Consider the following 115343-nt stretch of genomic DNA (forward strand, 5'->3'; position numbering starts at 1 on the left):
ACCTTCCTGTTCTCCTGGGCGGTGCGGGGCCTCGACCTCCAGCCCAAGGCATTCGAGCTGGGCTTCAGGCCCGTCTCCACGCTGATCGACGCTCCCAACGCCTTCTCCGTCGTCGTCGCGGTGCTGGCCGGCATCGTCGGGATCATGTCCCTGACCCAGGCCAGGACGAGCGCGCTGCTCGGCGTCTTCATCTCGGTCACCACCATCCCGGCCGCCGCCGACATCGGCGTCTCCTGCGCGTTCTCCAGCTGGAGCGAGGCACGCGGATCCCTGATCCAGCTCCTGCTCAACATCGTGCTGCTGATCCTGGTCGGCGTGCTGATGATCAGATTCCAACGGGCCGTCTGGCGGCGCATCGGCCGCCGCCACGGGCGCGCGGGCAGCGGGTGACGCCGCCCTCCGGGAACCGGCACGAGCGCCCTTGCGTCGACCCCCGCCCGTTCCTGTGGCCTCAGCGGGCGAACCTGCCCGGCGATCGCGCCGACAGGAACGTGTCGTGCTTGACCGGGCCCATGAGGGGCCGCACGCTCCCGACGAAAGGGCCGACACCGCAGGCCACCACTACGCCCGCGTCCGAGGACGGCCGGGTGGGCCGAGGAGGCCACGCGTGCAGGAGAGCCGCACCGGACGGCAACTGACCCTTCGTCACGGCACGCACCGTGCCGTAGTCGTCGAGCTGGGCGCGGCCCTTCGGTCGTACGCGGTCGGTGAGCGCACCGTGATCGACGGATTCGCCGCACAGGACCGGATCACCGGCGGACACGGCCAGATCCTGGTGCCGTGGCCGAACCGGATCCGCGACGGCCGCTACGCCTGGGACGGGCAGGATCTGCAGCTGCCGCTCACTGAGCCGACCGGCGGCAACGCCATCCACGGGCTGCTCCGGTGGGTCGCGTGGCAGGTCGTGGAGGCGAGCGGCAGCCGCGCCGTCCTGGAGGTCCCGCTGTGGCCGCAGCCGGGCTACCCCTTCCACCTCCACGTCCGCGCCCAGTACACCCTGGGCGAGAGCGGGCTCGAGGTCGCCGTCACCGCGCGCAACCTCGACACGAGCGCCGCACCGTACGGCTTCGGCCGGCATCCCTACGTCACCGCGGGCACCGCCGTCGTCGACCAGGCGGTGCTGACCGTCCCCGCACACACGTGGCTGCGCGCCGATGAGCGCGGCCTGCCGGTCGCCGCCGAGCCGGTCGCCGGGAGCGAGTACGACCTGCGAACGCCCCGCGCTGTCGGTGCGCTTGGGCTGGACACCCCTTTCGGTGACCTCGACCGGGACGCGGACGGTCGGGCCGTGGTGCGCCTGGCCCACCCGTCGGGTGCGTTCGGCACGGACGTGTGGCTCGGTGAAGGCGCCGACCACGTGCAGCTCTACACCGGCGACACCCTCCCGCCGGGGGAGCGCCGTCGTGCGGTCGCCATCGAGCCGATGACCTGCCCCCCGGACGCCTTCCGCAGCGGCACCGGGCTCGTCCGCCTCGGCCCCGGCGAACAGCACACCGTCCGCTGGGGGATCACCCCATGGGGGGAGTGACGACGCCGTCACGGCGCCCGACCGTCACACGGCACTCGGCGGAGGTCTGACCCGGCCACATCACGGCGATGTACCTTCTCACCGCCGAGGAGGACTTCAACGCACTCGCGGCAGTGCTGCTGCGAGGCAGCGTGGAGGGCACGGTCCACCTTCTCAACGCACCGGCCGACAGCCACGGCGTAGTGGCGCCTTTCATCGGCGGTGAGGTTCTGTTCGGCCCGGATCTGACCTGGCCGACGTTCTCCCGCAGGTACGAGGACGGGGCAGCCGTTCTGGGGCAGCCCGCCGACTACGCCCTGCGGCCAGGCAGCGATCTGCTGTTCCTCGTGCGCCGGGACGGCCGCCTCGATCCGGTCACGGAAGCCCACACACCCCACCCCCGGCCGGGGGACACGGCCGTCCTGCTGACCCCGGGCGCGGGGTACCGACAGCACGCCGAAGTAGGCCGGCGTCGACCGTAGGAGGGGCTCACCGTCATGCCGCCGGTGATCGTGGCAACGTCGCCGGGCCGCGGGGCGGCATGGTCCGTGCGCCAACACTCATGGGCCACTACCGATTGCGGGCTGCGGTGGTGCTGCATCTCATGGATCCCATGCAGCGACAAACCTCTCCACCAGACGGTGCCGTGCCTCCGATGGAGCGATCGCACTGGGTGGCCTTCGCCGGAATCCTGCTCTTGGTCAGCGCCCTCTTCAACCTGCTCAACGGATTTGTGGCGATCTTCAATCACGGCTACTACTCGAAGGTCTATTCCGGAGGCAACCGGCTGCTCATTCTCAACTACACGGCTTGGGGCTGGATCTGGGTCGGCATCGGCATCGTGATGACCCTGGCGGGTCTCGGCGTGCTCGTGGGCTCCAGAGCGGCGCGGCTGACGGGCATCTGTCTGGCAGCGTTCTGTCTCGTCGGTCAGATGATCTTCCTTCCGGTCTACCCCTTCTGGTCTCTGTTCACGATGCTGGTGTCCGTGCTGGTCATCTACGGTCTGCTGGCCGAGCCGCGGCACGTGCACGGCGTGCGCTTGTAGCGCAGGGCAGACCCCTGACCGCCTGTCCGTGCGACAGGCGGCATACATCACCAAGTCGGCCGTCCGAACCCGGCGCAGGGCGCGGTGGCACTCCAGCAGAGTGCGGTCAGATGTCCCGGAAGATCTCGATCTGTGCCCCGACGGAGTTCAGGCGCTCCGCGAGGTCCTCGTAGCCGCGGTTGATGACGTAGACGTTCCGGAGCACGGACGTGCCCTCGGCCGCCATCATCGCCAGCAGGACGACCACGGCGGGGCGCAGGGCCGGCGGGCACATCATCTCGGCGGCCCGCCAGCGGGTCGGGCCCTCGACCAGCACCCGGTGCGGGTCGAGGAGTTGGAGGCGGCCGCCCAGGCGGTTCAGGTCGGTCAGGTAGATCGCGCGGTTGTCGTAGACCCAGTCGTGGATGAGGGTCTTGCCCTGCGCGACGGCCGCGATCGCCGCGAAGAACGGGACGTTGTCGATGTTCAGGCCCGGGAAGGGCATGGGGTGGATCTTGTCGATCGGGGCTTCGAGCTTGGAGGGGCGGACCGTCAGGTCCACCAGTCGGGTACGGCCGTTGTCCGCGAAGTACTCGGGCGTACGGTCGTGGTCGAGCCCCATCTCCTCCAGGACCGCGAGCTCGATCTCCAGGAACTCGATCGGCACGCGCCGCACGGTGAGTTCGGACTCCGTGACCACCGCGGCCGCGAGCAGGCTCATCGCCTCGACCGGGTCCTCGGAGGGGGAGTAGTCGACGTCCACGTCGATGTCGGGCACGCCGTGCACGGTGAGGGTGGTGGTGCCGATGCCCTCGACGCGCACACCGAGGTTCTCCAGGAAGAAGCAGAGGTCCTGGACCATGTAGTTGGAGGAGGCGTTGCGGATGACCGTGACGCCGTCGTGGCGGGCGGCCGCCAGCAGTGCGTTCTCGGTCACCGTGTCCCCGCGCTCGGTCAGCACGATCGGCCGGTCGGGCCGGACGGCCCGGTCCACCTGGGCGTGGTACTGCCCCTCGGTGGCCGCGATGTCCAGCCCGAAGCGGCGCAGCGCGATCATGTGCGGCTCGATGGTCCGCGTCCCCAGGTCGCAACCACCGGCGTACGGCAGCTTGAAGTGGTCCATACGGTGCAGCAGCGGGCCGAGGAACATGATGATGGAGCGGGTGCGGACGGCCGCGTCGGCGTCGATGGCGCCCATGTCCAGCTCCGCCGGCGGCACGAGCTCCAGGTCGACGCCCTCGTTGATCCAGCGGGACTTCACCCCGATGGAATGGAGGACCTCCAGCAGACGGTAGACCTCCTCGATCCGTGCGACCCGGCGCAGCACCGTACGGCCCTTGTTGAGCAGGGATGCGCACAGCAGCGCGACACAGGCGTTCTTGCTCGTCTTGACGTCGATGGCACCGGACAGTTGACGCCCGCCGACGACGCGCAGATGCATCGGCCCCGCGTAGCCCAGAGAGACGATCTCGCTCTCCAAGGCTTCACCAATTCGAGCGATCATCTCAAGGCTGATGTTCTGGTTGCCGCGCTCGATGCGGTTGACGGCGCTCTGACTGGTGCCGAGCGCCTCCGCGAGCTGTGCCTGTGTCCAGCCACGGTGTTGCCGGGCGTCACGGATGAGCTTGCCGATGCGTACGAGGTAGTCGTCTGCCATGCGGTTGAGGCTATCTCAGATATGAGATGGGGCATCCTGGGGGGTCCATTCGAGTGACGCCCCGTCAACGCCGCCTTGTCGCACGGGTGCGCCGCCATCCGAAAGGTCCGGGCAAATCCATCGATGTCGTACGACGTCCGGAACTGCTGCGCGTGTGATGGGGTCCGTGCCGGCCACCTGTGGTGATGGACCAGGAGTGTCGGTTGATGTTCAGCCGCACTCCGGGAAGGATCCGAAAGCTCTTGCGGAACGTGAGGGGCATCGTGCCTCCTTCCGAGGGTTCGTACTCGCCCTTTCGGTTACCCCGGCTTTGCGTCATCACCCCATGGGTCCGGCCGTGTGGGACGTCACAAACGGAGGCCGGGCATGACCATCCCGCCCCCGTGTACTAGAGTTATCTCGACATCGAGATATCTGCCGAGGCGTACCGCAGCCGCCACCCTAGTAAGGGTTACCTAACTTAGCCCTGCCTCAGCGGTTCGGCCAAGGTGCCGTGGCGGCAGGATGCGGTGGGAACGCGCACATCAATGAAGGAGACTGTCGTGTCGGCGAACAGCTTCGACGCCCGCAGCACGCTGCAGGTGGGCGACGAGTCGTACGAGATCTTCCGGCTGGACAAGGTGGAAGGCTCGGCTCGCCTTCCGTACAGCCTCAAGGTTCTGCTGGAGAACCTGCTCCGCACCGAGGACGGCGCGAACATCACCGCCGACCACATCCGCGCCCTCGGCAACTGGGACTCGCAGTCCCAGCCGTCGCAGGAGATCCAGTTCACGCCCGCCCGCGTGATCATGCAGGACTTCACCGGCGTCCCCTGTGTCGTCGACCTCGCCACCATGCGCGAGGCCGTGAAGGCGCTCGGCGGCGACCCGGCGAAGGTCAACCCGCTCTCCCCGGCCGAGATGGTCATCGACCACTCCGTCATCGCCGACAAGTTCGGCACGAACGACGCCTTCAAGCAGAACGTCGACCTGGAGTACGGCCGCAACAAGGAGCGCTACCAGTTCCTGCGCTGGGGCCAGACCGCCTTCGACGACTTCAAGGTCGTCCCGCCGGGCACCGGCATCGTCCACCAGGTGAACATCGAGCACCTGGCGCGCACGGTCATGGTCCGGGGCGGCCAGGCCTACCCCGACACCCTCGTCGGCACCGACTCGCACACCACCATGGTCAACGGCCTCGGTGTGCTGGGCTGGGGCGTCGGCGGCATCGAGGCCGAGGCCGCGATGCTCGGCCAGCCGGTCTCGATGCTCATCCCGCGCGTCGTCGGCTTCAAGCTCACCGGCGAACTTCCCGCCGGCACCACCGCCACGGACCTCGTGCTGACCATCACCGAGATGCTCCGCAAGCACGGCGTCGTCGGCAAGTTCGTCGAGTTCTACGGCGAGGGCGTCGCCGCCACCTCCCTCGCGAACCGCGCCACCATCGGCAACATGTCGCCGGAGTTCGGCTCCACCGCCGCGATCTTCCCGATCGACGGCGAGACCATCAAGTACCTGAAGCTCACCGGCCGCTCCGAGCAGCAGCTCGCGCTCGTCGAGGCGTACGCCAAGGAGCAGGGCCTCTGGCTCGACCCGGCTGCCGAGCCGGACTTCTCCGAGAAGCTGGAGCTGGATCTGTCGACGGTCGTCCCGTCGATCGCCGGCCCGAAGCGCCCGCAGGACCGCATCGTCCTGGCGAACGCCGCGCAGCAGTTCGCGCAGGACGTCCGCAACTACGTCGCCGAGGACGACGAGGCGGGCAAGGAGTCCTTCCCGGCCTCCGACGCCCCGGCCTCCTCCAACGGCGTACCGACCCGCCCGACCACGGTCACCGCCCCCGACGGCTCGACCTACGAGATCGACCACGGTGCGGTGACGGTCGCGGCCATCACCTCCTGCACCAACACCTCGAACCCGTACGTGATGGTCGCCGCCGCGCTCGTGGCGAAGAAGGCCGTGGAGAAGGGCCTGACCCGCAAGCCGTGGGTCAAGACCACCCTCGCCCCGGGCTCCAAGGTCGTCACCGACTACTTCGACAAGGCGGGCCTGACCCCGTACCTCGACAAGGTCGGCTTCAACCTGGTCGGCTACGGCTGCACCACCTGCATCGGCAACTCCGGCCCGCTGCCGGAGGAGGTCTCCAAGGCCGTCAACGACCACGACCTCGCGGTCACCTCGGTCCTCTCCGGCAACCGGAACTTCGAGGGCCGGATCAACCCGGACGTCAAGATGAACTACCTGGCCTCCCCGCCGCTGGTCGTCGCGTACGCCATCGCGGGCTCCATGAAGGTGGACATCACCAGGGACGCCCTCGGCACCGACCAGGACGGCAAGCCGGTCTACCTGTCCGACATCTGGCCCTCCGAGGCCGAGGTCAACGACGTCGTGGCCAACGCCATCGGCGAGGACATGTTCTCCAAGTCCTACCAGGACGTCTTCGCGGGCGACGCCCAGTGGCAGGCCCTGTCGATCCCGACCGGCGACACCTTCGAGTGGGACGCGGAGTCGACGTACGTCCGCAAGCCCCCGTACTTCGAGGGCATGACGATGGAGACCACCCCGGTCTCCGACATCGCCGGCGCCCGCGTCCTGGCCAAGCTCGGCGACTCGGTCACCACCGATCACATCTCGCCCGCCGGTGCCATCAAGGCCGACACCCCGGCCGGCAAGTACCTCACCGAGCACGGTGTGGAGCGTCGTGACTTCAACTCCTACGGCTCCCGCCGAGGCAACCACGAGGTCATGATCCGCGGTACGTTCGCCAACATCCGCCTGCGCAACCAGATCGCGCCGGGCACCGAGGGCGGCTACACGCGCGACTTCACGCAGGAGGGCGGCCCGGTCTCCTTCATCTACGACGCGTCGCAGAACTACCAGGCCGCCGGCACCCCGCTGGTCATCCTGGGCGGCAAGGAGTACGGCTCCGGCTCGTCCCGCGACTGGGCCGCGAAGGGCACCGCGCTGCTCGGCGTCAAGGCCGTCATCACCGAGTCGTACGAGCGCATCCACCGCTCGAACCTCATCGGCATGGGCGTCCTGCCGCTGCAGTTCCCGGCGGGACAGTCGGCCGAGTCGCTCGGCCTGACCGGCGAGGAGACCTTCTCCATCACCGGCGTGACCGAGCTGAACGACGGCACCACCCCGAGCACGGTCAAGGTCACCACCGACACGGGCGTCGAGTTCGACGCGGTCGTCCGCATCGACACCCCCGGTGAGGCCGACTACTACCGCAACGGCGGCATCATGCAGTACGTGCTGCGCAACCTGATCCGCAAGTAAGCGGTCCGGTACGGCGGTCGGGCCGCGCTCCCAGTGACGGGGGCGCGGCCCTTCGCATGTGTGGCCCCCTACAGCCAGCCCCGCTGCGCCGCCCGCACCCCCAGCTGGAACCGGCTCGCCGCCCCCAGCCGGTCCTGCAGCTCGCTCACCCGCCGCCGCAGCGTCCGCAGGCTCACCCCCAGATGCCGCGCCACCGCCTCGTCCTTCATCCCGGCCGCCAGCAGCCGGGTCAACGTCCGCTCGCCCTCGGAGAGTTCGCCGTCACCGTCGTCCGGCCGGCCGAGCGGTGTCGCCTGTTGCCAGGCCAGTTCGAAGAGCTTCTGCAGGGCATCGGTCACCGCCGAGTGCCGTACGACCGCCGCACAGTAGCCGCCCGCCTCGGACGAGGTCAGCGGAAGCATCGCGCGCCGCCCGTCGACCAGCAGCATCTTGACCGGAACCGAGGGCAACACCCGTGCCTGCTCGCCGAGTTCGACCATCTTCCAGGCGTGGAAGAGGACGTCCGGATCTTCCAGAGCGGTCGCCGCGTAGACCGTGCGATAGACGATCCCACGGCTGAGCAGATCGGACTGGAGGTCCAACTGCGGGGTGCGCGGGGCCAGATACGGGGGAGTGTCGAAGACGCACACCTCGTGCTCGGCGCGCGCGTACAGCTCTTCCAGACGTGCGGCGTTGGCGCCCTCCCCGGAGACCACCTCGACCAGCCGGGACGGCTCCTCCCTGAGCAGCCCCGCCTCGTACGCGGTCGCCATCTCCTCGGCGGTGGCCGCGAGCAGCTCGGACTCCGTCTCGCGGCGCCGGATCAGCGCGCGGATCGCCACCCGTGGGTCGACCGCGCGTAACCCGCCCATGGAGTCCGGCGGTTGCAGCAGACCGAGCGCCAACAGCCGGTTGCAGGACTCGCGGACCCGGGCCGGTGTCGCGCCGGTCAGCAGCGTCCAGCCGGCCGCGCCCGCGTCGGGCTGGTGGAGGATCGACTGGTACACCGACTCGTCGAAGGCGGAGACCCCCACCGCGGACCAGGGGCTCGCGGCAGGGGTCTGACGTGCTGTGTCGTGTGCCGTGTTCGCCATGTCCCGGCACGGTAGAGGATCTTTGTTAAGGCTGTGGATCAAGTGTGAAGGTCCGGGAGTGTGGAGCGGCCTACTTCAGGCCGAATGCCCGCAGTACGGTCTGGTCGATCCCGTTGCCGTCACGGTCGGTGGCCCGCACGCGCAGCGACACCGACTCGGCGCCCTTCGCGGGCTTGAACCGGGCCGTGCCGTTCTCGACCTTCACCTCCTTCCAGGACGTGCCGTCGTCATAGGAGACCCAGGCCTTCAGACTGCGCGCCCTGGCGCTCCCCAACTGGTTGGCGACCGGCAGTCCGACCTCCAACTGCCTGCCGCTCGCAGCCCGGTTGAGGAGGTCGAGGCCCTTCGGGGCGATGCCGACGGTGAGGATCGGCAGCGCCGTCTCGGCATCGGTGTGCGCCGAGGCGAACGTCCACTCGGTGTGCGTGCTCGTCGAGTACTTCGCCCAGGCCGCCCGGCGCTGCACATCCAGATCGAAGCGGTACGAGGCCTTGTCCGCCGGCACGTCGAAGACGCCGTATCCGCCGAACGTCGAGTCACCGACCAGTTGTCCGTTGGCGTAGAGCTTGCCCTTCGCGGTGTTGTCGGTGCCGTCGATGTAGCCGTAGTGACCCGGCGTGGAGTCGGTCAACTCCGCCACCGACATGGTGAGTTTGTCGCCGGTGCGTTCGGAGAGGCCGTACTCCTCGCTGGTTCCCGGGCGGACGACCTGGCGCAGCCAGTTCTCGGTGGACTTCTCCGTGCCCGGCTTGGTGAAGGTCCGCAGGGGGCTCCACTCGCCCCTGAACGTGTTCCAGTTGGGATAGACGACGTGCCAGGTGCGGGTGTCGGGATCGACGTAGTAGTACTCGTCGCGTTCCGTGCCCAGCTGCGTGTACACGCTGCTCTCGATGCCGTAGAGCTGCCAGGGGCGGAAGGTGTACAGGGTGTCCGCGCCGATCTCGCCGGCCGTGGCGCCGTAGTAACGGGCCTTCCGCTTCACCGTGGTGGACTTGTCCAGGCGATAGGTCTGGTTCGCGGTGATGGCGCCGCTCTGCGCGGCGAGCAGGTTGTAGACGTACGGGCTGGTCGGCGTGCCGTTCAGCTTGAGCGTGACCTTCTTGCCGGTCTTCAGCAGGTCGGCGAGCCGGGCGCCCTCCTCGCCGGTGGCGATCATCAGCGGGACCGTCGTCGCTCGGTCCACGGCCTCGATCCAGAAGCCGGGGGTCTTGCGGTACGCGATGAGGTAACCCGCCCCGGCCTTGGTCGCGTTGTCCAGGGCGTTCTGGGCCCGCTCCGTGGCGCCGAGCCCGACCACCGCCACCTTGCCCTTGACGTCGAGCCCCGCGAAGTCGGCCGCGGTGCCGCCGCCCGCGTCCACCGCCTGGACCGTGTGCCTACCGCTGATCTTCAACGGGAAGTCGTTGTACGTCTGGGAGTAGTAGAGCGAGGACAGCTCGGACTTCTCCGGGCTGGTGACGCTCGCCGTCAACTCCTTCGCGTACAGCCGGAACTTGGCGTAGAAGTCCAGGGTGCCCACGGTGACCTGCTGGGTCGGCGCGACATAGACGTGGTCGGTCCACCAGCCCTGGCTGTAGGTGAGCCCCCAGGCGCTGCCCGGCCCCGCGCGGTGCCAGTTGGTGCTGAAGCCCCGGAACTCGGAGTCCTCCTTCGTCTTCGGCTTGATCTCCACCGCCTTGCGGGCGTCGAGGACGACCTCGGTGTCCGCGTTCACCTTGATCTCGGGGTTGCCGACGACCGAGGTGCCGACGGCGAGCCCGCCCCCGTCCCGGTCCGGGATCCAGGTCGCCATGGAGTAGGTGCCGGCCGGAACCTGCCAGGTATAGCCACTGCCGACGAAGCCGTACTCGTCGGGGTAGGCGCCGTTCAGCTCCTGGAGCGTGTAGATCGACGCCCCGGTGGACGGGTTGCCCTTGCGGTCCAGGAGGGAGACCTTGAGGTTGTACGTCTTCGGCGCCTTCTCGAAGCCGACGCCCGTGGTGACCTGGATGCCGTCGGCGGTCGCCGTGAGGTGACCCGCGTACCGGCCCTGGGCCTCCTTCGCGGGGTCGACGCCGACCGGGACGGTGGCGGTGCCCCGCGCGGGCACGGTCACCGTGTCATCGCCCAACGTGACGTCGGCGAGCGACGACGAGATCTTCAACTCCACCGCTTTGTCAGTGGTGTTGGTGTACGTGATGTCCTTGGTGACGACATCGGTGTCGCCGTCCTCGAACTTGCCGAAGCTCAGCGTCGGGGTCGCGAAGACGTCCTGCTCGACCGCGCGTACCGCGTCGACCCGGCCGTCGCCCTGCTCGAACACGGAGTTGTCGGCATTGGTCTTCGCCGTGCTGGCCAGGGCCTCCTTGATCTGCTCGCCCGTCCAGTCCGGATGCGCCTGGGCGACCAGCGCCGCCGCGCCCGCGACATGCGGGGTGGCCATCGAGGTCCCGCTCGCCGTCGTGTAGTTGTCGTCGAACGGCGTACCCATGGTGGTACCGGCGGCCCGGGCCGCCGTGATGTTCACGCCCGGCGCGGTGATCTCCGGCTTGACCGCGTAGTCGCCGAGGCGCGGGCCGCGGCTGGAGAACGAGGCCAGCTTGTCCGACTTGTCGACCGCGCCCACGGTCAGCGCCGAGTCGGCGATGCCCGGGGTGCCCACGGTCTGCTCGCCCGGGCCGGCGTTGCCCGCCGCGATCACGAAGAGGGTGCCGGTGGACGCGGACAGGTCGTCGACGGTCTCACTGAGCACGTCGGAGGCGCCGGACGCCGTACCGCCCAGCGACATCGAGACGATCTTCGCGCCGGAGTGCGCCGCCCACTCCATACCCGCGATGATCCAGGAGGCCTGGCCACTGCCGGTGTTGTCCAGCACCTTGCCGACCAGCAGCTGTGCGCCCGGCGCCACCCCCTTGAACCTGCCGTTCGAGGCCGCGCCCGAGCCGACGATCGTGGACGCCACATGGGTGCCGTGGCCGAAGCCGTCCTGCACCGTCTCGTCCGGTACGAAGCTCTCCGAGCCGGCGATCTTCCCGGCCAGGTCCGGGTGCCCGGTGTCCACACCGGTGTCCAGGACCGCGACCTTCACCCCCGTGCCGTCGTAGCCCGCCTTCCACACCTCGGGCGCGCCGATCTGCGGCACACTCACATCGAGGGACGCCTTCACCTTGGCGTCCAGCCAGATCTTGTCGATGCCGTCGCCGAGCTGCTTCGCGGCCTTCGAGGTGGGCTCGGTGCCGAGCTTCGGGGCGATGTGCGACCAGAAGGCGGTGGACTTCCGCGCGCTCAGCGCCGCGCCGTCGATCCCGGGCAGCGCCAGGGTCCGGCGCGCGCCCTCGGGGGTCTCGCCGGCCTTGCGGTACGTCGCGACGACCGGGGTGCTGCCGGTCTTCGCGTCCGTGTACCCCTGCTTGACCAGCTGGGTGACATTGAACAGGGCCGGGTCGAGGCGGCCCGCCTTGATCAGTGGGATGGCATCCGCCGGCAGGACGCTGATCTCGCCGTCCTTCTCGCTGGACAGGAAGGTGGCGGCCTCGCGGCCCTTGCCACGGCGGACGTCGACGGCGGACTTGCCGTCCGGTCCGGTGGTGAGCGACACGGTGTCGCCGGTGATGAGGGTGACGGTCTGCGGATGGGTGGTGCTCGGGCCCGTGCGGGGTGTGACGGGTGTGGTGACCGGGGATCCCGGAGCGGCGGTCGCGGGGGTGATCGCCCCCGCGAGCAGTCCGGCCATTCCTGCCACGGCCCACAGGGCGTGGAGTCTTCGCATGGGTGGACGTCCTCCCCTGAACGTGGAAACGCTTCCGCCGGGTAAGCGGAAGCCGGAGATCAGAGTGAGTGCCGGGGCGACGGCGACTCAAGGGCATCCAGTGGCCGGAGGGTGCCAATGCTGGCTTCGGCCAAGGCGGTTGGCGGAAGACCGGTGGCCCGGAAAACGTGGCGTAGCCGGTTGTGCCCCCTTTCGCACGGCTGCGGCTCAGTCGGAACACAGCATTCCCCCAGCCAACCGGTACAGGATCAGGACATGGCTGGCATCTCCGGTACCCGAAGCGGACGGGTGCGCGTCCTGATCGTCGACGACGAACCCGCGCTCACCGAAGTGCTGTCCGTGGCCGTCGAGGAGGCGGGCTGGCGCCCCTACCCGGCGCCCGACGGGCAGAGCGCGCTGCGCGAGGCGCGCCGGTGCGCCCCGCACGCCGTCGTCCTCGACGGCATGCTGCCCGACCTGGACGGCATCCAGGTGCTGCGCCGCCTGCGCCACGAGAACCCCGGGCTACCGGTCCTCATGCTCACCGCCCGCGACGCCGTCCAGCACCGCCTCGACGGACTGCGGAACGGCGCCGACGACTACGTCACCAAGCCCTTCTCCCTGGAGGAGGTCGTGCTGCGCCTGCGCGGCCTGCTGCGCCGGGCCGGCACCACCGGGGGCACCCGGACCGACGACTCCGTACGCGTCCTCGGCGACCTGGTCCTGGCGCCGGAGACCCGCGAGGTGCACCGGGCGGGCGAGCCGATCCACCTCACGGCCAAGGAGTTCGACCTCCTCGGCCTCCTGCTCGACCACCCGCGCCAGATCCTGAGCAAGACCCAGATCCTCGACCACGTCTGGTCGCCGTCCTTCGACGGCGGCGGCAACCTCGTCGAGGTCTACGTCTCCGGCCTGCGCCGCAAGATCGACCGGGGGCGGGCGCCGATGATCCACACCGTGCGCGGCATGGGATACGCCATCAGGCCGACGGGAGACGGCAGATGACCCCCCATCCGCGCGGACGCTCCCTGCGCACACGCCTGTTGCTCTTCATCACGGCCACCCTGGTCGTCGTATGCGTCGCGATGGCGCTGACCACGGTCCTCGTCCAACGCACCTACCTGATGGGCGACTTGGACGGCCGAGTCGCCAACGCCGTCCAACGCAGCCTGGGCGGGGCCCAGTTGTACCCGGACGACACGGCCAACCTCTCCTTCCTCACCGAGAACGGCCATCCCACCGGCATGCTCGCCGCCCGGCTGAACGCGGACGGCACGATCGTGTCGGCGGCGATCGTCCGCCAGGACGCCCCGCCGCGGAACCTGACCACCGCCCAGCGGGCCGCTCTCCAGGGCATCGCGACCGACGGCTCGAAGCACACCCGTACGGTCCCCGGACTGGGTGCCTACCGGATCACCGCCGCACAGTCCGACGGCGTGCGCGTCCTGACCGGCCTGCCCATGGGCGAAGTCCAGGACATGATCAGCGGCCTGGTGGAGGCCGAGGCGGGCGTGGCCGCGGCCGGCCTGGCGGTGGCGGGAGTGGTCTGCGCGGTGGTCGTACGACGCCAGCTGCGCCCCCTCGGCCGGGTCGCCGCCACCGCGGTCGAGGTCTCCCGGGTCCCGCTGGACCGCGGCGAGGTCACCGGCCTCACCCGGGTCCCCGCCCGGGACACCGACCCCGGCAGCGAGGCCGGCCAGGTCGGCGCCGCGCTCAACCGGATGATCGACCACGTCGAGTCCTCGCTCGCCGAACGCCGGCGCGGCGAGGAGCAGGTGCGCCGCAGCGAGGAGCGCATGCGCCGCTTCCTGGCCGACGCCAGCCATGAACTCCGTACACCGCTGGCCTCCATCGCGGGATACGCCGAGCTGATGAACCGCGGCACGGACCGGATCGAACCGGTGCTGGCGTGGCGGCGGGTGTCGGCGGAGTCGGCCCGTATGACGGGCCTGGTGGAGGACCTGCTGTTGCTCGCCCGCCTGGACGAGGGACGCCCGCTGGAGTCGGGCGAGGTGGACCTCGCGGCCGTGGTCGCGGAGGCGGTGTGGGACGCGCGGGCGGCGGGGGGCGGTCACGAGTGGCGGCTCGCGCTGCAACTGGACGAGGCCTCGGCGCTGGTCGCCGGCGACGAGGCGCGGCTCCATCAGGTGGTGGCCAACCTGTTGGCGAATGCCCGTATGCACACGCCTGTCGGCACGACCGTGGTGGCCGAGGTGGAGGTCACGGGGGAGCGGTGCGTGGTGCGGGTGCGGGACGACGGGCCGGGGATTCCGGGGGAGTTGCTGCCGAGGGTGTTCGAGCGGTTCACCCGGGCGGACGTCTCCCGGGCCCGGGCGGCGGGGAGCGGGGGCGGCTCGGGCCTGGGGCTGGCGATCGTGGAGGCGATCGTCGGGGCACACGGCGGGCGGATCGACGTACGGAGTGAACCGGGGCGTACGGAGTTCACCGTCGAACTGCCTTCGGCGGGGGACAGACCTGAGTTGCCGCGCGTGAGCACGGTGGTGGAGACGCCGAAGGCGTCGATTCCTTAGACAGGGGAGCGGTCGAGGTTCAGTCGAGGGCGCGCAGGATACGGCCGTTGACGGGTTCGACGGGAACGCTGCGGCTGCTCAGGGGCGACGTGGGCGCGCCGCTCGCGGACGCGGAGGACGCACGAGGCGGAGGTACCGGGGAGATGGCCCTCGTGTCCCGCGATGTCTCGGGTTTGGTCCAGCTGCCAGCCGAGGCCGGCAGGGCTTCCACCGGCGAGGTCGGCCTGCGAGGTGAGTGCCTCGCGCGCCAACTCCTCGGGGAGGAGGGTGTACCAGCCGAGTCCGGAGGAGTTCCTGGCCTTCGACGACCTGCTCACGACCATCGGCCAAGGTGCGGACGGGCGGCTGGCGTTCCAGGCGACGTATCCGGTGGAAAGGGTGTGCTGAGGAGGCCGGCTCAGAAGCCGACGAGCGCGTCGAGGTCGATCTCTACCGGGAACGGCAACTCGGTGACGAGCTTGTCGTGGTGTACCGGGTGGGACGGCGCGGGAAAGTACGAGCGGGTGTCCGCGTTGAGCCAGTACTCGTGCACCGCGAGCTTCTGGTCCCGGTCCAGCTCCACACGCCAGTAGTAGGGAACCTTGCTCGCGGAGAAGAGCGCGGGCTTGCGCACGCGGTCGTCCTGCCGGGAGCCTGGGGAAACGACCTCCACGACGAGGGATACGTGTCCCACCGGGATGCACTCGACCTCGAAGAAGGTCAGCTTCCGGGGGTCAAAGACGATCACGTCGGGCTTGGGTGTGTTCTGGTCGTCGACCATCACGCATTGCTCGGCCACAACCTCGTACGGCTGGGTACGCGCCGCCTCCAGGGCGGCGGCAATCCTGTCCCGCACGCGGTTGTGCCAGAACTTGGTCTGTCCTCGAACCACGATCCGTCCGTCCACGAGTTCCCAGTCGAAGGGCAGCTCCAAATGCTTGACCTGCTCGAAGGTCCAGCCGTCAGCCGGCGGGAACATCCAGGTCTCCTCGGTGGCCCGTCCCTGCTGGGGTGTGGTCATCACTGCTCCCATGGACGCCAGTGTGGACGCCGATACGCGGCGTGATCGTACGTACGAAGGTACCGTCACCCGAAGCGGAGAGGCCACGGCGCGCGGTTGACGCGCGTTGCGTTTCCGAGACGTCGCTCGCACTCCGTTTACAACTGACCCGACCGGCGCTACCTTCCCCCACAGGTGGGGTGGGAGCGCTCCCATTCAGGGCGACGGACCGGAACCCGCCGCCCCCGGGTCGCCCCCACCCCGCTCACCCCTGCATTTCCGCGCACCCGCACCTCCGCGGACCCGTAACCCCGCGCACCCGCATCCCCACCGCCGTACCCGAAGGAACTCGTCTGTCATGATCCTGACAAGAAAGCGACCAGGCCGATTAGCGTCCTCCATCCGCACCCGAGCCCTCTTCCTCATCCTCGTCTCTCTCCTCGCCACCCTCCCCGCCCTCGCCCTTGTCGTCAGCGCAGGCGGCAAGGCGGAAGCCCATGGCACGCCCATGAAACCCGGCAGCCGTACCTTCCTCTGCTGGGAGGACGGTCTGACCGACACCGGCGAGATCAAGCCGGTCAACCCGGCGTGCAGGGCGGCCCAACAGGTCAGCGGGACAACGCCGTTCTACAACTGGTTCTCCGTACTGCGCTCCGACGGTGCCGGCCGTACCCGCGGCTTCGTCCCGGACGGTGAGCTCTGCAGCGGCGGCAACCCGAACTTCACGGGCTTCGACCTCCCCCGCAACGACTGGCCGTTGACCCATCTCACCTCGGGCGCGACGGTCGACTTCTCGTACAACGCCTGGGCGGCACACCCGGGTTGGTTCTACGTCTACATCACCAAGGACGGCTTCGACCCGACCAAACCCCTCACCTGGGACGACATCGAGGACAAGCCGTTCCTGACGGTCGACCACCCGCCGCTCAACGGCACCCCGGGCACGGTCGAGGCCAACTATTCCTGGTCCGGCAAGCTCCCCGACAACAAGTCGGGGCGGCACATCATCTACATGGTGTGGCAGCGCTCGGACAGTGCGGAGACCTTCTACTCCTGCTCCGACGTCGTATTCGACGGCGGCAATGGTGAAGTGACGGGTATTCACGACCCGGGCAACCCGACCGATCCCATCCCGGGCAAGTGCGAGGCCAGCCGCAGGACCACCAACAGCTGGAGCGGCGGCTACCAGACCGAGGTCACCGTCACCAACACCGGTGACGTCCCCATGCTCGGCTGGATGGTCAACTTCACGCTCCCCGGCGGCCAGTCGGTGGCCAGCCTCTGGAACGGCAACGCCACCTACACCGGCCAGGACGTGATGGTCCACAACGCCGACTGGAACGGCTCGCTCAGTCCGGGACAGAGCGCGACCTTCGGATACGTCGTCTCGGGCGACGGAGGTGATACGGCGACGACCCTGCCCTGTCAGGTCGGTTGAGCCGAGCACCGCTCAGGGCGGACCCGGTGGTCGGTGGGTCGCTCCACCGGGTCCGCGAGCCGGGCAGGCCGGGGGAGTACCTGTCCGGGTGGGGTTGGCTTGTGGCGACGTTGCGGTGCGACAACGTTGTCGAGTGGTCTACACATGACTTTACCGCGTCAACCGACAACGGTGTCAAACCAGTTGGGGTGACCTGCCCGGGCCGTACGGATGCGGCTCCCGCGTGCCCCGCTCCCCCACGCACTCTTCCGTGGTACGCGTGACGCACGTTACTGTCCCTGCGGCTTGTGCGACCTGTGGTGCGCGACCCGTCCGAAGGAGGAGGGGCCGCGTCATGCGTTTCCGTCCCATGTCCCTGCTGCTGGCCGCCGTTCTCGCGGTCGGCGGTGCCACCCCCGCCCTGGCGGCGTCCGCCGCCCCACCGGATCTGGTCAAGGACCCGACCTCGTACGTCGATCCGCTCATCGGCACGACGAACGGCGGCAATGTCTTCCCGGGCGCCGTCACCCCGTTCGGCATGCTGTCCTGGAGCCCGGAGAACACCAGAGGCGACGCCACCCGCACCGCCGCACCCGGCGGCTACCAGTACGACGCCCCCCGCGTCCGCGGCTTCAGTCTGACCCATATGTCCGGCACGGGCTGTGCCGGCGGCAGTGGTGACATCCCCTTCTTCCCGTACGCCGGCGAGGTCACGTCCTCGCCCGCGAGCGACACCAAGGACGCCGTCTACGCCTCCGACTTCAGCCACGCCGACGAGACGGCCGAGCCCGGTCACTACAAGGTCGGACTGGCTTCAGGGGTCACGGCCGACCTCACCGCCACCGCCCGCACCGGATCGGCGCAGTTCACGTACCCCGCCGACAAGCCCGCCGCCCTCCTCATCCGCACCGCCAACTCCGAGGTGGGATCGGCTGATTCGTCCATCAGCATCGACCCGGCGACCCGCACCGTCTCCGGCTCCGTGACCTCCGGCGACTTCTGCGGCTACCTTGACCCGGAGGGGCAACGCGCCTACTACACCCTCCACTTCACCGCCCACTTCGACCGCGCCTTCAAGGCCACCGGCACCTGGCAGGACGAGAAGCTCGCTCCCGGCTCGACCACGGCGAGCGGCGGCACCGGCGGCTTCTCCAACGGCGGCCGGCCCGTCGCCGGCAAGGGCGCCGGCGGCTATGTCGAGTTCGCGCCCGGTGACGGACCGGTGGGCGTCAAGGTCGGTATCTCATACGTCAGTCAGGCGGGCGCCGAGGCCAATCTCGCGGCCGAGAACCCGTCGTACCGTTCCTTCGACTCGGTGAAGGACGCCGCCCACCGCGCCTGGCGCGAGCAGCTGGACGCCATCCGGGTCGGCGGTGGCACCGACGACGAGCGCACCACCTTCTACACCGCGCTCTACCACGCCCTTCTCCACCCGAACGTCATCAGTGACGTCGACCGCAGATACCGGGGGAGCGACGGCGACGTGCACTCCGTCGCGCGCGGTCACCTGGCCCAGTACGGCACCTTCTCCGGCTGGGACGTCTACCGGGACCAGGTGCAGCTGCTGACCCTTCTCAACCCGCGCACCGGGTCCGACATCGCCCAGTCGCTCTACGAACTCGCCCAGCAGAACGGCGGCGTCTGGGACCGCTGGCTGCACGGTGCGAGCGGCACCCACGTCATGAACGGCGACCCCTCCCCGACCGCCCTCGCCGGCATCCGGGCCTTCGGCGGCACGGACTTCGATCTGCGCGGCGCGCTCGACTCACTGGTCCAGGCGGCGACCGTGCCGACCCGGCAGGACCTGTCCTCGGCCGGGAAGCCCGTACTGTCCGTCGGCCAACGGCCCTCCCTCGACAAGTACGTGAAGCTCCACTACATGCCCTCCGTCTCCAACGCCTGGGGCGGCGCCGCCGAGACGCTGGAGATGTCCGGCGCCGACTTCTCCCTCTCCCAACTCGCCACGGCGGCAGGCGAGAAGGACACCGCGGCGGCCTTCGCCAAGCGGGCACAGTGGTGGCAGAACAACTTCAACATCGCCGCCGACCCGACCGGGGGCTACATCGCCAATCGCAAGGCCGACGGCAGTTGGGTCACCGGCTTCACCCCGTCCACCGGCAACGGCTTCGTCGAGGGCACGGCCGCCCAGTACACCTGGATGGTCCAGCACAACCCGGCCGGGCTCTTCGCCGCGATGGGCGGCAGGGACAAGGCGCTGGCCCGCCTCGACGCCTTCTTCCACGACAGCGACGGGAGTTGGGCCTTCACCGGCAGCGGCGGCGACAAGTCCGAGCTGGACAACGAGCCGTCGATCAACGTCCCCTATCTGTACGACTACGCGGGTGCTCCCTACAAGGCCCAGGAGACCGTCCGAGCCGCTATGAAGCAGCTCTGGTCGACCCGGCCCGCCGGCATCCCCGGCAACGACGACCTCGGCGCCATGTCCTCCTGGTACGTCTTCTCCGCGCTCGGCATGTACCCCCAGGTCCCCTCGCGCGCCGAACTCGCCCTCGCCTCACCGCTGTTCCCGAGGATCGAGATCGACCGTCCCCACGGCAACGACATCTCCATCCGTGCGGAGGGAGCAGCCTCCGACGCCCCGTACATCACCTCTCTCAAGGTCAACGGCCGTACCAGTGAACGGCCTTGGCTCCCGTCATCCCTCGTGCGCGACGGCGGCCGGCTCGACTACACGCTCTCCGGCACGCCCGACAAGACCTGGGGCGGCGACCCGTCCGCCGCCCCGCCCTCCTTCCGCGAGGGCGAGCAGCCGTACCAGATCGGCGTCGGCCCGACCGCGGCGACCGTCGCGCCGGGCGGGAGCACGAAGGTCGGCATCCGGGCCCTGTCGATGAGCGGGGGAGCGGGACCCGAGGTGCGCTTCACGGTCGACGCGCCCGACGGAATCACCGCAACTCCGGCCGGCGGCACGGTGATGGACGGCTCGCAGGAGATCACCCTGACCTCGGCCGCCGACATCAAGCAGGGCTTCTACGACGCCAGGGTCACCGTCACCTCCGGCGACACCTCCTACGAGCAACCCGTCGCCCTGACCGTCGCCGCCCCCGGCACCCTTCTCGCCGCCTACAACAACACCGGCGTCTCGGACGACGAGGGCGAGCACGACGAGGCCGACTACGACGGGGGAGGCTGGAGCTATTCCCGCCAGGCCCTCGCGGCGGCCGGCCTCACGCCGGGCGGTCAGGGGACGGTGGACGGGCTCGGCTTCACCTGGCCGGACTCACCGAGCGCCCGTCCGGACAATGTGTCGGCGGACGGCCAGACCATCCAACTCAACGCCCCCGCAGACAAGTTGTCCTTCGTCGGCAGTGCGGTCAACGGCAACCAGCAGACCAAGGCGACCGTCACCTACACCGACGGCACCACCGACACGATCGACCTCTCCTTCACCGACTGGACCGTCGGCGGAGGCGGCGGCACCGTCCAGTACGGCAACGAGGTCATCGCCAAGACCGCGTACCGGAACGTCGCCGGCGCGGACAAGGACCCGGTGGCGACGTACGTCTTCGCCACCAAGCCCTTCGAGGCGCCGGACGGGAAGAGCGTCGCGAGCGTGAAACTGCCGGACAACACCGACCTGCACGTGTTCACCCTGGCTGTGAACTGAACCCCGACACATCGGCCAGCCAAGCGAGTTGGCGGCGGACCTGCACCGCGTCGCCGCCCTCGTGGCCGTTGTACGGGTAGGAGTGGATCTCCTTGCGCGGGGCTGTGCCGGCCGACAGCTCCGCGTACCGGTTGTACGCCGCGTACGCCCCGCTCGGCGGGCACACGGTGTCGCGCAGACCGACGCCGAAGTGGGCCGGGGCGTGGGCGCGGCGGGCGAACGAGATGCCCTCCATGTAGGCGAGGGTGCGGTAGGCGGCCGGCTCGGCGCCGCGGTGGACGGCGAGACAGGCGGCGATCTCGCCGTACGGGCCGGTGTCGGTGAGGTCCAGGGCGCGCCGGATGCCGCACAGGAAAGGAGCGGTGACCAGGGTCGCCGCCAGGTCCGGGAGCAGGCCCGCGACGGCCAGGGCGAGTCCGCCGCCCTGGCTGTTGCCGACCGCCGCGACACGGTCCGCGTCCACGCCGGGCAGTGCCCGCACCGCCGCGACCGCCCGGACGGCGTCCGTGATCAGGCGGCGGTAGTGGAAGTCGTGCGGAGCGAGCAGGCCGCGGGCCGCCGCGCCCGGGCCGCCCGGCGCCGAGCCCGCCTGTGGGTCGGGGGTGTCGCCGCCGCAGCCGTACTGGTCGCCCTGGCCGCGGTTGTCCATGAGCAGATGGGCGTATCCCGCGTTCACCCAGGTCAGGCGCTCATGCGGAAGACCGCGCCCGCGGCCGTAGCCCGCGTACTCGACGACGGCGGGAAGGGGGGCGTCGACCCCCGTCGGGCGGCTGAACCAGGCGCGTATCGGATCGCCGGCGAAGCCCCGGAAGGTCACGTCCCAGGTCTGTGTCAGCCGTAGACCGGTCTCCACCGGCCGCACGGACACCAACGGCTCCCACCGTGCCGCCTCCTTGAGTGTCCCCTGCCAGAACTCGTCGAAGTCGCCGGGCTCCTCGAGGGTCGGGCGGTGGTGCTCCAGCTCGGTCAGCGGCAGGTCGAACGCGGGCACGGCGCACCTCGCAGGAGTCGGGCAGAGTGTGGAAACTTGCGGAGCCGATGGCGCATGGTTCCCGGGGTCCTACCCAGCCACCCGCACGTTTCAACTCCTTTCCGGAACCTCGTCGGACTGCTGCAGCACCATTGACAGCGCTTTCTGACTGCCCCTAAGTTGCCGCGAAGTTACCGGTAATAGCTCGAAAGTTTCGGCCGCTTCTCCACCCCGGGAGGACCGAGCATGAGCACCACCACCACGTCGGCCTCTCCGCCCGGCACTCAGGACCCACCGAAGCCCGCACCCCGCCCGGCACCGCGCAGCGCCTGGCGACGGGCACTGCGCCGGGACTGGCAGCTGTACTCGCTGGCCGTGCTGCCGCTCCTGTTCTTCCTGGTCTTCCGCTATCTGCCGATGATCGGCAACGTCATCGCCTTCCGCCGGTTCGAGCCGGGCGGCTCGATCTTCGGCGAGCAGTGGGTGGGGCTGCGCTATGTGCGCATGTTCCTCACCGACCCGACCTTCTGGCAGGTCTTCCGCAACACGCTCTGGATGGGCGGACTGACCCTGGTCTTCTGCTTCCCGATCCCGATCGTGCTCGCCCTGCTGCTCAATGAGGTGCGCCGACGCTCGCTGAAACGCTTCGTCCAGTCGGTGTCGTACCTTCCGCACTTCCTGTCGATCGTGATCGTCGCCGGCATCACCCTGCAGATGCTCGCCTCCGACGGCCCCGTCAACCACGTCCTCGGCTGGTTCGGCCACGACCCGATCCGCTTCATCCAGGAACCCGACTGGTTCCGCACGATCTATGTCGGCTCGGAGATCTGGCAGACCGCCGGCTGGGGCACGATCCTCTACCTCGCCGCCCTCACCACGATCGACGAGGATCTGTACGAGGCGGCACGCATCGACGGCGCGGGCCGCTTGCGGCAGATCTGGCACGTCACACTGCCCGGCATCCGGCCCACCATGATCACGCTGCTGATCCTGAACGTCGGCGCCTTCATGGCGGTCGGCTTCGAGAAGGTGCTGCTGCTCTACAACCCGTTGACCTATCCGACCGCGGACGTGATCTCGACGTACGTCTACCGCATGGGTGTCGAGTCCAACAACTTCAGCTACGCGGCCGCCATCGGCCTGTTCGAGGCGGTCATCGGCCTGGTGCTGATCACGACCGCCAACCAGCTCTCGCGTCGCACGGTGGGGACGAGTCTGTGGTGAGGCCGAGCCGTTCCCACCGTGTCTTCCAGGGCGTCAACGGGGTGATCCTCACCCTCGTCGTGGTCGTGACCCTGTACCCGTTCGTCAACATCATCGCCCGCTCCTTCAGCAACGAGCGGCAGATACGGGCCGGTCAGGTCACCTTGTGGCCCAAGGGGTTCAACCTCACCACGTACCGGATCGTCTTCCACGACTCGGCGTTCTGGCGGTCCTACGGCAACACCGTCTTCTACACCGTCGTATCGACCGCCGTGGCCATGGTCCTGACGACCTGTTACGCCTACGTCCTGTCGAAGAAGCACCTCAAGGGGCGGAACTTCCTGGTCGGTGTCGCCGTGTTCACCATGTTCTTCACCGGCGGCCTGATCCCCAACTACGTGCTGGTCACCAGCCTCGGCATGAAGAACAGCGTCTGGGCACTGGCCGTCCCGAACGCCATCAGCGTCTTCAACCTGCTGGTGATGAAGGCCTTCTTCGAGAGTCTGCCGAGCGAGCTGGAGGAGGCCGCGCAGATCGACGGGCTCAGTACCTACGGCATCCTGCTGCGGGTCGTGCTGCCGCTGTCGAAGGCGGTCGTCGCGACCATGGTCCTCTTCTACACGGTGTCCTTCTGGAACTCCTGGTTCGGGGCCTTCCTGTACATGGACCGGACCGAGCTGATGCCGGTCACCGTCTATCTGCGCAACATCATCGCCGGCGCCACCGGCGGCACCAACGCGGGCGCCGCCACCGACCAGCTCAGCCAGGTCGCGGCGAACATCCAGGCGGTCACGATCGTGCTCACCTCGCTGCCGATCCTCTGCGTGTACCCGTTCGTCCAGCGCTACTTCGTCTCGGGCGTGATGCTCGGCGCCGTCAAGGGCTGACGCACCGTCACCCCAGCTGTGGAACGCAACTCGTCTGCGGAACAAAGGAGTCTCCGTGAAGAGAGAACGACGGCAGAACGCGGGCCAGTTGTCGCGGCGTCAGATCCTCGCCGCCGCCGGCTTCATCGGACTCGCCTCCCTCACCGGCTGCGGCGGCGGGGACGGCGGCGGGGACAGCAAGGACCTGTCGAAGAAGCAGAACGGCGCGATGAAGGAGTACCGCGTCGGCCAGCAGTTCAAGGCGAGCAAGCCGCTGTCGTTCTCGATGCTGCACAACGACAACCCGGGCTACCCGTACAAGGCGAGCTGGCTGTTCTGGAAGGAGGTCACCAAGCGCACCGGCGTCACCATCAAGCCGGTGGACGTGCCCCTGGTCGACTACGAGAAGAAGCGCAGCGTCCTCATCGGCTCGGGCGACGCCCCCTTCCTGATCCCCAAGACGTACCACCCCTCCGAGGTGACCTTCGTGTCCTCGGGCGCGATCCTCCCCGTCAGCGACTACGCACACCTGATGCCCAACTTCCAGGCCAAGGTGAAGAAGTGGAAGCTGGAGCCGGAGATCGACTCCATCCGGCAGTCCGACGGCAAGTACTACCTTCTGCCCGGCCTGCACGAGAGGCCCAAGTCCGGCTACTCGCTCTCCTTCCGCACGGACGTCCTGGCGAAGCTGGGCCTGAGCCTGCCGACCACCTGGGACGAGGTGTACGACGTCTTCAAGGCGATCAGACAGGAGTACCCCGACCGCTACCCCTTCTCCGACCGCTGGAGCACCAACACCGCTTTCACCGTGGGGGCGTTGCAGAGCTACCTCGGACAGGCATACGGGGTGCACGCCGGCTGGACGTACGACAACATCAGCTTCGACTCCACGGCACAGAAGTTCGTCTTCACCGGCGCGAGGGACGAGTACCGCGCGGTGATCGAGTACCTGAGGAAACTCGTCGCCGAGAAGCTCATGGACCCCGAGAGCTTCACCCAGACCGACGACCAGGCGATCCAGAAGCTGCTCGCTGAGAAGTCCTTCGCCATCAGCGCCAACCCGCAGGAACTGGTGCAGACGTACCGCTACAACCTGTCCAAGCAGGTCAAGGGCGCGACGATCGAGATGATCCCGGTGCCGATCGGCCCGGCGGGTCCGGTGGTGCTCGATGGCATCCGCCTGGAGAACGGCGTCATGGTCTCCAGCAAGGCACTCAAGAGCGACGACTTCGTCGCGATGATGCAGTTCGTGGACTGGCTCTGGTACTCGGACGAGGGGCAGCGCTTCAGCAAGTGGGGCGTGGAGGGCGTCACCTACACCTACTCCGGCGGCACATACACGCTGGAGAAGGGCATCAGCCTCATGGGCTCCGACCCGAGCGCCAAGAAGGACCTCCAGAAGGACTACGGCTTCTTCAACGGCGTCTTCACCTACGGCGGCAGCTGGGAGCTGGTCTCCTCCAACTTCAGCCCCGACGAGAAGAAGTTCCAGGACGCGATGTCCCAGCGCAAGCAGCTGCCCATCGCCCCGGCCCACCCGCTCCAGTCCGCCGAGCAGGAACAGGCCTCGCTCTGGACCACCCCGCTCCAGGACCATGTCGCCCAGAACACCCTCCAGTTCATCCTCGGCAAGCGCCCGTTGTCCCAATGGGGGGCCTATGTCTCCGAGTTGAAGGCGAAGAACATGCAGCAGCTCGTCGACCTGCACAACAAGGCGTACGAGCGCTACAAGAAGGAGCACGGGTGATCCCCGAGCAGCCGGTGGCCACGCTCTCGGACGCCTGGCGGTACTGCGTCGGCACGGGCCGCATCGAACTCGCCCTGCGCCGCGACTACCAGGACTCCCTCGCCCTGCTCCAACGGGAGATCGGATTCCGGTACATCCGGGGGCACGGGCTGCTCAGCGACGGCATGGGCGTGCATCGTCCCTACGAGTGGAAGGGCGAGCGTCGGGTACGGCACTCCTTCACCTACGTCGACCAGGTGGTGGACGCGTATCTGGATCTCGGAATCCGGCCCTTCCTCGAACTCGGCTTCATGCCCCGGGAGTTGGCGTCCGGCGATCAGACGGTCTTCTGGTGGCACGGCAACGTCACACCACCCCGCTCGCCCGAGGAGTGGGCCGAGCTGGTGCGGGCGACCGTCTCCCACCTCGTCGACCGCTACGGCCTCGACGAGGTGCGGACCTGGCCCATCGAGGTCTGGAACGAGCCCAACCTCCCCGACTTCTGGCAGGGCGCGGACGAGCAGGCGTACCACCGCCTCTACGAGGTGACCGCGCACGCCGTGAAGGAGGTGGACGCCGAGCTGCCGGTCGGCGGTCCGGCGATCTCGCCCGGGGCGGACGAGTGGCTGGAGCGGTTCGCGGAGTTCGCCGAACTCCGGGACGTGCCGGTCGACTTCGTGTCGAAGCACGCGTACACCTCCGGTCCGGCGCAGCATGTGCCGTTCGGAGTGCACCAGACGCTGGCTCCGGCGGCCCGGCTTCTTGAGCAGTTCGCATCGCCCCGCGAGCGGCTCAAGGACACGCGGCTCGCCGACCTCCCGGTGCACATAACGGAGTTCAACTCCTCGTACCGGCCCGACAATCCGATCCACGACACCGCCTTCCACGCCGCCTACCTCGCGCCGGTGCTGGCTGCCGGCGGCGACCACGCCGACTCGTTCTCGTACTGGACTTTCAGCGACATGTTCGAGGAGGCCGGCGTGCCGACCGCGCTGTTCCACGGCGGGTTCGGGCTGCTCACGCATCGGCAGGTGAAGAAGCCGACGTATCACCTGTACGCGTTCATGGCGCGGATGGGGGAGGAACTGCTGGCACGCGGGGACGACCATCTGGTGACGCGGCATCGGGACGGCCGGGTGGCCGTGCTGGCCTGGGCGCCGGTCGACGCGAGCGGCGAGACGCCGGGGCCGGAACGGCATGCGGTGCGGCTGTCCGTGCCGATGCGGGCGGGTGAGGCCTTCGTACGCCGGTCCACCGTGGACGAGGAGCACGGCAACGCGCGTACGGCATGGCAACGCATGGGCAGTCCGCGCTCTCCCCGCCCGCACCAGCTCGACGTACTCCACGAAGCGGCCGAGCCCGCACGCCGGCATGAGCGCCTGCCGGTCGAGGAGGGCCGGGTGGCCCTGAACCTGGCGCTGACCCGGCACGAGATCACCCTGGTCGAGATCAGCCGTGTCGAGGAGGAGTCGCCGGAGTGGTGGGACGAGCGGCGCCTGCTGGGAAGGGACCCGGGATGAGCACACCGTCCGTCACCTTCGGCGACGGCCCCCTCTCCCGCGCCGCCGCCCTGATCCACACCCTCGTGACCGTCGAGGCCCTCCTGCTGGCGGCCGCCTCACCCGGCCTGGCCGCCCTCTTCCTGCTCGGCCCCGACGCGTCCAACCTCCCCCTGGCGGCCGTCTGCCTCCTGCCTCTCGGCCCGGCCTTGTCCGCCGCCCTCTACGCCCTCCACCACCGCGACCGCGACCTCACCGACCTCCACCCGGCACGGGCGTACGCGCGCGGCCTGCGCATCAACTCCCCTCCGGTACTGAAGCTTTGGGCCCCTCTGCTCGGGTGGCTGACCGTCATCGCCTTCACGCTCACCCACTTCTCCGCGACCGGCCTGCCCGGCTGGTGGGCGCTGCTGCTGGCCGGCATCGGACTCGCCTCCCTCCTCTGGGGCGCCCACGCGCTCGTGCTGACCTCGCTCTTCGCCTTCCGCGCCCGCGACACCGCCCGCCTCGCCGCGTACTTCCTCTTCCGGCACGGCAGGGCCACCCTCGCCGCGGCCTCCCTGCTCGCGCTGACCGCCGGGCTCACCGCCCTGCTCACCGAAGCCCTGCCCGCCCTGCTGGCCGCCCCGCTGTTGCTCTCCCTGCTGCACAGCAGCCGTCCGGTGATCGCCGAGACCCAGGAGGACTTCACCGTATGACCGCGCCCCGCACCCCCAAGGTCCCGTACGGCGGCGACTACAACCCCGAGCAGTGGCCGCAGGAGGTGTGGGACGAGGACCATCGGCTGTTCACGCGGGCCGGCATCGACACGCTCACCGTCGGCGTCTTCGCCTGGTCCCTCACCCAACCCGCGGAGGACACCCACGACTTCACGGTCCTCGACCGCGTTCTCGACCGGGCCGCGGCCGAGAACAGGAGCGTCTGTCTGGCCACCGGCACCGCCGCCCTCCCGCCCTGGCTCGCCAAGAAGTACCCGGAGGTCAACCGCACCGACTTCGAAGGCCGCCGCCACCACTACGGCCAGCGCCACAACTTCTGCCCCAGCTCACCCGCGTACCGCCGCCTCGCCACGGCCATGGCGTCCCGTCTCGCCGAACGGTACGCCGAGCACCCGGCGTTGATCGCCTGGCACATCAACAACGAGTACGGCGGCGCCTGTTACTGCGACCTGTGCGCCGAGTCCTTCCGGGAGTGGCTGCGGGACAAGTACGTCACCCTCGACGCCCTCAACGACGCCTGGAACACCACCTTCTGGTCCCACCGCTACACCGACTGGGCCGAGATCGAGCCCCCGAGCGCCCTCACCGAGCACTGGCGCGGCCCCGACCACACCGCCTTCCAGGGCACCACCCTCGACTACTTCCGCTTCACCACCGACGCCCTGCTCGGCTGCTTCCTCGCGGAGAAGGAGGCCGTCCGGCAGCACGACCCCGAGACGCCCGTCACCACCAACTTCATGGGCATGTTCCGCCCCCTCGACTACCACCGCTGGGCACCCCACCTCGACTTCGCCTCCTGGGACAGCTACCCGCCCCTCGACGCCCCGCCGACCTGGCCCGCCCTCGCGCACGATCTGATGAGGGGGCTCAAGGACGGCGCCCCTTTCTGGCTGATGGAACAGACCCCGTCGACGACGGCCTGTCGTGACGTCAACCCCCTGCGCAGGCCGGGGGAGTTGCGGCTCGCCACCTTCCAGTCGATCGCCCACGGCGCCGACGCCGCCCTCTACTTCCAGATGCGTGCCTCGCGTGGCGCCTGCGAGAAGTACCACGGGGCCGTCATCGGGCATGCCGGCCGGGACGACACCCGCGTCTTCCGTGAAGTGACCGAACTGGGAAGGGAGTTGGCGGCCCTCGGCGCGACGACCCTCGGCGCCCGCACCCCCGCCCGCACCGCCCTCCTCTTCGACTGGGACAGCTGGTGGGCCCTGGAGATCTCCGACGGCCCCTCCCGCCTCGTCCGCTACCAGGACACCGTCCACGCCTACTACCGCGCCGCCCGCGAGGCCGGTGCGGACGTGGACGTCGTCCCCCAGACCGCCGACCTCACCCCCTACGACGTCGTCCTCGCCCCCGCCCTCTACATGATCAAGGGCGACCTGGCCGACCGACTGTCGGCGGTCGCCGCCCGCGGCGGCACGGTCCTGTCCACCTTCCTCTCCGGCCGCGTCGACGAACACGACCGCGCCTTCCGCACCGATGTGCCCGGACCGCTCGCCCCGCTGATGGGCATCCGCGTCGACGAGTGGGACTCCCGGCCGGCCGACGTCGTACAGCCCGTCCACCTGGGCGAGTCGACGTCCCAGGCCCGTCTCGTCTTCGAGATCGTGTTGCCGCGCGGCGCCGAGGCGATCGGCACGTACGGCGCCGACTTCTACGCGGGCACCCCGGCCGTGACCCGGCACACGTACGGCGACGGCCAGGCCTGGTACGTCGCCACGGCCCTCGACCAGCCCGGCGTCGACCACGTCGTACGCCGCGTCCTCGCCCGGCACAGCCTGCTCGGCCCGTACGCCGACCACCCCACCGCCGAGACCGCACACCGCGTCGCCCCCGACGGCACCCGGCTCCTCTTCCTCCTCAACCACGCCCAGGAGCCGGCCCACCTGACCGCCCACGCACCGGCCACCGACCTCCTCACCGGCAAACAGATCGAGGCACAGGACCCGCTCACCCTCGACCCACTGGGCGTCGCGGTCCTGCGGCTTCAGTAGAAGGCCTTCAGTAGAAGGCCTTCAGCAGACGGCCTTCAGTAGTCGGCCTTCAGTGGATGAGCCGACCCCGCTCGTCCGGCGCCCCGGACTTCCGGAAGAAGTAGCTGTTGATCTGGTCGCGCCACTCCCGGGCGCCGCGGAGCTGCTCCTCGTACCGCTCCGCGACCCGCGCGTGGCGCGCCGGCTCGATCAGCCCCGCCAGCGAGGCCCACACCGCCCGCGCCTCCTCCACCTCCGCCACGCCCTCGAAGTGGGTGTCGTAGATGTGCTGGATCACGGTCTTCCCGCTCTTCAGGACATGCCCGTACGGCACATGGTGGAAGAACAGCAGCAGCTCGTCGGGGCACGACGAGACCGACTCGTACACCTCGGCCCACGGCTTGGCGTACTGCCCCGCGAAACCGGTTCCGGTAACGCAGCTGCGATCCACCCCGATCCCGTCCCGGTCGGCGAAGTGGTAGGTGCCCCACGGGCTGTACTCGTAGCCGTCGACGCTCGGACCGTAGTGATGGCCGGGCTGCACCATGAAGCCGACCCCCAGCGGGGCGGTGTACTTCTCGTACGTCCGCCAGGAGCCGCGCAGGACCGCCCGCAACCCGGCAGTCAGTTCCTCTCCGACCGGCGCGAAGGTCAACGCGATCCATTCGTCGAGGAGTCGGTGGGGATCCGCGTCCGGCTGCCAGGCCAGCCGCCCGAAGGTGTAGAGGTTGGCCTGGGCGAGCGGATGCCCGGTCCAGAAGCGGTCGTCGCCGACGTTGGAGACGGCCACCAGCTCCTCGAAGGGCAGCCCCTCCTCGGAACCGAACCGCAGCGCTTCGCTCCACATCGGGCCGAGCCAGCACACGTGCCGCTGCTGGCCGGTGTACTCCTGCGTGGCCTGGAGCTCCACCGCGAGAGTGGTATGTGACATAGCACTGATCAACGGCGACACCGGCTCCCGCACCTGGAAGTCCATCGGCCCGTGCTTCACCTGAAGCACGGCGTTCGGTGCGAACTCCCCGTCCAACGGCACGAAATGGTCGTACGCCGCCCGGGCCCGGTCCGTCGTCCGGTCCCGCCAGTCCTGGTGGTGGTCGTAGACGAAGGCCCGCCAGTGGACGGTGCCGCCGTACGGCTCCAGCGCGGCCGCCAGCAGGTTCGCCCCGTCCGCATGCGTGCGGCCGTACGCGAACGGCCCCGGCTGTCCCTCCGAGTCGGCCTTCACCACGTACCCGCCGAAGTCCGGTATCGCCTCGTAGACCCCCGCGGTCGCCCCGGCCCACCACTCCCGGACCCCCTCGTCGAGCGGGTCGGCCGTCCCCAGCCCGCCGAGCACCACCGGCGCGGCGAAGGAGACCGAGAGGTGGGTCCGGATGCCGTACGGCCTCAACGCACCCGCGATGTCGGCCACTTCGCCGATCCGGTCGGTCAGCAGACACGCCTCGGTCCTGTGCACATTGACGTTGTTCACGGCCACGGCGTTGATCCCACAGGCCGCCAGCAGCCTCCCGTACGCCCGGACGCGCTCCAGGTCCCCGCGGGCCCGTCCGTCCGCCCAGAACAGCGACCCGCCCGCGTACCCGCGCTCCACCTGGCCCATGACCGGATGCACCGCCACGTTGTCCCAGTGGTCGACCATACTCACGGCCAACTCCGGCCGCATCAGCTCCTGTTGGTGCTCGCCGAGGAACGCGGCCTCTCCGAGTCGTACGACGTGGAAGAAGCCGTACAGCAGTCCTCGGCCGCCGGACGCGGTGACGGTCGTACAGCCGTCACCGCGTCCGAACGCAAAGGCCTCGCTCGCATCGTCGTCCCCGGTCAGTTCCAGCACGAGTTCGGGATCGCGCAGGACCACACCACCCCCGAACCGTGCGCAGGCCTCGGCCACTTCCCCGTGCACCGTCTCCACCGACGGACCCGACCCTCGGATCAGAACCCGTCGGCTGCCGATCGCCCGGAAGGCGGCCGGCGGCAGCCAGGCCGGGTCGACACCCTCGGCGAGAACGGGCACGGGAAGTGGCATTCAGGCCCTCCGACCAGTTTGCTCAGGCGAGCAGTTCGACCTCCGACAGGACCGCCTCGCCGTCCAGCACCAGGCGGTACTTCCCGTACGTACCCGGAGACCCCACGGTGAACGCCCGTGTCTGCCGGTCCCACGGGAACGACTCCCCGGACCGCTGGTCCAGCGTCTTCCACGTGGTCCCGCCGTCGTCCGAGCCCTGGAGGGTCCAGCCGGTCGGTGCCCTGGTGTGGTCGGTGGACGAAGTGAGCGTGTACTGGAGGCCCTTGACCGGCCCGGAGACCGGCAGGTCCACGCTCGTCACGGTCGCGTCCGTCGCCGACGTGTTGTCGAACAGCGGCCCGTCACCCTTCAGCACGTCCGCACGTGGCGTCGGCACCTTGTCGTCCTGGGTGATGGAGACCGGGGCGTCGTTCCTGCCCGTGCCCCACGAGGAGGGCTTCGGACCCATGTCGAACTCCAGGACGCCGCCCTTGGAGAGCAGCGAGTGGGGGAGCGAAGTCGACGTCCACGTACGGCCGTTGACCTTCAGCCCCTGCACGTACACGTTGGTCGCGCTGTTCTTCGGTGCCTTGACGACCAGGTCCTGGCCGTTCTCCAGATGCACCGTCGCCTTCTTGAACAGCGGGGAGCCGACGGTGTACTCGCCGCTGCCCATCACCAGCGGGTAGAAGCCGAGCGCCGAGAACAGGTACCAGCCCGACTGCTCGCCGTTGTCCTCGTCGCCGTGGTAGCCCTGCCCGATCTCGCTGCCGATGTAGAGCCGGGAGAGGATCTCACGGACCGCGGCCTGTGTCTTCCAGGGCTGTCCGGCCGCGTCGTACAGGTACGGGATGTGGTGCGCGGGCTGGTTGGACTGCCCGAGCATGCCCATCCGGGTGTCGCGGGCCTCGGTCATCTCGTGGATGACGCCTGGGTACGAGCCGATGAACTGCGGGTCGGCCGTCTCCGGGGTCGTGAAGAACCGGTCGAGCTTCTTGGCCAGGGCGGCCTGCCCGCCGTACTCGTTGGCCAGGCCCCGGGTGTCCTGCGGGACCGTGAAGGCGTAGCCCCAGCCGTTGCTCTCCGTGTAGTCGTACCCCCAGACCCGCGGGTCGTACGTCGAGGAGTCCAGCCGCCAGTCGCCCTTGTCGTCCTTGCCCTGGAAGAAGTCGGCCTGTTTGTCGAAGAGCTGGACGTAGTCCTGGGCGCGGTTGAGGAAGTACTCGGACTCCTCCTTGTAGCGCTCCTCACCCGTCTTCCTGTACAGCGCCTGGCCCATCCGCGCGATGCCGTAGTCGTTGATGTAGCCGTCCATCGCCCAGGAGAAGCCCTGGTTCGTGGAGGTGGTGGTGTAGCCGAGGAACGGCGAGGTGGCCATGCCCTTGCGGCCCACGCCCGACATCGGCGGCACGACGGTCGCGTTCTTCACGGCCGCGTCGTACGCCGCCTTCGCGTCGAACCTGACGCCCTTGACGTACGCGTCCGCGAAGGCCACGTCCGACGACGTGCCGGTCATCAGGTCCGCGTAACCGGGCGACGACCAGCGTGAGGTCCAGCCGCCGTCCTTGTACTGCTGCACGAACCCGTCGACCATCTCGCCCGCCTGACCGGGTGTCAGGAGCGAGTACGCCGGCCACGTGGTCCGATAGGTGTCCCAGAAGCCGTTGTTGACGTACACCTTGCCGTCCACGATCTTCGCACCGGTGTGGGTCGGGGTGTCCGGCCCGGGCATCGGTGAGAAGGGAGAGGCGTACTGGTACGTCGAACCCACCTTCTCGAAGCCGGAGTTGGGGTACAGGTACAGCCGGTACATGCTGGAGTACAGGGTGGTCAGCTGGTCCGGCGTCGCGCCCTCCACCTCGACCTTGCCGAGCAGCTTGTCCCAGGTGCGCCGGGCGTCGCGCTTCACCGTGTCGAAGGACGTGCCGTCCGGGATCTCCTGGCGCAGGTTGTCCTTGGCCTGGTCGATGCCGATGAGCGAGGTGGCGAGGCGGAGGGTGACCGTGTGGTCGTCGCCCGCGTCGAACCGCAGATAGCCCTTGACCCCGCTCGACGAGCCGTCCGTCACGGGCTTGTCGAAGACGCCGTAGACGAAGAGCCGCGTCGCGCCCGCCGACAGCCCGGACTTGACGTCCGAGTAGCCGGTGACGATCCCGTTGTCCTTGTCGAGCGTGAGCCCCGCCTGCTCCGTCACGTTGTCGAAGAGGACGCTCGCGTCGTCGCCGGGGTAGGTGAAACGCAGCTCCGCCGCGTGGTCGGTCGGGGCCATCTCGGCCTTGAGACCGTTCTCGAAACGGACGCCGTAGTAGTACGGCCGCGCGGTCTCGTTCTCGTGCCGGAACGCCAGCTCCCGCGCCTCCCGCCCGGTGTCCGGCGTTCCGGACGCGGCCGACGGCATCACCTGGAACGTCTGCCGGTCGCCCATCCACGGACTCGGCTCATGGCTCGCGCTGAACGCCTGGATCGTCGGCAGGTTGTCGTCGTTGTTGGCGCGCGCGTAGTCGTACAGCCAGCTCAGCGAGGACGCATTCGTCACCGGTGTCCAGAAGTTGAAGCCGTGCGGCACGGCCGTCGCGGGGAAGTTGTTGCCGCGCGAGAAGCCGCCGCTGGAGTTGGTGCCGCGGGTGGTCAGCGCGTAGTCGGAGAGGTGCGCCTTGGGCTTCTCCGGCGCGGCCCGCTTCAGCGCGATGTCGTCCAGCCAGCCGCGGAACCTCGCCGGGCCCTTCGGGGAGTCGTACCCCACCAGGATCCGGTCGACGGTCCTGCCCGCCGCGACGGACCCGATCCGCGAGACCACGTTGTTCCACTGGTTGACGTAGAGGCCCTTGGCGGCGCCCTGTCCCGCCGGGGAGAGCGCGAAGCCGTGCTGGTCGGTCGCGCCGAGGTCGCTCAGATAGGTGCCGTCCGTGAAGGCCAGGTCCACCGAGACGTTCGTCGCGTCGTAGTCCCGGTCGCCGTCCGCCATCTGCGGATAGATCCGGTACGACAGCTGAGTGTCACGGCCGACGGCCACATTCACGTCGAAGACCTTGTTGTACGAGTACGCCCGCCCGTCGGCCGTGTGCCGACCGGCGTAACGCAGCGCCCTCTTTCCGGTGAACCCGGCCGCCGCCTTGGCCGTCGGCGAACCGCTCGGCCCGTGGTCGACCAGCGAGAGCATGTCCTCGGGGGCCGGACCACCACTGCCGCCCGTGGAGAGCTGCAGGTCGGCGAGCTGGAGGATGTCGGCGCCGTGGTTCTGGGAGATGTCGAGCCGGAAGTGCTCGTACTCGGCCGGCTCGGCGAGGTCGTACGACTTCGTCTGGAACCGCTCCGAGAACGACTCGCCGGAGCGGGTGTCGAGGGTCTTCCAGCCCTTGCCGTCGGTGGAGCCCTGGAGGGTCCAGTCCCGCGGGTCGCGCTCGGCCTCGTCGTTGGCCGAGGTGAGCGCGTACGTCACGATCTTCGCGGGCTTGTCGAGGTCGTACTCGACCCAACCGGTCGGGTTGAACGTCAGCCACTTGGTGGCCGCCTCGCCGTCGGCGAGGTTCTCCTTCACCTCGCCGCCGTCGGTGTTCTCGGCGCTGGCGCGGATGTCCGTGACATGGTCGTTGACGTTGCCGGGGATGCCGCTGCTGTAGCCGCCGTCGACGCCCGAGGCCCGTTTGCTGCCGTCAGGTGCGGTGTCGACCGTGTCGGTCCAGTCCGGTGCCGGATCACCCGCCTCGAACGAGGATACGAACGACCCGTCGGCCTCGGCAGGCCTGTCGGGGAGGGCGACCGCCGCTCCCTGCGAGGTCGCTGCCAAAGCAAAGGCGGCCGTGGCCACGACCGCCGTACCCCATCTGTGCCGAGTTCTGGAACGCATAGACCAGCACCCTCCCTGCGCTCAATGGGACAACGTTGTCAACGCGATGCGCAGAGACCAGTAGTGGGCCAAGTGGCCAGTGATGTCAAGGGCGTTGGTGCGGCATTCGGGGCCTATGTCTTGGATTTTTCCGGCAAGCGGTGCACAGGGCGCTCATATTTCCGCGAGGTCTCAACTCGGAAAAGACCAATGGCCAACCTTGCATTCGATCTTGCTCCGTTGGCGGGAAGTGGACTATACCTGTCGGCGATTCACAACATCCGCACGTCATGATTCGTACGGCAAGATCCGCACTTCCTGCACGACCCTGCTTGACCTGACCGCGGTGCCCGGGAGGATCCGGTTCACCGCCTGAGTCCTGGAGAAGGCGAGGACTTGAGCATGGGATCCACTTCCGCCGAGCACGAGAACGACAACACCGCGGGTGTCGGCCGCCGCGATCTGATCAAGCGGTCGGCCGCGCTCGGACTGATCTCCGTACCCACGATGAGCTTCCTGTCCGCGTGTGCCAGCAGCGGTGGCGGCGACAACGGGAGCAAGGCCAAGGCGGGCAAGAAGACCGCCAAGAACCCGCTGGGCGTCAACGACACCGCGCAGATGGAGTTCGTCCTCTTCGACGGCGGCTTCGGCAAGGAGTACGCCCAGGACGCCGTGAAGATCTACGAGAAGAACTTCCCGAAGGCGAAGGTCAAGTTCTCCGCCACCCAGAAGATCCAGTCCACGCTCCAGCCCCGCTTCAACCAGGGCACCCCGCCGGACCTGATCGACAACTCCGGCGCCGAGCAGATGGACATGGGCGTCCTGGTCGGCAAGAACCAGCTCGCCGACCTCACCCCGCTCCTCGACGCCGCGTCCTACGACGACCCGAGCAAGAAGGTCCGCGACACGCTCCGCCCGGGCATCGTCGAGATGGGTCAGTTCGACGGCAACCCGGTCTGGATCATGTACTACGCGTACACGGTCTACGGCGTCTGGTACTCCCAGAAGGCCCTGGACTCGCTGGACGCGGAGTACCCGAAGACCTGGGACGAGATGCTCGCCGTGTGCGAGAAGGCCAAGAAGAAGGGCATGGCGGGCTGGACGTACGCGGGCAAGTACCCGTACTACATCCCCTTCTCGCTCTACCCGATGATCGGCAAGGTCGGCGGTCGCGAGGTCCTCGACGCGATCGACAACCTGGAGCCGAACGCCTGGAAGAACCCGGCCGTCAAGGCCTGTTTCGAGGCCTACTACGAGCTCTACAAGAAGGGCTACATCCTCAAGGGCACCCCCGGCCTCGACCACATCCAGTCCCAGACCGCGTGGGCCAAGGGCAAGGCGCTGTTCATCCCGAACGGCTCCTGGGTGGAGAACGAGTCGGCGAACGTCATCCCGTCCGACTTCAACCTCGCCGTCTCCGCACCCACCGGCATCGACAGCTCCGACAAGATGCCCTTCGGCACCATCTGGGCCTCCGGCGGTGAGCCGTTCATCGTGCCGGCCAAGGCGAAGAACCCCGAGGGCGGCATGGAGCAGCTGCGCATCATGCTCAGCGAGGCGTCCTCGAAGAACTTCACGGCCAAGGTGAAGTCGCTGACCGCGTTCAACGGCGGCACCAGTGGCATCACCCTCACACCGGGCCTCACGTCCGGTGTGGCGGCGCTGAAACTGGCCGGCGACAACGTCCTGAACCCGCGCCTCCAGGACTGGTACGTACAGCTGCAGAAGGAGCAGATTGGTGTGGCGGGCCTCGGCGAGATGATGGCCGGCCGGCTCACCCCGGCGGAGGCCATGAAGAAGATCCAGGGCTTCGCCGACGCGGCCGCCAAGGACACGTCGATCAAGCACTACAAGCACCAGTAAACGGACCGGAGAAGGCATGCAGCACGGCAAGTACCGGTTCATCGTGGGGTTTCTGGCCCTGCCTCTGGGACTGTACGCGCTCTTCGTGGTCTGGCCGTTCATCCAGTCCATCTACTACTCGTTCACGGACTGGACCGGCCTGAGTCCCGAATTCAAGATGGTGGGCTTCGACAACTACAAGAGGATGTTCCACGACGAGATCTTCTGGAAGTCGCTGGAGCACAGCCTTCTTTTCGCGCTCGTGCTGCCGCTGGTGACGATCAGTCTGGCGCTTTTCTTCTCCTTCATGATCAATGTGGGAGGACGCAGAAGGAGGGGCGGCCCGGTCGTCTCCGGAGTCCGGGGCTCCTCCTTCTACAAGATCGTCTATTTCTTCCCACAGGTCCTCTCGATCGCGATCGTCGCCCTGCTGTTCGCGTTCGCGTACAACCCGGACAGCGGCGCGATCAACTCCCTGCTGCGCGGCATCGGACTGGGCAGCATCCAGCCGCTGTGGCTCGGTGATCCGAGTCTCGCCCTGTGGTGCGTGATGGCGGTGCTCGTCTGGTCCACGGTCGGCTTCTTCGTGGTCCTGTTCTCCGCCGGCATGGCCTCCATCCCGGCGGACCTGTACGAGGCCGCGCTGCTCGACGGGGCGAACCGCGCGACCACGTTCTTCCGGATCACCCTGCCGCTGCTGTGGGACACCGTGCAGTCCGGCTGGGTGTACATGGGCATCCTCGCCCTGGGCGCCGAGTCGTTCGCGGTCGTGCAGATCATGACGACCGGACCGGGCGGCCCCGACTACTCGACCACCGTCATGGTCCTGTACGTGTACCAGAAGGCGTTCCGGGACGGACAGGCCGCCTACGCGACCACCATCGGCGTCGCCCTCCTCGTCGTCACGCTGCTCTTCGCGGCGATCGTGATGCGGCTGGGCCGGCGCGAGCGGCTGGAGTACTGAACAGATGAAGACGACCGAGACCTCCGCCCCCGTACCGGCCGAGTCCGGCGCCCCCGTGACCAAGGTCGACCCCGTGGCCGCCACGCCCAGGAAGGAGAAGAAGGAGGGCCGCGTCCTCAACGTCTTCTCCCACGGGATGCTCATCCTCTGGGCGTTCATGGTCGTCATGCCGCTGCTGTGGGCGGTGATGACGTCCTTCAAGGACGACAGCGCCATCTTCAGCTCACCCTGGGCGCTGCCGGACAAGCTGCACTTCGACAACTGGGCGCGGGCCTGGACCGACGCCAACATGAGCGACTACTTCCTCAACACCATTCTGGTGGTGGGCGGTTCGCTCATCGGCACCCTGGTGCTCGGCTCGATGGCGGCCTATGTCCTGGCCCGCTTCGACTTCCCGGGCAACCGTTTCATCTACTTCCTGTTCATCGGCGGCATGAGCTTCCCGATCATGCTGGCGCTGGTCCCGTTGTTCTACGTCGTGAACAACATGGGCCTGCTGAACACCATCCACGGGCTGATCCTGGTCTACATCGCCTACTCGCTGCCGTTCACGGTGTTCTTCCTCACCGCGTTCTTCCGCACGCTGCCGACATCGGTGGCGGAGGCGGCCTTCGTCGACGGGGCCTCGCACACCCGGACCTTCTTCCAGATCATGCTGCCGATGGCCAAGCCCGGCCTGATCAGCGTGGGGATCTTCAACTTCCTGGGGCAGTGGAACCAGTACATGCTGCCCACCGTGCTCAACACCGACCCGGACAAGCGGGTCCTCACCCAGGGCCTGGTGCAGCTCGCGGCCAGCCAGGGCTACAAGGGCGACTGGTCCGGCCTCTTCGCCGGCCTGGTGATGGCGATGCTGCCCGTGCTGGCGGCGTACATCGTCTTCCAGAGGCAGGTGGTCCAGGGGCTCACCGCGGGGGCGCTCAAGTAACGACCGTACGACCGGCTCGCGCGCCGTTCCCGGAGACCCGGGGACGGCGCGCGAGCCTGCGCGCGGGGTGTACAGAGACCTGGATCTGGTTCAACCTCTTGACGGGAGGCAACCCGAACGGCTCAGCTTAGAGTTCACTAGTTGGACATAGACGGGGCCTCATCGAAGCGGTCCCGCGCGCAGGAGGTCGTCGTGGAGACTCCGGGGTCGCAGTCGTCACTGCACAGAGCCAACCTGGAGCGGGTCGTACGGGCCGTCCGGCTGGCCGGGTCACTCACGCAGGCGGAGATCGCGAGGACCACGGGGCTGTCCGCCGCCACGGTCTCCAACATCGTCCGCGAGCTCAAGGACGGCGGAACCGTCGAGGTCACGCCCACGTCGGCGGGCGGCCGCAGGGCCCGCAGCGTCTCCCTGAGCGGGGACGCCGGCATCGTCATCGGCGTCGACTTCGGGCACACGCATCTGCGGGTCGCGGTCGGGAACCTGGCCCACCAGGTGCTGGCCGAGGAGTCCGAGCCGCTGGACGTGGACGCCTCCGCGGCACAGGGCTTCGACCGGGCGGAAGAGCTGGTCAATCGCCTGATCAGCGCAACGGGCGTCGACAGATCGAAGATCGCCGGCATCGGCCTCGGTGTGCCCGGCCCGATCGACCTCGAGTCCGGCACCCTCGGCTCGTCCGCGATCCTGCCCGGCTGGATCGGCACCAAGCCCGCCGAGGAGCTGCGGGGGCGGCTCGGCGTGCCGGTGCACGTGGACAACGACGCCAACCTCGGCGCCCTCGGTGAGCTGGTGTGGGGCAGCGGCAGAGGCGTCCGTGATCTTGCTTACATCAAGGTCGCCAGCGGTGTCGGCGCCGGTCTGGTGATCAACGGGAAGATCTATCGCGGCCCGGGTGGTACAGCGGGAGAAATCGGACATATTACTCTTGATGAATCCGGTCCTGTCTGCCGCTGCGGAAACCGGGGCTGCCTGGAGACCTTCGCGGCCGCGCGCTATGTGCTCCCGCTCCTCCAGTCCAGTCACGGCACCGACCTGACGATGGAAGGCGTCGTGCGGCTGGCCAGGGACGGAGACCCGGGCTGTCGTCGGGTGATCGCCGACGTCGGCCGACACATCGGTTCAGGAGTCGCCAATCTGTGCAACCTGCTGAACCCGAGCCGCGTGGTCCTCGGCGGTGATCTCGCCGAGGCCGGTGAGCTGGTGCTCGGGCCTATCAGAGAGTCCGTCGGCCGCTACGCGATCCCCAGCGCGGCGCGTCAATTGACCGTTCTCCCGGGGGCACTTGGGGGCCGTGCGGAGGTGCTCGGAGCGCTCGCTCTCGCGCTGAGCGAGATGGGTGATTCGACCCTTTTGGACGGCTCCTTGTCGACTGCGACACCTGCCTTCACTTAGAGAACGCATGACGCCGTTGCCATCTCGTTAAGTATTTACTTCTTGACGTCGCACGTGTGGCCGAGTTGACTTCCAGCCACCTCGGCCGCAGCGTTGCGGCCCAGTCAGGGAGGCACCCCCAAATGAACGCAACGATGCGTAGAGTCGTCGTCGGTACCGTGGCGGCTTCGATGGCCGTCACGCTGGCCGCCTGTGGCAAGGCCGGCGACAAGAAGAGCTCGGACAACAGCTCTTCCAGCAGCAGTGGCTCGAAGACCGGCTCCATCGGTCTGCTGCTCCCCGACAGTGTGACCACGCGCTACGAGAAGTTCGACAAGCCGTACTTCGAGGCGAAGGTCAAGCAGCTGTGCTCCGGCTGTGACGTGCAGTACGCCAACGCCAACGCGAACGCGACCACGCAGGCCCAGCAGGTCAGCACGATGATCACCAAGGGTGTCAAGGTGATCGTCATCAGCGCCCAGGACTCGGCCGCGATCAAGTCCTCCATCCAGCAGGCCGTCAACAAGGGCATCAAGGTCGTCGCCTACGACCGCCTCGCCCAGGGCCCGGTCTCCGCGTACGTCTCCTTCGACAACGTCAAGGTCGGCGAGCTGCAGGGCCAGGCGCTGCTGAACGCGCTCGGCTCCAAGGCCACCAAGTCGTCGAAGGTCGTCATGATCAACGGTGACGACGCCGACCCGAACGCCGCGCAGTTCAAGAAGGGCGCCCACAGCGTCCTCGACGGCAAGGTCAACATCGCCTACGAGCAGTCCGGCCTCTGGAAGGACACCATCGCCGCCCAGAAGATGTCCGCGGCCATCACCCAGATCGGTGCCAAGAAGATCGCGGGCGTCTACTCCGCCAACGACGGCATGGCCGGTGGTATCGCCACCACGCTGAAGGGCGCCGGCATCGCGGGCATCCCGCTGACGGGGCAGGACGCCGAGCTCGCGGGCATCCAGCGGATCGTCGCGGGCACCCAGTCCGCCACCGTCTACAAGGCCTTCAAGCCGGAGGCCGAGGCGGCCGCCACGCTCGCCGTCGACCTGCTCCAGGGCAAGAGCATCTCGTCCCTGGCGACCACCACCCAGACCAGCGGCTCCGGCGACAAGGTGCCCTCGCAGCTGCTGACCCCGGTGTCGGTCACCAAGGCCAACATCAAGGACACCGTGGTGAAGGACGGGCTCTACACCGTCGCCCAGATCTGCACCACCCAGTACGCGTCGGCCTGCAAGGCGGCCGGCCTCCAGTAGCACTCCCGAGTGGGCGCGCTCACCCGAGCGGGCCCACTCCCGAGCCGCCGCTGCTGAAGCAAGGGCCGCCCCACGGCGGCCCCCGCGAACCTGTCCGACGCCCGCCCCGGCCTTCATACCCCGCTGCCGGGGCGGGCGTCGGACGGAACCGTTGCCAAAGGCAGCGGATTCGCGCATGTTCATCTTGTAAACCTCGTGCGTTCTCGCACGTCGCTCCGCGCAGTACCCCGAGCGCGGCATCCCCGCCGGTCAGGCGGCGAAGGAGATGGTTCACGTGTCCGCTACGCCCGTGCTGGCGTTGCGCGGAGTCTCCAAACGATTCGGTGCGGTCCAGGCCCTCACCGATGTCGAACTGGAGGTCCACGCCGGAGAAGTCGTCGCCCTGGTCGGCGACAACGGCGCAGGGAAGTCGACCCTGGTCAAGACGATCGCCGGTGTCCACCCCATCGATGAGGGCGTCATCGAATGGAGCGGCAACCCGGTCAGCATCAACAAGCCGCACGACGCCCAGGGACTCGGCGTCGCGACGGTCTACCAGGACCTCGCCCTGTGCGACAACCTCGACGTGGTCGGCAACCTCTTCCTCGGCCGCGAGCTGCTGCGCCGAGGCGTCATCGACGAGGTGTCGATGGAGAAGCAGGCCCGCGACCTGCTGAGCACGCTCTCCATCCGCATCCCGAGCGTGCGCATCCCGATCGCGAGCCTCTCCGGTGGCCAGCGCCAGGTCGTCGCCATCGCCCGTGCCCTGATCGGCGACCCCAAGCTGGTCATCCTGGACGAGCCCACCGCCGCCCTCGGCGTCGAGCAGACCGCGCAGGTCCTCGACCTGGTCGAGCGGCTGCGCGAGCGGAACCTCGCCGTCATCCTCATCAGCCACAACATGGCCGATGTGAAGGCGGTGGCGGACACCGTCGCCGTGCTGCGCCTGGGCAAGAACAACGGTTCCTTCCCGGTGAAGAGCACCAGCCACGAAGAGATCATCGCCGCGATCACCGGTGCCACGGACAACGCCGTGACCCGTCGTGCGGGGCGTCGCAGCACGGAGGCGGCAAAATGAGCGACACGTCCAACACCGTGAGCAAAGAAGAGCCGGGGCTGGAACACCAGAACACCGTGGCTCCCTCCGACGACCCCACGGCCGCGCCTGTCACCGTCGTCGACCCGCGCCTGCTGGTCCGTGAAGAGGGCCTGAAGGGCTACCTCACCGAATTCAAGCGGAAGGTGAAGGGCGGCGAGCTGGGCTCGCTGCCGGTCGTCATCGGCCTGATCGTCATCTGGACGATCTTCCAGCTGAAGAACGACCGCTTCCTCAGCGCCGACAACCTGTCCAACATCAGCTACTTCATGTCGGCCACCGGCATGCTCGCCATCGGCCTCGTGTTCGTGCTGCTGCTCGGTGAGATCGACCTGTCCGTCGGCTCGGTCAGCGGCCTGGCCTCGACGCTGTTCGCCGTGTTCGTGGTCACCCACGGGATGAACGCCTGGCTGAGCCTGGTCCTGGCCATCCTGATCGGCATCGGCATCGGTGCACTGCAGGGCTGGTTCTTCGCGAAGATCGGCGTACCGGCGTTCGTCGTCACCCTGGCCGGCTTCCTCGGCTGGAACGGTCTGATGCTGTGGCTGCTGGGCTCCAGCGGCACCATCAACATCCCGTCCGACTCCGGCCCGGTGCACCTGCTCGGCCAGAACTCCTTCTTCATGGACCAGGCCATCATCGGCGCCTACCTGCTGGCCGGCCTCGGTGTGCTGTCCCTGCTCCTGGGCTCGTTCATGGAGCAGCGCCGCCGCAAGGCGGCCGGAGTGCCGTTCCGGCCCACCAGCGAGATCCTGCTGCGGGTCGTCGCGCTCGGCGTGGCGTCCTTCGCCGCCGCGGCCGTGCTCAACAACGCCTCCGGTGTCTCCAACGCCCTGGTGATCTTCCTCGCGGCGCTGGTGATCGTCGACTTCGTACTGCGTCGCACCACCTACGGCCGCAAGGTCTTCGCGGTCGGCGGCGGCATCGAGGCGGCCCGCCGTGCCGGTATCAACGTGCCGATGGTCCGTATCACCGTGTTCGCCATCTCCGGTGGCTTCGCGGCGGTCGGCGGTATGTTCTTCGCCGGTCAGACGGCGAGCGCCACGCTGAACGCCGGTGGCGGCAACACGCTGATGCTCGCCATCGCGGCCGCGGTCATCGGTGGTACGTCGCTGTTCGGTGGGCGGGGATCCGTGTGGTCCGCGCTGCTGGGCATGCTGGTCATCCAGTCGATCCAGACCGGACTCGACCTGCTCAACATGAACACGTCGATCCAGTACATGATCACCGGTGCGGTTCTGCTGGGTGCGGTGGTCATCGACTCCGTCTCGCGCAAGAGCCAGAAGGCCGCGGGGCGCGCGTAACGCGAGAGCGCCGTGGGGGTGCGGTGAGCTCGCGGCCGACGGTCCGTTGTGGCTGGTCGCGCCCACGCGGCGGAGCCGCATATCGACACAGCCCCGCACCCCTTGGGGGCGTGCAGTTGCCCGGCACCGCAACGGTGCCGGGCACTTTCGTGTCGTAGGCACAGCCGATCTTGGGTAGAGCCGATCGCGTGATGTACGACGCAGTGCCCGGGCGCCGTCCGCAGAGGCGGAACATTAGACTCGACAAGCCCGGCAACAGCTCGATCAGCTTTTACTGCAAGGAGGCACGGGTGCCGCTGCTGACCCGTATCAGGGGACCGCGCGATCTGGACCGGCTCAGCCTGGAGCAGCTGGACCAGCTGGCAGAGGAGATCCGGACCTTCCTCGTCGACGCCGTCTCCAAGACCGGCGGCCACCTGGGCCCGAACCTCGGTGTAGTCGAGCTGACCATCGCGCTGCACCGGGTGTTCGACTCGCCGAAGGACAAGGTCCTCTGGGACACCGGTCACCAGTCCTATGTGCACAAGCTGCTCACCGGCCGTCAGGACTTCAGCAGGCTGAAGATGAAGGGCGGTCTGTCCGGCTACCCCTCGCAGGCCGAGTCCGAGCACGACGTCATCGAGAACAGCCACGCGTCCACGGTCCTGGGCTGGGCCGACGGGCTCGCGAAGGCCAACCAGATCCTCGAACGCGACGACCATGTGGTCGCCGTGATCGGTGACGGTGCGCTGACCGGCGGTATGGCGTGGGAGGCGCTGAACAACATCGCCGACGCCAAGGACCGGGCGCTGGTCATCGTCGTCAACGACAACGAGCGGTCGTACGCCCCGACCATCGGCGGCCTCGCCAACCACCTCGCCACGCTCCGTACGACGGACGGGTACGAGCGTTTCCTGGCCCGTGGCAAGGACCTGCTGGAGCGCACGCCCGTCGTCGGCAAGCCGCTCTACGAGACCCTCCACGGGGCCAAGAAGGGCCTCAAGGACTTCATCGCGCCGCAGGGCATGTTCGAGGACCTGGGGTTGAAGTACGTCGGTCCCATCGACGGCCACGACATCGAGGCGCTGGAGTCGGCGCTCGCCCGCGCCAAGCGCTTCGGCGGCCCGGTCATCGTCCACTGCCTCACCGAGAAGGGCCGCGGCTACCAGCCCGCCCTCCAGGACGAGGCAGACCGCTTCCACGGCATCGGTCCCATCCACCCCGACACCGGCCTGCCGGTCAAGGCCTCCGGCGCCGACTGGACCTCCGTCTTCGGCGACGAGATGGTCGAACTCGGCAAGGAGCGGCGGGACATCGTCGCGATCACGGCGGCGATGCTGCAGCCGGTCGGTCTGAAGAAGTTCGCGGACACCTTCCCGGACCGGATCTACGACGTCGGGATCGCGGAGCAGCACGGAGCCGTGAGCGCCGCGGGCCTGGCCACCGGCGGCCTGCACCCCGTCTTCGCCGTCTACGCCACCTTCCTCAACCGCGCCTTCGACCAGGTCCTGATGGACGTGGCGCTGCACAAGTGCGGCGTGACGTTCGTGCTCGACCGGGCCGGCGTCACCGGCACCGACGGCGCCTCCCACAACGGCATGTGGGACATGTCGATCCTCCAGGTCGTGCCGGGGCTGCGGCTCGCCGCGCCGCGCGACGCCGACCAGGTGCGGGCGCAGCTGCGTGAGGCCGTCCAGGTGAAGGACGCGCCGACCGTCGTCCGCTTCTCGAAGGGCGCCGTCGGTCCCGCCGTACCGGCCGTCGGTCGTGTGGGCGGGATGGACGTCCTGCGCGAGCCGGGGACCGACACCCCGGACGTGCTCCTCGTCTCCGTGGGCGCCCTCGCCCCCATGTGCCTGGAGATCGCCGCCCTCCTCGACAAGCAGGGCATCTCCACCACCGTCGTCGACCCGCGCTGGGTCAAGCCGGTGGACGAGGCCATGGCGCCCCTCGCCGAGCGGCACCGCGTGGTCGTCACCGTCGAGGACAACTCCCGTGTCGGCGGCGTCGGCTCGGCGGTCGCGCAGGCCCTGCGGGACGCGGGCGTCGACGTACCGCTGCGTGACTTCGGCATCCCGCCGCGCTTCCTCGACCACGCCTCCCGCGCCGAGGTCATGGCGGAGATCGGGCTCACCACCCCCGACATCGCCCGCCAGGTCACGGGGCTGGTCTCCAAGCTGGACGGCCTCCCCACCGACCGCACGGCGGCCGACGTCGACTCGGTGGAGCCCGCGCGCGACTAGCACAGTGCCCCGACGGGTCGGTTTCACCACTCCAACAGGTGGCGGAACCGACCCGTCTGCGTGAACCTGCCTGTGCCGGGGCATACGCATCCCCGGCCCTCTCGATCATGTCGAGGACGACAAACGTGGGAGGTAGGCACGTGAGCAGCACGCTCTTCAGGACGAAGAACATCGAGCAGTCCATCCAGGACACCGAGGAACCGGAACACGCGCTCAGGAAGTCACTGTCGGCCCTCGATCTGACGGTGTTCGGCGTCGGCGTCATCATCGGCACCGGCATCTTCGTGCTCACCGGCACGGCCGCCAAGAACACCGCGGGCCCCGCGGTCTCGCTCTCCTTCGTCGTCGCCGGGGTCGTCTGCGCGCTCGCCGCCCTCTGCTACGCCGAGTTCGCCTCCACGGTCCCGGTCGCGGGCTCCGCGTACACCTTCTCGTACGCCTCCCTCGGCGAGTTCCCCGCCTGGATCATCGGCTGGGACCTGGTCCTCGAACTGGCCCTCGGCACGGCGGTGGTGGCCGTCGGCTGGTCCGGATACATCCACTCGCTGCTCGACAACGCGGGCTGGCAGCTGCCCGAGGCGCTCAGTGGCCGCGACGGCGCCCACGGCTTCGGCTTCGACATCCTCGCCGCCGCCCTCGTCCTGCTGCTCACGGCCATCCTCGTCGTCGGCATGAAGCTCTCCGCGCGGGTCACCACGGTCGTCGTCGCCATCAAGGTGGCCGTCGTCCTCGTCGTCATCATCGCGGGCGCCTTCTTCATCAAGAGCGGCAACTACGACCCGTTCATCCCCAAGGAGCAGCCCGTCCCGGCCGGCGGCGACCTCAAGGCCCCGCTGATCCAGCTGATGTTCGGCTGGGCGCCCTCCAACTTCGGCGTCATGGGCATCTTCACCGCCGCGTCCGTCGTCTTCTTCGCCTTCATCGGCTTCGACGTCGTCGCCACGGCCGCCGAGGAGACCCGCAATCCACAGCGGGACGTGCCGCGCGGCATCATCGGCTCGCTGATCATCTGCACGGCGCTGTACGTCGCCGTGTCCATCGTGGTGACCGGCATGCAGAAGTACAGCAGGCTGTCGGTGGACGCGCCGCTCGCCGACGCCTTCAAGGCGACGGGGCACCCCTGGTTCGCGGGCCTGATCAGCTTCGGCGCGGCGGTGGGCCTGACCACGGTCTGCATGATCCTGCTGCTGGGCCAGTCCCGGGTGTTCTTCGCGATGAGCCGGGACGGCCTCCTGCCCCGCTTCTTCTCCCACACCCACCCGCGCTTCCGCACCCCGTACCGCCCGACCATCCTCCTCGGCGTCGTCATCGCGATCGTCGCCGGCTTCACCAGCCTCAGCGAACTCGCCGAACTGGTGAACATCGGCACGCTCTTCGCCTTCATCGTGGTCGCGATCAGCGTCATCATCCTCCGCCGCACCCGCCCCGACCTGGAGCGCTCCTTCCGCGCCCCGCTGGTCCCGGCCCTGCCGATCCTGTCGGTGCTGGCCTCCCTCTGGCTGATGCTCAACCTCCCGGCCGAAACCTGGCTCCGCTTCGCCATCTGGATGGTGATCGGCTTCGCGGTGTACTTCCTGTACGGCCGCACACACAGCCGTCTGGCGCGGAGCGGGGGCAGGGAGGAGAACGGGGCGAGGCTCTGAGGCAACGCCGCCGGCGCTGCGGGCAGTCCGCCGGGGTGGCTCCCGACCCAACGAGAGCGGCACCCCGCCGACGCGGGCGAGCGAGACGCCCCGGCCTCAGCCCCAACGCCGAACGCCTCTATGGCCGGACGGTCCGAGGGCCCGCCACCGACGCCCCCAACTCCCGCACCCTCCGCCGAAGTTCCCGATCCGCCGTAACCACCAGCACGGCCCGCTCCCCGGCCCCCGCCACCAACTCCACCATCCGGTCGTCCCCACTCCCCGGCGCCGACTCCACCCGCACCCCCGGCACCGTCTCCACCCCCCGAGCGGCCCCCTCCACCACCAGCACGATCTCCACAGGCCCGGCATGCCCCGGAACCCCGTCCGCAGCCAACCGGTCCCGCAGCCGCTCAGCGGCCCCCCGCCGATCCCGCCACCACCCGTCGGGCACCGACCCGACGACATTCGCGGCGTCGACGATCACCAGCAGGGGCTCGCTGTCACTCATGCGGCAAGGTTCGCACAGCCACCGCGACCGCCGGCCCGCTCAATCCCCCGACTTCTCCTCGAAGCTCGCGAAGTAAGCGGCCGCCATGTCCTCGTCCCCATGCCCCTGCGCCGCAGCCCGTTCCATGCGCTCGGCGCTCGCCTCGGCCACGTCCAGGCGTACGCCGTGCCGGGCGCCGGCCTCGACGATGAGACGCGCGTCCTTCGCCGCCGTGGTCACCGCGAACTGGGCCGGGGAGAGCCGGTCTTCGAGGACGAGCGCGGACTTGGCCTTCAGGTAGCCCATGTCGAGCGGGCCCCCGGCGATGAGGTCGAAGAAGTGCTGTGGGTCGACGGACAACGCCTTGGACAGGGCCAGCACCTCACCCGTCGCGGCCGTCGCGGCGAGCACCCAGCTGTTGGCGACCAGCTTCAGCCGTGTCGCACTCCCGGCGCCGCCGTCCTCACCGGTCCACACCGTGCGCGCGCCGACCGCCTCGAAGACCGGCTCCACCAGCGCCCGCCCCCCGACCGGCCCGGCCGCCAGGACCGTCAGCTGTCCGGCCTCCGCCGGCTGCCGTGTGCCGAGCACGGGGGCGTCGTAGAAGACCAGGCCGTGCTCGGAGGCGAAGGCCGCGAGGTCGACGATCGCCTCGATGCCGGCCGTGGTCGACTGGACCCAGGCGGCGCCGGAGCGCAGGGCGGGGGCGGCCTCGCGCATGACGTCCAGGGCGGCGGGGCCGTCGTAGAGGATGGTGAGGACGACATCCGCGCCCTGCACGGCCTCGGCGGGGCTGTCGGCGACGTACGCACCGTCGGCCGCCAGCGGCTCGGCCTTCGCGCGGGTGCGGTTCCAGGCGCGGACGGTGTGGCCGGCGCGGGCGAGGTTGCGGGCCATCGCGGCGCCCATGATGCCGGTGCCGAGGACGCTCACGGTGAGCTGGTCGGTCATGAGGTCGGTTCCTTCCGAAGTCTGCTGCGGGCAGGAGAGGGATGTCGGGGAACAGCCTGCCCGCTCGGAGTCCGGCCGTGCACACGGCCACGCGGGGCCCGATCCACGGCCCGTGCACCGGCCCGATTAAAGTGAACTGGTGAACGGCGACTGGCTCCTCCGCGGCCGAGACGGCCGGCTCAGTGTCTACCTGCCGACGGACGACGCCCTCCTGTGCAGGGCCGAACGCACACCGGGCGGCCCCTGGACGCCCGCCCGCAAGGTCGGAGGGGAGCAGAAGCTCCGGTCCGTCCCCGCCGTCGGTCAGGGCGACGACTCCTACGCCCATCTGGTCTCCTGGCGGCCCACCGTCTCCGGCGAGGCCGGCCTGGTGCACTCCACCCACTTCCGGCCCCGGCTCGCGGCCCTCGACTGGGCGTCGATCGGGCACCCCGACAAGAAGGGGTCGGTCACCGGGCCGCCCGCCGTCGCGGTCGACGCCGAGGGGCGCGCCCATGTCTTCGTCCGCAACAAGGGCGGCGGCCTGAGCATGGTGGCGCAGAAGGAGACGGGCGGCTGGGAGCCGTGGCGGGACCTCAAGGGGCGTGACCTACAAGGGGAGTTGGCGGCGGTGACCGGGGAGTCGGGGCGGGTGGAGGTGTACGCGGCCGTCGCCGGCGGCATCCTGCACTGGCGCCAGGAGGAGCCCGGCGGGCAGCCGACGCTGGAGGAGGCGATGGAGGCACCGGCTCGCCCGGACACCCTGTACGCCCTGGCCACCTCGCCCGACAGCACCACCCTCTTCTACACCGACGACTCGGGCGACCTGTGCGCCTGGCGCCCCGGCGCCAAGCCCGTCGCCCTCCTCGCCTCGGCCGGCCCCGGCCCGGTCTGTGCGATCCGCTGTGAACTCGAGGGCCACGACTGCACGTTGCTCGCCCAGCGGTCGTCGAGTGGGCGAGTGGCCTTCGCCGCGTATCCCACCGAACAGGAGTCGGCGGGCGCCTGGTGGACCGAGTCAGGACCGCAACTCCCCGTGGACGCCGGAGTGTCACTGGCGGTCGACGAGGAAGGGCGGGTGGTGGCCGTGACCTTGTCCCCGTTGACCGGGCAACTGCTCGTCACTCGGCGGAAGGACGAGCCGGGGCTGGCGCTGGAGGCCTGGCGGGAGGTCTGAGCGTCGGCCTCCGCCCACCCGGCGGTCCGGTCAGGAACTCCCGCCCGTGGCCGGGGACTTCTTGGCCGACTCCGGGATCGTCGTGTCGTTGCGGATCGCCTTCCACAGCGTGGAGGCCTGCGGCTGCGCGGCCACGACACGGTTCGGGTCGATCTTGTCGTATGCGACCGGGAGCATGATCGTCTCCATGGTCGACGGGTCGACGCCGTTCAGGCTGCGGCCGAACTCCGCGAGCTTGGTCAGCGAGGCGAGACCCGAGTCGGTGGTGAGGGCGGCCGTCAGCGTGTCGGCGATCTTGTACGCCTTGGTGGGGCTGCCCAGCAGGTCCTGTTTCTTGATCTCGCTCAACAGGGCGAGCATGAACTGCTGTTGGAGGCCTATACGGCCGAGGTCGCTGCCGTCGCCTATGCCGTGCCGGGTGCGCACGAACTGCAGCGACTGGGTGCCGTCGAGCTTGTGGGTGCCCTTGGTGATGTTCAGGCCGCTGGACCTGTCGTGGATGTCCTGGTCGACGGTGACGGTCACGCCGCCGATCGCGTCCACCAGGTCCTTGAAGCCGGCGAAGTCGATCTCGACGTAGTGGTCCATGCGTACGCCGGACATCTGCTCCACGGTCTTGACCACACAGGCCGGACCGACCTGGGAGTAGACGGAGTTGAACATCACGCGCTTCGCCGAGGCGACCGTGGAGCCGTCCGCCGTGGTGCACTGGGGCCGGGTGACGAGGGTGTCGCGTGGGATGCTCACGGCGACGGCCTTCGTGCGGCCCTCGGGTATGTGCATCACCATCGCGGTGTCCGAGCGCGCCCCCAGCACGCTCGTGTCGCCCACCAGCTTCCCGTTGGCGCCGGCGCGCGAGTCGGAGCCCAGGATCAGGATGTTCTGCCCCGAGGTGGGCAGCTTCTGGGGCCGGTTGTCACCGATCGCCTTGTCGATGTCGATGCCCTTGATGTTGCTGTCGAGGTCGCTGTAGAGCCAGAAGCCGGTGCCGGCACCGGCCACCACGAGCACGGCCAGCGAGATCAGGGCCCACCTCAGCGCACGGCGCCTGCGGTGTGGCTGTTCGGGCCCGGAGGGACGGTGGTGCGATCTGCTCGTCTCGGCGGCTGGGGTCGTCATGTGGGTCGGTGTCCTCGTCTTCTCGTGCGGCATCGGCGCAGCTCGGGCGTTCGGAAGAGCAGCGACCCGTCCCGGGCGTTGTACGGCAGTGATCCACATCATGTGACGCGCGGGAGCGGCCGGGATCTTCCGAGGGCGAGTCCCTTGTGTCCGCACGTCCGTCAGGGCGTTGGCCCCGTGGTCCGAACCCCCGGGGAGTGTATGCCGTGTGCATATCATGTGAGAATTCCGGGTCCATGCATCCAGGTCGCGCATGTCTTGTGGTGTCCGTCACGGTGCTGCGTGGTCGGTCGGCCTGTCCACCGCGGGCGGCGCCGTCGCGGAGGCCTACACGCCGGCCGACGCCCCCTGGGCGACGCTGATCTTCCTCAACATCCGCCGCAGCGGCACCCCAGAGGGTCCGCCGTGCAGCCTGCACGTGCCCCAGTTCGTCTCCGAGGTCCACGACGCCGTCATGGAGCTGTGTACGTCGCGCGCCGGCGCATCGTGACTCCGGAGGCGGAGAACGCCGAGTCGAAGGCGCGGCCGGCAGCGGCCGAGGCCGAACGGGAAAGGGCCTCCGCCCGCCGGCGGAGGCCCTCTTCACCTGTCCTTCGGTGTTACGCCGGGACCGACGCCAGACCCGGAGCCAGGAACTTCTTGCCGTTCACGCGCTCGGAGACACCCTCGCGGTCCAGGTACGGCGTGATGCCGCCCAGGTGGAAGGGCCAGCCGGCGCCCGTGATCAGGCACAGGTCGATGTCCTGGGCCTCGGCGACGACACCCTCGTCGAGCATGAGGCCGATCTCCTGCGCCACCGCGTCCAGGACACGCTCGCGGACCTGCTCCTCGGACAGGACGGAGTCGCCCTGCTGGAGCAGCGCGGCGACCTCCGGGTCCAACTCCGGCTTCCCGCTGTCGTAGACGTAGAAGCCGCGCTTGCCCGCCTTGACGACGGCCGCGAGGTTCGGGGAGACCGTGAAGCGGTCCGGGAAGGCCCGGTTGAGAGTCTCCGAGACGTGCAGACCGATCGCGGGACCGACCAGCTCCAGCAGGACCAGCGGGGACATCGGCAGGCCGAGCGGCTCGACGGCCTTCTCGGCGACCTCGACCGGGGTGCCCTCGTCGATGACGTTCTGGATCTCGCCCATGAAGCGGGTGAGGATGCGGTTCACGACGAACGCCGGGGCGTCCTTCACCAGAACCGCGGTCTTCTTGAGCTTCTTGGCGACGGCGAAGGCCGTGGCCAGCGAGGCGTCGTCGGTCTGCTCGCCGCGGACGATCTCGAGGAGCGGGAGGATCGCGACCGGGTTGAAGAAGTGGAAGCCGACGACCCGCTCGGGGTTCTTCAGCTTCGACGCCATCTCGGAGACGGACAGCGAGGAGGTGTTGGTGGCGAGGATCGCGTGCGCCGGGGCGACCGCCTCGACCTCCGCGAACACCTGCTGCTTGACGCCGATCTCCTCGAAGACGGCCTCGATGATGAAGTCGGCGTCGGAGAAGCCCTCGGCCTTGTCCAGCACACCGGTGACCAGGGCCTTGAGGCGGTTGGCCTTGTCCTGGTTGATACGGCCCTTGCCGAGCAGCTTCTCGATCTCGGCGTGGACGTAGCCCACACCCTTGTCGACGCGCTCCTGGTCGATGTCGGTCAGCACGACCGGCACCTCCAGACGGCGCAGGAAGAGCAGGGCGAGCTGCGAGGCCATGAGGCCCGCGCCCACGACGCCGACCTTGGTGACCGGCCGGGCCAGGTTCTTGTCCGGCGCACCGGCGGGACGCTTGCCGCGCTTCTGCACCAGGTTGAACGCGTAGATGCCGGCGCGCAGTTCGCCACCCATGATCAGGTCGGCGAGGGCCTTGTCCTCGGCGTCGTAACCCTGCTGCAGGTCGCCGTTCTTGGCGGCGGCGATGATGTCGAGGGCGCGGTAGGCGGCCGGAGCGGCACCGTGCACCTTGGAGTCCGCGATGAAGCGGCCCTTGGCGACGGCCTGGTCCCAGGCCTCACCGCGGTCGATCACCGGACGCTCGACCTCGATCTCGCCCTTGAGGACGTTCGCGGTCCAGATCAGCGACTGCTCCAGGAAGTCCGCGCCCTCGAAGATCGCGTCCGCGATACCCAGGTCGAAGACCTGCCGGCCCCCCAGCTGTTTGTTCTGGTTGAGGCTGTTCTCGATGATCACCGAGACGGCCTTGTCGGCACCGATCAGGTTCGGCAGGATCGTGCAGCCGCCCCAGCCGGGGACGAGACCGAGGAAGACCTCGGGCAGCGAGAACGCCGGGAGCGCCTTCGAGACGGTCCGGTACGTGCAGTGCAGACCGACCTCGACGCCACCGCCCATCGCGGCACCGTTGTAGTACGCGAAGGTCGGGACCGCGATGCCGGACAGCCGCTTGAAGACCTCGTGGCCGCCCTTGCCGATGGCGAGCGCGTCCTTGTGCTCCTTCAGCAGTTCGACGCCCTTGAGGTCGGCGCCGACCGCGAAGATGAACGGCTTGCCGGTGATGCCGACACCGACGATCTCGCCGGCCGCGGCCTCCTTCTCGACCTGGTCGATGGCGGTGTCGAGGTTCGCCAGCGAGGCCGGGCCGAAGGTGGTCGGCTTGGTGTGGTCGAAGCCGTTGTCCAGCGTGATCAGGGCGAAGCGCCCGGCGCCGAAGGGCAGGTCGAGGTGGCGTACGTGCGCCGACGTCACGACCTCGTCGGGGAACAGCTCGGCCGCACCCTTGAGGAGTTCGGTGGTGCTCACTTGTCGCCTCCGGCGTCCTTGTGGTTCGGGTTCTCCCAGATCACCGTGGCGCCCATGCCGAAGCCGACGCACATGGTGGTGAGGCCGTAACGGACCTCCGGCTGCTCCTCGAACTGGCGGGCCAGCTGCGTCATGAGACGCACACCGGACGAGGCGAGCGGGTGGCCGTACGCGATGGCGCCGCCGTACTGGTTGACGCGCGCGTCGTCGTCGGCGATGCCGTAGTGCTCCAGGAAGGCGAGCACCTGGACGGCGAAGGCCTCGTTGATCTCGAAGAGGTTGATGTCCTCGATGGAGAGACCCGCCTGCGCCAGGGCCTTCTCGGTGGCCGGGATCGGTCCGTAGCCCATGACCTCGGGCTCGACGCCGGCGAAGGCGTACGAGACGAGACGCATCTTGACCGGCAGGTTGTTCTCGCGGGCGAAGTCCTCGGACGCGATGATCGAGGCGGTCGCACCGTCGTTCAGACCGGCCGCGTTACCGGCGGTGACGCGCCCGTGCACACGGAAGGGCGTCTTCAGGCCGGAGAGGTTCTCGAGGGTGGTGCCGGGACGCATCGGCTCGTCCGCCGTCACCAGACCCCAGCCGGTCTCACCGGCCTCCGGGTTGGTCCGGCGTACGGAGATCGGCACCAGGTCCTGCTGGATCTTGCCGTTGGCGTACGCCTTGGCGGCCTTCTCCTGCGAGCGCACGGCGTACTCGTCGGCGCGCTGCTTGGTGATCGTCGGGTAGCGGTCGTGCAGGTTCTCCGCGGTCATGCCCATGAACAGGGCGGACTCGTCGACCAGCTTCTCGCTCACGAACCGCGGGTTCGGGTCCACGCCCTCGCCCATCGGGTGGCGGCCCATGTGCTCGACACCACCGGCGATCACGGCGTCGTACGCACCGAAGGCGATCGAGCCGGCCGTGGTCGTCACGGCGGTCAGCGCGCCGGCGCACATCCGGTCGATGGAGTAGCCCGGGACCGACTGCGGCAGACCGGCAAGGATGCCGGCCGTACGGCCGAGGGTGAGCCCCTGGTCACCGATCTGCGTGGTCGCGGCGATGGCGACCTCGTCGATCTTCTTCGGGTCGAGACCGGGGTTGCGGCGCAGCAGCTCCCGGATCGCCTTCACGACCAGGTCGTCGGCGCGGGTCTCGTGGTAGATGCCCTTCGGGCCCGCCTTGCCGAACGGGGTACGGACGCCGTCGACAAAAACGACGTCCCTGACGGTACGAGGCACGATGGCTCTCCTCCAGATGCGGGATGGCACTGCTGCGGCACGCATGCGCTGAGCGTGCGCTCAGGCCCATGCTACTTATCGGTAACGTAGCTGCACAGCCCTGGAGGGTGGAGCGGCGAACGTCACATCGATACTGACGGTGGGGGAGTGCCGGCGCTCACCGAGACGGCGGCGCTGTGGACCCCCGAGGCGTCAGTACCGGTGTGGGCACAGGATGCGATCCTGCCCCCTCCCCAGTGATCACCCCGAACAGCGTCCGAGCCGCATCCGCCCCGAACCCATGCACGTCATGACTCATCGCGGACAGGGTCGGATGCGTGAGCCGACACAACTGCGAGTCGTCCCACGCCAGCAACGACACATCCCCCGGCACCGACAGCCCCATCTCCGCGGCGACCGACAGCCCGGCCACCGCCATGATGTCGTTGTCGTACACGATCGCCGTCGGCCGGTCGGCCGGCGCGGCCATCAGCAGTGACCTCGTCGCGCGTGCCCCTGCCTCCCCCGAGTAGTCGGTGGTGACCTGCCAGGCTCCGGCCAGGTCCAGCCCCCGCGCCGCCTCGTCGAACGCGGCGGTCCGCACAGCCGTGTGCCCGAGCGCCGCCACACCTCCCACCCGGGCGATCCGCCGATGCCCGAGTGCCGCCAGATATCGGACCGCCTCCGTGACCGCGGTCGCGTCGTCGGTCCACACGGACGTCAGTCCGCCCGTCAACGACGGATGCCCCACCGCCACCACCGGCATCCCCAGCCGCTCCACCGAGGCCACCCGAGGATCGTCCACCCGGAAGTCGACCAGGATCGACCCCCCGACCTGCCGCCCCCGCCACCACGACTCCTGCAGCCCGACCTCCTCCTCCACGTTCCGCACGAGCCGCAGCAGCAGCGAGCAGGACCGCTCGGTCAGCACGCTCTCCACCCCCGACACGAACTCCATGTAGAACGGCTCGAGGCCCAGGAGGCGTGCCGGCCGGCAGATCGCCAGCCCCACCACGTCCACCCGTGACCCGGCCAGCGTCCGCGCCGTGAGGTTGGGCGCCCACCCCAGCTCCCGGGCCGCCTCGAAGATCCGGTCCCGGGTCGCCTCGGACAGCCCCGGCTTGCGGTTGAAGGCGAGCGACACGGCTCCCTTGGACACACCGGCACGCGCGGCGACGTCCTTGATGGTGACGCGGGAGGTGGTCATTCCATGGGCTCCAGGCAGTACAGGGCGGCTCGGGCGGCATCCGCGTCAGGAGTCTCCCAGCCGCGTACGCCGATGGTGACCCGTTCCCCGGGCAACAGCGTGACCAGCCCCCGATCGGCCCGAGCCTCCGGCCGCAGCCGGTCCGCCTGCAGCAGCAGATCCCGTACGAGGGTGTGGGCCGTCACCGTCACCGCACCCGGTGCCACGGTCACGTCGAACTCGGGCCGCGGATACGGGACTTCACGGTCCGGCACGGGAAAGTACACGGCCCTGAGCCCGTCCGCGTCGGCCACCAGGAACTCCTTGGGACCGAGAGGCGCGAGCTCACGCGGGACGTCCACCTCCGCGACGGCCCGACGCCTGGCCGCGAACCGCACGCTCTCCTCTCCGACCACGTCACCTTCGACGGACATCCGCCGCAATCTCAGCGCCCCCGTCCACGCCTCCGCTCCCTGATTGACGGCCGCCAACACCAGCCCGGCTCCCCGCACCTGAACCGTCAGCAACCGGTCCGCGTACAGCCGCCGCAGCTCGTGGTAGAGAGGCTTCTCCCGCCCGTCCCCGTCGATCGCGGCCCAACTCGTCACCGGCCAGCAGTCGTTGAGCTGCCACACCACGGTCCCCGCGCAGACCGGCCAGTGCGACCGCCAGTGCTCGATGCCGGCGGCCACCGCCCGTGCCTGATTGACCTGCGTCAGATAGTGCCAGCGGTCGAAGTCCCCCTCCGGCACGGCGAAATGACGAGCGAGCCCCCGCTCCAGCTTCCCCTGCCCGTCGTCGGCCTTCTGATGGTGCAGTACACCGGGGGAGTCCGCCGCGAGCTCCTCCCCGGGCAGCGCACGCGTCAACGTGGCGTACGCGGCCGGCGCCTGCCACCCGAACTCGGCCACGAACCGCGGCACTTCGAGCCGATAGTCCGCGTAGTCCTCCCGGTTCCACACCTCCCACGAGTGATGCGTCCCGTGCCCCGGATCGTTCGGATGCCGCCCCCACGACCCGGACCACGGACTCCCCGCCGTGTACGGCCGGGTCGGATCCAACTCCGCGACCACACGCGGCAGTACGCCCATGTAGTACCCCTCGCCCCAGGAGTCCCCGGCGAGCCGCGCCTCCCATCCCCAGTCCCGGAACCCCCACAGGTTCTCGTTGTTGCCGTTCCACAGCACCAGCGACGGATGCGGCATCAGCCGTACGACGTTCTCCCGCGCCTCGGCCTCCACCTCGCCCCGCAGCGGCTGCTCCTCCGGATAGGCGGCACAGGCGAAGGGGAAGTCCTGCCAGACCAGCAGCCCCAACTCGTCGCAGGCGTCGTAGAAGTCCTCGCTCTCGTAGATCCCGCCACCCCAGATCCGTACCAGGTCGACACCCGCGTCCGCCGCCTGCCGCAGCCGCTCCCGGTACCGCTCCCGCGTGATCCGCGACGGGAACACATCGTCCGGGATCCAGTTCACGCCCCGCGCGAAGAGCCGCTCGCCGTTGACCACGAACGTGAACCCGGTGCCGTGCGCATCGGCGGCCGTATCCAGCCGCATGGTCCGGAAGCCGATCGGCCGCCGCCACACGTCCAGCGGGTCCCCGCCGTGCAGCAGCGTCAACTCGACGTCGTACAGCGGCTGTTCGCCGTATCCGCGCGGCCACCACAGCCGCACCTCCGGCACCTCCAGCCGTACGACCCCCTCCGTCCCCTCGATCTCCCCGCGCACCCGCACGCCGCCCACCGTCGCCTCGACGGCCAGCGGCGCCTCCACCCGGCTGCGCTCGACCTCGATGTGCAACTCGACCACGCCCAGGCCGTCTTCGACGGTCACCAGCGGCCGCACCCGGGCGATCCGGGCCGTCGACCACGCCTCCAGCCGCACCGGCCGCCAGATGCCGGCGGTCACCAGCGTGGGCCCCCAGTCCCAGCCGAAGGAGCAGGCCATCTTGCGGAGGTACTGATACGGCTCCGCGTACGCGGCGGGCCGCTCACCGACCCGCCCCCGCACCGCCTCCGCTTCCGCATACGCGGACACGAACCGCACGGACAGCCGCCCCCGCATCCCGGTCACGTCGAAGCGGTACGAGCGGTGCATGTTCCGCGTACGGCCCAGGAGTCGGCCGTCGAGCGAGACTTCGGCGACCGTGTCCAGTCCGTCGAAGACCAGGTCGGTCTGCTCGAACTGCCCGCCCCCGGCCCGCAGATCCGTCTCGTACGTCCACTCCCGCCGCCCGACCCACGCCACCTCGGTCTCGTTCGTGCCGAGAAAGGGGTCCGGGATCACCCCCGCCGCCAGCAGATCGGTGTGCACACAGCCCGGCACCGCGGCCGGCAGCTCGGACCCCTCGTGCAGGAGGACCCATCCCTCGCGGATCGGCGTCGCCTGAAGCATGCACTCTCCCTAAACCGTTCCAGCGCGGTCAGCGAAGACTTTTCTCCAGCCTTGGCGGAATAGGGACTTTACCGGTTAAGAAAACGTTGTCAGAGTACCGAACCAGCCAACCCGCCCGTGCTCGTCCGTCCCTCGTCCCGTGAACGTGAACGGAGCTGATGCACATGTCCCGCCGTACAGTCCTCGCCGCAATCGCCACGGCCCTGATGCTCTCGGCCTGCACCGGCACCGGAGGCACGTCGAAGGGCGCCGAGGCCAAGGCGCCCGACGACCCGTCGAAAGTGAGCGGCACCATCAAGGTCCTCACCCAGCGGACCGACCTCGTGCAGGACGGCACGATGAAGAAGTACGCCGCCGAGTTCAACAAGACGTATCCGAAGGTCAAGGTCGAGTTCGAGGCCCTCACGAACTACGAGGCCGAGGTCAAGATCCGGATGAACACGGCCCATTACGGCGACGTCCTGCTCATCCCGGCCGTCATCAAGAAGAACGACTACCCGAAGTTCTTCGCGTCCCTCGGCACCCAGGCCGAACGCGGCAGGAAGTACCGCTTCACCGACACCTCCACGGTCGACGGCAAGGTGTACGGCCAGAGCCCGATCGGAGTGAGTCCCGGCTTCGTCTACAACAAGCGGGTCTGGCGCGAGGCCGGCATCACCCAGTGGCCCACCACGCCTGCCGAGTTCCTCACCGACCTCAAGGCGATCAAGTCCAGGACGGACGCGGTGCCGTACTACACCAACTTCGCCGCCCAGTGGCCCCTGACCTCCTGGACGTACGTCAGCGGCTCGCCCAGCTGCGACAGCCAGGCCACCACCAAGCTCGCCGACGGCGACCCCTGGGCGAAGGGCAGCGACCTGCGCATCGGCGACACCCTCCTCTACGACATCGTTCACCAGGGCCTGTCCGAGAAGGACCCGACGACCACCAACTGGGAGCTGTCCAAGACCCAGTTGGCGAAGGGGAAGATCGCCACGCAGTGGCTCGGCACCTGGGCGATCATCCAGTTCCAGGACGCGGCGAAGAAGGCGGGCGTGAGCCCCGATGACATCGGCTTCATGCCGTTCCCGGCCCAAGCGGGCGGCAGGTTCTGCGCGGTTGTGGGCCCCGACTACAACCAGGCCGTCAACGTCCACTCCCAGCACAAGGAGGCGGCCCGCGCCTGGATCGACTGGTTCACCGACAAGTCCGGCTACGACAAGGACAACCTGGCGATCTCCCCGCTCAAGAACGCGGCCCTGCCTGACGTGTTGAAGCCGTACGAGGACGAGGGCGTGAAGTTCATCGAGGTCAGCGACGCCAAGGGCGCCCAGGTCAAGGAGATCGACGACCAGTCCGAGGTGGGCCTGTACAAGCCCGACTACCGCCAGGACCTGGTCGACCTCGCCCGCGGCGCCCGGAGCGGGAGCCTGGACTCCTTCCTCGCCGGCCTCGGCGGGAAGTGGACCGAGGCCCAGAAGACCGTGGGGTCCTGATGACGGACACCACCCACAAGTCGGCCGTGGGAAAGGCCACTTCGGGGCCGCCGTCCCCTACCGATCCCGTCCCGGCCCCCGCCCCGCGCCGAACGCGCGGGTGGCGGGGCCTCACCCCCTGGCTCTTCCTCCTGGCCCCGCTCGCCCTCCTGATCACCTTCACTTACGCGCCGATCGTCAACATGTTCGCCTACAGCTTCACCGACTGGGACGGCGTGAGCCCCGAGCTCCACTACACGGGCGTGGGCAACTACACCGAACTCTTCACCCGCCCCGACCTGTTCGAGGTCTTCTGGGTCAGCGGCTACTACCTGGCCGCTTCCGTCGTCCAGATCGTCGCGGCCCTCTACTTCGCCACGATCCTGAGCTTCGACGTCCGCTTCCGGAACTTCTTCAAGGGCGTGCTCTTCTTCCCGTACCTGATCAACGGGGTGGCGATCGGCTTCGTCTTCCTCTACTTCTTCCAGGACGGTGGCACCCTCGACTCGGTCCTCGCCCTCTTCGGCCACCACACCGACCACGCCTGGCTGGGCACCCCCGTCTCCGCGAACATCTCGCTGGCCGGCGTCTCGGTCTGGCGCTACCTGGGCCTGAACTTCGTCCTGTTCCTGGGCGCGATCCAGTCCATCCCGGGGGAGTTGTACGAGGCCGCCGAACTGGACGGTGCGAACCGCTGGCACCAGTTCCGCCACATCATCGCGCCCGGCATCAAGCCGGTCCTGACCCTCACCGTCATCCTGTCGATCTCCGGCTCGCTCTCGGCCTTCGACATCCCGTACATCATGACCGGCGGGGCGACCGGCACCGAGACCTTCGTGATCCAGACGGTGAAACTGGCCTTCCAGTTCAACAAGACGGGCCTGGCCTCGGCAGCGGCCGTCGTCCTGCTCCTGATCATCCTCCTGGTGACCTGGATCCAGCGCCGCCTGGTCCCCGACGACAAGGTGGACCTGGTATGACCCGCCGAGCGGTAGCGCGAACCCTCCTCTACCTGTCCCTGATCACGGCCGGCGTGGTCGTCCTGCTCCCTCTCCTCGTCGTCTTCCTGACGTCCCTGAAAACGGAGCGGGAGACATCGAACGACACGGGAGCCCTCACCCTCCCCGCCGACTTCCTGAACTTCCACAACTACGTCACGGCGTTCCAGGACGGCCGTATGCTCTCGGCCTTCGGCAACACGGCCTTCATCCTGGTCGTCTCGGTCACCGGCACGGTCCTCATCGGTTCGATGACGGCGTACGCGATCGACCGCTTCACGTTCCGCTTCAAGAAACTGGTGGTGGCGCTGTTTCTGATCGCCGCCCTGGTCCCCGGTGTCACGACCCAGGTGGCGACGTTCCAGATCGTCACCAGCTTCGGTCTGTTCGACACCCGCTGGGCTCCGATCGCCCTCTACACGGGCACGGACATCGTCTCGATCTACATCTTCCTGCAGTTCGTCCGCTCGATCCCGATCAGCCTGGACGAATCAGCCCGCCTCGACGGCGCGAACGCCTTCACGATCTACCGCAAGATCATCTTCCCGTTGCTCAAGCCCGCGATCGCGACGGTGGTGATAGTGAAGGGGATTGCCGTCTACAACGACTTCTACATCCCCTTCCTCTACATGCCGAACCAGGATCTTGGCGTGATCTCGACGTCCCTGTTCCGCTTCAAGGGTCCGTTCGGCGCCCACTGGGAAACCATCTCGGCGGGAGCGATCCTGGTGATCCTCCCGACCCTGATCGTCTTCCTGTGCCTGCAGCGCTACATCTACAACGGTTTCACCAGAGGAGCGACCAGGTGAGGTGCTGCTAGGCGGACAAAGCAGCAACCAACACCGGCGTCACCTGCTCCACCTGCCAGGGACGGGCGCCGTACGCAGCCAGCGCACCCCCCACAGCCTCGGCATCCACCACCTGCGGCGGCTCCCAGCAGACCCGCCGCACCGTGTCCGGCGTCATCAGGTTCTCCTGAGGCATGTTCAACCGCTCGGCCAACGCCGACACGGCCGCCCTCGCCGCCGAAAGCCGCGCAGCGGCCGCGGGGTCCTTGTCGGCCCAGGCCCGCGGCGGCGGCGGCCCCGTGACGGGCTGTCCCGGCGCGGGCAGCTGCTGCTCGGTCAAGTCCTTCGCCCGATCCACCGCCGCCTGCCACTGGTCCAGCTGTCGCCGCCCCATCCGATGCCCGTAGCCGTTCAACGCGGCCAGCGCATGCACATTGGCCGGCAACGCGAGCGCCGCCTCGACAATGGCGGCATCGCTCAACACCTTCCCGGGCGACACATCCCGCCGCTGAGCGATCCGGTCCCGCGTCTGCCACAGCTCCCGCACGACAGCCAGCTGCCGACGCCGCCGCACCTTGTGCATCCCCGACGTGCGCCGCCAGGGATCCTTGCGCGGCTCGGCCGGCGGTGCGGCCGCGATCGCCGCGAACTCCTGCCGCGCCCACTCCAGCTTCCCCTGCCGGTCCAGCTCCTTCTCCAGCGCGTCCCGCAGATCGACGAGCAGCTCGACATCCAGCGCCGCGTACCGCAGCCACGGCTCGGGCAGTGGCCGGGTCGACCAGTCGACCGCGGAGTGCCCCTTTTCGAGTACGAAGCCCAGGACGCCCTCGACCATCGCGCCGAGGCCGACCCGGGGGAACCCGGCGAGCCGTCCGGCGAGCTCGGTGTCGAACAGCGACGTCGGAACCATGCCTATTTCGCGGAGACAGGGAAGGTCCTGGGTGGCGGCGTGCAGCACCCACTCCACGCCCGAGAGGGCCTCCCCGAGCCCGGACAGATCGGGGCAGGCGACGGGGTCGATCAGCGCGGTCCCCGCGCCCTCGCGGCGCAGCTGCACCAGATACGCGCGCTGGCCGTAGCGGTAGCCGGACGCCCGCTCGGCGTCGACGGCGACGGGCCCGGAGCCTGCGGCGAAAGCGGCGATCACCTCGGCCAACGAGTCCTCGTCGGCGATCACGGGCGGAATGCCCTCGCGCGGCTCCAGCAGAGGGATCGGCGCCTCCGCCGCAGAAGATCCGCCATCGTCCGGAGGGGCGCCTCCGGTGGTTCGCAGTGAAACGTCTGCTGCGGTGTCTTGGGCGTCGGTCACATGTCAAGGGTATCTGTGTATGGACGGCGCCTGCCGACGGAACGTTCCGTCGGCAGGCGCCTGAGGGTCGTAAACCAGTCAGCCAGCTGAAAGCTCTGGTTCATATGTGTGAACGGTGAGGCGTGTCGGCCTCAGTGGATGATGCCGGTCCGCAGGGCCACCGCGACCATCCCGGCCCGGTCGCCCGTGCCGAGCTTGCGGGCGATGCGGGCGAGGTGGCTCTTGACGGTCAGCGCGGACAGGCCCATCGAGACGCCGATCGCCTTGTTCGACTGGCCCTCCGCGACCAGCCGCAGCACCTCGACCTCGCGACCGGACAGCTCGCGGTAGCCGCCCGGGTGGCTCGGGGCACCCGGGGGGCGGCGGTGCATGGCGGCGCGGGAGCCGATGGGGGCGGCGCCGGGTCGGGTGGGGAGCCCGACGTTCGTACGGGTGCCGGTGACGACGTAGCCCTTGACGCCGCCCGCGAGGGCGTTGCGCACGGCGCCGATGTCGTCGGCGGCGGACAGGGCCAGGCCGTTGGGCCAGCCGGCCGCGCGGGTCTCGGACAGGATCGTGAGGCCCGAGCCGTCGGGCAGGTGGACGTCGGCGACGCAGATGTCGCGGGGGTTGCCGATGCGGGGACGAGCCTCAGCGATGGACGAGGCCTCGATGACGTCGCGCACACCGAGCGCCCACAGATGGCGGGTGACGGTGGAGCGGACGCGCGGGTCGGCCACGACCACCATGGCGGTCGGCTTGTTCGGGCGGTAGGCGACCAGGCTTGCGGGCTGCTCGAGGAGAACGGACACCAGGCCTCCTGGGTGCGGGACGGCTTTCCAAGGTCACAGTCGTCTTCGGCACTAAACCTGGAGTCCTTTAGAGAAAGATCACGATTTAGTGAGTAACAATCAGTGCAATTCGGACACGTGGTCGATCGTTCGGTGAACGAATCGTTGCGTTCGAGGGCTGATTCCTGACTGAAAGTGGCCGTATCGACAAAGTGATGGTCAATACGGCCCGGTCGACGTCTGGAGTGCGGTCAGCGGGACTGCTGCGGTCCGCGTCGCTGCGGCAGCGTGACGATGGACGCGTCGCCGGGCCCGGCCGGCGGCAGACCGGCGACCTGCGCCAGCAGATCGCACCAGGAGGCGAGGTGCGCCGCCGTGTCCGGAACTCCGCCCAGTCCTTCGCGGGGCGTCCATGACGCACGGATCTCGATCTGTGAGGCGGCGGGGCGCTCGGACAGCCCGCCGAAGTAGTGCGAGCTCGCGCGCGTGACGGTGCCGCTCGGTTCGCCGTACGACAGCCCGCGCGCCTGCAACGCGCCGGTCAGCCAGGACCAGCACACCTCCGGCAGCAGCGGGTCGGCCGCCATCTCCGGCTCCAGCTCGGCCCGGACGAGGGTCACCAGCCGGAAGGCGCCGCGCCAGGCGTCGTGTCCGGCGGGGTCGTGCAGCAGCACGAGCCGGCCGTCGGCGAGATCCTGGTCGCCGTCGACCACGGCCGCTTCCAGCGCGTAGGCGAAGGGGGCGAGGCGCTGAGGCGCACGGGTGGACTCGACCTCGATCTGCGGGCGCACGCGACTGTTGCGCAGAGCTTGGACCGCGGCCTGGAAAGCCGGCGGAGCCGTACCGCTCCCATCCTGGTCCCCCTCCTTGGTGTCATCCATTCCGTCAGCGCCGTCCGACAGTCGTTCCTGAGCCGCAGCCATGCGGGAAGATTAGGGGACCGGTGGCCTGGCGTGGAGCTTGACACCCCGTGCCCGACGTCGGGGTGGGCGTTGCCGAATCCCGCTCCCGGACGTCGTGCGAGACTTTCCCCGTGAGCGCCAACGACACACCCCCGACCGCGACGTACGACTCCGCCTTCCTCAAGGCCTGCCGACGCGAACCAGTGCCGCACACCCCTGTCTGGTTCATGCGACAGGCCGGCCGCTCGCTCCCGGAGTACCGCAAGGTCCGCGAGGGCATCCCGATGCTCGAGTCCTGCATGCGCCCCGAGCTGGTCACCGAGATCACCCTCCAGCCGGTCCGCCGGCACGGCGTCGACGCGGCGATCTACTACAGCGACATCGTCGTACCGCTCAAGGCCATCGGCATCGATCTCGACATCAAGCCCGGCGTCGGCCCGGTCGTCGAACATCCGATCCGCACCCGCGCCGACCTGGCGCAGCTGCGCGACCTCACCCCCGAGGACGTCGGTTACGTCACCGAGGCGATCGGCCTGCTCACCCGCGAACTCGGCGCCACCCCGCTCATCGGCTTCGCCGGCGCGCCTTTCACCCTCGCGAGTTACCTCGTCGAGGGCGGCCCCTCGCGCACGTACGAGAACGCCAAGGCGATGATGTTCGGCGACCCGGAACTCTGGGCCGACCTGCTCGACCGCCTCGCGGACATCACGGCCGCCTTCCTCAAGGTGCAGATCGAGGCCGGCGCCTCCGCCGTCCAGCTCTTCGACTCCTGGGTCGGCTCCCTCGCCCCCGCGGACTACCAGCGCTCGGCGATGCCGGCGTCCTCGAAGGTCTTCAAGGCGGTCGAGTCCTACGGCGTCCCGCGCATCCACTTCGGCGTCGGCACCGGCGAGCTGCTGAAGCTCATGGGCGAGGCCGGCGCGGACGTCGTCGGCGTCGACTGGCGGGTCCCGCTGGACGAGGCGGCCCGCCGGGTCGGCCCCGGCAAGGCGCTGCAGGGCAACCTCGACCCGACGATCCTCTTCACCGCCCCGGAGGCGGTCGAGGCCAAGACCCGCGAGGTGCTCGACGCGGCGGCGGGCCTGGAGGGCCACGTCTTCAACCTCGGCCACGGCGTCATGCCGTCCACCGACCCGGACGCGCTGACCCGGCTCGCGGAGTACGTCCACACGCAGACGGCGCGCTGAGCGGGCTCACCACGTGTGCCGGGGCCGCGCGCGCCTGCCGAACAGCAGGCCGCGCGGTTCCGGTGGTGGGGGAGTGCCGGGTTTGAGCGGCCAGGCGAGCAGCATGCCGACCAGGAAGCCGACGACATGCGCCGCGTACGCCACCGTGCCGGCGTCGGAGACGCCCTCGCCGGACGAGTACAGCGCCTGCAGCACGAACCAGAAGCCCAGCACCAGCCAGGCCGGCAGTCTCAGCGGCAGGAACACCAGGAACGGCACGAGGACCCACACCCTGGCCTTCGGATACAGCACCAGATAGGCGCCCAGCACCCCCGCGATGGCTCCCGAGGCGCCGATCAGCGGGTCGGACGAGTCGGCGTTGAGAAGCGCGAAGCCGTACGAGGCCGCGTAGCCGCAGACGACGTAGAACAGCGTGAAGCGGATGTGGCCCATGCGGTCCTCGACGTTGTTGCCGAAGATCAGCAGGAACAGCATGTTGCCCAGCAGGTGCAGCCAGCTGCCGTGCAGGAACATCGCGGTGAAGACGGAGAGCGCCGGGTTCTTGTCGTAGCCCGGCGGGGCCAGCACGCAGCCGACACCGCCGTTCGCGGCCCTGCCGACGTCGCCCGTGGGGACGAGCCGCGGTAGCTGATGGTGGATCAACTCCCTGGGCACCGCCGCGTAGTGGTCCAGGAACGCCTGCAGATGGCACGTCTGCGACAGGTCGCTGCCACCCGCCACGGAGCCGGCGATGCCGGGCGTGGACAGGAACACGTAGACGTTCGCGGCGATCAGCGCGTACGTCACCCACGGGGTGCGGCGCACCGGGTTCACGTCATGGACGGGGATGACCACAAGGAATTAGTGCCCGCGATGGGCCCGTCGAATCGATGAACACGGGCACGCGTGCGTGCGTATGACTCGTCAACCGCCCGCGGCACGGGGAAGGCGGGTCGCGGGGACGACGTGAGGAACAGGCGATGAACGACCGAGTGATGCCTCCGATGCAGGCTCTTCCCGACGGCGAGGCGGAACTGTCCCTGGTGGTGCGGTTGTCCTGGGAGGACGTGGCCAGGCTGGGTCAGGAGGCGGGACGGCTCGCCTCGCAGATGCAGCGGCCGGTGACGCTGGACGAAGCCGTGAGCAACCGACTCCGCTCGACGAGGCCGGCGGCGGCACATGCGAAGCCGGCGGGGGAGCAGCCGGTGGCGATGACGTCGACGGCTTCGGTGTCGTCGCTGCCGCCGCGGCCTCCGGCGGAGCAGGCGCGGCAGGCGATCGAGCGGATCAACGGGTCGGCGTAACCCTCAGGAGGAGGCCCGTACTTTGGTCACCGCCTTGCGGGCCGCCACCAGTACGGGGTCCCACACCGGGCTGAACGGTGGTGCGTAGCCCAGGTCCAGGGCCGTCATCTGTTCCACCGTCATCCTGGCCGTGAGCGCCACCGCCGCGATGTCGACCCTCTTGCCCGCGCCCTCCCTCCCGACGATCTGCACGCCGAGCAGGCGCCCTGTGCGGCGTTCGGCGAGCATCTTGACCGTCATGGGGGAGGCGTTCGGGTAGTAGCCCGCCCGGCTCGTCGACTCGATGGTGACCGCTTCGAACTGCAGGCCGACCCTGCGCGCGTCCTTCTCCCGCAGGCCCGTGCGGGCGATCTCCAGGTCGCAGACCTTGCTCACCGCCGTACCGACCACGCCGGGGAAGGTGGCGTAACCCCCGCCTGCGTTCGTGCCGATGACCTGCCCGTGCTTGTTGGCGTGGGTGCCCAGGGCGATGTGGCGTTCCTGGCCCGAGACCAGGTCCAGCACCTCCACGCAGTCGCCGCCGGCCCAGATGTTCTCGTGGCCGCGTACCCGCATCGCGAGGTCGGTGAGGAGGCCGCCGTGGGCGCCGAGGGGGAGGCCCGCGGACGCCGCGAGCGTCGTCTCCGGGCGTACGCCGATGCCCAGCACCACCACGTCCGCCGGGTACTCGGCGTCCTCCGTGGCGACCGCCCGGACGCGGCCGTCCTCGCCGGTGAGGATCTTGGTGACCTCGGCGTCGTTGACCATGGTGATGCCCATGCCCTCCAGGGCCTCGTGGACGAGACGGCCCATGTCGGGGTCGAGCGTGGACATCGGTTCGCTGCCGCGGTTGACGACCGTCACCTCGTAGCCGCGGTTGATGAGCGCCTCCGCCATTTCGACGCCGATGTAACCGGCGCCGACGACCACCGCGCGACGGCCACGCGTGCGCGTGAGCGAGTCGAGCAGGGCCTGGCCGTCGTCGAGGGTCTGCACGCCGTGCACGCCCGGGGCGTCGGCACCCGGCATGTCGGGGCGGATGGGGCGGGCGCCCGTGGCGACCACGAGTTTGTCGTACGACGTCCAGGACTCCGCGCCGGAATCGACGTCACGCGCGCGTACGCGACCGCCCGCCACGTCGATCTCGGTCACCTCCGTCCGCATGCGCAGGTCGATGTCCCGCGCGCGGTGCTCCTCGGGCGAACGGGCGATCAACTGGTCCCGCTCGTCGACGTCGCCGCCCACCCAGTACGGGATGCCGCACGCCGAGTACGAGGTGAAGTGACCCCGCTCGAACGCCACGATCTCCAGCTCGTCCGGGCCCCTCAGCCGGCGTGCCTGCGACGCCGCGGACATCCCCGCGGCGTCGCCGCCGATCACGACCAGTCGTTCTCTCGCAGCGCTCATGCTCATGCGAACACGCTACGGGGGCGGGGCATTTCAGTCCTGTTCGCCTTTTTCCCGGGTGGTGGTGTCGGGCGCGGGACGCGCCGTCGGCAGCGGGCCCAGCGCGCTCATCGCGGGCGCGGGCTCCGGGCGGCGCGGCAGCCTCGGCCGGATCAGCCGCAGCCACGCCAGCACCAGCAGGGCCGCCACCGCGGCGAAGGGCAGCACCGCGCCGAACGCCACCGCCAGCCAGCGCAACATCGTCACGAACGCGTCCCAGCCGCCGGCCAGCGCGTCCACGAACCCGGGCTCCTCGTCCTTGGCGGCCTTCGTCACCGGTGTCTGCGACAGCGAGAGCGTGATGGTGGCCAGGCTCGTGCGGTCCTTCAGGGACGCCTGCTGGGCGAGCAGCGCCTCCAGGTCCGCCTCCCGGTCGCTCAACTCGCCCTCCAGCTCGACGACATCGCTGAGCTTGGTCGCCTTGTCCATCAGCTCGCGGACCCGCGCCACGCTGACCCGCTGCGACTTGATGCGGCTGTCCACGTCGACGACCTGGTCGGTGACGTCCTCGGCCTTCGCCGTGCGGTCGAGGAGCTTGCCCGCGCCCTGCAGGTCGGTGAGGACCTCGTCGTACTTCTCGACCGGGACACGCAGCACCACGCGCGTGCGTTCGCGGCCTTTCGAGTCCCGGGTCGTGGTCTCGTCGCCGACGTAGCCGCCGGCGTTCTCGGTCGTGGTCCGGGCCTCGGCGAGGGCCTTGGGCACATCCTTGACCTGCACGGTCAGCGAGGCGGTGCGGATGATGCTGCTCGCGGTGAGCTTGGGCGCCCGGGACCCCTTGGCGCCGCTCGCGAACTTCTCGCCACCGGGAGCCGCTCCCTTGGCGTCGCTCTTCGCGGCGGCACCATCGGCGGCGGAGCCACCGGAGTCGGTGCCGTTCGCGCTGCATCCGGTCAGGGCGAGTGCCGCGGCCAGCAGGAGGCCGGTCAGGGCCTGGACGGTTCGTACGGAACGTTGTGCGCGCATGCGGGAGTCCCCCCGAGGGTCGTGACGACTGACGCTCCTTCGACGCCGGGAAGGGCCGGGACGTTGGGGTGGCCGGGTCCCGATGCGGTCACGGTCGGGACTCGTGAAGGACACCGGGGCGCGGGCCGGCTGTCAGCGCGGTCTGAGAGGCTGGTGTCATGCGCGAAGTGGAGACTCGTACGGGCACGGGACAGGTCGTCGTCATCGGCGCCGGTATCGCGGGGCTGGCCGCCGCCCACCGGCTGCTGGAGCAGGGCGCACGGGTGACCGTGCTGGAGGCCTCGGACCGGGTCGGCGGCAAGCTGCTGCCCGGCGAGATCGAGGGCGTCCGGGTGGACTTCGGAGCCGAGTCGATGCTGGCCCGCAGACCGGAGGCGGTCACCCTGGCGCGCGAGGTGGGCCTCACCGACCGGCTCCAGCCGCCGGCCACCGCGTCGGCCTCCCTGTGGACCCGCGGCACGCTGCGCCCCATGCCCAAGGGCCACGTCATGGGCGTCCCCGGCACCGCGGCCGCCCTGACCGGCGTCCTGTCCGACGAGGGCCTCGCCCGCATCGAGCGCGACGCCGACCTTCCCCGCACGGAGGTCGGCGAGGACGTGGCCGTGGGGGAGTTCGTGGCGGCCCGCCTCGGCCGCGAGGTCGTCGACCGCCTGGTCGAGCCCCTGCTGGGCGGTGTCTACGCGGGCGACGCCTACCGGATCTCGATGCGCTCCGCGGTCCCGCAGCTCTTCCAGATCGCCCGCACCCACGCCTCCCTCACCGAGGGCGTCCGCGAGATCCAGGCCAAGATGGCGGCGGGCCCGCAGACCGGGCCGGTGTTCATGGGCATCGAGGGCGGTGTGGGCAGTCTGCCGCTCGCGGTGGCGGACGCCGTGCGGGCACGCGGGGGCGACATTCTCACCGGGACGCCGGTGCGGGAGCTGCGCAGAGTCGAACCGTCGGGCCCGGGCACCGCGGGCGAGCCGGGAGCGTCCGGCCGTGACGGGGACGTGTCGGCGCAACCGCACGCGGCTTGGCGTGTCGTCGCCGCGGACCGGGTCCTGTATGCCGACGCCGTCGTCCTCGCCGTCCCCGCCCCCGTCGCCGCCGACCTCCTGAGCGCCGAGGCCCCCGCCGCTGCCACCGAGCTCGCCGCCGTCGAGTACGCCTCCATGGCCCTGGTCACCCTCGCCTACCGCCGCGCTGACACCGCCCTCCCCGAGGGCAGCGGCTTCCTGGTGCCGCCGGTCGACGGGAGGACCATCAAGGCATCGACGTTCGCCTCGCAGAAGTGGGGCTGGATCGCCGACGAGAACCCCGACCTGATCGTCCTGCGCACCTCGGTCGGCCGCTTCGGCGAGACCGAGATCCTCCGGCGCGAGGACGCCGACCTGGTGGACGTCTCCCGTCATGACCTCCACCAGGCCACCGGCCTCGGCGCCACGCCGGTCGCCACCCGCGTCACCCGCTGGACCGACGGCCTGCCCCAGTACCCCGTCGGCCACCACGCACGCGTCGCCCGCATCCGCGAGCACGTCGCCAAGCTGCCCGGCCTCGCCGTCTGCGGCGCCCCGTACGACGGCGTCGGCATCCCGGCCTGTATCGCGAGCGCGTACGCGGCCGTCGACCAGATCGGCGGCGACCTGGCCGCCATACAGGAGCTCACCGCCAACCCGGTGCAAAGTCTGCACGGCGGAGCAGGAGAATAAGAACCATGAGTGACGACGCCCCCACCACCGAGGCCGCCAGGATCCCCAACAAGGGCAAGCTGGCCAAGGACCTCAACGAGGTCATCCGCTACACCCTGTGGTCCGTCTTCAAGCTGAAGGACGTCCTCCCCGAGGACCGTGCGGGCTACGCCGACGAGGTCCAGGAGCTGTTCGACCAGCTCGCCGCGAAGGACGTGACGATCCGCGGCACGTACGACGTGTCCGGCCTGCGCGCCGACGCCGACCTCATGATCTGGTGGCACGCGGAGACCAGCGACCAGCTGCAGGAGGCGTACAACCTCTTCCGCCGCACGAGGCTGGGCCGCGCCCTGGAGCCGGTCTGGTCGAACATGGCGCTGCACCGCCCCGCCGAGTTCAACCGCTCGCACATCCCGGCGTTCCTCGCCGACGAGACGCCGCGCAACTACGTCAGCGTCTACCCCTTCGTGCGGTCGTACGACTGGTACCTGCTCCCCGACGAGGACCGCCGCCGCATGCTCGCCGACCACGGCAAGATGGCCCGCGGCTTCCCGGACGTCCGCGCCAACACGGTCGCCTCCTTCTCCCTCGGCGACTACGAGTGGATCCTCGCCTTCGAGGCCGACGAGCTCTACCGCATCGTCGACCTCATGCGCCACCTCCGGGCCTCGGAGGCCCGCATGCACGTCCGCGAGGAGGTCCCGTTCTACACGGGCCGCCGCAAGTCCGTGGCCGACCTGGTGGCGGGCCTGGCGTAGCGGTACTTCTCGATGCCGGTGCAGACCCGCGCCCTGCTTTTTGAGGGGCGCGGGGAACTGCGCGACCAGCCACACTCAACCGGCAGACGGCATCACCGAGCAGCCCTCGCCTCGGGAGCCGCATGCCCCGCGCACCCCGCATGCCGCACAGGCAACCGACCTTCCAACAGGTACGCATCGAGATACCCGTTGACGCACTGGTTCGGGCCGCCGGCGATCCCATGCGTCCCCGCATCCCACTCCGTCACCAGCACCGACCCCGACAGCCGCCGCTGCAACTCGAGCGCCCCGTCATACGGCGCCGCGGCATCCCGCTCGGCGGCCAGAATCAGCGTCGCCGGCAACTCCCCGGGCCCGGTCCGCACATCGACAGCCCGCTGACGCGGCGCGAGCCAATACGCACAGGGCAGATTCATCCACACGTTGTCCCACGTCTCGAACGGCGCCACCCGGGCCAGCCGTGTGTTGTCCCGGTCCCACACCCGCCAATCCGTCGGCCAGGAAGCGTCGTTGCACTCGACCGCCGTGTACACCGCGCTGGAGTTCTCCGCCTCCGCCGCCGCCTCCCGCACCGGTCCCGCCTGCTCGATCAGCGGCTTCGGGTTCCCCTTCAGATACGCGGACAACGCGTGCGCCCGCTGCGGCCAGTAGTCGTCGAAGTACCCCGCCGTCAGAAACGCCCCCTGCAACTGCCCCGGCCCCACCTTCCCCCCGGCCGGCTCGGCGGCCAGCTGTGCTCTCGCCTTCTCGTAACTCCGCTGTACGGCGTCCGCCGTGCGCCCCAGCCCGTACACGTCGTCGTGGAGCGCGACCCACTCCCGGAAGTCCGCCCAGCGCCCTTCGAACGCCGCCGACTGTTCGAGGTTGTCGCGGTACCAGACCTGCTCCGGATCGGGGTTCACCGCCGAGTCGAACACCATCCGCCGCACATGCGAGGGGAACAGCGTCGCGTACAGCGCCCCGATGTACGTCCCGTACGACGCCCCCATGAACGTCAGCCTCTCCTCGTCCAGCGCGGCCCGCAGGACGTCCAGGTCACGCGCGTTGTTGAGCGAGTTGTAGTACTGGAGCGCGCTGCCGGCCCGGCGGGCGCACCCGCGCGCGTACGCCTTCGCCTCGGCGATGCGCTCCTTCTTGTACGACTCCGAGGGGTGCGTCGGCGACAGCGAGGGCCCCGTGAAGAAGTGCTTGGGGTCCTGGCAGGAGAGCGGAGCGGAGCGGCCGACACCGCGCGGGGAGTAGCCGACCAGGTCGTAGGCGGCGGCGATGCGCTTCCACTGCGGCATGAACCCGATCAGCGGGAAGTACAGGCCGTCGCCGCCGGGCCCGCCCGGGTTGTAGACCAGCGCGCCCTGCCGGGGCACCCGGCGCTTGCTGTTGTGCGGGTCCTTGTGCGTGGCCGGTACCCGGCTGACCGTCAGCCTGATCTGCTTGCCGTTCGGTTTCGCGTAGTCGAGCGGGACGGACACCGTGCCGCACTCCAGGCTGCCCGGCATGTCCTGCGCGTCGGAGCACTTGCCGAAGTCGACACCGGCGATCCGGGCGTGTGCGGCGGCGATCGCCGTACCCGCGCGCTCGGACACACCGGGGGCGATGGGTGTGCCGTCGGCCGGAGCCGCGGCGAGGCTGGTCAGGAGCAAGGATCCGGCGGCCGAGTAGAAGGCGGCTGCTCTCATCGCATATCCCTTCGATGCACGGCGGCGACAAAAGGGATGTTTCGTTCGACTGTCGGCGAAGGCAAGCACCGCCCCGGCGGTGTCGGCCCCAATGACCCCGGTGGGCCCCCGGCGTGCGTTTCACGCCAGGGTGTGTTCCGGGCAGGTCCCAGGGGGCTACACGTGGTCCCGGTGGGTGAACGCGGCCCGCAGGTCCGGTTCGCCGATCGCGCGGACGCCTCGTACGGCGACGGTCGTGAGGTACGTACGGTCGTCGCCGGCGCCGCGTCGGGCGAGGGTGCCCAGCAGGCGCTGGCCGGCCGGGGAGGCCCAGCGGGAGTACGGGTGGACCTCGACACGGGCGATGGCCAGGCAGCTCAGGGTGAGGGCCAGGGGGAGCGCGAACCAGAGGGCGACCAGGCCACGTGGCATGTCCGGCTGGGCGGGGATCAGCAGTGCGGCCGCGCCCAGCGCCAGGACGGTGAGTGCGGCGAGCTGCACCTGGCGCACCCCGGACGCGACCGTGGTCCGGACGCCGGCGGGAACGGCCAGACCGGCGCTGACCAGCCGGTCGCCGAGGTCGCCGACCGCGTCCGCGCAGGCCGCGGCGGCCCGGACCGGGGCGATACGGCTCTGCCCCTCCGGTCCGATCGCCCCTATGACGGACCGCTCGATCTCGTCGCGCCCGCGCGGATCGACCACCGTCGCCCAGCCGGTGTGGGCGAGCAGCAGCCGCCGCTGCCGGGCCATGGAGACCATGGTCAGATCGGCGACCCGCCGGGGTCCGCCGGACAGGAACGCGGCCTCGTAGAGCGTCAGGCCGTGCTGGGACGCATCCGTGTCGTCGGCCGCGGTGCGGGCGGCGGCCAGGCACAGTCGCGTGCACGCGGTGCCCGCGACGGCCCAGGCCAGCAGCAGGAGAAGGACCCAGAACATGCCGCGTTTCTATGCCAAACGCCTAATGGAACGCCATGCCCTGTTCACAATTCGGACGGAGTGTTGTCGGTATGTGACGTTCCGCATGTCCGGAAGTGTGCCACTACGTGCGGGCGTGCGGGCCGCGGCTACTGCGGTGGCGGGCTGGATTCGGCCGGCGGGAGCGTGTAGGTCGGTGAGGCCGACGGCGTGACCGGGGTGGCCGTGCCGGGGTCGGCCGTGGGGCCCGGGGGAGCAGGGGAGTTGACGAGCGGCGGAGTGCTCCCGGAGGCCATGTCCCCGGCCAGGGCGTCCCAGTCGACGTATCCGGTGGCCTCCAGCACCTTGATGTGGTCCAGCACGGTCGTGTTCGCGTCGTCGGCGAGCGAACGCACCAGCGAGTTACGGGTGGTGGCACGCACCTGGGCGACGAGCGAGAACACCTTGCCGTGCGCCAGCCGCGCGATGTTCACGAAGTCCCGGTCGTAGTCCGTGCCCTGGGCCGCGCTGAGCGTCGCCAGCCACTGCTTCTGCTGGTCGTTGGGTTGGTTGGGCAGCTGGAGCCCGAGCTTGGCGGCGATGTCCCGTACCCGCTGGTCGAGGAACGTGTGCCCCTCGACGAGGTGCTCTCCCGCGATCCGTACGGGCTCGGTGGTGCCCTTCTGCTCCGCCTGCTGGCCGGCGGGCAGTTCCCACAGACCGGCCAGCCTGACCTTGGTGACGAACTCCCGGTCCAGGGCGGACAGCGGACCGTAGCTCGTCGACACCGTCTCGGCGTTGAGTACGTCCACGCCGGTGCCCGACCGGTCGGCGTACGACCAGATCGGGAAGATCAGAGCGAGCAGGGTCGCTGTCAGGCCGGTGATGATGACACCGGTGCCACTGATGATGCCTCGACCCTTGAGGGGTGGTCGCGGTCGCATGGTGCCTCCTGGTACGGCACCGCACGCTGGTCGGTTTCGGGTGCGGGATTGGCATGTTACTGCGGGGTGCGGGTCAACTGTCGTACGGGCGTCAATGCCGACAAAATGGGGTATCGCCACATAAAAGGTGAGCGGGAATTCATGGTCACTCGGTGGCGAATGTGAGTGAACCGGACACGGTGGGTGTGACGGGCGGCCGATGTGTTAGTCCTGGCACATTTCGGTGCCTCCCGCTCAGCGGTGCAGCAGCACCCTCCGCGCCGCCCTCGCCACGCGCGAGCGCGGCGCCGGTCCCGATCGCTCCAGCCACCAATCCCGCAACTCCCGCCGCACCCGTCCCTCGCCGAGCCGCCCCGACAGCAGCAGATACTCGGCGAAGTCCAGCGCGTCGCGCCGGAAGCCGCCGGTCATCGGGTGCCCGTGCGCGTACGCGAGGAAGGCTCCCCGGTACGCCTCCCCGAGCATCACCGGCAGTTCGGGCGCGACCTTCCCCACGACATCGGCCCGCTTCCCGGCGAGGGCCCGAGCCTGCACCCCCAGCCGCACGCGGTCGAACCCCTCGGGCACGGGAGTCCCGGCGACGAGTGCGGAGAGCAGCGCCGTCTGCGCGAGGGCGAGGCGCTGGCGGGCGGGGTCGGTGGAACCCTCGACCCGTATCGCCTGCCCCCTGTCCGACACCTCCTTCTCCGACGCCTCCTTCCCCGAGGCCTCCTCCCCCACGGCGTCCCTCTCCACGGCGTCCCTCTCCCAGACGTCCCGCTCCGAGGCACCCTTCTCCAGCGCCCCTCGTATCGCCCCCAACTCCCGCTCCAGCTCTGCCGGTTCGGGAAAGTTCTCGTCCCTCTCCAGCAGCACGCCCGGCGGCGAGACGCGCGACGCCAGATCCGTCAGGACGTCCAGGACCGCCGGCGGCACGGCGTGGGCGTGGCTGTCGTGCCAGACGCCGTCCCGTTCGAAGCCGCCCGCCACATGGACGTAGGCGATGGCCTCCAGGGGAAGGTCGGCGAGCGCCTTGGCCGGGTCCTCGCCGCGATTGACGTGATTCGTGTGCAGGTTGGCCACGTCGATCAGCAGCCGTACGCCGGTCCGGTCGGCGAGTTCGTACAGGAACTGCCCCTCGGTCAGCTCCTCGCCCGGCCAGGAGATCAGCGCGGCGATGTTCTCGAGGGCGAGCGGCACCGGCAGCGCGTCCTGGGCGATCCGGACGTTCTCGCAGAGCACGTCGAGGGCGTCCCGGGTACGGGGGACGGGCAGCAGATGCCCGGCCTCCAGGAGCGGAGAGGCGGTGAGGAGGCCGCCCGCCCGTACGAACGCGATGTGCTCGGTGACCAGCGGAGCGCCCAGTGCCTCCGCCCGCTCGGCCAGCGCCGTCAGGCGCCCGGCGTCGGGCCGCTCCGCACCACCCAGGCCCAGCGAGACGCCGTGCGGGATCACGGTCACCCCGCGCTTCCGCAGCCGCTCCAGCGGCTCGGGGAGGTGTCCGGGGCAGACGTTCTCGGCCACCACCTCGACCCAGTCGACACCCGGCATCCGCTCCACGGCCTCGGCGATCTCCGGCCGCCATCCGATGCCCGTCCCCAGTCGCTCCATGATCCTTCCCCTCCCTGCGGTCTCCTCGAAGAACGTGACGGGGGTATGGCCCCGCCGGCCGGAACCGAACCTCCCGCCACGTACCTTCAGAGCAACATTTGAGGTTCGGGCCCCTCGGGCAGGAGCCGCTCCCGCCTCAGCGCAGCACGCCCGCCGAGTCCACCGGATCCGGCCGCCCCGTGTTGACCGTGCCCGGCGCGCCCGGCGACGGACTGGACGTCGTCCGCACGTTCCCGCCGGCCTCGGCGACCGGCGCCGAGGGCACCACCTGGCCGGGCACCGGGGCCGACGGGCCGGTCGGGCTGGCCGTGGTGCCGGAGACCGCGTCGTTGGCGATGGCGTCGAAGTCGACCCTGCCGGTCTTCTCCAGGATCGTGATGTGGTCGAGCACGGTCTGGTTGGCGTCCGAGGCCAGCTGCCGTACGAGGGTGTTGCGGGTGGTGTTCCGGACGGTGCCGATGGCCGGGAAGATCTTGCCGTGCGCGGCCCGCAGCAGGTTCACGAACTTGTACTCGTACTCCGAGCCGCTCGCCGCCGACATCTCCTGCAGCCACCCCTGCTGCTGCTCGTTGGGCTGATTCGGCAGCTCCACGCCCAGCTGGGCCGCGACGATCCGCACCCGCTTGTCCAGGTCGGTGTGGCCGACGATGAGATGGTCGCCCGCCTCCTTGATCGCCTCGTTCGGCGCTCGCTCGATGGCCTGCTGCCCGGCCGGCAGCTCCCAGAGTCCGGCCAGCCGCACCCGCACGATCAGATCGCGGTCGGAGGCGGTCAGCGGCCCCCACTGGGTGTTCACGGTCCCCGCCGCCAGGTTCGCCTGGCCGGTGCCCGACCGGTCGGCGTACGACCAGACGGGGAACGCGAGTGCGCCGAGGGTGGCGACAAGGGCCGCGATGAGAAAGGCCGTACCGTTGATCCGCACACGCAATGGTGCCTCCCGGGTGAAACCAACTGGACGTCGGTGCTGGGTACTTGCTGGGCGCCGGTGCCAGGAGGTACGCGGGGGAGAATCCCGTTGTTCAAACGACGGGCAAGAAACTAAACGGACGGTAAAGTCGCGCTCGGTGAGAGCTCAGGTCCGTGCGCGCAACGCGGGATGCTCGGCGACCACCGTGCAGGAACCGGGCGCGATCTCGGTGAAGCCTGCGTCGCGTACCAACGGCAGCCCGCTGGTGGTGAGTTCACCCCAACGCCCCGCCTCGGCGGTCCGCACGGCCAGCGGGAAACCGGCGTCACGCCAGGCGGCACGCTCCCCGTCCGACAGCTCCCACCAAGCCAGTTGAGCCCCGTGTCCGACCTGGGCCATCGCCTTGCCGGCCGACATGTCGAGGTCCGGGTTCAGCCACAGCACGGGCACCCCCGGATCGGCGGGCGCGGGGGCCTCCGGATCGTCCAGATCGGTCCCCGAGACCTGCAACTTGGCCAACTCCTTCGGCCACCCGTCCAACGGCACCGGTGGGAACACCCGCACCTCCGCCGCCTTCCCGGCCACGGTGATCCCGTCCAACTCCCCGGCCCGCCGCCACTCGGCTCCCCTGGCCCGCCGCACGACCTTCCGAATCCGAGCGTCCTGCCAGTCCCGCATGACCTGAGCCCATTCCCCGTCCCCGACCGACCGCTCGTCACTGAGCATCACGAGCACGGCTCGGGCGGCGGTCTCCAGAGCGTCGGTCCGAGCCGGCGGCACCGCTTTCTCGATCCGCACGACGAGGGGCAGGACGAATTGCGGCGCTTCATCACGGGCGGTGCGCTCGGACCGGAAGGGACTGTCGCCGGTGAAGGCTGGAACGTGGCTCACAGATGCCCACCCTAAGGGGCGCGGCGAACCGCGCCCGCCGGTCATCCGGAACAAGCGGTGCGCTGCGCCTCCTGCCACTCGCACACCGGGCACAACGTGATCCCCTTGTGCGACTCCGGGTACTCCGTCGGCTCCCGGCACAGCACACACTCGGCGTACGGCGGCTTCCTCGTGTCGTCGCTCATGCCTCCAGCCTAGGCCGGTCAACGATGCGCGTCCGTGGCCCCGATCAGTTCGGACACCTTCACGAAGCGGTACCCCTTCTTCCGCAGCTCCGGCACGATCGTCCGCACCGCCCGCTCGGTCGCCGGGGCGGCGCTGCGGGTGCAGTGCATGACGACGACCGACCCCGGCCGCACCCCGTCCAGCACCTGCCGGGCCACCGCGTCCGCGTCCGTCGCGAAGGCGTCCCCGCTCACCACGTCCCACTGCACCGCGGTGACGCCGGTCGGGGTGAGCGCCTTGAGGGCCTCGCGGTCGTAACACCCGCCCGGGAAGCGGAAGTACGGCATCGCGTCGGTCACGCCGGCCTCGCGGAACGCCGCGTACGTACGCTCCACCTCCGTCCGCATCCGGTCCGGGGCGACGGTGGGCAGGCCGTAGCAGTCACCGGTGAAGGCGTAGTGGCTGTAGGAGTGGTTGGCGATCTCGAAGAGCGGGTCCCGGCCGATGGAGCGGGCCTGGACGGGGTACTCCTCGGCCCACCGCCCCGTCATGAACACGGTCGCCGGGACCTTCAGCGCCCGCAGTGTCGCGATGAGCTGCGGATTGTCGAACCGTTCGCCGTGTGCCGCCCGTGTGCCCTCGTCGGCGGTCATGTCGGCGTCGAAGGTGAGCGCGACCGTCCTGCCGTGGCCGCGGGGGCCGTTCCTGAAGACGGGGGTGAGGCCGGTGGGGCCGGGGGCGAGGGTCGGGGGCTTGGAGGGGGCGGCGGTGGTCGCCGAGGGGGCCGGGTGGGCGGCGTGGGTCGCGGCGGGGGCGCCGCAGGCGGTGAGCGCGGCGCCGAGTGCACAGGCGGCGGCTGCGTGTCGTACTCGAATGATCACCGTACGAACATAATGCGGAGAATAGTCCTAATTTCGGACCGGCGCACTCGCCCCGGCCATCATGAGCCTTTCAGCTTCGGCGGCCGTAACGCCCGGTCAGGGTGCCCGCGGCCAGGGTGTGGCCGGTGAGGGCGCGTTTCAGGTCGTCGGGCGTGGTGGTGGCGGGCAGCTTCAGCGCGCGGTCGGCGGCGTAGACCGAGAAGACGTAGTGGTGGGGTTGGTCGCCCTTGGGCGGGCAGGGGCCGCCGTAGCCGGTCTTCTTGAAGCCGTTGCGGCCTTGTGCGGCGCCCTGGGGTGCCTGGCCGGCCGGCCAGGTCGTCTCCTTCGCGGGCGCGTTCCACAGCAGCCAGTGCGTGAAGGTGCCGTGCGGGGCGTCGGGGTCCTCGACCAGGACCGCCAGGGTGGTGGCCGTGGCGGGGACGCCGGAGAAGGCCAGCGGCGGGGAGACGTTCGCGCCGTCGCAGGTGTAGCGGCGCGGGATCGTGCCGCCCTCGGTGAAGGCGGGGCTCGTCACGGTGACGCGGTGCGAGGCGCTGGGCGCGGGGACGGCGGACTTGTTGTCGGTGTCCCCGCAGCCCGACGCGAGCAGCGTCGCCGCCGTGACGGCCACGAACACGAGCCTGCGGTCCATGGGCGGAACGCTAGTCGCGCCCCTGCGCCCCCGCCAGCTGCGCCACGGGCCGATGCCCGGCCGGGGTCACTTCTCCAACTGGCGGTCCTGCGGATGCTGTTCCTGCGCCTTCTCCAGGAAACGCAGCAGTTCCACGGGGAAGGGGAGCACCAGCGTCGAGTTCTTCTCGGCGGCCACCGCGACCACCGTCTGCAGCAGCCGCAGTTGGAGCGCGGCGGGCTGCTCGGACATCTGCTTCGCCGCCTCGGCGAGCTTCTTGGAGGCCTGGAGTTCGGCGTCCGCGTTGATGATGCGGGCGCGGCGCTCGCGGTCGGCCTCGGCCTGGCGGGCCATGGAGCGCTTCATGGTGTCCGGCAGGGAGACGTCCTTGATCTCCACGCGGTCGATCTGCACGCCCCACCCGATGGCCGGGCTGTCGATCATCAGCTCCAGGCCCTGGTTGAGCTTCTCGCGGTTGGAGAGCAGGTCGTCGAGGTCGCTCTTGCCGATGATCGAACGCAGGGAGGTCTGCGCCATCTGGGAGACGGCGAACTTGTAGTCCTCGACGTTGATGAGCGCGGCCGCCGCGTCGACGACCTTGAAGTAGACGACGGCGTCCACACGCACCGTCACGTTGTCCCTGGTGATGCCCTCCTGGGCCGGGATCGGCAGCGTCACGATCTGCATGTTGACCTTGCTGATCCGGTCCACGAAGGGAACGATCATCGTGAACCCCGGCCCGCGCACCTCACCGGCGAGCCGCCCCAGCCGGAAGACCACCCCGCGCTCGTACTGCTTGACCACGCGCGCCGCCGTGGCGGAGTACACCAGACAGGCCGAACCGGCCGCGACGGCCGCCGTCACCAGCTCCGGAATCATCCCGACCCCCTGACGTCAGAGGCCCCGTTATGTCTGCTCCTGTAACGATATGCCCGGTGCCCGGTCCGAGGCCACGAGGGGCGACGAACCGGGCACCGGTCGGGGATCGGACTACGGTCGGCCCGCGGTGACCCGCTCCGGTTCGGCGGTCACCCGCACCGGTTCGGTGCCGACCGCGCTGTGCCGCTCCGCCCAGTTCTCCAGGGCCGTACGGCAGGCGTGGTCCAGGTGGTGCAGGCCGGAGAGGTCCAGCTCCACCGGGCGGTCCTGGGGCAGTGCCTCCAGGCTGTCGAGGATCTTCGGCAGCCGCAGGAAGGTCGCGTTGCCCCACAGATACGCCTGGACGGGTCCGGCGCCCTTGTCGATGACCTCCAGTCGGACGTGTGAGGCCTCCCAGGCGGTCTTCACCACTGCGAGCGCCAGACCGATCAGGACGCCCTCGAACATGCTGACCGCGACGATCGACACGGCCGTGACCACGAGGATCAGCGCCTCGCCGCGATGCTCGCGCCACAGCGCCACGATCTCGTGCACGGGGATCAGCTTGGCACCCGAGTAGACCAGGATGCCGGCGAGGGCCGGGATCGGGATGTAGGCCAGGACGCCCGGCAGCAGGGCGGCGAACAGCAGCAGCCAGACGCCGTGCATCACCCGGGACGCCTTGGTCCTCGCGCCCGCCTGGACGTTCGCCGCGCTGCGGACGATCACCGCGGTCATCGGCAGGGCGCCGAGGACACCGCAGAGCGCGTTGCCCGCGCCCTGGGCCACCAGTTCCTTGTCGTACTCGGTGCGCGGACCGTCGTGCAGCCGGTCCACGGCCGCCGCGCTGAACAGCGACTCGGCGGACGCGATCAGCGTGAACGCGACGACCGTACCGATGAGACCGACCTGCGCGAGTTCGCCGAAGGCGCTCAGGGAGGGCGGCTGGACGGAGCCCAGCAGACCCTGCACCTCGACGGTCGCGACCGGCAGGGAGAACACCAGCGCGGCCACGGTCGCGAGACCGACGGCGGCGAGCGGTCCGGGGACCGTGCGCACCTGCTTCGGCATCCGCTTCCAGAACACGAGGACCGCGATGGTGCCCGCGCCGAGCGCCAGCGAGGCCGACGCGTCCGTCTTCCCGAGAGCCTCGATCAGCGCACCCGGCAACTGGGCTATCTTCTCCAGGCCCGAGGCGGGCGCCTTGGCGTCCGCCATCGAGTAGAGCTGCCCGGCGATCAGCACGAGACCGATGCCGGCCAGCATGCCCTCGACCACCGAGACCGAGATCGCCCGGAACCAGCGCCCCAGCTTCAGGACGCCCATCAGGATCTGGAGCACACCGGTGGCGAGCACGATCACACCGAGCGCCGGCAGCCCGAACTCCCGCACGGCCTCGAAGACCAGCACGGTCAGACCGGCCGCGGGCCCGGAGACCTGCAGGCTGCTGCCGCGCATCAGACCGGTGACGATGCCGCCCACGATGCCGGTGACCAGGCCCAGTTCGGCCGGGACACCGGAGGCGACGGCCACGCCCACGCACAGCGGGAGCGCGACCAGGAACACGACGAGCGAGGCGGCGAAGTCCTGCCGCAGATGAGGGTATGTGGTCGTCATCGCGTCGCTCACAGCCCCTTGAACGCGTCGGCGGCGGGGTCGTGCGCCAGGACGGCGCCCGTGTGGACCTCGTAGAACCAGGCGTGCAGGGTCAGCTGACCGTCCTTCAGCTTCTTGTCGATGTACGGGTAGGAGCGCAGCCTCAGCAGCTGCGTCAGGACGTGGCTCTGGACGCCCTCGGCGACCGCCGGGTCCCAGGCGGCCCCCTGCGGCCTCGGAGTGGCGTGCGAGAGCCAGTCGCGGACGGCGGGGACGGCGTCGAGGTCGTCACCGCGCACCAGGGCGCCCACGGCGCCGCAGTGCGAGTGTCCGCAGACCACGATGTCACTGACGCCGAGGACCTCCACGGCGTACTCGATGGTGCACGCCTCGCTGGTGGGGTGCTCGGAGGCGTACGGGGGGACGATGTTGCCCGCGGTGCGCAGCTCGAAGAGCTCGCCCGGGCGGGCGCCGGTGATCAGGGCCGGGACGACCCTGGAGTCGGAGCAGGTGATGAACAGCACCTGCGGGGACTGGCCTTCGGCGAGTTTGGCGAACTCCTCAGGGCGTTGTCCGAACGTACGGGCGTTGTCGATGAGGGGCTGCATGATGTGGTGACTCCTCCTGGCGCGCCGCGGCGGCGCGTCGGTGTGGGCAGGACAGAGGTGGGGGGAACTGCTCTGCTGTCAGCAGCGGAAGACCTGAAGTGCTGCTGGAGAGTGCGCGGTCGAGGGTCTCGACATGCGCGGCGCCCGGGGCGCGGCCGGCTCATGGGCCGCCGCGGGGTCCGCGATCGGCAGACCGCGCTCGGGACCCTCGGGGGCGAAGTCGACCGAGCGGTGCCGGTCGCGGGTGCGCAGGGGGCCGGTCGGGCCCCCGGAGTTGTCGCAGTGACGGTGCGTAGCCGTCTCTTCGCGCAGTGCCTTGCCCGACAGTTTGATTCCGGGCTGGGCCTTGGCCTCGACCTGACGGACCGTGTGCGCGGCTGCGAAGGACTCCGAAGGTGCGAAGAACTGGAGGGCGAGCAGTACGGCGGTGAGGAGCGCGAGCAGGGTCCGAGCTGTCTCACGTCGGAACATGCGCCCCCCTCCCGGTGGTTCGAACCTCTTGCACGGACCAATGACTGGTCAATCGTTGGTCAAGAAGCAGGTTAACCCTGCAAAGTTGTTTGCAGGGTTAACTTAACGTTTCGCGCCGAAGAGAGCCTGAAATGCGCTGGTGGGGTGGCCTGAACTAGTCGCTCTTCAGCAGGCCCTTGCCGTCCCGGGCCAGCGCGGTCAGGCGGGAGATCGCCCGGAAGTACTTCTTGCGGTAGCCGCCGTTCAGCATCTCCTCGCTGAACAGCCTGTCGAAGGCCGACCCCGAGGCCAGGACCGGTACTTCACGGTCGTAGAGCCGGTCGGCGAGGACGACGAGGCGCAGTGCTGTGGACTGGTCCGGCACGGGCTGCACATCGGTGAGGCAGACCGCCTTCAGCCCGTCGGTCAGGGCGCCGTAGCGGCTGGGATGCACCTCGGCCAGGTGGCCGAGAAGGTGCGGGAAGTCGTCGAGCGAGGCGCCCTGGGTGGCGTACGCCGCCTTCGTGACCTCTTCGTCCGAGTACGGCGCCGGTGCCTCGGGCAGGCCGCGGTGGCGGTAGTCCTCGCCGTCGATGCGCAGGGCGCGGAAGTGGGCGGACAGGCCCTGGATCTCGCGCAGGAAGTCGGCCGCCGCGAAACGGCCCTCGCCGAGCTTTCCGGGCAGGGTGTTGGAGGTGGCGGCGAGCGCGACGCCGGCGTCGACCAGCTTGCCCAGCAGGGTCGACACGAGGACGGTGTCGCCGGGGTCGTCCAGCTCGAACTCGTCGATGCAGAGCAGGCGGTGACCGCTGAGCGTCTGCACGGTCTGCTGGAAGCCGAGGGCGCCGACGAGGTTGGTCAGCTCGACGAAGGTGCCGAACGCCTTGAGCGCGGGCTCGGCCGGGGTGGCGTGCCAGAGGGAGGCGAGCAGATGGGTCTTGCCGACGCCGTAGCCGCCGTCGAGGTAGACGCCACGGGGGCCGGCCGGGGTCTTCGCCGCCTTGGCCTTCCCGAAGCCGAAGAAGCCGCGCCTGCCGCCGGAGACGGCGTGCGCTCCGCCGAGGCCGGCCGCGAAGCCCTCCAGGACACCGACCGCCTCGGTCTGGCTGGGCTGGTTCGGGTCCGGTATGTACGTGCTGAAACGGACCGAGTCGAAGCGCGGCGGCGGCACCATCTCGGCCACCAGGCGGTCCGCGGGGACGTGCGGCGCACGGGAGCACAGGGACAGCGGGGCCGCGGTGGCCATCGAGTCGAGACCGGGAGCGGAAGGGGAGGACGACACGGTTACCCATGCTAAGCGTCGTGGAACACTGCACGACATGCGACGCCTGTTCCCTGTGACCGACCAGACAGTGACCGACCGGACAGTGACCCAAGCTCCCGCCGAGGATGGCCGTGAATGGAGTCTCGCCGAGCTCGCCGCCGCCTACGCCTACCCCGAGCCGACCGCCGGCGGACAGCCCGTGCCCTGGCTGCGGGCCAACATGGTGTCCACGCTCGACGGGGCCGCCCAGCACGACGGGAAGTCGCAGCCCCTCTCCAACGCGACCGACATGAGGATCTTCGGGACGCTGCGGGGGCTGGCGGACGTCGTCCTGGTGGGCGCGGAAACGGTACGGCAGGAGGGGTACCGCCCGGCACGCGCGCGTGCGGAGTTCGCGGCGGAGCGGGAGGCGGCCGGACAGGCGCCGGCGCCGGCGATCGCCGTGGTCACCGCGAGTCTGGACCTGGACTTCTCGTTGCCGCTGTTCACCTCGCCGCAGGTGCCGACGATGATCCTCACCGGCGCGGCGGCGGCGCCGGACCGGATCGCCGCCGCCCACAAGGCGGGGGTGCGTGTCGTGATCGCCGGGGACGGGATGGGGGTGGAGCCCGTACGTGCCGTACAGGCGCTCGGCGGGCTCGGGTACACCCGGCTGCTCACCGAGGGCGGGCCGCGGCTGCTCGGGCAGCTGGTGGCCGCGGGTGTCCTCGACGAACTGTGTGTGACCGTGTCCCCGATGCTCACCGCCGGGGACGCGCAGCGCATCGCCGGGGGGCCGTCGGTCCCGGTTCCGCAACGGTTCTCACTGGTCTCCCTCCTGGAGGAGGAGGGATTTCTGTTCGGCCGCTACCAGCGGACTTGAGATTCGTTCAGCGGTACCGATGGGCCCGAAATCAGCGGAATATACCATTCCGCTTGGCTTCCGGCGTGCAGACTAGCTCTCGCAGTCCCCGTGACAGCTCGGGGCAGGATGGTTTCCGCAGAAGGGGCGCCCGGTGTTCACAAGCGTATTGATGATCGAGAAGGCCCTGACGTCCGCAGACGTGGAGTTCGTCACCGGGCTGCACGGGGACGAGCAGGTGTCCTTCCATGTGCTGCTCCAGCCGCGGGGCGATCAGGCGGATCGCCTGCTCCGGGCCATTGACGACGTGGCGCTCGGGGAGTTGGACGAGGCGACCCGCGAGCGCGAGGTGCCCGAGGGCGCGGCCGCGAAGGATTTCGGGGAGCGGGCGCTGGAGGTGTCGTTGCAGGCGCTGCAGGCCGCCGGGAGCGGGGCGGACGGGCGGTTGATCGAGGATCACCCGTTGGACGCGCTGAAGGCTCTGGTGGACGAGATCAACGCCGACGAGGTGATCGTCCTCACCGATCCGCACTACGTGGAGGAGTTCTTCCACCGGGACTGGGCCTCCCGGGCCCGGCACAAGGTGGGCGTTCCTGTGCTGAAACTGTTCTCCCACAGCAAGGCATAGGCTGGCCCCGCACTCGATCGCATCACTTGGGGAGACACACATGGCACCCGGCCTTCCTACCGCCATGGACCGACCGCACTTCATCGGCATCGGCGGGGCCGGGATGTCGGGGATCGCGAAGATCCTCGCCCAGCGCGGGGCCGAGGTGGCCGGCAGTGATGCCAAGGACTCCGAGACGGCGGCGGCGTTGCGGGCGCTCGGGGTGACCGTGCACATCGGGCATGCCGCCGAGCACCTCGCCGACGACGCGAGCTGTGTGGTCGTGTCGTCGGCGATCCGGAAGGACAACCCGGAGCTGGCCCGTGCCGCCGAACTCGGTATCCCGGTCGTGCATCGGTCCGACGCCCTCGCCGCGCTGATGGAGGGGCTGCGGGCGATCGCGGTCGCCGGCACGCACGGCAAGACGACCACCACCTCGATGCTGGCGGTCTCCCTGACCGAGCTCGGGCTGAAGCCGTCGTACGCGATCGGCGGTGATCTGGACGCGCCCGGCTCCAACGCCCTGCACGGCGACGGCGACATCTTCGTCGCCGAGGCCGACGAGTCGGACCGCAGCTTCCACAAGTACGCGCCCGAGGTCGCGATCGTCCTCAACGTGGAGCTGGACCACCACGCCAACTACGCCTCCATGGACGAGATCTACGCGTCCTTCGAGACGTTCGCCGGACGGATCGTGCCCGGTGGCACGCTGGTGATCAACGCCGATCACGAGGGCGCGCGAGAGCTGACCCGGCGGGTGTCGGGCTCGGTGAGGACGGTGACGTACGGCGAGGCCGAGGACGCCGACGTCCGGGTGCTGGCCGTGCGGGCCCAGGGGCTGAAGAGCGAGGTCACCGTGCTGATGGGCGGTGAGGGGCTCATCTTCACCGTCTCCGTCCCGGGGCGGCACTACGCGCACAACGCCGTCGCCGCCCTCGCGGCCGGTGTCGCGCTGGGTGTGCCGGCCGCGGAGCTGGCCGGTGCGCTCGCCGCGTACACCGGTGTGAAGCGGCGCCTGCAGTTGAAGGGTGAGGCCGCCGGGGTGCAGGTCATCGACTCCTACGCCCACCACCCGACCGAGATGACCGCCGATCTGGAGGCGATGCGGGCGGCTGCGGATGACTCCCGCATCCTCGTCGTCTTCCAGCCGCACCTGTTCTCCCGGACCCAGGAGCTCGGCAAGGAGATGGGGCAGGCGCTGGCGCTGGCGGACGCCTCCGTCGTGCTCGACATCTATCCGGCCCGCGAGGACCCGATCCCGGGGGTGACCAGCGAGCTGATCATCGAGGCCGCGCGGGTCGCGGGGGCGGACGTGACGGCGGTGCACGACAAGGCGGAGGTGCCCGAGGTCGTGGCGGGAATGGCGAAGGCGGGGGATCTCGTTCTCACCATGGGCGCGGGCGACGTCACCGACCTCGGCCCGCGCATCCTGGACCGTCTCGCGAAGTAAGGGGCTGAGTTTCATGTCGTACGACGTCGAAAAGCCGGACGAGCAGTGGCGTGCGGAGCTGACGCCGGCCGAGTACGCCGTACTGCGGCAGGCCGCCACCGAGCCGGCGTTCACCGGTGAGTACACCGACACCAAGACCAAGGGCGTGTACTCCTGTCGCGCCTGCGGTGCCGAACTCTTCACCTCCACCACGAAGTTCGAGTCGCACTGCGGCTGGCCGTCCTTCTACGACCCGAAGGACACCGACGCCGTGGAGCTGATCGACGACCGGTCGCACGGGATGGTGCGGACCGAGGTGCGGTGTGCGCGGTGCGGGTCGCACCTCGGTCATGTGTTCGAGGGTGAGGGTTATGCGACGCCGACCGACCAGCGGTACTGCATCAACAGCATCTCGCTGCGACTGACCTCCGACGAGGGCTGAGCGGCCGGCCGCCGCATCGCTTCGGACGTCCCTCGTCTCACTTCGGCGGTTGGATCCTGCACTCCTTCCGCGTGAGGGGACGGGTGTCGCCGGCGATGCGGCTGCAGACGACACGGCTCCTGGAGGTGCCCTGCGGGGTGCGGCGCACCTCCTTGAGGACGATGCTGTGGCCGGAGCGATCGCCGTACAGCGGGGCGTGGGTGAAGTCGATCGTGCCGGTGGCCATGCCCACGAGCTTGACCGTGCGCAGGTTCACCCAGGTCGCCGCCCGGCTCTGCGGCTTGTCGTCGAGGCCGGCCGCGCTGTACAGCGCCTGGGTCGCGTCGTGCGCGAGGGCGGTCTGGCCGCTGGCCAGCTCGGAGCTGTCGTAGTGCGGGGTGCGGCCGTCCAGGCCCGGCAGATAGCGGGCCGCGTTCACGTAGAACCGTGTGCGGGTGGCCGCGTTCTGCAGCTCGGCCAGGGCGGCGTGGTAGAGCGTGACGTCGGGCGCGGGTGCCACGGAGTCGTTGTCGCCGGTGAAGTCGGCCTTGGAGAGGTCGTCGCCGGTGAGGATGGCGAGGGGCTTTCCGGCGCAGCCCGGCTCGGCGGCCAGCTGGGTCATCAGGGGCCCGACGTCCTCCACCCGTCCGGCGAAGTAGATGACGGACGGGACCTGCCCGCCGCCGCAGATCTCCTGGGCGTGCCGGCGCAGTTCGGGCTTGCCGCCCCGCAACGTGTAGCGGCGCTGCTCGAGCAGGGTGAACTGGAGGCCGCGCAGCATGTCCTGGCCGTAGCGCGCCTGTTGGTCGGTGTACATGTCGTCGGTGTGGGTCGTGTCGCGGGCCAGCACCAACGCGTACTGCCGTTTGCCCGGGGTGCGCAACTGGGCGGCGATCAGGCCTAGTTGGCGGCTCTGCCACTCGTCGGTGGCGGCCAGGCTGAACCAGTTGGCGTACTCGCGGGGCAGATAGGTCGCCGAGTTGGTGCCGGAGACGACCGGCAGGCCCGCCTTCATGAGGATGCGGGTGGTCTCCCGGCTCGACTTCAGGTCGCGGCCCGTGCCGACCACGCCCACCACGCTCGGGTCGTGGGCGGCGTACGCGGCGATCGAACGGGCCATCTCGGTCTGGTGGTCGAGGTCCACACCGCCGTTGGCGACCAGGACGCGCAGCTTCACCGTGTTGTTCTCGTTGATGACGGCCTGGGCCAGATAGACGCCGGCCAGCTCCTCGGCGCCCTTCACGAGCGAGGTGCCCTCCGAAGGGTCCTCGCTCAGCGGTCCGGCGTAGACGACCGTCACGTAGTCGGCGCCTTCGGCGAGGATGTCGTCGTTCTGTGCGGCGATGCGACGCTCCAACTCGGCCACGGTCCACGGGGGTTGGTCGCTCGCGGCCAGGTTCTTCGCGTCGCCGTCCGCCTCGTCGCCGGACAGCCAGTCGGAGAAGCGCACTCCGTCGGTGGCGATGCCGATGCACTCCGTGCCGCCGCCCGGGGCCGCCTCGCGCCGGGTGTCCCGGTTGGCGGTCAGCACCGAGGACGAGCAGTACCGGTCGTGCAGCGCCTGGGCCCGCATGACCGTGCCCGCGGTGAGCAGGACGACCACCAGGACGAGCGTGTGCAGGGCCCACACCAGCCGGGCGAGGGTCGGCCGGGTCGTGGCCCGCAGATGCACCACACGGTCCTCGGAGGGTTTCAACTGGTCCGACGGGAGCGGGATCTTCATCACCCAGGGCAGCAGGGAGCGGTCCCGGCTGGGCGACTGTTCGGCGCGCAGGTTCCGCGCCCACTCCTGGTACCAGTGGCGCAGCCGCTCGCCGAACCCCTGCTGCGCGGGTTCCGGCTCCGGAGCGGGCGGGCGGGCGCCGCGCTCCAGCCGCGGTACGTCCTGCTCACGCACCGCGGCGAAGACGATCAGCGGGTCGAGCTCGCTGCGCCGGCTGCGTACGTCGCTGACGGCCCGGATGAGTTCGAGACCGCCGTTGAGCGCGTCCGCGTGCGGCAGGAACAGCACCGGCGGGCGCGGACGCTTGAAGCCGCGCAGGTCCCAGCTCCAGCGGCGGTGGTTGTCCCGCAGATCCTCGCGCAGAGCCAGCACACACAGCTGGAGGTGGAACTCGCCGCCCGTCTTGAGCGCCTCCGCCACGTCGTACGCCCGCCCCGCGATCGCCTTCCAGGAGCGCACGGGGCGCAGCAGAGAGACCTCGGTCGGCCGGTCCTGGTCGGCGGCGCGCAGGAAGGTCGTGGTCATGAACCAGCGGCTCTCCCGGCGCAGCCACAGGAAGATCGGTGCCCGCCCCGGCAGCGCGTAGTTGAGGACCGTCAGCAGGGCGAGGAAGCCGAGGCCCGAGGCCATCGCCACGAACCAGGAGGCGCGGGCGAGCAGCGCGGCGAGCACGGTCACCAGGCTGGCCGGCAGGATGTGCGCCATGTCGAACAGGGGCAGGCCCGAGCGCCAGCGCGGGATGCCCTTCGGCCGCCAGCGCTGCCGGGCCAGCTGGTCGAGCAGCCGCTGACGCTCCTCCGGCGCCCCCTCGGGGGAGGGCCAGTCGTCGCCGAGCTCCCTGACCGCGTCCTCTATGGCGTGGACGAGACGCAGCCGGGGGAAGGCGTAACGCCGGTAGACCGCCCTGCGGCCGTCCCACCTCTTCGGGTCGCTGAGCGCACGCACCATGGCGGCGGCCCTGCGGACCTCCGAGTCCGAGGCGTCCCCGTACCGGTCCTGTGCCACCGCACAGCGCGTGCCGTGCGCCTCCTGGCCCCGGCGCAGCTGTCGGACCAGCCCGGCCACCCGCTCGTCGTCCGCGCCGTCCCGGGCGTGCACGACGAACACCGGCATCGGCGGTTCACTCGTACGGAAGTCCTCGATGAGCATCTCGAGCTGGTCCTGGAGATGGCGCCCGGCGCCCGTCTCCGGCATGCCGTCATGGCTGCCCGGACAGTTCGGCGGAGTCCTGTCGTCACCCCTCGCCATGGCCAAACCCCCGTTCACCTGGTGATGTTCGAGGCTAACCGGTACGGGCGGGACGGGAGGGCCACGCGGGGAACTTCATGAACGTTTCACCAGGGTCCGGTCGTCGGGCGGGCTCTCCGACGCCCTGTTGGACCTGCTCACCACCTGGGCGGCCCCGCTCGACCTGCTGACCGCCGGCCTCACCTACGACCAGACCGACCCCCAGCGCTCCCCCTGGGACTTCTGGTACGGCGCCGACCACCACACCACCGCCCCGCTCGCGCGCGACCACGTCCGCGGCTACTTCTGGGCCAACCTGCTGACCGAGGGCCACGTCGGCCGCCTCGGCGGCCCCGGGGCGTTCCGTGCGGAAGCGGTCGGGCACGGCCTGGCGGTCGAGGAGGCGGGCGAGGCGACCGTCCTGCGCGCCCCGGGCCCGATCACGACGTTCGACGACGGCCACCTCTCGGCCACCAAGGCCGTCCTGGCCCCCGTCCTCATCGACAAGCCGTACCTCTGCTACGAGGGCTACCCCCTGCGCATCGTCCCCGACCCCGGCACGGCCTTCCGCCGGGTCCCGCCGGGCAGCCCCAGGCCCCGCATGCTGCCCTGACGTATCGAGTCCCGTCCGCTCACAACACCTTCCGCTGCACCAGCACCGACAGCACCAACGCGCCCGGCAGCAGCGGCAGCCAGACCGTGAGGACGCGGTAGCCGATGACGGCCGCCGCGGCCAGGTCCATGGGGGCGCCGTACGCGCCGACGAGGGTGAAGACCAGGGCCGCGTCGACGGGGCCGATGCCGCCGGGGGCCGGGACCGAGCCGACCGCCGTGCTCGCGGCGAGAAACGCGAAGGTGACCTGCGCCCAGGTGAGGGAGAGGCCCAGGGCGGCGCCCACGCACCAGATCACGGTCGCCTGGAGCACGGGGGCCGCGGCCGCGCCGCCCCAGAGGGCGAGGACGCGGGCGGGGCGGGTGTGCAGCAGTCGTACGTCCGTCAGGGCCGTGCGGACGACGGCCAGGACCGGGCGGCGCAGCGGCGGCACGCTCGTGACCAGTACGACGGTGGTGACGAGGCCGAGCGACGCGCCTCCGGCGATCACGCCCCACGTCCGCCCGTCGGGGACGAGTTCGCCGAGGCGCAGCAGTTCCGGGGAGGCCACCAGGAAGCCGAGGAGTACCAGCGTCTTCGCGATCGGCCGCACCAGGGAGTACAGGGCGAGCGAGGCGGTGGCCCGGGTGAGGGGGATGCCGCGCCCTTGCAGGAACCGCAGGGTGACGGCGTGTGCGCCGAGGCTCGCCGGCAGCGCGTGGTTGGCGGCGCCGGCGGCGAACTGGGAGGCGACGAGCAGCCCGGCGGGCAGCCGCTCGGGCAGCGCACCCTGCCGGACGCAGGCGGCGGACAGCCACGTCAGACACGTGAAGAAGAGCGCGGCCAGTATCCACCAGGGGTCCGCCGCACCGAGCCGGGTGGTGCTGTCGTACACCGTGCGCCAGTCGATCGCCGCCCAGACGCCGATCAGGAGGAGGGGGAGGAGGACGAGCGTGCGGCGGAACAGGGCGCGGGTGGGGGAGGGGAGCCGGGCGGGTGCCGTCGCGGCCGGGGCGGCACAGACGCGGCGCCCGGCGCAGAGGGCGGCCGGGATCGCCGGGGTGAGGGGCGTGGTGAGGGCGGGCGTGGGGTTCGTCGGCGGGAGCGGGCCGGGGGCGTCGTCGAGCGGGAGCAGGGACACGGCGCACGTCGTCCTTTCACGTCACGCCCGGGTGAGTGCGGCGTGACGGGTGCGGGGCGAGGCAGGAGGGGACGGCGGAACCGTTCCCGTCCGGCGTGACGACGTGGTGTCCGCAAGCCGACGGGGCGGGGGCGGCTGGGCGACGCGGTGTGCCGCCCTACGGCACCAGCATTCCGTCCTGCTCCGTGGGCGGGGTCCCGTGGTGCCACGGCAGGACCTTGCCGAAGCGGACCAGTTCGCCGTATGCGGACGGGTCGACGTGGGGGGAGAGGATCAGGTCGAGGACGGGGCCCGCGGCCGTCGTCGGGGTCTGGGCGTGGCTGTAGTCGGTGAACCAGGGGCGGGAGGCCCGGGTGTCGATCATGCCGGGGCAGACCGCGGCAATCAGGGTGCCGTCGGCGAGGTCCCGCGCACGGCGTTCCGTGGCCACGGCCCGTACCGCGGCCACCTGGGCCACCTTCGACGGGACGTTCAGCCACAGCGGCCAACCCGCCTGCCGGGACGTGCCGTCGAGGACAGACCGGCGCCAGGACTCCACGGCCTCCTCCACCTCGTCGAGCGTCGCGCCGTCGAAGAGGGCGTGGAAGCGCGGGTCCAGATGACCGAGCGTGCCCAGGCTGCTGGCCACCACGATCAGACGGCCGCCGGGACGCAGAACGGGGCCGAAGGACCGTAGGACCGCATGGGTGGCGATGTTGGCGACGGCGATGAACTCGTCGGCCTGGGCGGCCTGCGAGCGGTCGGGGACGAGCGGGGCGATGGCGTTCGAGACCACCACGTCCACTCCGCCGTGGCGGTCGTGGAGTTCGGTGGCGAGGGCGGCGACGGCCTTGGGGTCGGAGACGTCCAGGACCCGGCCCTCCACCCGGGCGCGGGTCTCGGGCGACTTGGCCACCTCCGCCGCGGCTTGCGCGACCCGCCCCGCGTCCCGGCCGGTCAGCAGGACCACGTCGTGCGGGTTCATCCGGGCCGCCAGCCCTTCCACGAGCGCGCGGCCGAGTCCTTGGTTGGCGCCCGTCACAAGGGCGATGCGAGAAGAGGTCATGAGGCCACGCTAGGAAGCCGCCATGCATGAGTCCAACGAAAGTCACGCACCCCTGGTATGCGTATACGTCATGGACTTCACCGACGTCTCCATGACCGCGCTGCGCGTCTTCCGGACCGTGGCCGAGCAGGGGACCTTCACCGCGGCCGCCGCGTCCCTGGGCTACACCCAGTCCGCCGTGTCGCGGCAGATCGCCTCCGTCGAGCGGGCGGCCGGTACGCGGCTGCTGGAGCGGCGGCGGGACGGAGTGCGGCTGACGGCGGCCGGGCGGGTGGTGCTGCGGCGGGCCGGTGTCGTGCTGGACCAGATCGAGGGGACGGCACGTGAGCTGGCCGGGCTGCCCGCCCAGGCCGGCGTGGTGCGGGTGGGGTGGTTTCCGAGCGCCGGTGCCGTGATCGTGCCCCGCGCGCTCACCGCGCTGCGGCGCACCGACCCCGCGCTCGCCGTCGAGACCCGCGAGGGCAGCACCCCGGCGCTGGCCCGCGCCCTGCGCGCCGGCAGCCTCGACCTGGCCCTGCTCGCCGCCGCCCCGCCCTTCCGCCCGCCGGACGCGGAGTCCCCGGCGCTGTCCCTGGAGACGCTCACCGAGCGCGGCCTGCGCATCGCCGTCCCCGCCGCGCACCCCCTCGCCCGCGGCGACTATGCCGACGTGGCCGACCTGCGCGGACAGCGGTGGATCGCCGCTCCGGCGTCGGGCCCCGACCAGCTGATGGGGGTGTGGCCCGGCCTCGACGAGCGGCCCGAGATCGCCCACACCGCCCGCGACTGGCTGGCCAAGCTCCGCCTGGTCGCCGCGGGCTGCGGACTGACCACCGTGCCGTCGGCCCTGTTCCCCGCCGTGCCGGAGGGCGTACGCCTGCTGCCGGTCCGGGGCGGCCCCCAGGAGCAGCGCCGACTGCTGCTGGCCCGGTTGCCACAGCCGCCGAGCGAGCCGGTCCTCCGGATCGCGGAGGCCCTGAGGAGCGCGGCGCTGGGCGCCGCCGACCTGCCGTGACGGGCGGGGAGGGTTCTGCGGTGTCGTGAATCAATCATCCAGATAAGGGTTGACTTCCGGCTTATTGAGTCAGAAGAATCCTAGAGGTGACCTTCGAGAGCATGGCCGTGAGCCAGGGCCCTTCCCCAGCCTCCTCCGACCTGGACGAGGCGGTACACCGCTGTCTCGTCGCCGGTTTCGAGGGCACCACGGCCTTCCCCGACACCCTCAAGCGGCTCATCGACCGAGGGCTCGGCGGCGTCATCCTGTTCACCCGCAACGTGCGCGACGCGGAACAGGTCCGCGAACTCACCGACGCGCTGCGGGCGATACGCCCCGATCTGCTGGTGGCGATCGACAACGAGGGCGGCGGCATCGGCCACCTGGTCGCCGCCGACGCCCCCGAGGTGCCCGGCTCCTACGCCCTCGGCGTCGCCGACGACCCGAACCTGACCGCACGCTGTGCCGACGCCCTCGCCGGCCACCTCGCCACCCTCGGCATCACCACCTCCTACGCGCCGGTCGCCGACCTCCAGCACCGGCCGGACAACCCGATCGTGCGCACCCGCTCCTTCGGTGCCGACCCCGACCTCGCCGCCCGCCATCTGCGCGCCTGGATCACCGCCACCGAAGCGCGCGGCATCGCCTCCTGCGCCAAGCACTTCCCCGGCCACGGCGGCACCCAGAGCGACAGCCACCACGACATGGCGGTCGACCCGCGCCCGTACGAACAGCTGCGCACCGATCTCGAACCGTTCCGCGCGGCCGTCGCCGCGGGGGTGCCGATGCTGATGAGCGCGCATGTCGTCTACCCGGCGCTCGACACCAACCGCCCCGCCACCCTCAGTCGTCGCATCCTGGGTGACATCCTCCGTCTGGACCTCGGTTTCGAAGGTGTCCTGGTCAGTGACGCCCTGGAGATGAAGGCGATCGCCGATCGCTACGGCGAGGCGGCCGGCGCCCGCATCGCGCTCGCCGCGGGCGCGGACCAGGTCATCGTCGCCGTACCGGATCTGGAGGTCACGCTGGGCTGCCGGGACGAGGTGCTCGAAGCGCTGCACTCCGGGCGGCTGGCCGAGGAGCGGGTCTGGGAGGCGGCGGGGCGGGTACGGCGGCTTGCCGAGCGGTACGCGAACCCGACCGTCGGGCCGGTCGCCGCGTGGGATGCCGGGGCCGGGCTCGAGGCGGCCCGGCGGGCGGTGCGTAGCGGGGGGCTGCCGGACGCCGTGCGGGGTGCTCATGTCGTCGACCTGTTTCCGCCCCCGCACCCGGCGCTCAACTGGGGTGGCGAGGATCTGCTGACGGAGCTGCGGCTCGTCGATCCGGCGGTGTCCGGTACGGCGGTGAGCGGGGAGCCGGCCGATCCTGCCGCCCTCGCCGACGGCATTCTGCGGGTCGCTGCCAAGTCGCCGCTGGTTGTGGCGACTTGCGATGCGGGGATTCATCCCTGGCAGGCGCGGTTGCGGGATGCGCTGGTGGCCGGGCGGCCGGATGCGGTGCGGGTGGACACCGGGCTGCCGGAGGGTGGGGACCTGTGTTCCTACGGCCGGGGGAAGGTCAATTTGCGGGCGGTGGCGGAGGTTCTGGCCGGCAGGTCGTGGTGAGACGCCCCGCGCCCCCGACAAAAGGGGCGCGTGAGTTCACGGCGTTCGGATGAGCTCATTGATGCCCCTTGCCGACAGGTAGCTCTCGTCCTCCGCCCGCTCCGCCAGTACCACGGCCGGTCGCACGCCCTCTTGGCGCAGGCGCATCCACTCCTCGAAGTACTCACCGCCGGGGCCGGAGAGGGAACGGGTCGCCGGGGTGCAGTCCAACACCAGGGCGATGGAACGGGGTTGGGGGGAGGCGGGCTCGGCCCGCAGCTCCGTGATCGTCTCCGCCAGGGCGTCGGCGATCGGTTTCGGTCGGCCGGTGGAGTCGAAGAGGCCGAGGGTGTACTCCAGTTCGGGGTAGTCGGCCAGTGAGCGGTCCACGTCGTGGGAGCACCACCAGGTCACGCCCCAAAGGGCTGTGCACTCGGCCGCGTTGAGGAGGGTGGCGCGGGCGAAGTGGGGGGCGTCCGGTGCGGGGATGTGGGGCTCGGGGGCGCCCGTCTCCTGGACCCAGACCGGGCGGAACGGGTCCTCGGCGTAGGCCGTGGCGAGCTCCGTGCCGTACTCGGCGAGGTGCAGCACCTCGGGGGAGCGGGGGCCGTAGCGGCGAGCGCAGTCGGCGGAGAAGACCCAGGGGTGGACGGTCGTCACATCGCCCTTGCGGGCCGAGGCCTCGGGGGTGAACGGGTGGTCGTCGCCGTACCAGGCCGCGTCGTACGCGGAGTGCGTGGCCAACTGGCCCTCGCGCAGGCCTTCTCCGGCCGCCGCCAACAGCGTGTCGAGGTAGTGGTCGACCTCCTCCACCGTCACCGGGTTGTGCTCGACCAGGTTGTTGAGCTCGTTGCCGAGCTGGAGGCCGATGAGGTTGGGGCGGTCGGCGAGGGCGTGACCGAGGGTGCGGAGGAGGGCCGCCTGGGCCTCGATGGCCTCCGGGTCGGTGAAGACGTTGCGGTGGTGCCAGCTGCGGGTCCACTCCGGATAGAAGTCGAAGCTGGACAGATGGCCCTGGACACCGTCCACCATGACGTCGAGCCCGAGCTCGGCGGCGATGTCGACGAGCCGGACGAGCTGGTCGACGGCGGTGGTGCGGATGAGGGTGCGGTTGGGCTGGAGCAGCGGCCAGAGGTGGAAGACGCGGATGTGGTCGAGGCCGAGGCCCGCTATCCGGGTCAGATCCTCGCGGGCCTGTTCCGGGTCGAAGTCGTGCCAGGAGTGGAACCAGCCGCGGCGCGGCGTGTAGTTGACGCCGAAGCGGAGCGTAGGGATGGGATCCTCCTCGGGTCGGGGTCAGTCCCCGCGGGCGGGGCGTGTCCTCGGGACGGGGCTTGTCCTCGCTGAATGTATCAACCACCATGGTCGGTAATGAATAGCGATTTGAACCAAGCTTTCGGGGGAGTGGCGTCGGGGGCGGGGTCGGCGCTGGTCGTCGGGCTCGATGCCGGTGGCACCCGGACCCGTGCCGTGCTCGCCGCCGCGGCGGACGGTCGTGTGGTCGGTGAAGGGGCCGGCGGGCCCGCTAACGCGCTCACCGTGCCGTTGCCCCAGCTCACCGAGCATCTCGCCGACGCCGTCGCCCGCGCGGTGCCGGAGGCCGAGCGGGGGAGGGTCGTCGCGGTGGCCGGGGGGTTCGCGGGGGCCACGGGGGCCGACGAGGACGACCCCGGGCGGCTGAACGCCCTGACCGCCCTCACGGCCGCCCTCCGCCAGGTGGGCATCACCACCGATGCCGTCACCCTCAGCAGCGACATCGAGGCCGCCTTCGCCTCCGCCCCCGGCGCCCCCGCCGACGGCCTCGCCCTGGTCGCCGGCACGGGCGCGGTCGCGATGCGCATCACCGACCGCCGCTGCACGGCCACGGTCGACGGCGACGGCTGGCTCCTCGGCGACGACGGCAGCGGCTTCTGGATCGGCCGTGAGGCGGTACGGGTCGCGCTGCGGATGGCCGACGGGAGGGGTGGGGCGACGGTACTGGCGGAGATGGTCGGGCGGGAGCTGGGGTTGCCGGGGGAGGTGCTGCCGGGTGCCGGTGCCGGACGTTCGGAGGCCGGCTCCGGCGACTGGTCCCGTTCCGACCGCGAGGCCTACCGCATGCACCTGCTCCCCGTCGTCATGGCCGAGCGTCCGACGTGGCTCGCTCGGCTGGCCCCGCTGGTGGCGGAGGCGGCGCGGGGGAAGGATGTCCTGGCGGAGGCGATCCTTGCGCGGGCTGTCGACCAACTGGCGGCCACCGTACGAGCGTTGGAGCCGCAGTCCGGAGAACGCGTCGTCGCCACCGGCGGTCTTCTCGGCCCCGACGGCCCTCTCACCGCACCGCTCACCGCCCGCCTCCATGCCCTCGGTCTCACCCTGGACTGGGTGTCCGACGGCTGCCGAGGTGCCGTAGCCCTCGCTCGACTCGCGTACGGACACGACAGATGAACACCTACCGCGACCCCGCGGCCCCCGTCGACGCCCGCGTCCAGGACCTCCTCTCCCGTATGACCCTCCGAGAGAAGGTCGGTCAGCTCAACCAGCGCATGTACGGCTGGGACGCCTACCGGCGCACCCCCGACGGACGTTACGAGCTCACCGACGCCCTCTACGCCGAGACCGACCGCTTCGAGGGGCTCGGCGCCCTCTACGGCCTGATGCGTGCCGACGCCTGGTCCGGTGTCGATCACGGCAACGGGCCCGGCGCCGAAGACAGCGCAGAACTCGCGGAGTTGGTGCAGCGGCATGTCGTGCAGCGCAGCCGCCTCGGCATCCCCGCCCTCTTCGTCGAGGAGGTCCCGCACGGCCACATGGCCCTCGACGGCACCGTCCTCCCCGTCAACCTCGCCGTCGGCGCCACCTGGAACCCCGAGTTGTACGAGCGCGCCGCGGCCCACGCCGCCGCCGAACTCCGCGCCCGTGGCGGCCACATGGCCCTCGTCTCGGCCCTCGACATCGTCCGCGACCCCCGCTGGGGCCGCACCGAGGAGTGCTTCGGGGAAGATCCTTACCTCGCCGGCCGTCTCACCGAAGCCCTCGTGCACGGTATGCAGGGTGACCCGGGCGAGTACTTCGCCGCCGACAAGTCCCCGGTCGTCCTCAAGCACTTCGCCGGTCAGGGCGCCACCGTCGGCGGCCGCAACTCCGCCGAGTCCGAGCTCGGCCTCCGCGAGCTGCACGAGATCCATCTCCCCGCCGCCCGCGCCGGCATCCGCGCCGGAGCCGCCGCCGTCATGTCCGCCTACAACGAGGTCGACGGCATGCCCTGCTCCGGCAGCCGTGCCCTCCTCACCGAACTCCTCAGGGACGGTTGGGGATTCCAGGGGCTCGTCATGGCGGACGGCCTCGCCGTGGACCGCCTCGCGCGCATCACCGGCGACAAGGTCTCCGCCGGCGCCCTCGCCCTCAACTCCGGTGTCGACCTGAGCCTTTGGGACGAGGGCTTCACCCATCTGGAGGAGGCCGTGGGGCAGGGGCTGGTGGAGGAGGCCGTCCTCGATGCCGCCGTCGCCCGCGTCCTGCGGCTGAAGTTCCGCCTGGGCCTCTTCGAACGTCCTTATGGCACAACCGCGTTGCCTTCACCGGAGCGCGGCCGGGAGCTCAGCACCGACCTCGCCCGCGCCTCCGTCACTCTCCTCAGCAATGAGGAGGGAGTTCTGCCGGTCAGAACGGCGAGTGTCTCGCGTATCGCCGTGCTCGGACCCCAATCCGCCACCTCCGCCCACCAGTTGGGCGACTACACGGCGCCCCTGTCCACCGGCACCGGTACCACCGTTCTCGACGGGCTCCGTCGGCTCGCCCCACCCGGCATCGACATCCGCCACGCCCTCGGCTGCGCCCTCACCGGCGACGACCTCTCCGGCATCCCGGCGGCCGTCGCCGCGGCCGCCGCCTCCGACCTGGCCGTCCTCGTGCTGGGCGGCAGCAGCGCACGTACCCCCGACACCGCCTTCGACGCCAACGGAGCCGCACGCGCCGTCGTCTCCGAGATGACCTGCGGCGAGGGTGTCGATCTGGCCGGGCTGCGGCTCGGGAAGGCCCAGTACGCCCTGCTGGACGCGGTCGTCGCGACCGGCACGCCGACGGTCGTCGTGCTCATCCAGGGCCGCCCGCACATCGTCCCGGACACGGGGGTCGCCGCCCTGCTCACCGCCTGGTACCCGGGCCCGTGGGGCGGTGAGGCGATCGCCGAGGTGCTGCTCGGGCATGTCGAGCCCGTCGGCCGGCTCCCGGTCTCCGTCCCGCGTTCCGCCGCCCAACTCCCCGTCTACTACAACCACAAGGACACCGAGTACCGCGGCTACGTCGATGAGAGCGCCGAGCCCCACTTCGCCTTCGGCCACGGGCTGTCGTACACGAGCTTCGCGTACGGGGCGCCGAAGACGGAGGGCCGTGGCGTCACCGTCGACGTCACCAACACCGGTGACCGGCACGGGCGTTCGGTCGTACAGGTGTATCTGCGGCGACTGATCACCCCCACCTGGCCGCGCACCCTCGAACTGTGTGCGTTCGAGGGTGTCGACCTGGCGCCCGGCGAGTGCCGTTCGGTCACCTTGCCGCTCGACAGGGACCGACTCGCCGGGGCCAGAACCGTGGAGATCAGGGTCGCCGGGTCCGCGCGGGCCGCGCTCGACGCCGTACCCGCCGTACTGGACCTCAGAGTTTGACGGCTCCCGCCGAGACGCCCCGGTAGAACCACCGCTGTGTGATCACGAACAGCACCAGCACCGGGATGACCGAGATGACGGAGCCCGCCATGACCACCCGCTGGTCGTAGCCGAACGACGAGCTCTGCAGCCGCGACAGGCCCAGCGTCAGCGTCATGTGGCTCTCGGAGCGCAGCACGATCAGCGGCCAGAGGAAGTCGTCCCAGGCGCTGATGAAGGTGTTGATCGTGACCACCATGATCGCGCCCCAGGCGGAGGGGAGGTAGAGGTAGCGGAAGCGCTGCCACTCGCTCGCCCCGTCCAGCATCGCCGAGTCCTCGATCTCGCGCGGAACCGCGAGGAACGCGCCGCGCATCAGCAGGACGTTGATGGCACCGACGAAGCCGGGCAGCCAGACGCCGACCAGGTTGTCGACCAGGCCCAGGTCGCGGATGCTGAGGAACAGCGAGACCATGATCGACTCGAAGGGGAACATCATCGAGGCGACCAGCACCACCCAGACCGCCTTGCGACCCTTCCAGCCGGGCTTGGAGAGCATGTAGCCGGCCGTGGTGGAGAACAGGAGCTGGCTGGCTATGGAGAGGACGACCACGATCACGCTGTTGCGGATGTACGTGGCCACCGGGACCTGGTCGAAGACCTGGCGGTAGGCGCGGAGCGTGGGGTGGTGGGGCAGGAGGGAGGCGTTCTGGCCGAACACGTCCTCGCCGACGCCCTTCAGGGACGCCAGGAGCTGCCAGACCAGCGGGCCGACCGTGATGCCGAGCACGAAGAGCAGCAGCAGGTAGCGGACGACCAGTTCGCGCGGGCGGCCGTAGTCCCGCCAGCGCGGCATCAGGCGCCGGGGCTTCTCGACGGCGGTCGTCATGCCTCGTCCTCCTTCGTCAGGCGCTGCGCCAGCAGGGTCAGGCCGAGGGTGAGTACGAACAGGGCGACGCTGACCGCCGAGCCGTAGCCGGCGTTGCCGGTGATCGGGTCCAGGCCGACGTCGCGGATGTAGAAGGGCAGCGTGCGGTCGGCGCCGCCGGGGCCGCCCGTCGAACTGCCCAGCATGTAGATCTCGGTGAAGACCCTGAGCGAGCCGATGCCGGTGAGCGTGCCGACCAGCATCATGGCCTGCCGAACGCCCGGCATGGTGATGTGCCAGAAGCGGCGGACCGCGCCGGCGCCGTCCATCTGGGCTGCCTCGTGGAGCTCCTTGGGGACGTTCCCGAGGGCGGCCAGGTAGAAGATCATGTACCAGCCGAGGCCCTTCCACAGCGTCAGGCCCATCGCCGACAGGAGGATCAGCCAGGAGTCGGAGAGGAAGGGGATGGCCGACTTGATCAAGTGGGCTTTCTGCAGCCAGGTGTTGACCAGTCCGTCGTCCGCCAGCAGCCACTGCCAGCTCAGACCCACGACCACGCTGGAGGCGAGGACCGGGGTGTAGAAGGCGGAGCGGAAGAAGCCGATGCCGGGGAGGTTCTTCTCCACCAGGACGGCGAGCATGAGGGGCAGCAGGACCATCAGGGGTACGACGATGACGGCGTAGAGGATGCTGTTGCGTGTTGCCAGCCAGAAGTCCGAATCACCCAGCATCCGGGTGTAGTTGTCCAGCCCGACGAAGCTCGCCACGCCACCCAGCGGCTTGGCGTTCGTGAACGACAGCAGGACCGTGTTGAGGAACGGGAAGACGCCGAACACCACCGCGCACACGATCGCGGGCAGGGTCCACAGCCAGGGCAGCCACCAACGGCGGTACAGGGCCGCTCCGTTGGCACCGGCGGCGGGGCCGGGCAGCACGGCCCGGCCGAAACGGCGCAGACGGGACGGGGCCGTGCCCGGGGCGGAGGCAGTGCGCTCCGTCCCGGGCACGGACACCGGCTTCGCGGTTTCCGTCGCCACCATCAACCCGCCTGCTTCAGCAGCTCGTTGGCCTTCGTCTGCGCGTCCTTGACGGCCTGCGCGGCGCTCTTCTTGCCCTGCATCGCCAGCTGCACCTGTCCCACGATCGCGTTCTGCACGGCCGGGGAGAGGTTCGTCTGGTTGGTGTCGGCCGTCTTCAGCTGGTCGGCGACGAGCTTGCGGGCCTGCGAGAAGGGGTCGCTGCCGGTCACGTTCTGGAAGAACGGGTCGTCGAGGGAGGCGGTGGTCGTCGGGAAGATGACCACGTTCGGGTCCTTGCACCAGGCCGTCTGGTTCTCGGCGTTGGTGAGGTACTCGGCGAATGACAGCGCCACCGGCGCGTGCTTGCTGGTCGCGGCGACCGAGATGTACTGCGGGGCGCCGGCGGAGGCGCGGCCGAGCGCGTCGTAGGGCTGCTGGCCCACGTCCGTCTTGGCGTAGATCGACGGGCTGTTCTGCTTCACGAACCGCACGAAGCTCGGGTTCGTCGAGCCGTAGGCGACCTTGCCCTGGCTGTACAGGGTGGACGGGTCGTTGCTGGAGGACAGCGAGTCCTTCGGCATCGCGCCCTCCTTGTACAGCTTCGCCATCCAGGCCACCCACTGCGTGGTCCTCGGATCGTCGGCGAACACGGCCGACTTGCCGTCGGCGGAGAGGGTCTTGATGTTCATCTGGTCGAAGTCGGCCGGGATGCGCCAGATCGGGTTGGCCATCGTCGCGTAGTACTTGCCCTTGGCCGCCTTGGCGACCTTCTCGTAGTCGGCGAACAGCCCGAAGATCGTCGTCGGGGGCTTCGCCGGGTCGATGCCGGCCTTGGTCAGCAGGTCCTGGTTGTACGTCAGCAGGACACCGCCGGTGTACCAGGGCAGCGTGGTGTGGATCGCCTTGCCGGAGGCGTCCGGGTAGGTGCTGGTCTTCCAGAACGCCGGGACGAAGGGCTTGGCGACGTCCGGGTCCTTCACGCTCAGGTCGAGCAGGTAGCCGGCCTTGGTCAGGGCGGTCGCGGTCGGGGCGTTGATGTTGATGACGTCCGGCAACGTACAGGCCTGGGCATCGGCCACCGTCCGCTGCGTGAAGGTGTTGTCGCCGGGATCGTCGATCCACTTGACCTTGGCGCCGGGGTGGGCCTTCTCGAAGGACTTGATCACGCCGTTGAAGAAGTCCCCGAAGTCTTTCTTCAGGTTCGTCGTCTGGAAGGTGATCTGTCCCTTGACGTCACCCGTCAACTTGCCGGAGCCGACGTTGCCCTTGTCCACCTTGCAGCCTCCGGCGGTGGAGTCACCGCCGGAGGAACCACCGGACAGGCCGCAGCCGGCCGCCGTGAGCGTCAGGGCGATGATTCCCGCCACGGATGCGGTCAGTCTTCCAGCGCGCATGTCCACCCTCCTGGGACCAGCCGAGTGGCTGGTTCAATCAACCAACTTCGACTCCGATTGATGAAAAGGTGGACCAGAATTCATCGGAGGTCAATGGGTTGCCGTGTTGCTTTTAGGTTCCGCCCGTTGTCAGTGGCGGTGTTCGTGGTCCGGGTGGGCGGGGTCGCCGGGGTGCTCGTGCCCCGCCGCGTACACCACTCCGGCTCGTGCCTGGTCGAACCAGTCGAAGAAGGCGCGGTGGCCCGCGGCGCGGCGCAGGTCGTGCTCGACGCCGTCGCGGACCTGCCCGTACGGCAGGAAGTCGCCCGGGGCCGCCCGGCCGAAGGGGTCCACTCCGCGCCGTAGTGCGTCCGGGGTGAGGAAGCGGTCCCGGTTGCGGTCGTAGTAGTCCTGTACGGCCGCCTCGGGGACCTCCTGCTGCTTCTCCAACTCGGTCAGGAGGAGGCGGGCTGCGGGGGAGTGGGCGAGGGTTGCGGCGATGATGCTGCCGAGGTCGGCGACGTCGGTGCCGGCGACTTCCAGGACCCGGGTCGGGGATACCTCCTGCGGTGGTGCCAGGCCCCGTTCTTCGCAGGCTCGGCGGGCCAGTTCGTCGGCGACGACCACTTGCGTGGCCCAGCGGCGGCGTTGGCGCTCTGCGCGGGCCGACAGTGCCTCGTCGTGTCCGTCGGCGGGCGCGGCGCCTTCGTGGCTGGTCGCGCCCGCGCGGCGGTAGCCGCTGATCGAATACGGCCCCGCGCCCCTGAGGGGCGCTACGGGGACCCTGCTCAAGAAAGCATCCACCCTTTCCTTGGGCAGGGGCTCGCCCCTCAGCACCGCAGCGTGGTCCGTCATGGGGTCACCTCCAGCACGATCGCCTCCGTGTAGGCGACCCGGCCGTGCCAGGCGATCTTTGCCATGAGCCAGTACGAGCCGGGCTCGATCGCGCTGCCGTCGATGTCGACGAAGACGTCCAGGTGCTCGCCCGGGGGCACGGTGAAGCCCTGGCAGCCCGGGTCGACTCCTCCCCAGGTGTGCCAGGAGGAGACGGTCCACAGGGTGCCGTTGACCGGGCCGAGGGTGCCGTTGTGCAGTCGTACAGGGACGCGGGTCCGCTCGCCCCTGCGCACGCCGATCTGTTCAACTCCCATATTCGCGAGGAGAGTTGGTGCCGCGTGGCGCTCGCCCGGAACGTCGAGCGCCACGACATCCTCGTACGTCTGCCCCTCGTAGGTCAGACGCGCGGTCAGCCAGTGCCGACCGGGTGGGGCATCCTCGGGCGGTGTCACCGTGACCTCGCAGAGGGTGAAGCCGCCGGGGGCGAGCGCGTACGGCACCTCGCTCGGCTCGGCCCGCCAGCCGGGCGGGACGCCGATGGTGACGGTGCCGGAGACGGGCGCGTCGGTCAGCTCCGAGGCGATCCGGACCGTCGCGGTGACCGGGCCTTCGGAGGCGGTGAGCACGGTCGGGGAGACGTAGGCGGTCACCGGCATGTTGCCGCGCGGTGCCGGGCCGGAGTTGTGCAGCCAGTAGCGGGTGGGGACGGGTTGTGCGGGCTCGTGGGCGGCTACTCCGGGGGCGTACGGCGGCCTGGGCCCCTCGGGTGGGGTGGCGAGGAGGGTCGCGACCTCGAAGCCGGTCAGGCCGATGCCGAGCGCTCCCTGGCCGTCGGGTGCCAGGGACTCGCCGGGCGTCTCCAGGACGTCCGCCCGGGCGCCGCGCACCCACTCCTTCGGTCCGCGGACGCGGGCCCGCACCGGACGCCCGTTCACCTCGTGTACGCGTACGACGACCCCGCGCCCCGGATCGGTCGGCGCCACGCTTCCGCGCGCGAGCGGAGACCCGGCGGGCTTGAGCGCGTCGAGCAGGACCTCACCCGCCGGTTCCACGGTGAGCAAGGTCAACTCCCTTGGGAGGGAGGCGAATTCCGTGTGAGTTCGTATGCGGGCGGTGAGCGGATGGTTGAACTCATGCCCGACACGGGGGAGTTGGCGTTCGCGCCAGTCGCCCTCGCCCGCGACGACCGCGTACTCGAAGGTGTGGGACCAGCGTTGGAGCTGGAACGCCGAGCCGTCGGGGGCCGTACGGCGGGGCGGGTCGACCCAGACGCCGGAGGGCCAGCCGGTGCAGGAGCGCATCAACGACATGTAGAGGTCGCCGGAGGAGGTGACCACGCAGCCGGGAGTGCCCCGGTTGAGGACGGCGAAGCTCCGTCCGTCCCAGGCGTCGCCGGGCGGGAGCGCCTCGCCTCCCCCCGCGGCCGTGGCCCGTACGACAGCGTCGTCCAGGTCGGCGATCAGCGCGTCCACCGCCTTCGCGTCGCCCTCGGCGTCCGCGCCGGCGATCACCAGCAGCGGCAGCCGCTCCAGGTCGCGCAGGTCGGCCCCGGGCACCCACTCCTCGCGCAGCGAGGCACGCGGCGCGACCCACACGGCCGCCACACCGCCCTCGGCCAGCTGGCGCTGGAGTTCGCGCCCTGCGGCCGGATCCCAGCCCAGCGCCTCGCGGACGAGGGAGTTGCGGTCCGGGCCGCCGACGGCGATCCGGATGTCGGGGAGATTAGAGTCGACCTCCAGGTCGCCGTAGCGCGGACCGCCGGCGATGGTGGAGGTGGCGGTGACTCCGGCGCGGACGAGGGCTGCGGCGAGCGGGGTGCCCAGCTCGCCGGCCTCGCTCCAGGAGGCGTACACGAGTTCGGCGACCCCGATCGATCGCCGGCCTATCAACTCCCCTGTGTCGTACCGTAGTTCGACCCGTGCCGTGGACCCCAGCCCGAACCAGGTGTTGGCCGGGTTGTCCAGCGTCCACGGAAACTGCTCGCTGTCCACGTCCACGAACCCGAACCCGCGCCCGATCACCGCGTCCGCCACCTCGTGCACCGGCAGTCCGCCCTGTACGTCGGAGGGCCAGCGGACCCGGATCAGCCGGTCGGCGCCGTCGTAGCCGTCGATGGTGGTGGTGACGTCGAGGCGGTCGACGCCCTGCCAGAGGGTCAGCCGCTGGGTGTAGGCGAAGACACCGAGGTCGGCGCGGACGGTGATCCGGGACCCCGCCGGAGAGTGTGACACTTCCACCGAAGCCGTCACGTCTCCGCTGCGGGCCACCGTCGTGCCGGTCGGTGTGAGGTGCCAGGGACCCTCGCCGAAGCGTGGGTGGCGCGGGTACTCCTCCTGTACGACCAACTCGTTGCCGATGTCGCCGGGGCGCAGCAGCTCCCGGCCGCCCTCACCGACCGCGCGCAGGCCGCTGACGGCGCCGCCGCGGGCCGGGTCGACCGTCACCTCGTAGAACTCGTTGCGGATGGTCGTGCCCCCGCCGGGTGCCCATTCGGGGGCCGAACCCTCGGTGAGGGGGAGGGCCTTGAGGCCCATGCCGGGCAACTCCGGTACGACGACATGGAGTCGGCCGTCCTCGCGGACGGCGGGGAGGCCGACCGGTACGAGGCCCGGGTCGTCCACCGTCAGGACGTCCCGTCGCTGCCAGGTCGCGGAGTTGAAGACGACCAGGTCGGGACCGTCCCCCGGCGTCACCCGGTCGGCGAGCGCCTGGGTCGCGTCGGTGTGCACGGTCTCGGCCAGGTCGTACAGCTCGCGCCAGCCGGTCATCAGATCGATGTAGACCTGGTCCGACTCCGAGCCGGTGATGGCGTCGTGGTGGGCGCCGTAGATCAGCTGACGCCAGGCCTTGTCCAGCGCCGCGTCCGGATACGGGTGCCCGGTAACCAGGGAGGCGAGGGTCGCCCAGGCCTCCGCGTCGGCGAGGAGTGTCTCGCCGTACCGCTGGGCCTGCTTGGTGTCGATGTAGGAGACGTCCTTACCGGTGTAGACCGGGTTCATGTCCCGTGTCTGCGGGGAGGCCTTGCGGCCCTCGGCGTCGAGCTGGGCGCGGACGGCGGCGAAGAAGTCGCGCGGGGTGCCGCTGATGAAGCGAGGCCAGACGTAACGCTCGTTCCAGTCGCGGTGGATCGCCATCACCCAGCGGCACGGGGGCGCGTAGTCGCCGCCGACCGGGAGCAGGACGTTGCGGGTGAGGGCGACCTTCTTCAGGCCCCGGAACAGCTTGAGGGCGGCGGCCTCCGCCTCGGGGAGGGTGGGGGCGTTGTCGATCGCCCAGCCCGCGCCGTAGTGGTTGACCATGTAGGCGGTCAGGAGCCCGCGACCGGACGGGGCGATCCAGCTGAACTCGGCCGGAAACTGCATGCGCCCGGGATCGCGCGGCTCCTCGCCGAAGACGGAGAGGGTCGGCCCCCACTGATGGAACGGGCCGCGCGCCCACGAGCTGGAGCTGATCCCCGCGTCCGCCATCAGCCCCGGGAACTGCGGGTCGTGCCCGAACGCGTCCAACTGCCAGGCCGTCTCCGGCGATCCGCCCATGATCCCGCGCTGGAACCCGTCGCCGTACAGCGCGTTCCGTACGGTCGCCTCGGCGCCGGTGAGGTTGGTGTTCGGCTCGTTGTAGGTGCCGCCCATGATCTCGACGCGGCCGGTGCGCATCAGCTCGCGCAGGAAGGCGCGCTCCTCCGGGAAGGCGTCCCAGTACGGCTTGAGGTAGTCCACCTCCGCGAGCACGAAGGTGTACGCCGGGTCGCGGCGGGCCAGGTCGCAGTGGGCGCGGACCAGGCTCATCCCGGACTGGCCGCGCGAGTCGAAGGTGCGGGCCGGGAGGCCGGTGACGGCGGGCTCGTCGGCCACGTCCCAGGTCTCGGTGTAGGCAGCCTGGGTGTTCCACCACACGGGGTCGTAGTGGAAGTGGCTGACCATGAACATGGTCCAGCCGGGCTCGGCGGCCGTGAAGCCGAGGGTGTGCCGGGTGACCAGGTCCCCGTCGACGGCGGTCAGTGTCACCTCGCGGCGGTCGCCGGGCGCGAGGCCCTCGACCGCCACGGCTATCTCGGCGCGCACGGTGCCGTCGTCGCCCGTGGTGGCGACCGCGTCCCCGGTGACGCCCGGGCCCTCGACGGTGAGCAGGACCGTACGGCCCGGGGTGTGCTCGATCCCGGCGGCGATCACCTGGAGCGGGCGCTCGGCGGTCCCGACGAAGAGTTCGGTCGACTCGGCAGAGGTGACGCGCATGGGTCTCCTACGAGGATGTCGGCGAAGACCCCATCCTGGCATCGCCCGGATGGTTCAATCAACCATCTTCACGTTTCCTCGGTGGTTCATCCATGCAACCTCGGCCGTGCTCGATCGGTCGCTCTCACCTCGTCCGGCGCGACTTCACCGCATGCTGCGGCGTGATGTGGTCGGTGAGCGCGAGCGAGGCACTGGCGCGCTGGTAGGAGAGCTGGGAGACCCGGACGTAGAGGCAGTCGACGATCATCAGGACCGAGTGCCGGCCGCCGATGCTGCCGGTGCGGAAGCTGGTCTCCGATGTGGCCGAGATGAGCCGGATGTCGGCGGCCCGGGCGAGCGGGGAACGAGGGTCCGTGGTGAGCGCGACCGTCGTCGCACCCCGCTCCTTGGCCATCTCGAACGGCTCGATGGTCTCGCGGGTCGCCCCCGAGTGCGAGATGCCGATCACCACGTCCGCGGGGGTGAGCAGCGCCGCGGACGTGGCCGCGCCGTGCACCTCGGTCCAGCCGCGCACCTGGCAGCCGATGCGGAACAGCCGCGTCTCCGTCTCCTGCGCCACCGCGCCGCTGCCGCCGACGCCGTACACATCGATACGGCGGGCCTTGGCCAGGGCCTGGGCGGCTCTTTCGAGCGCGTCCAGATCGATACGGTCGATGGTCTGCTGGATCGCCCTCAGGTCCGCGCTGCCGACGACCTGGACGACCCGCTCCAGGCTGTCGTCCGGTGAGATGTCCGGCCCGATCTCGGCGGAGCCCCAGTCGGAGGCCTCGCCGCGGCCGCGCTCCTGGGCCAGTTCGATCAGCAGATGCTGGTAGGAGTCGAGGCCGATGGCACGGCAGAAGCGGGTCACCGTGGCCTGCGAGGTCCCGGTGCGACGGCCCAGCTCGGCGGCCGAGCAGTGGGTGACGGCGGCCGGATCCTCCAGGATCAGCTCGCCGACCTTCCTCAGGGAGCCGGCCAGCCTCGGCAGCTCGGTGCGGATCAGTGTGGTGACGTCCGTCGAGGGCATGAGGAGAAGGTATCAGCCACCCTTCGGGGTGGGGATTGAATACCAGGACCAGGAAGGCGAGCGGTGCTCACGCGTTGTCACACGTTGACTCCCGCGCATTGCTCGCTGCATGAGCCATGTGATTTATTGATTCAGCTGTGGAGTCGCATAGGGTGGTTCAATCCACCGGTGGGGAGTGTCGCGTGTCCGTCGAGTCCGTGAGCGCCGAGGGCTTCGCGCGGGAGAGCCTGACCGTTCTGTCCGACATCACCGAGGCCGCGCGCGACGAGGTCGCCGGCGCGGCGGAACTGATCGCCGACTGTGTGCGCGCCGACGGTGTGATACAGGCGTTCGGTACCGGGCACTCCCAGGCGATCGTGCTCGAACTCGCGGGGCGTGCGGGTGGGCTGGTGCCGACGAATCGGCTGAGCATCGCCGACCTCGTTCTCTACGGCGGTGACGCACCCAGCGCGCTCGACGATCCGCTCCTGGAGCGGAAGGAAGGCGTGGCCGAGCGGATCTATCGGCTCGCCGCGCCGCGTCCGCAGGACCTGTTCGTGATCATCTCGAACTCGGGCGTCAACAACGTGATCGTCGAGACAGCCCTGCAGGCGAAGAAGAACGGCCACCGTCTGCTGGCCATCACCTCCCTCGCTCACACACGTGCCGTGCCGGCGGGGCATCCCAGCGGCAAGAAGCTCGCCGATCTGGCGGACGTCGTTCTCGACAATCGCGCTCCTCGCGGGGATGCGTTGCTGGACTTGCCGGGTGGTGGGTCCGTCTGTGCGCTGTCCACGCTCACCGGAGTGATGCTCGTGCAGATGGCTGTTGCCGAGGCGTCTCGGTTGCTGCTTGATGCGGGGGAGCGGCCGCCGGTCTATGTGTCGGCGAACGTGCCTGGGGGGTTTGAGGGGAATCTGGAGTTGGAGAAGCGGTACGCCGGGCGGATTCGGCGTACTGCGAGTTAGCTCCGCTGGGAGGGCTCCTCGCGCCCCTTCAGGGCGTCAGTGTGACCGCAAGTGGATAGGCGCCCGTCGTCATTGAACCCTCGACCTCCCCACTGGCCACGTCTATCGGCACCAAGGTGTCTTCGTCGGCTGTTGTGACGTAGGCCTTGGTGCCGTTCCAGTTCAGGGCCACGTCGAAGGCCGACTTGCCGACTGTTACCTGCCTGCCGGGGGCTCCTGTCACTGTGTCGACCGGTGTGACCGTGTCGCCGTTGCTCGGGCTGATCCAGAGGGTGCGGCCGTCCGGGGAGAGTGCGAGGCCGTAGGCCTGGCCGGTGACCAGGAGGGTCGGCTCCGTGGTGTTGGTCGCGGTGTCGATCGGGGTGACGGTCGAGCCGCCGGAGTTGGAGACGTAGACCGTCTTTCCGTCGGGTGCTGCGACCACGTTGAAGGGGTTCGGGCCCACGGGGACGGCGGCTTCGGGCTTCCCGGTGCTCAGGTCGACCGGCGAGACCGTGTTGTCGTGGATGTTGGCCACGTACAGGGTGCTGCCGTCCGGTGTGATCGCCATGTTCTCCGGGCCCGAGCCGACCGGGATCGGGGTGCCGGTCCTGAGGTCGGCCGTGTTGATCGGCTGGACCGTGCCGTCCGTGTAGTTGGCGACCCAGAGCGTACGGCCGTCCGGGGTCAGGGCCAGGCCGGCGGGTACGTGGCCCACCGGGACCGTCGCGGTGACCTTGGACTGGGCGATGTCGATCACGCTGACCGTGTCGGAGCCCTGGTCGGCGGCGTAGGCGGTGTGGCCGTCGGGGCTTGCGACCACCTCTCCCGGGTTGTTGCCCACCGCGATGTCCGTGCTCTTGCCGGAGGTCAGGTCGATCGAACTGACCGATGCTCCACTGAAGTCGGCGGTGAGGGCGTCCGGTGTGTCCGTGCCGTCCGTGATCCGGACCGGGATCGCCCGGGTGAGGATGCCGGTGCCGGACAGGACGAGGGAGTGGACGCCTGTCGTGCTGCCGGCGGTGAGGGTGACCGTCGCCGAGGCGGTGCCGCCCGCCGGGACCGTGACGGTGCCCTCTGCCGGGGATGCGGTGACGCCTTCGGGTGCGGTCAGTTTCCAGGTCACCGTGCGGGACGCGGTGGAGCGTGGGTCGGAGAGGGCGAGGGTGACCGTGTCCGTCGCGCCGGGCTTGAGGCTGAGGGACGTCGGGGTGAACGAGGCGTCCACGCCCGGGTCGGGGGCCGTGTCGAGCATCGTCCGGTACAGGAACTGGTCCATCACCCCCGGCGAGACCTGCTGCGGGATCGCGTCGAGGCCCTTGCGCTCGGACCTGAGACGGTTCCAGTAGGTCGTGACCGCGCCGGTGTCGCCCTTCTTGTTCGCCAGGAGGAGGTCCACGGCTGTCCCGCCCGCGGTGCCGTAGCCGCCCAGCTTGTCCAGCCAGGGTGAAGTCTCGTCCAGGAAGGAGGAGTTGTGGAGATGGGCGCGCAACTCGTCCGGCGTCGCGGCCATGTCCGTGAAGTACGACTTGAGGGCGGTGGCTGCCCGGTCGAGGCCGGTGTTCTCCTCGTACGCCGTACGGAAGTCGGCGATGAGGCGCGTCAGGGTGGGGGACTCGGTCGTGTCCAGCTGGGAGGAGTAGTTGTTCTCGGCGAAGATGCGCAGCCAGTGCGCCGCCGAGGGGCCTGCCAGGTCCTTGACCGAGGCGAGGAAGGCGGTGCGCGGGTCGTAGGCCCCGGGGTTCCAGAGGTAGGCGGCCGACGTGAACAGGGCCAGGCGGCTGGCCTCGCCCTGGATCATCGGGTTGACGGTCACGCCGGTGGCCGCGCTCGCCACGCCGGGGTCGCGGCCGGTGTAGGGACCGAGGAGGAGGCGGCTGGTGACGTAGTCGTTCACCGGGTAGTTGTCCCAGACCAGGATCGGGTGGCCGTAGACCTCGCGGGCCTGTTTCACCTGGTCGGTGGTGATGGTGGGGGCGATCACGCCCACGCCGGTCCACTCCACGACGACGGCCGGGTCGAGCTGCTCGCGCAGGGCCTTCTTGTACGGGGAGTCGGCGAGGTCGGAGTACTCGGTGGGGACCATCTCCAGCGGCTGGACATCGGTGTGGGTGGCCGAGAAGGCCTTCCGGACCTCGTTGAGGAGGTGTGCCTGGGCCGCGCCCGCCGCTGCTCCGCCCGTGCCGAAGGCCTTCTCGTCGGCGTCGCAGTTCCACTTGGTGTAGCTGATGTCGTCCAGAGGGATCGCGAAGGACCGCACGCCTATGGCGTACAACGAGTCGAACTTGCGGGTGAGGGCCGCGATGTCGGACTCGGAGGAGTAGCAGACCGACAGACCGGGGGAGAGGGCGTAGGTGAAGCGGACGTGGTTGGCGTCGGCCCGGTCGACCAGTTCCTTGAGCCGGGCCAGTTCGGCGGCCGGGTACTCGTCGCGCCACTGGCCGCGGAGGTAGGGGTCGTCCTTGGGGGAGTAGACGTAGACGTTCTGCTTCGTACGGCCGTAGAAGTCGAGCTGGGCAAGGCGTTCGGCGTGCGTCCAGGGAGTGCCGTAGAAGCCCTCGACCACTCCGCGGAGGGCGGCGGAGGGCCAGTCGCGGAGGGTGACGGTGGGCAACCGGTGTGGCTTGACGGTCAGTTGGCGCAGGGTCTGGGCGGCGTAGA

The 115343-nt window shown here is 69.9% G+C and carries 89 protein-coding genes (1 of these 89 running past the window's edge); 43 read left to right on the top strand and 46 right to left on the bottom strand.

The genetic code is table 11. The features are described from left to right. The 4 genes from ACWC09_RS18710 to ACWC09_RS18725 all read left to right on the top strand — a co-directional run. Window positions 1-390 (top strand): DUF389 domain-containing protein (locus ACWC09_RS18710; RefSeq protein ID WP_450851636.1); only part of this gene is annotated, 390 nt, incomplete at its 5' end. Window positions 391-607: 217 nt separating this feature from the next. Beyond that, window positions 608-1528, top strand: coding sequence for an aldose 1-epimerase family protein (locus tag ACWC09_RS18715; protein WP_450851637.1), 921 nt, complete (start codon window positions 608-610; stop codon window positions 1526-1528). Window positions 1529-1596: 68 nt separating this feature from the next. After that, on the top strand, window positions 1597-1989 hold the full coding sequence (locus ACWC09_RS18720) for a hypothetical protein (RefSeq protein WP_450851638.1): 393 nt from the start codon (window positions 1597-1599) through the stop codon (window positions 1987-1989). A gap of 173 nt (window positions 1990-2162) precedes the next feature. Beyond that, window positions 2163-2555, top strand: coding sequence for a DUF7144 family membrane protein (locus ACWC09_RS18725; protein ID WP_450851639.1), 393 nt, complete (start codon window positions 2163-2165; stop codon window positions 2553-2555). 106 nt (window positions 2556-2661) lie between these two features. Here the strand turns inward: ACWC09_RS18725 and ACWC09_RS18730 are convergent, their stop codons facing one another. Then, window positions 2662-4191 carry a helix-turn-helix domain-containing protein gene (locus tag ACWC09_RS18730; protein ID WP_450851640.1) on the bottom strand — a complete coding sequence of 510 codons (1530 nt, stop codon included), beginning with the start codon at window positions 4189-4191 and terminating at the stop codon, window positions 2662-2664. A gap of 64 nt (window positions 4192-4255) precedes the next feature. Further along, window positions 4256-4453, bottom strand: coding sequence for a DUF4236 domain-containing protein (locus ACWC09_RS18735; RefSeq protein WP_450851641.1), 198 nt, complete (start codon window positions 4451-4453; stop codon window positions 4256-4258). Between the two features lie 280 nt (window positions 4454-4733). Here ACWC09_RS18735 and acnA point away from each other — a divergent pair, with 280 nt between their 5' ends. After that, on the top strand, window positions 4734-7448 hold the full coding sequence (gene acnA / locus ACWC09_RS18740; protein ID WP_450851642.1) for an aconitate hydratase AcnA: 2715 nt from the start codon (window positions 4734-4736) through the stop codon (window positions 7446-7448). Window positions 7449-7516: 68 nt separating this feature from the next. On the opposite strand, the gene ACWC09_RS18745 is transcribed toward acnA, so the two are convergent. Both ACWC09_RS18745 and ACWC09_RS18750 read right to left on the bottom strand, forming a co-directional pair. Continuing rightward, on the bottom strand, window positions 7517-8521 hold the full coding sequence (locus tag ACWC09_RS18745; RefSeq protein ID WP_450851643.1) for a response regulator transcription factor: 1005 nt from the start codon (window positions 8519-8521) through the stop codon (window positions 7517-7519). A 70-nt stretch (window positions 8522-8591) separates the two neighbouring features. Further along, complete coding sequence (locus tag ACWC09_RS18750; RefSeq protein WP_450851644.1) at window positions 8592-12269, bottom strand: S8 family serine peptidase; 3678 nt, start codon at window positions 12267-12269, stop codon at window positions 8592-8594. 255 nt (window positions 12270-12524) lie between these two features. On the opposite strand from ACWC09_RS18750, the gene ACWC09_RS18755 reads away from it, so the two are divergent. Both ACWC09_RS18755 and ACWC09_RS18760 read left to right on the top strand, forming a co-directional pair. Further along, entirely contained in the window at window positions 12525-13253 is a 729-nt protein-coding gene (locus ACWC09_RS18755; RefSeq protein WP_450851645.1) for a response regulator transcription factor, read from the top strand. Then, complete coding sequence (locus ACWC09_RS18760) at window positions 13250-14779, top strand: sensor histidine kinase (RefSeq protein WP_450851646.1); 1530 nt, start codon at window positions 13250-13252, stop codon at window positions 14777-14779. Before ACWC09_RS18755 ends, ACWC09_RS18760 begins: the two co-directional genes overlap by 4 nt. A 397-nt stretch (window positions 14780-15176) precedes the next feature. Here the strand turns inward: ACWC09_RS18760 and ACWC09_RS18765 are convergent, their stop codons facing one another. Then, entirely contained in the window at window positions 15177-15791 is a 615-nt protein-coding gene (locus ACWC09_RS18765) for a Uma2 family endonuclease (RefSeq protein WP_450851647.1), read from the bottom strand. A 325-nt stretch (window positions 15792-16116) separates the two neighbouring features. Between ACWC09_RS18765 and ACWC09_RS18770 the strand changes: the two genes are divergently transcribed. Further along, window positions 16117-17196 (top strand): lytic polysaccharide monooxygenase, encoded by a 1080-nt coding sequence (locus ACWC09_RS18770; RefSeq protein WP_450851648.1) that lies wholly within the window; start codon window positions 16117-16119, stop codon window positions 17194-17196. Window positions 17197-17530: 334 nt separating this feature from the next. Then, window positions 17531-20803 (top strand): GH92 family glycosyl hydrolase, encoded by a 3273-nt coding sequence (locus tag ACWC09_RS18775; protein ID WP_450851649.1) that lies wholly within the window; start codon window positions 17531-17533, stop codon window positions 20801-20803. Here the strand turns inward: ACWC09_RS18775 and ACWC09_RS18780 are convergent. Further along, complete coding sequence (locus ACWC09_RS18780; RefSeq protein WP_450851650.1) at window positions 20784-21794, bottom strand: acetylxylan esterase; 1011 nt, start codon at window positions 21792-21794, stop codon at window positions 20784-20786. The genes ACWC09_RS18775 and ACWC09_RS18780 overlap by 20 nt on opposite strands. Window positions 21795-22019: 225 nt before the next feature. Between ACWC09_RS18780 and ACWC09_RS18785 the strand changes: the two genes are divergently transcribed. From ACWC09_RS18785 to ACWC09_RS18810, 6 genes are read left to right on the top strand one after another with little or no spacing between them, the layout of a single operon-like run. Further along, window positions 22020-22997 (top strand): ABC transporter permease, encoded by a 978-nt coding sequence (locus ACWC09_RS18785; protein WP_450851651.1) that lies wholly within the window; start codon window positions 22020-22022, stop codon window positions 22995-22997. Further along, window positions 22991-23863 carry a carbohydrate ABC transporter permease gene (locus ACWC09_RS18790; RefSeq protein ID WP_450851652.1) on the top strand — a complete coding sequence of 291 codons (873 nt, stop codon included), beginning with the start codon at window positions 22991-22993 and terminating at the stop codon, window positions 23861-23863. Before ACWC09_RS18785 ends, ACWC09_RS18790 begins: the two co-directional genes overlap by 7 nt. A 55-nt stretch (window positions 23864-23918) precedes the next feature. Next, window positions 23919-25589, top strand: a complete 1671-nt coding sequence (locus ACWC09_RS18795; RefSeq protein WP_450851653.1) for an ABC transporter substrate-binding protein — start codon at window positions 23919-23921, stop codon at window positions 25587-25589. Further along, the gene (locus tag ACWC09_RS18800) at window positions 25586-27088 is read left to right on the top strand and encodes a GH39 family glycosyl hydrolase (RefSeq protein ID WP_450851654.1); all 1503 of its coding nucleotides are present in this window, start codon (window positions 25586-25588) and stop codon (window positions 27086-27088) included. The genes ACWC09_RS18795 and ACWC09_RS18800 overlap by 4 nt, the downstream gene beginning before the upstream one ends. After that, on the top strand, window positions 27085-27765 hold the full coding sequence (locus tag ACWC09_RS18805) for a hypothetical protein (protein WP_450851655.1): 681 nt from the start codon (window positions 27085-27087) through the stop codon (window positions 27763-27765). The genes ACWC09_RS18800 and ACWC09_RS18805 overlap by 4 nt, the downstream gene beginning before the upstream one ends. Then, complete coding sequence (locus tag ACWC09_RS18810) at window positions 27762-29780, top strand: beta-galactosidase (protein ID WP_450851656.1); 2019 nt, start codon at window positions 27762-27764, stop codon at window positions 29778-29780. The genes ACWC09_RS18805 and ACWC09_RS18810 overlap by 4 nt, the downstream gene beginning before the upstream one ends. A 49-nt stretch (window positions 29781-29829) precedes the next feature. On the opposite strand, the gene ACWC09_RS18815 is transcribed toward ACWC09_RS18810, so the two are convergent. Together ACWC09_RS18815 and ACWC09_RS18820 are read right to left on the bottom strand one after the other, a co-directional pair. Continuing rightward, a complete protein-coding gene (locus ACWC09_RS18815) occupies window positions 29830-31782 on the bottom strand; it encodes an alpha-glucuronidase (RefSeq protein ID WP_450851657.1) in 1953 nt (650 codons plus the stop codon). 22 nt (window positions 31783-31804) lie between these two features. After that, entirely contained in the window at window positions 31805-35608 is a 3804-nt protein-coding gene (locus ACWC09_RS18820; RefSeq protein WP_450851658.1) for a GH92 family glycosyl hydrolase, read from the bottom strand. A gap of 381 nt (window positions 35609-35989) precedes the next feature. Here ACWC09_RS18820 and ngcE point away from each other — a divergent pair, with 381 nt between their 5' ends. The 9 genes from ngcE to ACWC09_RS18865 all read left to right on the top strand — a co-directional run bounded on the left by ngcE (window position 35990) and on the right by ACWC09_RS18865 (window position 48189). After that, window positions 35990-37450 carry an N-acetylglucosamine/diacetylchitobiose ABC transporter substrate-binding protein gene (gene ngcE / locus ACWC09_RS18825; RefSeq protein WP_450851659.1) on the top strand — a complete coding sequence of 487 codons (1461 nt, stop codon included), beginning with the start codon at window positions 35990-35992 and terminating at the stop codon, window positions 37448-37450. A 16-nt stretch (window positions 37451-37466) separates the two neighbouring features. Beyond that, window positions 37467-38393 (top strand): carbohydrate ABC transporter permease, encoded by a 927-nt coding sequence (locus ACWC09_RS18830; protein WP_450851660.1) that lies wholly within the window; start codon window positions 37467-37469, stop codon window positions 38391-38393. A gap of 4 nt (window positions 38394-38397) precedes the next feature. Continuing rightward, the gene (locus ACWC09_RS18835; protein WP_450851661.1) at window positions 38398-39321 is read left to right on the top strand and encodes a carbohydrate ABC transporter permease; all 924 of its coding nucleotides are present in this window, start codon (window positions 38398-38400) and stop codon (window positions 39319-39321) included. Window positions 39322-39513: 192 nt separating this feature from the next. Next, the gene (locus ACWC09_RS18840; RefSeq protein WP_450851662.1) at window positions 39514-40713 is read left to right on the top strand and encodes an ROK family transcriptional regulator; all 1200 of its coding nucleotides are present in this window, start codon (window positions 39514-39516) and stop codon (window positions 40711-40713) included. A gap of 122 nt (window positions 40714-40835) precedes the next feature. Continuing rightward, the gene (locus ACWC09_RS18845; protein WP_450851663.1) at window positions 40836-41945 is read left to right on the top strand and encodes a sugar ABC transporter substrate-binding protein; all 1110 of its coding nucleotides are present in this window, start codon (window positions 40836-40838) and stop codon (window positions 41943-41945) included. 265 nt (window positions 41946-42210) lie between these two features. Further along, window positions 42211-43002, top strand: a complete 792-nt coding sequence (locus tag ACWC09_RS18850) for an ATP-binding cassette domain-containing protein (RefSeq protein ID WP_450851664.1) — start codon at window positions 42211-42213, stop codon at window positions 43000-43002. Then, window positions 42999-44324 (top strand): sugar ABC transporter permease, encoded by a 1326-nt coding sequence (locus ACWC09_RS18855; protein WP_450851665.1) that lies wholly within the window; start codon window positions 42999-43001, stop codon window positions 44322-44324. Before ACWC09_RS18850 ends, ACWC09_RS18855 begins: the two co-directional genes overlap by 4 nt. A gap of 290 nt (window positions 44325-44614) precedes the next feature. Next, window positions 44615-46546 carry a 1-deoxy-D-xylulose-5-phosphate synthase gene (dxs, locus tag ACWC09_RS18860; protein ID WP_450851666.1) on the top strand — a complete coding sequence of 644 codons (1932 nt, stop codon included), beginning with the start codon at window positions 44615-44617 and terminating at the stop codon, window positions 46544-46546. Window positions 46547-46686: 140 nt separating this feature from the next. After that, window positions 46687-48189, top strand: coding sequence for an amino acid permease (locus tag ACWC09_RS18865; protein WP_450851667.1), 1503 nt, complete (start codon window positions 46687-46689; stop codon window positions 48187-48189). A gap of 118 nt (window positions 48190-48307) precedes the next feature. On the opposite strand, the gene ACWC09_RS18870 is transcribed toward ACWC09_RS18865, so the two are convergent. Both ACWC09_RS18870 and ACWC09_RS18875 read right to left on the bottom strand, forming a co-directional pair. After that, window positions 48308-48679 (bottom strand): NTP pyrophosphohydrolase, encoded by a 372-nt coding sequence (locus ACWC09_RS18870; RefSeq protein WP_450851668.1) that lies wholly within the window; start codon window positions 48677-48679, stop codon window positions 48308-48310. A gap of 39 nt (window positions 48680-48718) precedes the next feature. Further along, entirely contained in the window at window positions 48719-49609 is an 891-nt protein-coding gene (locus tag ACWC09_RS18875; protein WP_450851669.1) for an NAD(P)-dependent oxidoreductase, read from the bottom strand. Window positions 49610-49748: 139 nt separating this feature from the next. On the opposite strand from ACWC09_RS18875, the gene ACWC09_RS18880 reads away from it, so the two are divergent. Next, on the top strand, window positions 49749-50765 hold the full coding sequence (locus tag ACWC09_RS18880) for a hypothetical protein (protein ID WP_450851670.1): 1017 nt from the start codon (window positions 49749-49751) through the stop codon (window positions 50763-50765). 30 nt (window positions 50766-50795) lie between these two features. Here the strand turns inward: ACWC09_RS18880 and ACWC09_RS18885 are convergent, their stop codons facing one another. Further along, the gene (locus ACWC09_RS18885) at window positions 50796-51884 is read right to left on the bottom strand and encodes an LCP family protein (RefSeq protein WP_450851671.1); all 1089 of its coding nucleotides are present in this window, start codon (window positions 51882-51884) and stop codon (window positions 50796-50798) included. A 253-nt stretch (window positions 51885-52137) separates the two neighbouring features. On the opposite strand from ACWC09_RS18885, the gene ACWC09_RS18890 reads away from it, so the two are divergent. Further along, complete coding sequence (locus ACWC09_RS18890; RefSeq protein ID WP_450851672.1) at window positions 52138-52374, top strand: hypothetical protein; 237 nt, start codon at window positions 52138-52140, stop codon at window positions 52372-52374. A gap of 109 nt (window positions 52375-52483) precedes the next feature. Here the strand turns inward: ACWC09_RS18890 and ACWC09_RS18895 are convergent, their stop codons facing one another. The 4 genes from ACWC09_RS18895 to ACWC09_RS18910 form a co-directional block, all read right to left on the bottom strand. Continuing rightward, window positions 52484-54610, bottom strand: a complete 2127-nt coding sequence (locus ACWC09_RS18895; protein WP_450851673.1) for a 3-hydroxyacyl-CoA dehydrogenase NAD-binding domain-containing protein — start codon at window positions 54608-54610, stop codon at window positions 52484-52486. Further along, window positions 54607-55833, bottom strand: coding sequence for a thiolase family protein (locus tag ACWC09_RS18900; RefSeq protein WP_450851674.1), 1227 nt, complete (start codon window positions 55831-55833; stop codon window positions 54607-54609). Before ACWC09_RS18900 ends, ACWC09_RS18895 begins: the two co-directional genes overlap by 4 nt. Before the next feature lie 157 nt (window positions 55834-55990). After that, entirely contained in the window at window positions 55991-57019 is a 1029-nt protein-coding gene (locus ACWC09_RS18905) for a LacI family DNA-binding transcriptional regulator (protein ID WP_450851675.1), read from the bottom strand. Next, the gene (locus ACWC09_RS18910) at window positions 57016-59388 is read right to left on the bottom strand and encodes a glycoside hydrolase family 2 protein (protein WP_450851676.1); all 2373 of its coding nucleotides are present in this window, start codon (window positions 59386-59388) and stop codon (window positions 57016-57018) included. The genes ACWC09_RS18905 and ACWC09_RS18910 overlap by 4 nt, the downstream gene beginning before the upstream one ends. Before the next feature lie 164 nt (window positions 59389-59552). Between ACWC09_RS18910 and ACWC09_RS18915 the strand changes: the two genes are divergently transcribed. The 3 genes from ACWC09_RS18915 to ACWC09_RS18925 are packed head-to-tail and all read left to right on the top strand — an operon-like array spanning window position 59553 to window position 62649. After that, complete coding sequence (locus tag ACWC09_RS18915) at window positions 59553-60863, top strand: extracellular solute-binding protein (RefSeq protein WP_450851677.1); 1311 nt, start codon at window positions 59553-59555, stop codon at window positions 60861-60863. Then, window positions 60863-61822 (top strand): carbohydrate ABC transporter permease, encoded by a 960-nt coding sequence (locus ACWC09_RS18920; protein ID WP_450851678.1) that lies wholly within the window; start codon window positions 60863-60865, stop codon window positions 61820-61822. The genes ACWC09_RS18915 and ACWC09_RS18920 overlap by 1 nt, the downstream gene beginning before the upstream one ends. Beyond that, window positions 61819-62649 (top strand): carbohydrate ABC transporter permease, encoded by an 831-nt coding sequence (locus ACWC09_RS18925; protein ID WP_450851679.1) that lies wholly within the window; start codon window positions 61819-61821, stop codon window positions 62647-62649. The genes ACWC09_RS18920 and ACWC09_RS18925 overlap by 4 nt, the downstream gene beginning before the upstream one ends. A gap of 7 nt (window positions 62650-62656) precedes the next feature. On the opposite strand, the gene ACWC09_RS18930 is transcribed toward ACWC09_RS18925, so the two are convergent. The 3 genes from ACWC09_RS18930 to ACWC09_RS18940 all read right to left on the bottom strand — a co-directional run bounded on the left by ACWC09_RS18930 (window position 62657) and on the right by ACWC09_RS18940 (window position 65630). After that, window positions 62657-63937 carry an HRDC domain-containing protein gene (locus ACWC09_RS18930; RefSeq protein WP_450851680.1) on the bottom strand — a complete coding sequence of 427 codons (1281 nt, stop codon included), beginning with the start codon at window positions 63935-63937 and terminating at the stop codon, window positions 62657-62659. A gap of 131 nt (window positions 63938-64068) precedes the next feature. After that, on the bottom strand, window positions 64069-64728 hold the full coding sequence (locus ACWC09_RS18935; RefSeq protein WP_356351869.1) for a helix-turn-helix transcriptional regulator: 660 nt from the start codon (window positions 64726-64728) through the stop codon (window positions 64069-64071). 230 nt (window positions 64729-64958) lie between these two features. Beyond that, window positions 64959-65630: a DUF3000 domain-containing protein gene (locus ACWC09_RS18940; protein WP_450851681.1), complete on the bottom strand. Its 672-nt coding sequence runs from the start codon at window positions 65628-65630 to the stop codon at window positions 64959-64961. Between the two features lie 110 nt (window positions 65631-65740). Here ACWC09_RS18940 and hemE point away from each other — a divergent pair, with 110 nt between their 5' ends. Next, on the top strand, window positions 65741-66796 hold the full coding sequence (gene hemE / locus ACWC09_RS18945; protein ID WP_450851682.1) for a uroporphyrinogen decarboxylase: 1056 nt from the start codon (window positions 65741-65743) through the stop codon (window positions 66794-66796). A gap of 6 nt (window positions 66797-66802) precedes the next feature. Here the strand turns inward: hemE and ACWC09_RS18950 are convergent, their stop codons facing one another. Continuing rightward, window positions 66803-67630 carry a rhomboid family intramembrane serine protease gene (locus ACWC09_RS18950; RefSeq protein ID WP_450851683.1) on the bottom strand — a complete coding sequence of 276 codons (828 nt, stop codon included), beginning with the start codon at window positions 67628-67630 and terminating at the stop codon, window positions 66803-66805. Window positions 67631-67755: 125 nt separating this feature from the next. On the opposite strand from ACWC09_RS18950, the gene ACWC09_RS18955 reads away from it, so the two are divergent. Next, window positions 67756-68079 carry a hypothetical protein gene (locus tag ACWC09_RS18955; protein WP_450851684.1) on the top strand — a complete coding sequence of 108 codons (324 nt, stop codon included), beginning with the start codon at window positions 67756-67758 and terminating at the stop codon, window positions 68077-68079. Window positions 68080-68082: 3 nt separating this feature from the next. Here ACWC09_RS18955 and ACWC09_RS18960 read toward each other — a convergent pair whose 3' ends face one another. Together ACWC09_RS18960 and ACWC09_RS18965 are read right to left on the bottom strand one after the other, a co-directional pair. After that, window positions 68083-69471, bottom strand: a complete 1389-nt coding sequence (locus ACWC09_RS18960; protein WP_450851685.1) for an FAD-dependent oxidoreductase — start codon at window positions 69469-69471, stop codon at window positions 68083-68085. Between the two features lie 27 nt (window positions 69472-69498). After that, a complete protein-coding gene (locus ACWC09_RS18965) occupies window positions 69499-70470 on the bottom strand; it encodes a DUF4349 domain-containing protein (protein WP_450851686.1) in 972 nt (323 codons plus the stop codon). 158 nt (window positions 70471-70628) lie between these two features. Between ACWC09_RS18965 and hemG the strand changes: the two genes are divergently transcribed. After that, window positions 70629-72158 carry a protoporphyrinogen oxidase gene (hemG, locus tag ACWC09_RS18970; protein WP_450851687.1) on the top strand — a complete coding sequence of 510 codons (1530 nt, stop codon included), beginning with the start codon at window positions 70629-70631 and terminating at the stop codon, window positions 72156-72158. A 5-nt stretch (window positions 72159-72163) separates the two neighbouring features. Continuing rightward, complete coding sequence (gene hemQ, locus ACWC09_RS18975; RefSeq protein ID WP_450851688.1) at window positions 72164-72895, top strand: hydrogen peroxide-dependent heme synthase; 732 nt, start codon at window positions 72164-72166, stop codon at window positions 72893-72895. Between the two features lie 92 nt (window positions 72896-72987). On the opposite strand, the gene ACWC09_RS18980 is transcribed toward hemQ, so the two are convergent. The 14 genes from ACWC09_RS18980 to zapE form a co-directional block, all read right to left on the bottom strand. Further along, entirely contained in the window at window positions 72988-74571 is a 1584-nt protein-coding gene (locus tag ACWC09_RS18980; RefSeq protein WP_450851689.1) for an alpha/beta hydrolase, read from the bottom strand. 156 nt (window positions 74572-74727) lie between these two features. Next, entirely contained in the window at window positions 74728-75486 is a 759-nt protein-coding gene (locus ACWC09_RS18985; RefSeq protein ID WP_450851690.1) for a TIGR04222 domain-containing membrane protein, read from the bottom strand. Between the two features lie 128 nt (window positions 75487-75614). Continuing rightward, on the bottom strand, window positions 75615-76388 hold the full coding sequence (locus ACWC09_RS18990) for a DUF4142 domain-containing protein (protein WP_450851691.1): 774 nt from the start codon (window positions 76386-76388) through the stop codon (window positions 75615-75617). 234 nt (window positions 76389-76622) lie between these two features. Continuing rightward, window positions 76623-77978, bottom strand: a complete 1356-nt coding sequence (locus ACWC09_RS18995; RefSeq protein ID WP_450851692.1) for a DUF692 domain-containing protein — start codon at window positions 77976-77978, stop codon at window positions 76623-76625. 136 nt (window positions 77979-78114) lie between these two features. Next, window positions 78115-78900, bottom strand: coding sequence for a DUF4142 domain-containing protein (locus ACWC09_RS19000; RefSeq protein ID WP_450851693.1), 786 nt, complete (start codon window positions 78898-78900; stop codon window positions 78115-78117). A gap of 150 nt (window positions 78901-79050) precedes the next feature. Continuing rightward, a complete protein-coding gene (locus ACWC09_RS19005) occupies window positions 79051-79821 on the bottom strand; it encodes an aminoacyl-tRNA hydrolase (protein ID WP_450851727.1) in 771 nt (256 codons plus the stop codon). Then, on the bottom strand, window positions 79818-79961 hold the full coding sequence (locus ACWC09_RS19010) for a hypothetical protein (RefSeq protein WP_450851694.1): 144 nt from the start codon (window positions 79959-79961) through the stop codon (window positions 79818-79820). The genes ACWC09_RS19005 and ACWC09_RS19010 overlap by 4 nt, the downstream gene beginning before the upstream one ends. 18 nt (window positions 79962-79979) lie before the next feature. After that, complete coding sequence (locus ACWC09_RS19015; protein ID WP_450851695.1) at window positions 79980-80822, bottom strand: polysaccharide deacetylase family protein; 843 nt, start codon at window positions 80820-80822, stop codon at window positions 79980-79982. A gap of 70 nt (window positions 80823-80892) precedes the next feature. After that, entirely contained in the window at window positions 80893-81453 is a 561-nt protein-coding gene (locus ACWC09_RS19020) for a YbhB/YbcL family Raf kinase inhibitor-like protein (RefSeq protein WP_450851696.1), read from the bottom strand. Window positions 81454-81519: 66 nt separating this feature from the next. Further along, a complete protein-coding gene (locus ACWC09_RS19025; protein ID WP_450851697.1) occupies window positions 81520-82311 on the bottom strand; it encodes a slipin family protein in 792 nt (263 codons plus the stop codon). A gap of 111 nt (window positions 82312-82422) precedes the next feature. Further along, window positions 82423-83907, bottom strand: a complete 1485-nt coding sequence (locus ACWC09_RS19030; protein WP_450851698.1) for a SulP family inorganic anion transporter — start codon at window positions 83905-83907, stop codon at window positions 82423-82425. 8 nt (window positions 83908-83915) lie between these two features. Further along, window positions 83916-84494, bottom strand: coding sequence for a carbonic anhydrase (locus ACWC09_RS19035; protein WP_450851699.1), 579 nt, complete (start codon window positions 84492-84494; stop codon window positions 83916-83918). Between the two features lie 78 nt (window positions 84495-84572). After that, the gene (locus tag ACWC09_RS19040; protein ID WP_450851700.1) at window positions 84573-84965 is read right to left on the bottom strand and encodes a hypothetical protein; all 393 of its coding nucleotides are present in this window, start codon (window positions 84963-84965) and stop codon (window positions 84573-84575) included. Between the two features lie 154 nt (window positions 84966-85119). Next, window positions 85120-86226: a cell division protein ZapE gene (zapE, locus tag ACWC09_RS19045; protein ID WP_450851701.1), complete on the bottom strand. Its 1107-nt coding sequence runs from the start codon at window positions 86224-86226 to the stop codon at window positions 85120-85122. A gap of 37 nt (window positions 86227-86263) precedes the next feature. Here zapE and ACWC09_RS19050 point away from each other — a divergent pair, with 37 nt between their 5' ends. From ACWC09_RS19050 to msrB, 4 genes are all read left to right on the top strand, one after another. Next, the gene (locus ACWC09_RS19050) at window positions 86264-87070 is read left to right on the top strand and encodes a pyrimidine reductase family protein (RefSeq protein ID WP_450851702.1); all 807 of its coding nucleotides are present in this window, start codon (window positions 86264-86266) and stop codon (window positions 87068-87070) included. Window positions 87071-87203: 133 nt separating this feature from the next. Next, window positions 87204-87677 carry an indole-3-glycerol phosphate synthase gene (locus ACWC09_RS19055; RefSeq protein ID WP_450851703.1) on the top strand — a complete coding sequence of 158 codons (474 nt, stop codon included), beginning with the start codon at window positions 87204-87206 and terminating at the stop codon, window positions 87675-87677. Window positions 87678-87717: 40 nt separating this feature from the next. Continuing rightward, window positions 87718-89106 (top strand): UDP-N-acetylmuramate--L-alanine ligase, encoded by a 1389-nt coding sequence (gene murC / locus ACWC09_RS19060; protein ID WP_450851704.1) that lies wholly within the window; start codon window positions 87718-87720, stop codon window positions 89104-89106. 13 nt (window positions 89107-89119) lie between these two features. Beyond that, entirely contained in the window at window positions 89120-89527 is a 408-nt protein-coding gene (gene msrB / locus ACWC09_RS19065) for a peptide-methionine (R)-S-oxide reductase MsrB (RefSeq protein ID WP_450851705.1), read from the top strand. Between the two features lie 37 nt (window positions 89528-89564). Here the strand turns inward: msrB and ACWC09_RS19070 are convergent, their stop codons facing one another. After that, on the bottom strand, window positions 89565-92423 hold the full coding sequence (locus tag ACWC09_RS19070) for an ABC transporter substrate-binding protein (RefSeq protein WP_450851706.1): 2859 nt from the start codon (window positions 92421-92423) through the stop codon (window positions 89565-89567). A 181-nt stretch (window positions 92424-92604) separates the two neighbouring features. Between ACWC09_RS19070 and ACWC09_RS19075 the strand changes: the two genes are divergently transcribed. Continuing rightward, the gene (locus ACWC09_RS19075; protein WP_450851707.1) at window positions 92605-93069 is read left to right on the top strand and encodes a hypothetical protein; all 465 of its coding nucleotides are present in this window, start codon (window positions 92605-92607) and stop codon (window positions 93067-93069) included. A gap of 19 nt (window positions 93070-93088) precedes the next feature. On the opposite strand, the gene ACWC09_RS19080 is transcribed toward ACWC09_RS19075, so the two are convergent. Together ACWC09_RS19080 and ACWC09_RS19085 are read right to left on the bottom strand one after the other, a co-directional pair. Continuing rightward, entirely contained in the window at window positions 93089-94189 is a 1101-nt protein-coding gene (locus tag ACWC09_RS19080) for a lysylphosphatidylglycerol synthase transmembrane domain-containing protein (protein WP_450851708.1), read from the bottom strand. 157 nt (window positions 94190-94346) lie between these two features. Continuing rightward, entirely contained in the window at window positions 94347-95234 is an 888-nt protein-coding gene (locus ACWC09_RS19085; protein ID WP_450851709.1) for an SDR family NAD(P)-dependent oxidoreductase, read from the bottom strand. Window positions 95235-95304: 70 nt separating this feature from the next. On the opposite strand from ACWC09_RS19085, the gene ACWC09_RS19090 reads away from it, so the two are divergent. Further along, window positions 95305-96228: a LysR family transcriptional regulator gene (locus ACWC09_RS19090; protein ID WP_450851710.1), complete on the top strand. Its 924-nt coding sequence runs from the start codon at window positions 95305-95307 to the stop codon at window positions 96226-96228. Between the two features lie 101 nt (window positions 96229-96329). Further along, window positions 96330-97811: a beta-N-acetylhexosaminidase gene (gene nagZ / locus ACWC09_RS19095; protein WP_450851728.1), complete on the top strand. Its 1482-nt coding sequence runs from the start codon at window positions 96330-96332 to the stop codon at window positions 97809-97811. Window positions 97812-97847: 36 nt separating this feature from the next. On the opposite strand, the gene ACWC09_RS19100 is transcribed toward nagZ, so the two are convergent. Further along, entirely contained in the window at window positions 97848-99065 is a 1218-nt protein-coding gene (locus ACWC09_RS19100; protein ID WP_450851729.1) for a glycoside hydrolase 5 family protein, read from the bottom strand. A 96-nt stretch (window positions 99066-99161) separates the two neighbouring features. On the opposite strand from ACWC09_RS19100, the gene ACWC09_RS19105 reads away from it, so the two are divergent. Together ACWC09_RS19105 and ACWC09_RS19110 are read left to right on the top strand one after the other, a co-directional pair. Further along, entirely contained in the window at window positions 99162-100217 is a 1056-nt protein-coding gene (locus ACWC09_RS19105) for an N-acetylglucosamine kinase (protein ID WP_450851711.1), read from the top strand. Next, window positions 100214-102436, top strand: coding sequence for a glycoside hydrolase family 3 N-terminal domain-containing protein (locus ACWC09_RS19110; RefSeq protein WP_450851712.1), 2223 nt, complete (start codon window positions 100214-100216; stop codon window positions 102434-102436). The genes ACWC09_RS19105 and ACWC09_RS19110 overlap by 4 nt, the downstream gene beginning before the upstream one ends. Here the strand turns inward: ACWC09_RS19110 and ACWC09_RS19115 are convergent. The 6 genes from ACWC09_RS19115 to ACWC09_RS19140 all read right to left on the bottom strand — a co-directional run bounded on the left by ACWC09_RS19115 (window position 102426) and on the right by ACWC09_RS19140 (window position 111756). Beyond that, window positions 102426-103304, bottom strand: coding sequence for a carbohydrate ABC transporter permease (locus ACWC09_RS19115; protein WP_450851713.1), 879 nt, complete (start codon window positions 103302-103304; stop codon window positions 102426-102428). The two genes, ACWC09_RS19110 and ACWC09_RS19115, sit on opposite strands and share 11 nt — an antisense overlap. Next, window positions 103301-104323 carry a carbohydrate ABC transporter permease gene (locus ACWC09_RS19120; RefSeq protein ID WP_450851714.1) on the bottom strand — a complete coding sequence of 341 codons (1023 nt, stop codon included), beginning with the start codon at window positions 104321-104323 and terminating at the stop codon, window positions 103301-103303. The genes ACWC09_RS19115 and ACWC09_RS19120 overlap by 4 nt, the downstream gene beginning before the upstream one ends. Continuing rightward, window positions 104323-105696, bottom strand: coding sequence for an extracellular solute-binding protein (locus tag ACWC09_RS19125; protein WP_450851715.1), 1374 nt, complete (start codon window positions 105694-105696; stop codon window positions 104323-104325). The genes ACWC09_RS19120 and ACWC09_RS19125 overlap by 1 nt, the downstream gene beginning before the upstream one ends. Before the next feature lie 129 nt (window positions 105697-105825). Further along, the gene (locus ACWC09_RS19130) at window positions 105826-106530 is read right to left on the bottom strand and encodes a peptidyl-prolyl cis-trans isomerase (RefSeq protein WP_450851716.1); all 705 of its coding nucleotides are present in this window, start codon (window positions 106528-106530) and stop codon (window positions 105826-105828) included. Beyond that, the gene (locus tag ACWC09_RS19135; protein ID WP_450851717.1) at window positions 106527-110747 is read right to left on the bottom strand and encodes a glycoside hydrolase family 38 N-terminal domain-containing protein; all 4221 of its coding nucleotides are present in this window, start codon (window positions 110745-110747) and stop codon (window positions 106527-106529) included. Before ACWC09_RS19135 ends, ACWC09_RS19130 begins: the two co-directional genes overlap by 4 nt. A gap of 124 nt (window positions 110748-110871) precedes the next feature. Then, on the bottom strand, window positions 110872-111756 hold the full coding sequence (locus tag ACWC09_RS19140; RefSeq protein WP_450851718.1) for a MurR/RpiR family transcriptional regulator: 885 nt from the start codon (window positions 111754-111756) through the stop codon (window positions 110872-110874). Window positions 111757-111938: 182 nt separating this feature from the next. Here ACWC09_RS19140 and ACWC09_RS19145 point away from each other — a divergent pair, with 182 nt between their 5' ends. Beyond that, window positions 111939-112703: a sugar isomerase domain-containing protein gene (locus tag ACWC09_RS19145; RefSeq protein WP_450851719.1), complete on the top strand. Its 765-nt coding sequence runs from the start codon at window positions 111939-111941 to the stop codon at window positions 112701-112703. A gap of 28 nt (window positions 112704-112731) precedes the next feature. Here the strand turns inward: ACWC09_RS19145 and ACWC09_RS19150 are convergent, their stop codons facing one another. Continuing rightward, window positions 112732-115343: the 3' portion of a beta-N-acetylglucosaminidase domain-containing protein gene (locus tag ACWC09_RS19150; RefSeq protein WP_450851720.1), read on the bottom strand. It continues 475 nt past the right edge of the window; only the last 2612 of its 3087 coding nucleotides appear in the window; the start codon falls outside the window, past its right edge; it ends in the stop codon at window positions 112732-112734.

Source organism: Streptomyces sp. NPDC001617 (assembly GCF_053596855.1).

What these genes read in the sequence shown, in the direction of transcription:
- ACWC09_RS18730 (WP_450851640.1), bottom strand. Translation starts at nt 4,191, where the DNA reads ATGGCAGACGACTACCTCGTACGCATCGGCAAGCTCATCCGTGACGCC.
- ACWC09_RS18845 (WP_450851663.1), top strand. Translation starts at nt 40,836, where the DNA reads ATGAACGCAACGATGCGTAGAGTCGTCGTCGGTACCGTGGCGGCTTCG.
- ACWC09_RS19085 (WP_450851709.1), bottom strand. Translation starts at nt 95,234, where the DNA reads ATGACCTCTTCTCGCATCGCCCTTGTGACGGGCGCCAACCAAGGACTC.
- ACWC09_RS18855 (WP_450851665.1), top strand. Translation starts at nt 42,999, where the DNA reads ATGAGCGACACGTCCAACACCGTGAGCAAAGAAGAGCCGGGGCTGGAA.
- ACWC09_RS19130 (WP_450851716.1), bottom strand. Translation starts at nt 106,530, where the DNA reads ATGACGGACCACGCTGCGGTGCTGAGGGGCGAGCCCCTGCCCAAGGAA.
- ACWC09_RS18760 (WP_450851646.1), top strand. Translation starts at nt 13,250, where the DNA reads ATGACCCCCCATCCGCGCGGACGCTCCCTGCGCACACGCCTGTTGCTC.
- ACWC09_RS19140 (WP_450851718.1), bottom strand. Translation starts at nt 111,756, where the DNA reads ATGCCCTCGACGGACGTCACCACACTGATCCGCACCGAGCTGCCGAGG.
- ACWC09_RS18870 (WP_450851668.1), bottom strand. Translation starts at nt 48,679, where the DNA reads ATGAGTGACAGCGAGCCCCTGCTGGTGATCGTCGACGCCGCGAATGTC.
- ACWC09_RS18960 (WP_450851685.1), bottom strand. Translation starts at nt 69,471, where the DNA reads ATGAGCATGAGCGCTGCGAGAGAACGACTGGTCGTGATCGGCGGCGAC.
- ACWC09_RS18955 (WP_450851684.1), top strand. Translation starts at nt 67,756, where the DNA reads ATGAACGACCGAGTGATGCCTCCGATGCAGGCTCTTCCCGACGGCGAG.
- ACWC09_RS18735 (WP_450851641.1), bottom strand. Translation starts at nt 4,453, where the DNA reads ATGCCCCTCACGTTCCGCAAGAGCTTTCGGATCCTTCCCGGAGTGCGG.
- ACWC09_RS19125 (WP_450851715.1), bottom strand. Translation starts at nt 105,696, where the DNA reads ATGCGCGCTGGAAGACTGACCGCATCCGTGGCGGGAATCATCGCCCTG.
- ACWC09_RS18920 (WP_450851678.1), top strand. Translation starts at nt 60,863, where the DNA reads ATGACGGACACCACCCACAAGTCGGCCGTGGGAAAGGCCACTTCGGGG.
- ACWC09_RS18770 (WP_450851648.1), top strand. Translation starts at nt 16,117, where the DNA reads ATGATCCTGACAAGAAAGCGACCAGGCCGATTAGCGTCCTCCATCCGC.
- ACWC09_RS18890 (WP_450851672.1), top strand. Translation starts at nt 52,138, where the DNA reads ATGTCTTGTGGTGTCCGTCACGGTGCTGCGTGGTCGGTCGGCCTGTCC.
- ACWC09_RS19010 (WP_450851694.1), bottom strand. Translation starts at nt 79,961, where the DNA reads ATGAGCGACGACACGAGGAAGCCGCCGTACGCCGAGTGTGTGCTGTGC.
- ACWC09_RS18910 (WP_450851676.1), bottom strand. Translation starts at nt 59,388, where the DNA reads ATGCTTCAGGCGACGCCGATCCGCGAGGGATGGGTCCTCCTGCACGAG.
- ngcE (WP_450851659.1), top strand. Translation starts at nt 35,990, where the DNA reads ATGGGATCCACTTCCGCCGAGCACGAGAACGACAACACCGCGGGTGTC.
- hemQ (WP_450851688.1), top strand. Translation starts at nt 72,164, where the DNA reads ATGAGTGACGACGCCCCCACCACCGAGGCCGCCAGGATCCCCAACAAG.
- ACWC09_RS18985 (WP_450851690.1), bottom strand. Translation starts at nt 75,486, where the DNA reads ATGTTCTGGGTCCTTCTCCTGCTGCTGGCCTGGGCCGTCGCGGGCACC.
- ACWC09_RS19025 (WP_450851697.1), bottom strand. Translation starts at nt 82,311, where the DNA reads ATGATTCCGGAGCTGGTGACGGCGGCCGTCGCGGCCGGTTCGGCCTGT.
- ACWC09_RS19070 (WP_450851706.1), bottom strand. Translation starts at nt 92,423, where the DNA reads ATGCCGGAGACGGGCGCCGGGCGCCATCTCCAGGACCAGCTCGAGATG.
- ACWC09_RS18750 (WP_450851644.1), bottom strand. Translation starts at nt 12,269, where the DNA reads ATGCGAAGACTCCACGCCCTGTGGGCCGTGGCAGGAATGGCCGGACTG.
- ACWC09_RS19120 (WP_450851714.1), bottom strand. Translation starts at nt 104,323, where the DNA reads ATGGTGGCGACGGAAACCGCGAAGCCGGTGTCCGTGCCCGGGACGGAG.
- hemG (WP_450851687.1), top strand. Translation starts at nt 70,629, where the DNA reads ATGCGCGAAGTGGAGACTCGTACGGGCACGGGACAGGTCGTCGTCATC.
- ACWC09_RS18785 (WP_450851651.1), top strand. Translation starts at nt 22,020, where the DNA reads ATGAGCACCACCACCACGTCGGCCTCTCCGCCCGGCACTCAGGACCCA.
- ACWC09_RS18830 (WP_450851660.1), top strand. Translation starts at nt 37,467, where the DNA reads ATGCAGCACGGCAAGTACCGGTTCATCGTGGGGTTTCTGGCCCTGCCT.
- ACWC09_RS18915 (WP_450851677.1), top strand. Translation starts at nt 59,553, where the DNA reads ATGTCCCGCCGTACAGTCCTCGCCGCAATCGCCACGGCCCTGATGCTC.
- nagZ (WP_450851728.1), top strand. Translation starts at nt 96,330, where the DNA reads ATGGCCGTGAGCCAGGGCCCTTCCCCAGCCTCCTCCGACCTGGACGAG.
- ACWC09_RS18965 (WP_450851686.1), bottom strand. Translation starts at nt 70,470, where the DNA reads ATGCGCGCACAACGTTCCGTACGAACCGTCCAGGCCCTGACCGGCCTC.
- ACWC09_RS18905 (WP_450851675.1), bottom strand. Translation starts at nt 57,019, where the DNA reads ATGACCACCTCCCGCGTCACCATCAAGGACGTCGCCGCGCGTGCCGGT.
- ACWC09_RS18940 (WP_450851681.1), bottom strand. Translation starts at nt 65,630, where the DNA reads ATGGCTGCGGCTCAGGAACGACTGTCGGACGGCGCTGACGGAATGGAT.
- ACWC09_RS19135 (WP_450851717.1), bottom strand. Translation starts at nt 110,747, where the DNA reads ATGCGCGTCACCTCTGCCGAGTCGACCGAACTCTTCGTCGGGACCGCC.
- ACWC09_RS18810 (WP_450851656.1), top strand. Translation starts at nt 27,762, where the DNA reads ATGACCGCGCCCCGCACCCCCAAGGTCCCGTACGGCGGCGACTACAAC.
- ACWC09_RS19105 (WP_450851711.1), top strand. Translation starts at nt 99,162, where the DNA reads ATGAATAGCGATTTGAACCAAGCTTTCGGGGGAGTGGCGTCGGGGGCG.
- ACWC09_RS18990 (WP_450851691.1), bottom strand. Translation starts at nt 76,388, where the DNA reads ATGCGACCGCGACCACCCCTCAAGGGTCGAGGCATCATCAGTGGCACC.
- ACWC09_RS18725 (WP_450851639.1), top strand. Translation starts at nt 2,163, where the DNA reads ATGGAGCGATCGCACTGGGTGGCCTTCGCCGGAATCCTGCTCTTGGTC.
- ACWC09_RS18995 (WP_450851692.1), bottom strand. Translation starts at nt 77,978, where the DNA reads ATGGAGCGACTGGGGACGGGCATCGGATGGCGGCCGGAGATCGCCGAG.
- ACWC09_RS18850 (WP_450851664.1), top strand. Translation starts at nt 42,211, where the DNA reads ATGGTTCACGTGTCCGCTACGCCCGTGCTGGCGTTGCGCGGAGTCTCC.
- ACWC09_RS19110 (WP_450851712.1), top strand. Translation starts at nt 100,214, where the DNA reads ATGAACACCTACCGCGACCCCGCGGCCCCCGTCGACGCCCGCGTCCAG.
- ACWC09_RS18835 (WP_450851661.1), top strand. Translation starts at nt 38,398, where the DNA reads ATGAAGACGACCGAGACCTCCGCCCCCGTACCGGCCGAGTCCGGCGCC.
- ACWC09_RS19115 (WP_450851713.1), bottom strand. Translation starts at nt 103,304, where the DNA reads ATGACGACCGCCGTCGAGAAGCCCCGGCGCCTGATGCCGCGCTGGCGG.
- ACWC09_RS19090 (WP_450851710.1), top strand. Translation starts at nt 95,305, where the DNA reads ATGGACTTCACCGACGTCTCCATGACCGCGCTGCGCGTCTTCCGGACC.
- ACWC09_RS18775 (WP_450851649.1), top strand. Translation starts at nt 17,531, where the DNA reads ATGCGTTTCCGTCCCATGTCCCTGCTGCTGGCCGCCGTTCTCGCGGTC.
- msrB (WP_450851705.1), top strand. Translation starts at nt 89,120, where the DNA reads ATGTCGTACGACGTCGAAAAGCCGGACGAGCAGTGGCGTGCGGAGCTG.
- ACWC09_RS18765 (WP_450851647.1), bottom strand. Translation starts at nt 15,791, where the DNA reads ATGGGAGCAGTGATGACCACACCCCAGCAGGGACGGGCCACCGAGGAG.
- ACWC09_RS18820 (WP_450851658.1), bottom strand. Translation starts at nt 35,608, where the DNA reads ATGCGTTCCAGAACTCGGCACAGATGGGGTACGGCGGTCGTGGCCACG.
- ACWC09_RS18805 (WP_450851655.1), top strand. Translation starts at nt 27,085, where the DNA reads ATGAGCACACCGTCCGTCACCTTCGGCGACGGCCCCCTCTCCCGCGCC.
- ACWC09_RS18875 (WP_450851669.1), bottom strand. Translation starts at nt 49,609, where the DNA reads ATGACCGACCAGCTCACCGTGAGCGTCCTCGGCACCGGCATCATGGGC.
- ACWC09_RS18980 (WP_450851689.1), bottom strand. Translation starts at nt 74,571, where the DNA reads ATGAGAGCAGCCGCCTTCTACTCGGCCGCCGGATCCTTGCTCCTGACC.
- ACWC09_RS19040 (WP_450851700.1), bottom strand. Translation starts at nt 84,965, where the DNA reads ATGTTCCGACGTGAGACAGCTCGGACCCTGCTCGCGCTCCTCACCGCC.
- ACWC09_RS19050 (WP_450851702.1), top strand. Translation starts at nt 86,264, where the DNA reads ATGCGACGCCTGTTCCCTGTGACCGACCAGACAGTGACCGACCGGACA.
- ACWC09_RS19020 (WP_450851696.1), bottom strand. Translation starts at nt 81,453, where the DNA reads ATGGACCGCAGGCTCGTGTTCGTGGCCGTCACGGCGGCGACGCTGCTC.
- ACWC09_RS18925 (WP_450851679.1), top strand. Translation starts at nt 61,819, where the DNA reads ATGACCCGCCGAGCGGTAGCGCGAACCCTCCTCTACCTGTCCCTGATC.
- ACWC09_RS19035 (WP_450851699.1), bottom strand. Translation starts at nt 84,494, where the DNA reads ATGCAGCCCCTCATCGACAACGCCCGTACGTTCGGACAACGCCCTGAG.
- ACWC09_RS18755 (WP_450851645.1), top strand. Translation starts at nt 12,525, where the DNA reads ATGGCTGGCATCTCCGGTACCCGAAGCGGACGGGTGCGCGTCCTGATC.
- murC (WP_450851704.1), top strand. Translation starts at nt 87,718, where the DNA reads ATGGCACCCGGCCTTCCTACCGCCATGGACCGACCGCACTTCATCGGC.
- ACWC09_RS18720 (WP_450851638.1), top strand. Translation starts at nt 1,597, where the DNA reads ATGTACCTTCTCACCGCCGAGGAGGACTTCAACGCACTCGCGGCAGTG.
- ACWC09_RS19005 (WP_450851727.1), bottom strand. Translation starts at nt 79,821, where the DNA reads ATGACCGGCGGGCGCGGTTCGCCGCGCCCCTTAGGGTGGGCATCTGTG.
- ACWC09_RS18815 (WP_450851657.1), bottom strand. Translation starts at nt 31,782, where the DNA reads ATGCCACTTCCCGTGCCCGTTCTCGCCGAGGGTGTCGACCCGGCCTGG.
- ACWC09_RS18885 (WP_450851671.1), bottom strand. Translation starts at nt 51,884, where the DNA reads ATGACGACCCCAGCCGCCGAGACGAGCAGATCGCACCACCGTCCCTCC.
- ACWC09_RS18745 (WP_450851643.1), bottom strand. Translation starts at nt 8,521, where the DNA reads ATGGCGAACACGGCACACGACACAGCACGTCAGACCCCTGCCGCGAGC.
- ACWC09_RS19030 (WP_450851698.1), bottom strand. Translation starts at nt 83,907, where the DNA reads ATGACGACCACATACCCTCATCTGCGGCAGGACTTCGCCGCCTCGCTC.